General features: G+C 40.0%; 95 protein-coding genes, 2 tRNA genes and 1 pseudogene (2 of these 98 cut by a window edge). 31 read left to right on the forward strand and 67 right to left on the reverse strand.

The window, feature by feature from the left end; genetic code table 11:
• The 7 genes and pseudogenes from atpB to PY091_RS06415 all read right to left on the reverse strand — a co-directional run.
• A protein-coding gene (atpB, locus tag PY091_RS06385) for a F0F1 ATP synthase subunit A (protein ID WP_275648874.1) crosses the window boundary here: on the reverse strand, nt 1-755 show its 5' portion. Its footprint begins 385 nt before the window's first position; only the first 755 of its 1,140 coding nucleotides appear in the window; the start codon lies at nt 753-755; the stop codon falls past the left edge of the window.
• Between the two features lie 118 nt (nt 756-873).
• The gene (locus tag PY091_RS06390; RefSeq protein ID WP_275648875.1) at nt 874-1,263 is read right to left on the reverse strand and encodes a hypothetical protein; all 390 of its coding nucleotides are present in this window, start codon (nt 1,261-1,263) and stop codon (nt 874-876) included.
• Nucleotides 1,260-1,490 (reverse strand): AtpZ/AtpI family protein, encoded by a 231-nt coding sequence (locus tag PY091_RS06395; protein WP_275648876.1) that lies wholly within the window; start codon nt 1,488-1,490, stop codon nt 1,260-1,262. Before PY091_RS06395 ends, PY091_RS06390 begins: the two co-directional genes overlap by 4 nt.
• Nucleotides 1,468-1,887, reverse strand: coding sequence for a bactofilin family protein (locus PY091_RS06400; protein ID WP_275648877.1), 420 nt, complete (start codon nt 1,885-1,887; stop codon nt 1,468-1,470). The genes PY091_RS06395 and PY091_RS06400 overlap by 23 nt, the downstream gene beginning before the upstream one ends.
• Before the next feature lie 6 nt (nt 1,888-1,893).
• Nucleotides 1,894-4,439, reverse strand: a pseudogene (gene porW, locus PY091_RS06405) (type IX secretion system periplasmic lipoprotein PorW/SprE).
• 99 nt (nt 4,440-4,538) lie between these two features.
• A complete protein-coding gene (locus PY091_RS06410; protein ID WP_275648879.1) occupies nt 4,539-5,234 on the reverse strand; it encodes an ABC transporter ATP-binding protein in 696 nt (231 codons plus the stop codon).
• 22 nt (nt 5,235-5,256) lie between these two features.
• On the reverse strand, nt 5,257-6,726 hold the full coding sequence (locus PY091_RS06415; RefSeq protein WP_275648880.1) for a DUF5687 family protein: 1,470 nt from the start codon (nt 6,724-6,726) through the stop codon (nt 5,257-5,259).
• Between the two features lie 118 nt (nt 6,727-6,844).
• Between PY091_RS06415 and PY091_RS06420 the strand changes: the two genes are divergently transcribed.
• A complete protein-coding gene (locus tag PY091_RS06420) occupies nt 6,845-7,891 on the forward strand; it encodes a ferredoxin--NADP reductase (protein WP_275648881.1) in 1,047 nt (348 codons plus the stop codon).
• A 16-nt stretch (nt 7,892-7,907) separates the two neighbouring features.
• Here the strand turns inward: PY091_RS06420 and PY091_RS06425 are convergent, their stop codons facing one another.
• Nucleotides 7,908-8,672: a patatin-like phospholipase family protein gene (locus PY091_RS06425; protein ID WP_275648882.1), complete on the reverse strand. Its 765-nt coding sequence runs from the start codon at nt 8,670-8,672 to the stop codon at nt 7,908-7,910.
• Between the two features lie 159 nt (nt 8,673-8,831).
• Here PY091_RS06425 and PY091_RS06430 point away from each other — a divergent pair, with 159 nt between their 5' ends.
• From PY091_RS06430 to arsS, 3 genes are all read left to right on the forward strand, one after another.
• Nucleotides 8,832-9,026: a hypothetical protein gene (locus PY091_RS06430; protein ID WP_275648883.1), complete on the forward strand. Its 195-nt coding sequence runs from the start codon at nt 8,832-8,834 to the stop codon at nt 9,024-9,026.
• Nucleotides 9,027-9,198: 172 nt separating this feature from the next.
• Entirely contained in the window at nt 9,199-9,534 is a 336-nt protein-coding gene (locus PY091_RS06435) for an arsenosugar biosynthesis-associated peroxidase-like protein (protein WP_275648884.1), read from the forward strand.
• Between the two features lie 11 nt (nt 9,535-9,545).
• Nucleotides 9,546-10,634 carry an arsenosugar biosynthesis radical SAM (seleno)protein ArsS gene (gene arsS / locus PY091_RS06440; RefSeq protein ID WP_275648885.1) on the forward strand — a complete coding sequence of 363 codons (1,089 nt, stop codon included), beginning with the start codon at nt 9,546-9,548 and terminating at the stop codon, nt 10,632-10,634.
• On the opposite strand, the gene PY091_RS06445 is transcribed toward arsS, so the two are convergent.
• Genes PY091_RS06445 through PY091_RS06455 form a run of 3 tightly spaced genes read right to left on the reverse strand, consistent with a single transcriptional unit; the run spans nt 10,631 to nt 13,238 of the window.
• Nucleotides 10,631-11,680: a glycosyltransferase family 9 protein gene (locus tag PY091_RS06445; RefSeq protein WP_275648886.1), complete on the reverse strand. Its 1,050-nt coding sequence runs from the start codon at nt 11,678-11,680 to the stop codon at nt 10,631-10,633. The genes arsS and PY091_RS06445 overlap by 4 nt on opposite strands.
• Entirely contained in the window at nt 11,664-12,269 is a 606-nt protein-coding gene (locus PY091_RS06450; RefSeq protein WP_275648887.1) for a DUF4254 domain-containing protein, read from the reverse strand. The genes PY091_RS06445 and PY091_RS06450 overlap by 17 nt, the downstream gene beginning before the upstream one ends.
• 39 nt (nt 12,270-12,308) lie before the next feature.
• Entirely contained in the window at nt 12,309-13,238 is a 930-nt protein-coding gene (locus tag PY091_RS06455; RefSeq protein WP_275648888.1) for a DUF6427 family protein, read from the reverse strand.
• Between the two features lie 39 nt (nt 13,239-13,277).
• On the opposite strand from PY091_RS06455, the gene PY091_RS06460 reads away from it, so the two are divergent.
• Complete coding sequence (locus PY091_RS06460; protein ID WP_275648889.1) at nt 13,278-13,499, forward strand: DUF6341 family protein; 222 nt, start codon at nt 13,278-13,280, stop codon at nt 13,497-13,499.
• Here the strand turns inward: PY091_RS06460 and purD are convergent.
• The 15 genes from purD to PY091_RS06535 form a co-directional block, all read right to left on the reverse strand.
• Nucleotides 13,494-14,765 (reverse strand): phosphoribosylamine--glycine ligase, encoded by a 1,272-nt coding sequence (purD, locus tag PY091_RS06465; RefSeq protein WP_275648890.1) that lies wholly within the window; start codon nt 14,763-14,765, stop codon nt 13,494-13,496. The two genes, PY091_RS06460 and purD, sit on opposite strands and share 6 nt — an antisense overlap.
• A gap of 44 nt (nt 14,766-14,809) precedes the next feature.
• Nucleotides 14,810-15,787: a UDP-glucuronic acid decarboxylase family protein gene (locus PY091_RS06470; RefSeq protein WP_275648891.1), complete on the reverse strand. Its 978-nt coding sequence runs from the start codon at nt 15,785-15,787 to the stop codon at nt 14,810-14,812.
• A 5-nt stretch (nt 15,788-15,792) separates the two neighbouring features.
• Nucleotides 15,793-17,103 carry an undecaprenyl-phosphate glucose phosphotransferase gene (locus PY091_RS06475; protein ID WP_313790381.1) on the reverse strand — a complete coding sequence of 437 codons (1,311 nt, stop codon included), beginning with the start codon at nt 17,101-17,103 and terminating at the stop codon, nt 15,793-15,795.
• A 145-nt stretch (nt 17,104-17,248) separates the two neighbouring features.
• Nucleotides 17,249-18,454 carry an O-antigen ligase family protein gene (locus tag PY091_RS06480; RefSeq protein WP_275648893.1) on the reverse strand — a complete coding sequence of 402 codons (1,206 nt, stop codon included), beginning with the start codon at nt 18,452-18,454 and terminating at the stop codon, nt 17,249-17,251.
• A gap of 49 nt (nt 18,455-18,503) precedes the next feature.
• The gene (locus PY091_RS06485; protein ID WP_275648894.1) at nt 18,504-19,013 is read right to left on the reverse strand and encodes an acyltransferase; all 510 of its coding nucleotides are present in this window, start codon (nt 19,011-19,013) and stop codon (nt 18,504-18,506) included.
• An 18-nt stretch (nt 19,014-19,031) separates the two neighbouring features.
• The gene (locus tag PY091_RS06490; RefSeq protein ID WP_275648895.1) at nt 19,032-19,937 is read right to left on the reverse strand and encodes a hypothetical protein; all 906 of its coding nucleotides are present in this window, start codon (nt 19,935-19,937) and stop codon (nt 19,032-19,034) included.
• Nucleotides 19,938-20,260: 323 nt separating this feature from the next.
• Nucleotides 20,261-21,589, reverse strand: coding sequence for a hypothetical protein (locus PY091_RS06495; RefSeq protein ID WP_275648896.1), 1,329 nt, complete (start codon nt 21,587-21,589; stop codon nt 20,261-20,263).
• Between the two features lie 5 nt (nt 21,590-21,594).
• On the reverse strand, nt 21,595-23,037 hold the full coding sequence (locus PY091_RS06500; RefSeq protein ID WP_275648897.1) for a lipopolysaccharide biosynthesis protein: 1,443 nt from the start codon (nt 23,035-23,037) through the stop codon (nt 21,595-21,597).
• Nucleotides 23,038-23,134: 97 nt separating this feature from the next.
• Nucleotides 23,135-24,802: an N-acetylneuraminate synthase family protein gene (locus PY091_RS06505; protein WP_275648898.1), complete on the reverse strand. Its 1,668-nt coding sequence runs from the start codon at nt 24,800-24,802 to the stop codon at nt 23,135-23,137.
• A 7-nt stretch (nt 24,803-24,809) separates the two neighbouring features.
• Nucleotides 24,810-25,850 carry a nucleotidyltransferase family protein gene (locus tag PY091_RS06510; protein WP_275648899.1) on the reverse strand — a complete coding sequence of 347 codons (1,041 nt, stop codon included), beginning with the start codon at nt 25,848-25,850 and terminating at the stop codon, nt 24,810-24,812.
• 5 nt (nt 25,851-25,855) lie between these two features.
• A complete protein-coding gene (locus PY091_RS06515; protein WP_275648900.1) occupies nt 25,856-26,914 on the reverse strand; it encodes an N-acetylneuraminate synthase family protein in 1,059 nt (352 codons plus the stop codon).
• Nucleotides 26,895-27,800, reverse strand: coding sequence for a glycosyltransferase (locus PY091_RS06520; protein ID WP_335341891.1), 906 nt, complete (start codon nt 27,798-27,800; stop codon nt 26,895-26,897). The genes PY091_RS06515 and PY091_RS06520 overlap by 20 nt, the downstream gene beginning before the upstream one ends.
• 11 nt (nt 27,801-27,811) lie before the next feature.
• Nucleotides 27,812-28,450: a NeuD/PglB/VioB family sugar acetyltransferase gene (locus tag PY091_RS06525; protein ID WP_275648902.1), complete on the reverse strand. Its 639-nt coding sequence runs from the start codon at nt 28,448-28,450 to the stop codon at nt 27,812-27,814.
• Nucleotides 28,447-29,589, reverse strand: coding sequence for a LegC family aminotransferase (locus PY091_RS06530; RefSeq protein ID WP_275648903.1), 1,143 nt, complete (start codon nt 29,587-29,589; stop codon nt 28,447-28,449). The genes PY091_RS06525 and PY091_RS06530 overlap by 4 nt, the downstream gene beginning before the upstream one ends.
• Entirely contained in the window at nt 29,589-30,776 is a 1,188-nt protein-coding gene (locus tag PY091_RS06535) for a UDP-N-acetylglucosamine 4,6-dehydratase (protein WP_275648904.1), read from the reverse strand. The genes PY091_RS06530 and PY091_RS06535 overlap by 1 nt, the downstream gene beginning before the upstream one ends.
• A gap of 456 nt (nt 30,777-31,232) precedes the next feature.
• Here PY091_RS06535 and PY091_RS06540 point away from each other — a divergent pair, with 456 nt between their 5' ends.
• Nucleotides 31,233-31,871 carry an alpha/beta hydrolase gene (locus tag PY091_RS06540; protein ID WP_313790382.1) on the forward strand — a complete coding sequence of 213 codons (639 nt, stop codon included), beginning with the start codon at nt 31,233-31,235 and terminating at the stop codon, nt 31,869-31,871.
• Between the two features lie 148 nt (nt 31,872-32,019).
• Nucleotides 32,020-32,808 carry a heparin lyase I family protein gene (locus PY091_RS06545; protein ID WP_275648906.1) on the forward strand — a complete coding sequence of 263 codons (789 nt, stop codon included), beginning with the start codon at nt 32,020-32,022 and terminating at the stop codon, nt 32,806-32,808.
• Between the two features lie 29 nt (nt 32,809-32,837).
• On the opposite strand, the gene PY091_RS06550 is transcribed toward PY091_RS06545, so the two are convergent.
• The 16 genes from PY091_RS06550 to PY091_RS06625 all read right to left on the reverse strand — a co-directional run bounded on the left by PY091_RS06550 (nt 32,838) and on the right by PY091_RS06625 (nt 48,681).
• Complete coding sequence (locus PY091_RS06550; protein WP_275648907.1) at nt 32,838-34,019, reverse strand: glycosyltransferase family 4 protein; 1,182 nt, start codon at nt 34,017-34,019, stop codon at nt 32,838-32,840.
• Nucleotides 34,000-35,310, reverse strand: coding sequence for a nucleotide sugar dehydrogenase (locus tag PY091_RS06555; protein WP_275648908.1), 1,311 nt, complete (start codon nt 35,308-35,310; stop codon nt 34,000-34,002). The genes PY091_RS06550 and PY091_RS06555 overlap by 20 nt, the downstream gene beginning before the upstream one ends.
• Nucleotides 35,310-36,170 (reverse strand): sulfotransferase, encoded by an 861-nt coding sequence (locus PY091_RS06560; RefSeq protein ID WP_275648909.1) that lies wholly within the window; start codon nt 36,168-36,170, stop codon nt 35,310-35,312. The genes PY091_RS06555 and PY091_RS06560 overlap by 1 nt, the downstream gene beginning before the upstream one ends.
• Nucleotides 36,171-36,173: 3 nt before the next feature.
• Complete coding sequence (gene cysN, locus PY091_RS06565; RefSeq protein WP_275648910.1) at nt 36,174-37,427, reverse strand: sulfate adenylyltransferase subunit CysN; 1,254 nt, start codon at nt 37,425-37,427, stop codon at nt 36,174-36,176.
• Nucleotides 37,428-37,432: 5 nt separating this feature from the next.
• The gene (gene cysD, locus PY091_RS06570; RefSeq protein ID WP_275648911.1) at nt 37,433-38,338 is read right to left on the reverse strand and encodes a sulfate adenylyltransferase subunit CysD; all 906 of its coding nucleotides are present in this window, start codon (nt 38,336-38,338) and stop codon (nt 37,433-37,435) included.
• The gene (cysC, locus tag PY091_RS06575) at nt 38,338-38,928 is read right to left on the reverse strand and encodes an adenylyl-sulfate kinase (protein WP_275648912.1); all 591 of its coding nucleotides are present in this window, start codon (nt 38,926-38,928) and stop codon (nt 38,338-38,340) included. Before cysC ends, cysD begins: the two co-directional genes overlap by 1 nt.
• Nucleotides 38,910-39,344, reverse strand: coding sequence for a DUF2061 domain-containing protein (locus PY091_RS06580; protein ID WP_275648913.1), 435 nt, complete (start codon nt 39,342-39,344; stop codon nt 38,910-38,912). The genes cysC and PY091_RS06580 overlap by 19 nt, the downstream gene beginning before the upstream one ends.
• On the reverse strand, nt 39,345-40,142 hold the full coding sequence (gene cysQ / locus PY091_RS06585; protein ID WP_417956977.1) for a 3'(2'),5'-bisphosphate nucleotidase CysQ: 798 nt from the start codon (nt 40,140-40,142) through the stop codon (nt 39,345-39,347).
• A 25-nt stretch (nt 40,143-40,167) separates the two neighbouring features.
• A complete protein-coding gene (rfbC, locus tag PY091_RS06590; RefSeq protein ID WP_417956979.1) occupies nt 40,168-40,713 on the reverse strand; it encodes a dTDP-4-dehydrorhamnose 3,5-epimerase in 546 nt (181 codons plus the stop codon).
• Complete coding sequence (rfbA, locus tag PY091_RS06595; RefSeq protein ID WP_275648916.1) at nt 40,713-41,582, reverse strand: glucose-1-phosphate thymidylyltransferase RfbA; 870 nt, start codon at nt 41,580-41,582, stop codon at nt 40,713-40,715. The genes rfbC and rfbA overlap by 1 nt, the downstream gene beginning before the upstream one ends.
• A gap of 6 nt (nt 41,583-41,588) precedes the next feature.
• Entirely contained in the window at nt 41,589-42,650 is a 1,062-nt protein-coding gene (gene rfbB, locus PY091_RS06600) for a dTDP-glucose 4,6-dehydratase (RefSeq protein ID WP_275648917.1), read from the reverse strand.
• Nucleotides 42,651-42,682: 32 nt separating this feature from the next.
• Entirely contained in the window at nt 42,683-43,459 is a 777-nt protein-coding gene (rfbD, locus tag PY091_RS06605; RefSeq protein ID WP_275648918.1) for a dTDP-4-dehydrorhamnose reductase, read from the reverse strand.
• Nucleotides 43,460-43,520: 61 nt separating this feature from the next.
• Entirely contained in the window at nt 43,521-44,570 is a 1,050-nt protein-coding gene (locus PY091_RS06610) for a hypothetical protein (RefSeq protein ID WP_275648919.1), read from the reverse strand.
• A gap of 2 nt (nt 44,571-44,572) precedes the next feature.
• Nucleotides 44,573-46,261 (reverse strand): DUF6909 family protein, encoded by a 1,689-nt coding sequence (locus PY091_RS06615; protein WP_275648920.1) that lies wholly within the window; start codon nt 46,259-46,261, stop codon nt 44,573-44,575.
• A 50-nt stretch (nt 46,262-46,311) separates the two neighbouring features.
• The gene (locus PY091_RS06620) at nt 46,312-47,811 is read right to left on the reverse strand and encodes a GH3 auxin-responsive promoter family protein (protein ID WP_275648921.1); all 1,500 of its coding nucleotides are present in this window, start codon (nt 47,809-47,811) and stop codon (nt 46,312-46,314) included.
• Nucleotides 47,812-48,681 (reverse strand): M23 family metallopeptidase, encoded by an 870-nt coding sequence (locus tag PY091_RS06625; protein ID WP_275648922.1) that lies wholly within the window; start codon nt 48,679-48,681, stop codon nt 47,812-47,814. It abuts the gene before it with no gap.
• Between the two features lie 165 nt (nt 48,682-48,846).
• Here PY091_RS06625 and PY091_RS06630 point away from each other — a divergent pair, with 165 nt between their 5' ends.
• The 3 genes from PY091_RS06630 to PY091_RS06640 all read left to right on the forward strand — a co-directional run bounded on the left by PY091_RS06630 (nt 48,847) and on the right by PY091_RS06640 (nt 51,727).
• Nucleotides 48,847-49,044 (forward strand): twin-arginine translocase TatA/TatE family subunit, encoded by a 198-nt coding sequence (locus PY091_RS06630; protein WP_275648923.1) that lies wholly within the window; start codon nt 48,847-48,849, stop codon nt 49,042-49,044.
• 218 nt (nt 49,045-49,262) lie between these two features.
• Nucleotides 49,263-51,308 carry an OmpA family protein gene (locus tag PY091_RS06635; protein ID WP_275648924.1) on the forward strand — a complete coding sequence of 682 codons (2,046 nt, stop codon included), beginning with the start codon at nt 49,263-49,265 and terminating at the stop codon, nt 51,306-51,308.
• 248 nt (nt 51,309-51,556) lie between these two features.
• Complete coding sequence (locus PY091_RS06640; RefSeq protein WP_275648925.1) at nt 51,557-51,727, forward strand: DUF6747 family protein; 171 nt, start codon at nt 51,557-51,559, stop codon at nt 51,725-51,727.
• Between the two features lie 81 nt (nt 51,728-51,808).
• Here the strand turns inward: PY091_RS06640 and PY091_RS06645 are convergent, their stop codons facing one another.
• The 3 genes from PY091_RS06645 to PY091_RS06655 form a co-directional block, all read right to left on the reverse strand.
• On the reverse strand, nt 51,809-52,810 hold the full coding sequence (locus PY091_RS06645; RefSeq protein ID WP_275648926.1) for a DUF4837 family protein: 1,002 nt from the start codon (nt 52,808-52,810) through the stop codon (nt 51,809-51,811).
• A gap of 12 nt (nt 52,811-52,822) precedes the next feature.
• Nucleotides 52,823-54,427: a LysM peptidoglycan-binding domain-containing protein gene (locus PY091_RS06650; protein ID WP_275648927.1), complete on the reverse strand. Its 1,605-nt coding sequence runs from the start codon at nt 54,425-54,427 to the stop codon at nt 52,823-52,825.
• Nucleotides 54,428-54,545: 118 nt separating this feature from the next.
• On the reverse strand, nt 54,546-55,736 hold the full coding sequence (locus PY091_RS06655) for a phosphoglycerate kinase (protein ID WP_275648928.1): 1,191 nt from the start codon (nt 55,734-55,736) through the stop codon (nt 54,546-54,548).
• 182 nt (nt 55,737-55,918) lie between these two features.
• Here PY091_RS06655 and PY091_RS06660 point away from each other — a divergent pair, with 182 nt between their 5' ends.
• The 5 genes from PY091_RS06660 to PY091_RS06680 are packed head-to-tail and all read left to right on the forward strand — an operon-like array spanning nt 55,919 to nt 58,728.
• A complete protein-coding gene (locus PY091_RS06660; RefSeq protein WP_275649435.1) occupies nt 55,919-57,070 on the forward strand; it encodes a DNA polymerase III subunit in 1,152 nt (383 codons plus the stop codon).
• Nucleotides 57,071-57,084: 14 nt separating this feature from the next.
• Nucleotides 57,085-57,480 (forward strand): DoxX family protein, encoded by a 396-nt coding sequence (locus PY091_RS06665; RefSeq protein ID WP_275648929.1) that lies wholly within the window; start codon nt 57,085-57,087, stop codon nt 57,478-57,480.
• 13 nt (nt 57,481-57,493) lie between these two features.
• Nucleotides 57,494-57,943, forward strand: a complete 450-nt coding sequence (locus PY091_RS06670; protein WP_275648930.1) for a hypothetical protein — start codon at nt 57,494-57,496, stop codon at nt 57,941-57,943.
• Nucleotides 57,944-57,952: 9 nt separating this feature from the next.
• Entirely contained in the window at nt 57,953-58,135 is a 183-nt protein-coding gene (locus tag PY091_RS06675) for a hypothetical protein (RefSeq protein ID WP_275648931.1), read from the forward strand.
• 17 nt (nt 58,136-58,152) lie between these two features.
• Nucleotides 58,153-58,728 carry a DUF7010 family protein gene (locus PY091_RS06680; RefSeq protein WP_275648932.1) on the forward strand — a complete coding sequence of 192 codons (576 nt, stop codon included), beginning with the start codon at nt 58,153-58,155 and terminating at the stop codon, nt 58,726-58,728.
• 56 nt (nt 58,729-58,784) lie between these two features.
• Here the strand turns inward: PY091_RS06680 and PY091_RS06685 are convergent, their stop codons facing one another.
• From PY091_RS06685 to PY091_RS06710, 6 genes are all read right to left on the reverse strand, one after another.
• Entirely contained in the window at nt 58,785-59,291 is a 507-nt protein-coding gene (locus PY091_RS06685) for an OmpH/Skp family outer membrane protein (protein ID WP_275648933.1), read from the reverse strand.
• A gap of 241 nt (nt 59,292-59,532) precedes the next feature.
• Nucleotides 59,533-60,363, reverse strand: coding sequence for a class I SAM-dependent methyltransferase (locus tag PY091_RS06690; protein WP_275648934.1), 831 nt, complete (start codon nt 60,361-60,363; stop codon nt 59,533-59,535).
• Nucleotides 60,341-60,886 carry a hypothetical protein gene (locus PY091_RS06695; protein WP_275648935.1) on the reverse strand — a complete coding sequence of 182 codons (546 nt, stop codon included), beginning with the start codon at nt 60,884-60,886 and terminating at the stop codon, nt 60,341-60,343. Before PY091_RS06695 ends, PY091_RS06690 begins: the two co-directional genes overlap by 23 nt.
• 97 nt (nt 60,887-60,983) lie before the next feature.
• Nucleotides 60,984-62,852: a tRNA uridine-5-carboxymethylaminomethyl(34) synthesis enzyme MnmG gene (gene mnmG, locus PY091_RS06700; RefSeq protein ID WP_275648936.1), complete on the reverse strand. Its 1,869-nt coding sequence runs from the start codon at nt 62,850-62,852 to the stop codon at nt 60,984-60,986.
• 2 nt (nt 62,853-62,854) lie between these two features.
• A complete protein-coding gene (gene ybeY, locus PY091_RS06705) occupies nt 62,855-63,274 on the reverse strand; it encodes an rRNA maturation RNase YbeY (RefSeq protein ID WP_275648937.1) in 420 nt (139 codons plus the stop codon).
• Nucleotides 63,267-66,689: a hypothetical protein gene (locus PY091_RS06710; RefSeq protein WP_275648938.1), complete on the reverse strand. Its 3,423-nt coding sequence runs from the start codon at nt 66,687-66,689 to the stop codon at nt 63,267-63,269. Before PY091_RS06710 ends, ybeY begins: the two co-directional genes overlap by 8 nt.
• A 166-nt stretch (nt 66,690-66,855) precedes the next feature.
• Here PY091_RS06710 and gltX point away from each other — a divergent pair, with 166 nt between their 5' ends.
• Entirely contained in the window at nt 66,856-68,352 is a 1,497-nt protein-coding gene (gene gltX / locus PY091_RS06715; RefSeq protein WP_275648939.1) for a glutamate--tRNA ligase, read from the forward strand.
• A 93-nt stretch (nt 68,353-68,445) separates the two neighbouring features.
• Nucleotides 68,446-69,378: an SPFH domain-containing protein gene (locus PY091_RS06720; protein ID WP_275648940.1), complete on the forward strand. Its 933-nt coding sequence runs from the start codon at nt 68,446-68,448 to the stop codon at nt 69,376-69,378.
• A gap of 67 nt (nt 69,379-69,445) precedes the next feature.
• Here PY091_RS06720 and PY091_RS06725 read toward each other — a convergent pair whose 3' ends face one another.
• From PY091_RS06725 to PY091_RS06740, 4 genes are all read right to left on the reverse strand, one after another.
• Entirely contained in the window at nt 69,446-69,661 is a 216-nt protein-coding gene (locus tag PY091_RS06725) for a DUF6327 family protein (protein ID WP_275648941.1), read from the reverse strand.
• A complete protein-coding gene (locus PY091_RS06730) occupies nt 69,658-70,008 on the reverse strand; it encodes a hypothetical protein (RefSeq protein ID WP_275648942.1) in 351 nt (116 codons plus the stop codon). The genes PY091_RS06725 and PY091_RS06730 overlap by 4 nt, the downstream gene beginning before the upstream one ends.
• 3 nt (nt 70,009-70,011) lie before the next feature.
• Nucleotides 70,012-70,341, reverse strand: a complete 330-nt coding sequence (locus tag PY091_RS06735; RefSeq protein WP_275648943.1) for a YtxH domain-containing protein — start codon at nt 70,339-70,341, stop codon at nt 70,012-70,014.
• A gap of 316 nt (nt 70,342-70,657) precedes the next feature.
• Nucleotides 70,658-72,343 carry a glutamine--tRNA ligase/YqeY domain fusion protein gene (locus PY091_RS06740; RefSeq protein WP_275648944.1) on the reverse strand — a complete coding sequence of 562 codons (1,686 nt, stop codon included), beginning with the start codon at nt 72,341-72,343 and terminating at the stop codon, nt 70,658-70,660.
• Nucleotides 72,344-72,610: 267 nt separating this feature from the next.
• On the opposite strand from PY091_RS06740, the gene PY091_RS06745 reads away from it, so the two are divergent.
• The 7 genes from PY091_RS06745 (at nt 72,611) to PY091_RS06775 (ending at nt 92,843) form a co-directional block, all read left to right on the forward strand.
• Complete coding sequence (locus PY091_RS06745; RefSeq protein ID WP_275648945.1) at nt 72,611-74,869, forward strand: T9SS type B sorting domain-containing protein; 2,259 nt, start codon at nt 72,611-72,613, stop codon at nt 74,867-74,869.
• 6 nt (nt 74,870-74,875) lie between these two features.
• Nucleotides 74,876-76,954 (forward strand): PorP/SprF family type IX secretion system membrane protein, encoded by a 2,079-nt coding sequence (locus PY091_RS06750; RefSeq protein ID WP_275648946.1) that lies wholly within the window; start codon nt 74,876-74,878, stop codon nt 76,952-76,954.
• 10 nt (nt 76,955-76,964) lie between these two features.
• Nucleotides 76,965-91,157 carry a T9SS type B sorting domain-containing protein gene (locus PY091_RS06755; protein WP_275648947.1) on the forward strand — a complete coding sequence of 4,731 codons (14,193 nt, stop codon included), beginning with the start codon at nt 76,965-76,967 and terminating at the stop codon, nt 91,155-91,157.
• Nucleotides 91,158-91,178: 21 nt separating this feature from the next.
• Nucleotides 91,179-92,138, forward strand: a complete 960-nt coding sequence (locus tag PY091_RS06760) for a PorP/SprF family type IX secretion system membrane protein (RefSeq protein ID WP_275648948.1) — start codon at nt 91,179-91,181, stop codon at nt 92,136-92,138.
• 45 nt (nt 92,139-92,183) lie between these two features.
• Nucleotides 92,184-92,540 (forward strand): dihydroneopterin aldolase, encoded by a 357-nt coding sequence (folB, locus tag PY091_RS06765; protein ID WP_275648949.1) that lies wholly within the window; start codon nt 92,184-92,186, stop codon nt 92,538-92,540.
• Between the two features lie 64 nt (nt 92,541-92,604).
• A tRNA-Cys gene (locus PY091_RS06770) sits at nt 92,605-92,676 on the forward strand.
• A 96-nt stretch (nt 92,677-92,772) separates the two neighbouring features.
• Nucleotides 92,773-92,843 (forward strand) — tRNA-Cys (locus PY091_RS06775).
• 31 nt (nt 92,844-92,874) lie between these two features.
• On the opposite strand, the gene PY091_RS06780 is transcribed toward PY091_RS06775, so the two are convergent.
• Genes PY091_RS06780 through rnr form a run of 3 tightly spaced genes read right to left on the reverse strand, consistent with a single transcriptional unit; the run spans nt 92,875 to nt 96,456 of the window.
• A complete protein-coding gene (locus tag PY091_RS06780; RefSeq protein ID WP_275648950.1) occupies nt 92,875-93,537 on the reverse strand; it encodes a LysE family translocator in 663 nt (220 codons plus the stop codon).
• Between the two features lie 2 nt (nt 93,538-93,539).
• On the reverse strand, nt 93,540-94,220 hold the full coding sequence (locus tag PY091_RS06785) for a head GIN domain-containing protein (RefSeq protein WP_275648951.1): 681 nt from the start codon (nt 94,218-94,220) through the stop codon (nt 93,540-93,542).
• A 52-nt stretch (nt 94,221-94,272) separates the two neighbouring features.
• Complete coding sequence (rnr, locus tag PY091_RS06790) at nt 94,273-96,456, reverse strand: ribonuclease R (protein WP_275648952.1); 2,184 nt, start codon at nt 96,454-96,456, stop codon at nt 94,273-94,275.
• A gap of 592 nt (nt 96,457-97,048) precedes the next feature.
• Between rnr and PY091_RS06795 the strand changes: the two genes are divergently transcribed.
• Genes PY091_RS06795 through PY091_RS06805 form a run of 3 tightly spaced genes read left to right on the forward strand, consistent with a single transcriptional unit; the run spans nt 97,049 to nt 98,849 of the window.
• Nucleotides 97,049-97,480, forward strand: coding sequence for an RpiB/LacA/LacB family sugar-phosphate isomerase (locus tag PY091_RS06795; protein ID WP_275648953.1), 432 nt, complete (start codon nt 97,049-97,051; stop codon nt 97,478-97,480).
• 5 nt (nt 97,481-97,485) lie between these two features.
• Nucleotides 97,486-98,409, forward strand: coding sequence for a cation diffusion facilitator family transporter (locus PY091_RS06800; protein WP_275648954.1), 924 nt, complete (start codon nt 97,486-97,488; stop codon nt 98,407-98,409).
• The gene (locus PY091_RS06805) at nt 98,409-98,849 is read left to right on the forward strand and encodes a GNAT family N-acetyltransferase (RefSeq protein WP_275648955.1); all 441 of its coding nucleotides are present in this window, start codon (nt 98,409-98,411) and stop codon (nt 98,847-98,849) included. Before PY091_RS06800 ends, PY091_RS06805 begins: the two co-directional genes overlap by 1 nt.
• A 1-nt stretch (nt 98,850) precedes the next feature.
• Here the strand turns inward: PY091_RS06805 and PY091_RS06810 are convergent, their stop codons facing one another.
• The 8 genes from PY091_RS06810 to PY091_RS06845 form a co-directional block, all read right to left on the reverse strand.
• Nucleotides 98,851-99,459, reverse strand: coding sequence for a hypothetical protein (locus PY091_RS06810; RefSeq protein ID WP_275648956.1), 609 nt, complete (start codon nt 99,457-99,459; stop codon nt 98,851-98,853).
• Nucleotides 99,437-100,684 carry a DNA (cytosine-5-)-methyltransferase gene (gene dcm / locus PY091_RS06815; RefSeq protein WP_275648957.1) on the reverse strand — a complete coding sequence of 416 codons (1,248 nt, stop codon included), beginning with the start codon at nt 100,682-100,684 and terminating at the stop codon, nt 99,437-99,439. The genes PY091_RS06810 and dcm overlap by 23 nt, the downstream gene beginning before the upstream one ends.
• Before the next feature lie 40 nt (nt 100,685-100,724).
• Nucleotides 100,725-101,621: a hypothetical protein gene (locus PY091_RS06820; protein WP_275648958.1), complete on the reverse strand. Its 897-nt coding sequence runs from the start codon at nt 101,619-101,621 to the stop codon at nt 100,725-100,727.
• Between the two features lie 173 nt (nt 101,622-101,794).
• The gene (locus PY091_RS06825) at nt 101,795-103,420 is read right to left on the reverse strand and encodes a S41 family peptidase (RefSeq protein WP_275648959.1); all 1,626 of its coding nucleotides are present in this window, start codon (nt 103,418-103,420) and stop codon (nt 101,795-101,797) included.
• On the reverse strand, nt 103,404-103,847 hold the full coding sequence (rnpA, locus tag PY091_RS06830) for a ribonuclease P protein component (RefSeq protein ID WP_275648960.1): 444 nt from the start codon (nt 103,845-103,847) through the stop codon (nt 103,404-103,406). The genes PY091_RS06825 and rnpA overlap by 17 nt, the downstream gene beginning before the upstream one ends.
• A gap of 107 nt (nt 103,848-103,954) precedes the next feature.
• Complete coding sequence (locus PY091_RS06835; protein ID WP_275648961.1) at nt 103,955-105,808, reverse strand: M1 family metallopeptidase; 1,854 nt, start codon at nt 105,806-105,808, stop codon at nt 103,955-103,957.
• Nucleotides 105,809-105,811: 3 nt separating this feature from the next.
• The gene (locus PY091_RS06840; RefSeq protein WP_275648962.1) at nt 105,812-107,461 is read right to left on the reverse strand and encodes a S8 family peptidase; all 1,650 of its coding nucleotides are present in this window, start codon (nt 107,459-107,461) and stop codon (nt 105,812-105,814) included.
• A 26-nt stretch (nt 107,462-107,487) separates the two neighbouring features.
• Entirely contained in the window at nt 107,488-108,354 is an 867-nt protein-coding gene (locus PY091_RS06845) for an MBL fold metallo-hydrolase (RefSeq protein ID WP_275648963.1), read from the reverse strand.
• A gap of 210 nt (nt 108,355-108,564) precedes the next feature.
• On the opposite strand from PY091_RS06845, the gene PY091_RS06850 reads away from it, so the two are divergent.
• From PY091_RS06850 to PY091_RS06860, 3 genes are all read left to right on the forward strand, one after another.
• Complete coding sequence (locus PY091_RS06850) at nt 108,565-110,412, forward strand: cation:proton antiporter (RefSeq protein ID WP_275648964.1); 1,848 nt, start codon at nt 108,565-108,567, stop codon at nt 110,410-110,412.
• Nucleotides 110,413-110,539: 127 nt separating this feature from the next.
• Nucleotides 110,540-110,794: a hypothetical protein gene (locus PY091_RS06855; protein WP_275648965.1), complete on the forward strand. Its 255-nt coding sequence runs from the start codon at nt 110,540-110,542 to the stop codon at nt 110,792-110,794.
• A gap of 267 nt (nt 110,795-111,061) precedes the next feature.
• Complete coding sequence (locus PY091_RS06860) at nt 111,062-111,502, forward strand: DIP1984 family protein (protein WP_275648966.1); 441 nt, start codon at nt 111,062-111,064, stop codon at nt 111,500-111,502.
• Between the two features lie 261 nt (nt 111,503-111,763).
• Here PY091_RS06860 and lepA read toward each other — a convergent pair whose 3' ends face one another.
• Nucleotides 111,764-113,560, reverse strand: a complete 1,797-nt coding sequence (gene lepA, locus PY091_RS06865) for a translation elongation factor 4 (protein WP_275648967.1) — start codon at nt 113,558-113,560, stop codon at nt 111,764-111,766.
• A gap of 151 nt (nt 113,561-113,711) precedes the next feature.
• Between lepA and PY091_RS06870 the strand changes: the two genes are divergently transcribed.
• Nucleotides 113,712-115,343, forward strand: partial view of a TonB-dependent receptor gene (locus PY091_RS06870; RefSeq protein WP_275648968.1) — the 5' portion only. The gene runs 789 nt beyond the window's last position; only the first 1,632 of its 2,421 coding nucleotides appear in the window; it begins with the start codon at nt 113,712-113,714; its stop codon lies off the right edge, out of view.

Genomic DNA, 115,343 nt, shown 5'->3' on the forward strand with positions numbered 1-115,343 from the left:
GCAATGTTATTGGTAACGTTCACACCAAGGGGTGTAAGACCCAATAAGTTGATGACCCAAACAAAGAAGAATACGGTCAACAAGTAGCTCATATACTTTTTGTACTTATGCTCACCAATATTTGGTATGGCAATCTCGTCACGAACAAAAAGCACCAAAGGCTCCAAGAACCTCCCCAAACCACGAGGCATGGTACTTTTTTGATATCTTTTCGCCATGGAACGGAAGACCAAGAACATCAGCAACGCTACCGCAATAATAAACACCACGTTCTTGGTAATGGAAAAATCCAATGGTTTTTCATTAGTGGGATGAGCATCCTCTACTACTAAATCTTCACCAAAGGCATCTTCCGTATGTGTTTCCTCTCCGTGATGACCACCAAACTCGATGGTGCCCTCAGCGTCGGTCTTATATATTTTGTTGTGATATAGTGCGTAGTAGTTTCCATCAACCTCGGCTACACCTTCGCCGTGTTTCAGTTTGGAAGAAGAGAAAACCTTTAATCCATTGTCCCAAAGAATCACTGGCAATGGAAAGCCTATATACTTGTGCTCACCCTCCTCTGTAGTGTAAGAATACAGGTTGAAATCATGCGAATCCAAAAGGTGATGATCGATGTACTCCTTAATTTCGGTCTTTAAATCGTGGGCGCCTGTTTCAACTTCTTCTCCCTCATGGTCTTGGGCTGATACAAATCCCGCAATTAAAAAAATTACGGCAACTAATTTTTTACTGAAAAAAGAATTTCGCATATGATCCAACTATGGGTCCTCAAAAATTGGTGCAAAAATACATTCCTCCGTCAAAAGAAAAAAGCTTTTTTGAGTATTATTTTTTTCTTTGTTTTTTTTGATTGATTTTGGAGCTTTGTTACACAGTATTAAGCAGTTTCACCAAGAAGAAGGTTTCAAGGAAAAGTGCAAATCCGTACGGTACAAAAAACACAAGGAACTCCAAACGCTCCAATGTGCCATCTTGATTAAAGGCAGGATATAGAAAAATAAAGAAAAGGGTGAATTTTAAAAGACTGCCGCCCAAAAAAAAGAAGCCCAATAAATCCCGGTATTTGTTTCTGAACATGTAAATCGCAAAAAATACAATCAGGCCCATTATGGCATTCAGCACATAACTTTTTGTCAATTGAAGAGCTGCAAGGTCATGACCTCCATTTTCCAAAAACCAAGACTGTGAAAAAAACAGAAGTAGCAACCCTACAATTAGGGCAGAGATAAAAAGAATCGGGTAAGCCTTAATCTTCAATCGTTGATCTTTTTCACTTGTTGAACAACCAAATATATGGAAATGGCAACGGCTAAGATTGTACAAATGGGCAAGAACACCTTTTCCGTATCAAAATTCGCGTCAAGCCATTTACCTCCCCACACACCTAAGTAAATAACTACGCCCATTTGAATGGCGGAACCAGACAAACGGGCGGCTGTATTGATTGCTTTGTTATATTTTTTAGGAGGCTTTTGCTGGCTCATCTTTTTTATTGGACTGCATTTTGGTAGCGGATGCAGCACCTTTGCCCATAGTACAGGCAGCATTAAAGGTAGCTCCTGGCTCTACGGCCAATTTGGCCACACTCACGGTACCTTCTATAGTTGCGGACGATTTAAGGGAAAGTAAATCCTTTACCATAAGTTCACCGTTAAACCTTCCTTCTATATCTGCATTCACACATTCAACCTTTCCGTTAATGTAGCCATCCTTTCCTATGACAACCTTACCGGAGGTGGTCACATTCCCTTCCAATTTACCATCTATCCTAAAGTCGGCTTCGGAGGTAATGTCACCCTTTATTTTTGTGTTCTTTTCAATTCTGTTGGGCTGTCCGCCAAATTCATTCATAGGCCGGGGTTTTTTGTTGTCAGAAAACATTGTGTTCTAGGATTTTGGGGTTAAAATTGTGCTTTGTATGATTCTAAGTTCTTGTGGACTTGTATGATTTTATAATTATCCGATAAAACTACAAAATTCTCATCTTTAATGAGGTAGTCCCTATTGTTTTTTATAAGCTCGGCAAAGCCTAGGGCAAAGTCCTTGGAGGGAAAACCGTGTACCACCACAAACTCATCCTCCAAATTATAAATGTCCTTGGAAACCAAATTATCGTAATGCAATTCCTTGATCGCTTCCTCTAAACGTTTCTCAAGTTCAGCCGCTTCATTGTCGTTTCTTATCTTAAATGGAAACACAACTTTCCAGTTTCCTGTCCCTGTCGATCCCGTTTCCGGAGAAAACTCCTTGGTTTCCAATTTGGGCAATTGCTCCTCGACCATCTGCTCCGCCTTTTTACCTTCGGGATTGTTCGGATAGGTCAATGCAACGTAATTAAGCGCTTCCTTAAAAGGTTCAAAACCTTGTAAACGACCTATGGCATTTGCTTTTAGCATTTCAAACTTTGGCACGATCGGGTCACCGGTAAATCTATTGATGTATTCCTCGGACTGGGTAATTACTTGCAAAAACTCTTGCGCTCTGTACTTCCTGAACAATTCAGCGTATCTGGCATCCGGACTATCGGTATTTCCATCTAAAACGGCTTGGGGGTTCAACAATATTTCTGCGTAACGGGTATTTGGGTGATTGGTGATGATGTTCTGTTTCATGGTCATCGCCAACGGGCTGCCCGTTTCCTCATAAATCTTGTACAGATTATATTTTGAGGGTAAAACCAATCGTTCTTCGGGATTCGAGGATAGCACGCGCTCCAATTTGGATGCGGCCAACATATTGTCCTTGAACTTTTCCTTATAGATCAGTCCCAATTGATAATTGGCAAAGTTACGTTCACCCTTCAAGCTATCAATAACGGCAACATCGGTGGGCACCTGTTCCAAATAATAGTCGACCGAGTATTTCTGGTCTTCCGTCAACACTTCGTCGTTTCCCGCGATTGCCTCACCAGTAGCTTCAGAGACCAAGGTTTTGGCCTTATTGCTCCATCTCCAGTCGTCTTCCAGGCTTCTTGTGCCCCAACGGGTCCTAAATCCGTTTCTGCCCTGCCCCAGACTGGTAATGTTATAAAAATAGAACTTGCCCTGGTTCTCCTTTCCTCCTTTGCTGTTCGCAAATGTGGCAAATCCGGCGTTGGCTCGTTCCTGTTGTTTCTCGGCTTCGGCCTCCTCTTTTCGTTTCATCTCGGCGATATAGTCCTCAAAGTAGGCAGTGCGTTCGGCCACGGGCATTTGGTACAGTGTGATCACACTATCGGCATGCTGGACTATATCCTCGTACTTGATAACATCTTCGAGGTTGTCCAGTTTCTTTTTAATATCGCGATGTTTTCTCGTGTTCTCGCTCAGATTGGTCAAAGTACTGTCGTAATAAGAACCTGCCATACGGTACTCGTCCTCATCAAAATAATAATCCGCCAAACTCTGGTAGTTCAGGGCATACAATTTGCGTTCCCCCTGTGTTGCCTTTATGGATTTGTTAAAATAGGCCAAGGCCAAACTATCATCCTCGTAAGCCAGATGATATTGGGCCACTTGCCTGAAGATCTTATCCAAAAAAGGTCTGTTTTCCCTGTTCTCTTCCAAATCGGTAAGGTAATCCAACATATCTTCCCTGTTACCCTCGGTAAGCTCGGTGTTCTGGATTTTCTTTAAGTGTGCATTGATCATGTACACCCTGGGTGATTTACGGTTGAGTTCAATAACCTTGTTATACGCGTAATTGGCGCTGTCCTTATGTCCCATTTGATCGTACAACTGACCGATTATGAACAGGTATCTTCCCTTTTCAGGATTATTTTTGGTATACGCTTGGGAAATTTTTAGTTTTTGAATGGCAGTATCTGGTGCGTTCAGGTTGATGTAACATTGGGCCAACACAGCATTGGCATCGGCGTATTCCTGGTCTTTCAACTTTTCATATTTGAAAAGGCGCTTCAAATTTTTGATGGCCACTTCCGGATTGTCCAAACGCATGTTGGTCTTTTCCCTCCAAATGGTAGCCTCGTTCAATTTGTCGCTCTTAGTGTATTTTCTAAGAACATAATTGAAGGACTCCAAAGCAGGAATATAACGCTGGTCAAAATAACGCGACTTCCCAAGTAGAAGGAATGCTTCATCAATCTGGGGGTTGCGCTCTTCGTCCTTAATGTCCATGCTGTGCTTTTGGATGGCCTTGGTGGCCTTTTCCTCGGCGATCAGAAAGTTGGGGTTGTTGTCCTCGGAATCGAGCTTTATCTCATCGGTCACCTTGAGGCGCTCCACGGGTAGGATTTCCCAATAATCGTCTCGATAATTGGCATTGATCTCTTCCAACCCTTTTTGAAAGGCCAAATTACCGTTGTACAGGGTGTTGAACTCGGTGTTGATGGCGTGCCAATTTCGGTTAATGAACTTATCCTTTTTGGTGGAACATGCATTAAATACAAGTCCTCCCAAAACTACGGCACTTAAAAATGTATGATGAAGCTTCAAAATTATCGATAATCTTGTGTAACCTTAAACTCAAAAATGAGCGGATTATTATAAGGCTTATCGATAAAATGCAAGAAAATTACTGTCGCTTTTCAAACACTAGCCAGCAAAGAAAGCTTCGAGTTCCTTCATGGTTTCCGCAGAGGTGTGGATATCCTTGACGATTTCGCCCTTATTGAGCACAACAATGCGTTCGCAGACCTCGGTAACATGAATTAAATCATGACTGGAAACCAAAACGGTAACCCCTTCTTTGGCGGCCAAATCCTTAATGATTCCCTTTAGTCGAATTTGGGTGGTCGGGTCCAGATTGGCAAAAGGCTCATCCAAGATCACCACTTCGGGGTTCCCGATAAAACTGGCCACAATGCCGACTTTCTTTTGATTTCCTTTGGAAAGGTCCCTCAAGTACTTTTTTTGTCCCAAGATTTCACCATGGAAGAAATCTTCAAAATTGGACAAAAGTGCATCTACATCGGCTTTGTTCCTTCCGCGCAGTTCACCGATAAAGTAGAAATACTCTTCTGGCGTAAGATACCCTATCAAAAAGGTTTCATCTATAAAAGCTGAAGTAAATGGTTTCCAGGCCTCACTCTGGTCCACTTGCACATCATTATTGATGATATGCCCCGATGAGGGCTGGATCAAATCCAACAACAGACTAAAAAGAGTTGTCTTTCCGGCTCCATTGTTGCCCACCAACCCAAAGCTCTGACCTTTTGGGATTTCAAGGTGGTCGATGTTCAAAACGGTGTTATCACCGTAGGTCTTGGTCAAATTATGAACTGTGATCATTGTATTTTTCTGTTAATGGTGGTTATTTCTGTTTGTATGCTTGTAGTGTTTTGTACTTCTCCTTTTTATAAATATTCTCGATCATGGTGAAGACCCTATTCTTGAAAACAAATCCCAATAGACCAAAAACGGCTACAAAAATGTATCCCGCCATAGGGCTGATCAAAAAGTGCCCGATAGCATAGATTCCGATCGGCAATACCAACTTGGGCAGGGTGAGCAGGAGTGTTTTGGCATTAAAAGCCTGTTTGTCCCCAAATGCTTTTTTGTTGGAGGTTAGCTCAATTGGGGTCTTTACATAGGCGCCTCCCCATAGCACGAGATAGCTGTTGATCCCAATATTGTATATGGCACCAACCAATACCGCCGCATAGGCTTCCCAGCCAAAATAGAGATAGAAAGTGGCCAAAATGGTGGAAATGATGGTCGCTATGATCACTAAATACCATTTAGAGGAAAGGTATTCCCTGTATTTGATGTTTTGGCTCATCATCAAAGGGTAATAACTACTGTCCCAACTGGGCACGTACTGTCCAAAACTGAACAGGAAGCCGCCTGTAACGAATATCCCTGCAAAGATTTTCCAGAAAGGGCCATCGTAAACCTCAAGGGCCCCTGTGAAAAAGAGCAGTCCGTAAAAAATAAAGAAGGCTCCTGCAATCACAGCAGATCGCGATCTTTTGTTTCGTTTGATGAGTTTGATGTCGTTCTTCAAGAAAGTTCCCAAATTCCCAAAGCGATCCAACCATTCCAGGTTCTCGGTCTTGGCCTCGGTCTGTTTTTTGGCCAATCCCCCATCCAGATACATGTGCTTCTTAAAATAGGCAAAAGCACCGTAATACAATGCTACCAATAGCGCCCAAGAAACTATAGCGGTCCAGGGCATGTCGTAAAAAAGGTCAAAAACAGGTTGGGTAAACTGCGTGATATCGAACCATTGGTAATATTGTGAGGCTCCTGCCAATATGAACAATATGGCAAACACATAGAAAACTACGTTTTGGTTGTTGACCATTACATTAAGAAAGTTGTTGCAATAGATCAGTGCCATTAATGCTAAATGCCAGCCGATAACCTGCATTGGAGGATAACCCTGAACGAGCAAAACAATACTGAAAGGCACAAAGAAAAAAGCGTGGGCAATATTAAAAAACGATGTTACGGTTTTGCCCAATGAGAACTGTACCACCTTGCTTTTTTTTATGGGCAGGTACAACATCGGTTTTATATTGGTGACCGGCATTTTTTGCAACATGTACCGAAACACTAGGTCAAAGGCCAGATAGTAGATCATGAACTGGTTGACCACTCGCAATGGGTCCCCAATTTTCATTTTCTCTATAATGAAGTAGGCCCCGACACCCATTCCCAGAAATACAGCAATAAAGTACAATGCTGCCAATGCCATCAATATTTTAAACCAAATTTCGGTCTTAAAGGTGGCCGATCTAAAAAATGACTTCCATTGGAGTCCAATAAAATGTTTGAGCATGGTTGGCGTTTTTTTAGTTGGTATCTAAATTATCCGATTTGTTACAATTCCGATGCTTTTTCTTAAAATAGATGTTCAAAAGACCTGTATTGCTTAATTTTGCAGCAAAATTTTTTTCATGAGCGATTTCCATGCTTTAAAAATTGCTGCGGTGGACAGGTTAACTCCAAATGCCGTAGCCCTTACTTTCGATATCCCGGAAAATTTAAAAGAGGCCTACAGTTTTAAAGCGGGCCAATATATTACCCTAAAACATAAAGTGGACGGAAAGGAGCTGCGAAGAGCCTATTCCATATCATCTCCCCCTTCTTCCGGAAAATTGACCGTGGGCATCAAAAAAATGGAAGGCGGTACTTTTTCCGTTTATGCCAATGAAAATCTAAAGGCCGGTGATAGTATTGAGGTCATGTTACCAGAAGGAAGGTTTGTTTTTAAAGCAACTTCGCCACAAAAAATAGCCGCTTTTGCAGCAGGCAGTGGTATTACACCGATTATGAGCATTGCACAAACAGTGCTTGAAAACAACCCTGAAAATATGTTTGTACTGGTCTTTGGAAACCAATCTCCAGAGGAGACCATGTACTTTAAAGAAATCCAGTCCATCAAGGAAAAATACGGCGAACGGTTTTTTGTACAATACGTCTATAGCCGTTCCAATGTGGAAGATGCCCTTTTTGGCAGGATCGAAAGATCAACCGTAAACTTTGTACTTAAAAACAAGTTCAAGGACAATGCCTTCGACGGATTTTATCTATGTGGCCCCGAAGAGATGATCGAACAGGTCACCGAAACATTAACGGACAATGGGGTTGATAAAGAAAAAATCCATTTTGAACTTTTCACAAGCGATGATTCCGATGACGAACTTGCCGAAGAGTTGGAAGGTATGACACAAGTCACCGTAATTCTGGATGATGAGACCTATTCCTTTGTAATGGACAAAAAAGAACGGGTGCTGGATGCTGTTCTAAAACAGGACATCGATGCCCCATACTCTTGTCAAGGCGGTGTATGTAGCAGTTGTATTGCACGGCTTACAGAGGGTAAGGCAGAAATGGTGAAAAACCAGATACTTACCGATGGGGAAATTGAAGAAGGCTTTGTTTTGACCTGCCAATCGCACCCAACAACATCCAAGATCACGGTGGATTACGACGATGTTTAGGCCTTGACTGGATGGGCTACACTATTTTTTCCAAAGCCCTGCTTCCATGTTCATATCCAATAGTAAAGGCATTTTCGATCCCTTTTTTATCCAATACCCCTATTTGGTCCAACTCCTTGGGCTCTATGTATAGGTCGCATTGGTGCAACTTTTCATCATTCGAAGCATGGATCATAAGACTGGTGACCCTTCCCGTAAGTTGAAAAGAGTTCCTAAGGTCCTTCTTTTGCAAGGGCACCGTAACGGAAACATTGCTTCCAATGATAAACTCCGTCTTATCCTCCACATATTCCTTTGGAAAATTGTTCATGATACCCCCATCGGCATATAGGATATCGTTGATCTCCACAGGGCTAAAAACTGGGGGCAACGCGGCCGAGGCCAACAGTGGTTTAATAAGTTCCCCTGAATTGAAGACACGCTCTTTGCCACTCAACAGATCGGTGGCCACGATATACAATGGTCTTTGCAAACTTTCAAAAGTGTTTTCAGGGAAAAAGTTTTTGAATATCCCGGCATAACGCTCCGTATCGATAAAACCAGGCTTGTTTATCGTAAAAAAACTGTATTGGAAAAGTGGCGTCTCCTTAAAAAACGTCAGCATCTCTTCCACGGTATTATTGTTGGCATATAGGGCCCCGACCAGGGCTCCAATACTTGTTCCCGCCACAACCTTTGCCTCAATTTGATGTTCCCTCAAGGCTTTGATTAGACCGATATGGGCCATTCCCCGGACACCTCCTCCCGAAAGTACGAGACCTATGGATTTATTTTCAAGCATTCTTCTGTTATGATCAATTCTGCTGTAAAGTTAAAATAATGATGGTTCGCAGTGTTGCCTCAACGTTTTATTTCGATCATAACATTCAATTTTTTGAATAAAACCAAACCCAACCCTCAGGAACTCCGTAGATACGATTACAAACCAAAATTCAGTCCTATGAAATCTTTGCAAACTATGATTGTCTCTGCCATTATTATTATCGCGGTAGCAACAGGAATGTATTCCCAAGGTGCCAATTTCCAAAAAAGCAATGGGTCCGTTAATTACCAAGATCTAAATTCTATCGAAGAAAACTTGTGGTATTATCATGGAAAACGCAGGCACCCATCGATAGTCCTTGCACTTTCTTAGTTGTTTCTTAATTGAAAAAACGCTCTTTATACATGTAGGCACCTCAAAATCAGCACAAATCATAAATTTCACTTATTTCTTCATCAAATTCTGTAATCAAAACCATAAGGTTTCGACCAAAAAGGATAGTGATATTTGTTGTATGTTTAGGTTGAACATTAAATAAAAGAACATGGCCAAATCATATTACGACCCCGCAGACCTCAGAAAATTTGGAAAGATTACCGAGTGGAGCGAAGAACTGGGCAATAAATTTTTTGATTATTACGGAAAGGTTTTTGAAGAGGGCGCCTTGAGTGCTCGGGAAAAATCGTTGATTGCCCTGGCCGTTTCTCACGTAGTAAAATGTCCTTATTGTATCGATGCCTATACCAAAGATGGTCTACAACGGGGGATTACAAAAGAAGAAATGATGGAAGCCGTACATGCAGGCGCTGCCATAGAGAGTGGAGCCACCCTGGTTCACGGTCTTCAAATGATGAACAAGTACGACAAACTATCCATGTAATTCCGTTTTTAATGACCCAAAGTATACTGACAGACATAAAAAAAGCAGCGAAAAAATCCTTAAAAGCTCGGGAAGATGCTCTTGCCAATACCCAAAAGCAATTGGAAATCCTTAACGGAGATCTTTTTGTTGACGGGGAGCTTCCATATTTTAAGGATAAAATTGCCGAGACCGGTCAGTTTCCGTTAAAACCTAAAAAACTGGAAATACTCCAGATCAATGTAGGGTATATGTGCAATCAGGTTTGTGGTCATTGCCATGTGGATGCCGGACCCGATCGCAAGGAGATCATGACGCGGGAAACCATGGAGCAATGTCTGGAAGTTATCCGAAATACCGGAGCACACACACTGGACCTTACCGGTGGGGCACCCGAAATGAACCCTGACTTTAGATGGTTCGTGGAAGAGGCTTCCAAGGCAGGGATCCAAGATTTTATCGTCCGCTCCAATCTTACCATTATCTTGGCCAACAAAAAGTACCACGATTTACCGGAGTTTTTTAAAAAACACAATGTACACGTAGTTTCATCTATGCCGCATTACACTCGAGGCAAAACGGACAAACAACGTGGTGATGGTGTTTTCGATAAGTCCATAAAGGCATTGCAAATGCTCAACAAGGTGGGCTATGGCATGCCCGACAGTAATTTGCGCTTGGATTTGGTCTATAATCCATCAGGAGCGTTTTTGCCAGCCGACCAAGCTGCCATGGAGCACGACTTTAAAAAAGCATTGAAAGAAGATTTTGATATTGACTTCCATAATCTTTTTGCCATTACCAATTTGCCGATTTCGAGGTTCTTGGACTACCTCATCGCTTCGGACAACTATGAAGATTACATGTATTCCCTAGTGGAAGCATACAATCCTGCAGCAGTGGAGAATGTCATGTGTACGAACACCATCTCAGTAAGTTGGGACGGGTGGCTGTACGATTGCGATTTTAACCAGATGCTAGACCTTAAGGTGGCGAGCAAGGTAAAACATATCAAGGATTATAATGATGATGTACTAAATGACCGTGACATTATTATCTCACAACATTGCTACGGTTGTACTGCAGGAGCCGGTAGTAGTTGTCAAGGGAGTGTGGCTTAACTTTCCAAAATCTCCAACAATTTATCCAGTACTTTTTCCGGTTTGATGGTCTTCATGGCGCTTTCATATCCCTCGGGCACTTTGTTGCCATAGACTGAGGTGGGAATCAAGGGATATACTTCACGGTCTGCCATAAGTGCATTTTCAATAGGCTGACCAAAAGGATAGAATCCAGCAAAAGGATGGGTAACGCCCCAGAGTGTGATAACAGGAATACCATAGTTGGCCGCCATGTGGGCATTACCACTGTCCATGGACAACATTACATCCAAATTGGAAATAAGTTGCAGCTCTTCGGAAAGATTAAGCTTGCCTGCCATACAAAAGGCATTATGGTAGGTGGTATCGATGCCTTCCAAAGCTTCAACTTCCTTGGCTCCTCCACCGAACAACAGGATTTTATACTTATCGGTCTTATCTAGTTGCTTGATTACTTCCTCTGTTGATGCCAATGGATACATTTTGCCTTCATGGGCCGCAAAAGGTGCTATTCCCACCCATTTTTTGGTATCCTGTTGCACCAAGGCCAATACTTTCTCAGAAAGTTCTATCCGTTGCAAAGACTTGGTCATGGATAATTCAATGGGATACCCTAAAGCAGCAAAAACATCGGCATAACGCTCATGGGTAGATTTAAGTTGCTTAAAAACTTTATTTTTAGACCGTGTAAGCGCTTTTTTGTCCCTTCGTCCTTTATCTATCTGGACAACGTGAATTCGCTCCAAGGAAAAGTACTTTTTAAGCACTCGACTGCGCAATACATTATGGAGGTCTGCAACGGCATTGAATTGCAAGGGTTTCAGTTCTTTGTAAAGGCGCCAAAGTCCCAATAAGCCCTTGTGACGATTTTTAACATCCGCCTCTTTTATCTGTACATTCTTCAACCCATTAAAAATGGGCATAAATGCTTTCTTGGTTAAAATGGTAATTTTTAATTCCGGGTATTTCTCGGTGAGGGCACAAATCACGGGAACAGTCATGGCGACATCACCCATTGCGGACAACCGAATTACCAAGATATGGGTATGTTTACCCTTTTTGCCCACGTAGCACTGGGTTTAATTCATCGTCGTTGTACATTTTCATCTGTTTATAGACTTTCATGTACTTATCCCCAGCCTCGATATCCTTCAATAATTGATCGATCGCTGTAGAAAGGTCTTTTTTCTGCTCCAAAAGAACGGCCAACTTATCGCTACACTTTTGAGTGTGCTCGGGAGTTGCATCGGTTCGGTCAACCTCCTCTTGCATGTGGTATATTTTTAAAGCCAATATAGAAAGTCGGTCAAGTGCCCATGCCGGACTCTCCGTATTAATTTTAGCACCATCCTTTACTTGTACCGACTGGTATTTATTTAAGAAATAGCTATCAATGTATTCTACCAAATCTGTGCGGTCCTGATTGCTCGCATCAATTTTGCGTTTCAGGTCCAAAGCGGCCACGGGGTCTATATTGGGGTCGCGAATAATATCCTCGTAATGCCATTGTACGGTGTCTATCCAATTTTTTCTGTAAAGCAAATGCTCCACTTTATCCTTTGGGTAGGGATTGGTGAATTCTTGGTAAACATCATCCTTAATGTGATAGGTGTCAATACTTTCTTGAAATATTTTGAAGGCAAAATCACTGAACATAGCTTAAAATTTGTTCAAAGATATTGCTTTATACCATACTTAATTCAAATGAAAGACAAAAAGCGTACTGGCCAAAACCAAACAACCCACGAGCACCATCTCTTGTATGCTCCTTTTTTTGATGGCTTCGAAATAATTGGCCAAAAATAGGGCGGCAGGAAAAAAAGTAGCCAAAACGGGAGAGGCATCGGCCGGGGTAAACAAAATTATACCGGTTCCCAGTAAGAAAATGAAAAATACGATACGCAACAATAGCAGTTTACCGCCACTCACATTACGCAAGCGAATAAATACCGCTATGGCCACCAAAATGGTTAAAATAAGATAAATGAAGGTCTTGATATTAAGTACCTGAAAAAACGATTTTGTGGTAAAAAGGCCCAGGGAAAATTGATAGTGTTCCCTAAAAAAGTCCAGAGAGCCCTTTAGTGTCAATACCGTATAGCTTAAAATTAAGATTGTTGCCATTCCTAAAACGGGAACAAGCCAATTTTTAAATGTTTTACGGTCATAGACCCCGATCACATAAAAAACGAGGAGCATAAAGGCAAGCGCCCAATCATAGAACAGACTGGCAATAGAAATCAATAGGGAGGCATCAAAGATTTTGTGCTTTACCCTTCTTGTAGATTTGATGGACAAGACCCTCCAAAAGGCCAAAAGCAGAAAAAAGTTGGAGAAAATCACATTTTGCAGCACCAGTTCATCCGCAAATGAAATCAATAATAGCAGAAAAAAGAGCATTGCATAAGAATTGGCCTCCGTTGCTTTTTCGGTTCTTACAATTTGGTTGACCATGAAAATAGAAAGCAGCAGTACAGCGAACAACAACATTTCCAAGGGAATAACCTCATTGATGCGTTGTTCTCCCAACCCGAAAAATACATTGGTAAAATAAAATAGAAACAATAGGCCGCCAAGAACAATGTAGTTTATGGGTTTAGTTTTTCCGAAAAAGCTTGAAATCATCCTATCTTTTGCTACTTTTGTAAAGTAAATATAGCCAACATGAGCAAGTTTTTTTACGGTATAGAGGACTTATTTGTAAACTACCTTTTCGCGCCATTGGACTTTTTGCGCTTTACGCACAGCTGGTGGGGTGCCAACACCATTAACTGGATCTTTATGGCCATTGGCTTTGTAGCCTTGGTTTATTGGATGGGCCAATTGAAGATTTTTAATGAAAATGGTGAGGAAGATAAGAGCATCAGCTCTCATTCTTACCTATAGGTCAAATCCTAAATCTTTTCTGAAATACATTCCATCAAAATGGAGTTTTTCCATGCTTTGATAGGATGTTTTTAGTGCTTCCTTATAGTCTTTTCCAAAGGAAGTAATGGCTATTACACGCCCTCCATTGGTCACTACTTTTCCATCGGATACTTTTGTCCCTGCATGAAAAACGATGGAATCTTGAATACTTTCAGCTCCAGTGATCTCCTTTCCTTTTTCATAAGCTTCTGGATAACCACCAGACACTGCCATTACCGTTGTTGCAGCTCTATCATCTATTTCAAGGTCCACTTGGTCCAAAGTGCCATTGGCCATTGCAAGTAGCACCTCAACCAAATCACTTTTTAGCCTTGGGATCACTACTTCGGTCTCCGGATCTCCCATTCGAACGTTGTATTCAATTACCCTGGGCTCTTCACCAACTTTTATCAAGCCAATAAAAATAAAACCAATATAGGGCAAATTGTCCTTTTTAAGGCCTTCTACGGTCGGCTTCACAATTTGACGCTCTATCTTGTCCATAAATGCCTTATCGGCAAAAGGAACAGGGGAAATGGCCCCCATGCCGCCTGTGTTGAGTCCAGTGTCGCCCTCTCCAATTCTTTTATAGTCTTTGGCGGTTGGCAATATCCTATAATTTGTCCCATCGGTCAGGACAAAACAGCTCAGTTCAATCCCATCCAAGAACTCTTCGATTACCACCGTAGCACTTGCATTTCCAAATTTGGAGTCGAGCAGCATTGATTTCAATTCATCCTTTGCCTCTTGTAAATCCTGAAGTATCAATACGCCTTTCCCAGCTGCAAGTCCATCGGCCTTGAGGACATATGGAGGGTTGAGCGTTTCCAAGAAAGCGAATCCATTTTCCAAGGTTTCACCTGTAAAGCTTTGGTAGGCTGCAGTTGGAATATTATGGCGCATCATGAACTCTTTAGCGAACTCCTTGCTGCCCTCGAGTTCGGCCGCTGCCTTTTCCGGACCTATTACCGAAATGGATTTTAACTCATCATCATTCAAGAAAAAATCGTGTACACCATTTACCAAAGGGTCCTCTGGTCCTACCACCACTAAATCAATGTTCTCTTTTAACACCAATTGTTTAATGGCTTCAAAATCGTTTACTCCCACGTCAATGTTTGTGGCGATTTGAGAAGTTCCCGCATTACCGGGTGCAACAAACAGTTTGGATACTTTGGAGCTTTGTGAAATTTTCAGGGAAATGGCGTGTTCACGACCGCCAGAACCCAAGACCAGGATGTTCATGATTCAATGTTTTGGCAAAAATACGTTTTGATGGGAACTTTTATCTAGTTATTGGGCGAGAAATCTCGGTGTGCTTCCCATAACTGATCGTGTGAAAGTGATTTGAAATACTCGAACACCTTTTTCAGACCTTCGGAGCGATGAACCTTGGGTTCCCAATCGAGAATTTCCTTAGCTCTAGAAATATCGGGCTGACGTTGCATAGGATCGTCTTGGGGAAGTGGTTTGAATACTATTTTTTGGTCTGTTCCAGTTAGTTTGATGATCTCCTCTGCAAACTCCAGAATGGTAGTTTCATCAGGGTTCCCAATGTTGACAGGCTCCACATAATTACTCATCAACAGACGATAAATGCCCTCGATTTGGTCATCGATATAGGTAAAGGAGCGAGATTGTGAACCATCTCCAAAAACGGTCAAATCCTCACCTCGGAGCGCCTGACCCATGAAAGCAGGAACTACACGACCATCGTTCAGCCGCATTCGAGAACCATAGGTATTAAATATTCGAACGATTCGCGTGTCCAATCCATGGTGCCGGTGGTAGGCCATGGTGATAGACTCCATAAAGCGCTTGGCTTCATCGTAGACTCCTCTTGGACCGATTGGACTTACATTCCCGAAATAATCTTCGTTTTGCGGGTGTACCAAGGGGTCTCCATATACTTCTGAAGTTGATGCCACCAGAATTCGTGCTCCGTGATCTCTGGCCAACCCCAATAAGTTGAGTGTGCCCAAAGAGCCTACCTTAAGGGTCTCAATTGGGATTTTTAAATAATCTATTGGGCTTGCAGGGGATGCAAAATGAAGTATATAATCCATTTGCCCGGGAACATGGACAAACTTGGTTACATCGTGGTGGAAAAACTCGAACCGCTTTAGGTGGAATAGGTGCTCAATGTTTTTGATATCCCCAGTAATCAGGTTGTCCATCCCGATAACATGATGTCCTTCGGCAATAAAACGATCACAAAGGTGAGATCCTAAAAATCCGGCTGCTCCGGTTATTAGTGTTTTTTTCATATGGTTTAATACGCTTTGGCCTCTCCTTTAAATGCATTTAGCACGGTTTGGACTATTATTTTTAAATCGAGGAACATGGACCAGTTTTCAATGTAGAAAATATCAAATTTTGTTCTATTTAATATGTCGGCTTCTTGTTCGATTTCTCCTCGATAACCCCGTACTTGTGCCAAACCTGTAATTCCAGGTTTTACAAAATGACGAACCATATACTTATCTACACTTGTTGAGTACTCATTAGTATGCTTTACCATGTGGGGTCTTGGCCCAACCACTGACATGGTGCCAAATAGTACATTGTAGAATTGGGGCAGCTCATCTATACTGGTTTTTCTAATGAATTTTCCAATTTTGGTAATTCTCATATCATTTTTTGTAGCCTGTACCTGATCGGCATTTTTGTTAGGTGCCATAGACCGGAACTTGTAACAATAAAACTCCCGGTTATCGATTCCATTTCTTGTTTGCCTAAAAAACACAGGCCCTCGTGATTCCAAGGTAATCAATAAAGCCAAAATTGGTGTTAGCCAAGACAATATCCCAATAATGACCACTAAAGAAAAGACGACATCAAAACTTCTTTTTATAAAAGCGTTTATTGGGCTATCCAAAGGAATATCCCGTAATGACAGTACCGGGATATAATCGTAATACTCAAATTTTAACTTTTTAGAGAAAATATTTTTGTTGTCCGGTATAAACTTGAGTGTTTTTAGGTTGTTATCGGCAAAATTGATGAACTCAACTGTTTCCGAGTTCTTCAATTCAGAAACAGAGCAATAAATTTCATCAATATTGTTGTTTCGGATATATGCAAAGCACTCCTCTATATCAAAGTGTTCTTTTTTGAGGCAAAATTGTTTTTTGAACTCGTAACCAAATTCATCGCGATTCTTAAAAACATTGATTAACTGGTCTGTTTTTTTATTCTTTCCGATAACTACCACCCTTCTAATATTGCCCTTAAACTTCTCCCTATATTCCATTAACAAAACATAGGTGATGAGCTTAACAATTGCAATTGTTGCCAAACAGACGAAAAAGTATTGAGCTAATGCAAAGCGACTCATTAGTGGTTGTTTAAAAAAGCCTATGAAGGCATATAACATCAAAAAGAAAAATATAAACTGAGCAAATATTTTTCTTAAAATAAATGGAACCTTAGTAAACCTGTGGATTTTATAAAAATCATTCTTTAAGGATAGGATGACCCAACCAAATGTTATATAAGCATGAAAAAGAAGTGGGTCGTTGATATTTATAGGCAAAAAATAGACGAAAAGATTTATCACCAATAAATCTACTATCAACGACATAGGCCTTATCAAATCAGAGTATTTGGTGAACCTAAAAAACATAAAAACAAATGGTTAAAAGAAAGTAGCTGGTTAAAATTTAATTTATTTGACCTAACATGAGACATCTATAACTTTATGCACTGTTTTGCATAATGTAAACATCCTAAGACTTTTTGATATAACTAATGTTATTGGGTTTAAAATTACCACATAAGAATAAAGACGCAAATATCGCAAAGTATTCAATACCTTTAATTCTTACCATCATGGATTCCGTTAAATTAGCCGTTATGAATATCAAAAACAGATAAGTAAATAAATAGTCTTTCTTGTAAATACTTAACAGTAATAAAAAAACCAGAGAACAAACATAAACAAATCCTCCCACCGCTCCATTTCTACTTAAATATTCAAGAAGTTGGTTGTGTGCGTTCAAGTCTTCCCTTGCGGCAATATCAAAGCCGTATTCTACATATTTTTCGTGCCTAATTGATTCTATTCGAGAAAATCCAATTCCCAAAAAGGGATTTTCTTTAAAAATTTCATAGGAGGCGTCCCATCTTTGAAATCTTTTGTCGTTTAAAGCTGATTCAACAGTAAACAGTCTATCTTTTACGTATTTGCTTCCCAATTTTTTAAAAACCAAAATGCCGAAAACAATACCTAAAGAAAGAATAGCAAGTAGCGCCCATTGCTTCTTTGTTTTGTTAACCACCAACAGTATTAAAAATAATATGGCTAGAAAAAGAGCTATTCTACTTGCCAATTGAAAAAGTCCAAACAAAAAGAACAATATCAAGGGAACCTTAATTGCATGGCTCATTTTTTTGCTTTTGAACATAAATACAATTGAGATTACAACAAAAACCCCCAGGTATGTCGGGTGCGTATCTGCAATCTCTGTAAACTGATGCCCCAGATGTCTCCATCTAAAAAAATATGAAATGGGTTCGTTACGAGATACCATTTCATATATAAGGTTTCCATAACATATTATTAATGTGACTGCCGAACCAATTACAAGAGAAAGAAAAATATTTTCCCTTCTTTTTCCATATTCGTCTTTCTCTGCCAACATAATCAAAGGAACTAATAAAAAAGCCCAATATTTTTCTAAAAGTTTGATGCCGTTTGAAAATGTTGCGCCATAAAATGAACCTATAACGGCAAGTATAAAAAACCCGAAAATAGGCCAGCCATCTTTAAAATCTTCAACCTTAATTTTTTTAAAATTAAAAAGCAATGTCAAAACACCCAAAAGTATAAAGACCCCCAATAAATAATTATTGAGCCTCATATACATAGGCAATGTAAACACAACCATGTATAGCAACCAAAATCTTTGTTCCAAGATGAATTTCAACTTCATTGATTTGTTTTATTTCTGTTCGGAAGATTCTATAGATTAGAGCAGTAATCTATTGGTTCCGATATTTCAATATTTTGGCCGGGACTCCTCCCACCACCGCAAAATCCGGTATATCCTTTGTGACCACGGCACCTGCAGCAATCACAACATGGTTCCCAATGTTGCACCCTGCAGTTATAATTACATTTGCCCCCAACCAAACATCATTTCCAATAATCGTTTTAAGATATTCTTTCCCTTGGTCTTTAATTGGTATATGCAGACTGGAAAATATATGGTTTCGGGAATAAATCTTAACATCAGGTCCCATGATCACATAATCTCCAATTTCAACATTTGATTGCACCATACAACGTGTACCCAATTCCGAATGGTTTCCTACTAAGGATTTTAAAGAAATTTCAGCCCCTTTTTTTACTCTTAAATTGCTTCCGCAGGAAATTAAATATTTGCTGACCAAAAAACTTCTTAATTGAGGAAAAAACAAACTATAAGGCCTATAATCCTCTGGTGTATTCTTGATAAAAAGGAGATAGATTAAAAAAAATAATCTTTTCATATCATTAAAACGGTTGTCCTAGTACTTGATTCTTATTTTAAACAGTGAAATATTGCAAGCGATACTAGCAAGTATAATCATAATAATATAACCAAAGCTATTGGTTAGCATAGGCACAAAAAAGCTTAGGGATAAAAGGTATATTAAAATAAAGTTTTTAATAAAACTGGAATGACTGTTCCCAACAATTGTCTTTGACTCCAATAGCTTATAAAACAAGTACATAATTAATAAAACACCTATTCCTATTTCCGTAATAAAAGTACTTAAAAAAGCATCATAAATTGGCCCTCTTGAATTTGTAGCCTCCCATCCCAACATACCTTGACCTACATTATACTCTTCATAAATGTGTGGCATCATAAGACTAACCCTTGAGCCAAAGGTGCCAGCACCTGTGCCAAAAGGAAAATAATCTTTATATACCTCTACCGATTTAGCCATAATTTGCCAACGAATGTATCCTGAGTCAAATCCCTTACGGTTGGCTGATTCAAAAAATGTGAGATAGTAATATAGTAGTCCTGCAAAAACTGCTACAGATAAAATAAGCCTTTTAAGCCATTTTCTTAGTTTACTTTTGGAGGGATAAGGAAACAGTAGGATAAACATAAAAATAAATAAGGTTTCCTTTCTAGAGAAGCTTAATACACCCAACACAATTGCAAGAAACAAATAAGAAATACTTTTTCTGGTTATTTGATTTCCCATGGCATAATAATAGTAGTGCCAAACAAAAACATATAGGCTAATAAATATTGCCAAACTAGGACCCGACCCAAAAAATGATATTAAATAGAATCCATTGATACCCCTGTTTACACTATGAACACCGATAAAGTTCCTAAATGATTGGTAATCTATTACTTCAATAACAGCAATGATGGCGACCACAACAACAATGAAATCCATTATCCTTTTCATGGATCTCATCATTTCACATTTCTCTTGGTCGCTAAAAGACTGAAAATAAAAGAAATAAAAAAAGAACTGGCTATAAATTAAAATTTGAAAAAGACTTAACGGCATTATATTTCTATAAACACCCAAAAGCAGTGTATAAACCAGAAAGCTTAAATAAATAAGAAAGGAATTGTTGAACTTTCTTTTAATTAAGATTCTAAAAATGAACAAGGATAAAACAAGTAGGCTCAAGAGCTCATTGAATACATTGATTTGAAAGCCTGCTTTATAAACAAGTTTTACTATGAATGGCTGTAAAATCAACAATATAAAAATGAACTTCCTCATATGTTCAAATTACATTTTGCAACATTCTCAAAATACCCTTCGATATAGTATGGATCCGCTTCTGTTTCTTGAAAATTTAAATGTTTTTCCGATAGTGAATCACCTTCCTCAATAATGGTTGCTCCTAGTTTTAAAACATTAAAATATCTTTTGGAAAGATTATCGGCATTATAAAAAATAGGCTTTGCCCCCATTGACACTCCTTCCACAGCCGTTGTGGAAAAAATGGTAAGGTTATAATCCGCAATCTTAAGGATATCATATATAGGATATTGTGAAACCAAATAGTTTTTGTTCAACAAGTAATCGGAATATGAAATACTCCTATCTTTAGGACATAGAACAAACAATACATCCGGGTGCATTTTGGCATAATCCAAAGTAGCGCCTATAATTTCTTCTTCCTTAATTGCCTGTAATGTTACACAGAAAACCTGTCGATACTTGTTTTTGATATTTTTAAGTTCATTGGGCAATGGCCTGGATTTAAGATATTCTAACTGCAAGCCTCCGATTGGCAATATTTGATTTTCTTTGAAAATAAAGTTTTTGTTATTTTTTATTTCAAAGTCACCAAAAGAAAATAAATGGTCTGGATATGATTCTTCAAAGCGTTTTTTTACATGATAAAATGGGTGAGCTTCTCCAATATAACCATGCTGCGCCTCAAAAACCGGAATGTTCTTACTTTTCGCTGCCATAACCATACTAACCTTCGAAAAACTACTGAGTACAAAAACCGCCCTAGGCTTTATAAGTTTAAAAAGAAACCTATAAAAATAATATTCTCCCAATTGTCTCTTTAGCTCCTTCTGAAAATTAATTTGAATGTGATTTCTTTCCTGAATCTCTTTTAAAATCTCAAAATTCTCAATATTGGGAAATACTAAAAGTGATCTTACAAAAGATGCCAATTTAAACGGAAGGTCAGACATGATGTTTTTGGAAAACACCTTATCCCTTTTATAATGTGATTCAGAAGCAAATTCTACAAATAAACTTTTGTCTGGGCACAATTTGTCGCCCCAAGCATCAAAATAGATATCATAGTATTTGTTATTTATCGAGATTCGTTTATTGGTATTTTCAAAAAACAAGAATTCAAATTTCCTTAAAACGAAAATGTTCTTAATTCCATAAAAAAAACTTTTGATAAGTCTTGCCTTGTTTCTGGTTCGGGTTTTGGAACTATAGCCCAACCTTTTTTTTAAATCATGAAAATATATTTTGCCACGTAAAAGAGGCCAAACCCGCAATCCACTTGAAAGGCGAATGGAACCAACATCATTATCATCCTCTATTACTTCCAAAATGTTCTTTTCCATTATGATTATTTTTTGATGATGGCCTTTATTTGAGAAGCATTTTTATAAATAATCGGTATAAAAATCAAAGCTAAGGTCAAAACTTTAATCAAAATCCTTTGCACCAGTGATATTTCCTGCAGATAGTCTTGTATTAGAAACGGCAAACAAGATAACAAAAAGCACGCTCCAAAAATTACAGTTAAATGTAATCTATGATATGGAATGGGATAAATTCTTTGACATATGATATAGGTCAACAATGTAAATACAATCTTTGTTGTTAAGCTAGCCAGGGCAGCGCCAAATATGCCATATGCCGGGATCATAAAATAATTTAAAGTTAAATTAGTGATTGCCCCGGTCACTGTTAAGAACGGTAAGTATTTTGTTTTCTCTAAAAAAAATACATTGCTATAGGTAAAATAGAACCCATTTATAACAAAAGCAGTCGCAATAAATGGAACTACTTTCCAAGATTCGTAGTAGCTCGGTTTGCCTATAATAACCAGCACTTCTGGTGACAGTAAACTTGCAGCAACAGCTACACATGCATACAAAAGAATTATTTTATCAGTAATATTAACAATAGTGCCCTTTGCTTCGGGCTGGGTCTTTACTTGCTCAAAAAACCAAGGGCTGTATGCAGAGTTTACTCCCAAAGAAATTAAGTTGACCACCTTGCCTATTTGTGCCCCAACATCGAATAATGCAACCACCGAAAGCGAGTTTAGATTATTAAGCATTAGCTTATCTACCATGTTCATTGCCCAACCAGATAAGTTGTGGGGCAAAATCGGCAAAGAGTATTTTAGAGAGGTTTTTAGTAATGTGATGTCGAAACAAAGTGTAATCTCTTTTCGTATTCCAATTACACTTACTATAAAAACAAGAAAACTTGCAATTGAGTTGCCCAATAATGCCCCTTCGGCCTTGAAGTTAAATACAACTATCAAGATAATGGTAATAGAGGCCATGGCCCCAAAGAATAGGAAATCCAGTAGGGATGCTTTTTTTGCTTGGTGCTTGGCTTTAAGTATAGATTGATAAAATAAATAAACCGGTTGGAGCAAAACACTAGCTAGAGAAAGTAGGATGTAGGGTTTAAACGGAATGTTTTTGAACAACACATCCAAAATCCAATTCTTACCAATTAGTAATAATAAAATCCCAAAAATGGTAAAGAGCAAAATGAAACTAAAGTTCGTGCCGAAAAACTTTTTGACATAATCAATGTCTTGATCTTTGAACTTATAATAATAATAAGCGGTTGACCCTCTTAGTGATAAGCCGAACAAAATCACTAAAAATGAAATCACAGCAGTGGACGTACTGATTATGCCAAGTTCTTCAGTATCCAACAGGGAGGCATAAATCGGTAAAAGGAAAAAACCAAGCCCTTTTTGTAATAATCCGAAAAGCCCATAAACTAGGGCGTTACCCGCTAGTTTTTTTGTGTTCGACTGCATTAAATTAGCTTGTTATAGCGTTTTAAATCCTTGACTGATTATTTCGCAGGATAGGAATGGAAAACTTTAATACTTCCCTTTAGGATTTCGACTATTATTAAACCTCGAGTTTAACCCTAACTGCATAGTTTGAGTTATCTATCAATGCATTGAACTTCTCAAAGCTAGTTGCTTCACCACCTGGCAGCTTAATAACCATATTCCTGTCTGAGGGTTTAATCAAAACCATTGCATCCAAAACATCTTTTAAAGTAACTTCCGTGAAGTTGGTTTTATCCATTTCCTTCAATACTTTCATACATCTATCATAATCCTCTTGAAAATCAACAGATAGGTTGTAATAACTTAAATCTGGATTTGGATGAACCAGATCAATACAACCCTTTTTGGAGTCTTTGTCATTTAATGCAATCCACGCAAGATATTCTGAAGTCAAAGGGTTTTCCATTTTTAAATACAACTTCCACAAATAAGAGATTGAATATAGTTCAACTCCCACACCTATTGGAACGTTATTCACTTTTATATAATCTAGGTTTTCCTTTTTCATTAATTCGATCATTGATTCAAGAATCGTTGGATCAGATAAAGGATTATCACCGGTTACTCGGCATATTGTTCCTAACTTGTTTTCCAAAGCAAATGAAAGCATACGGTCTATAACAGAGACAGGGTGACCGGTAAATACATCTAAACCATTTTGTTTGCAAAAATCGACCAATGGGTCATCTTCAGGTAGAAACGATGTGATTATAGAGGTCTTTTTAACACCCTTTGCAGTGGCAATTCGATGATAAAGGTCACTTATCAAAGTACCGTTATGGAATGGCTTCAGTACCTTTTTTTTCAACCTTTTTGACTTTAAGCGTGCTATAATTCCAACCCCTACATTTTGCCTGTCAAAGGAATTGAAAACCTCTGTTAGATAATCATTCCCATAATCAGCTCTCTTAAGTTCTTTATTTAAATCACCATCCAATACTTTTTTAAATAGCACCCCTCTAAAAGCAGATTCGGAAGGTGTAGGGTGTTTTACTTTATTTCCAAGGGCCGTTTGGTAGTGAAGCACCTTTTGCACCATCGAAGCAAATTCGTGTGGGTAGAGCGATACCTGCCAATCATAATGCCGGTCATTTCGGCTAATTGTAATGTGTTTTTCTAAAAACGCTGAACCTTTTGCCAGAGCCATTAAAGGTATTTCCACGGTATCCAGCGAATGATCGGCAAGACCAATTTCACACCCAAATTCTTCCGAAATATAGTCCAGTGCATTCAGGTTTAAATCTTCTACCTCTGTAGGGTAATTACTAAAACCATGAATAATGGCTTCTGTTTGATCTCCTAGGTAACTCAATGCCAATTTTATGTCCTGATAGGTAGCACATTGGGTTTCCAACAAAACTTTTATATCCTCTTTTTGAATATGTTTTAGAAAAGGAACATTAACTATATCTGTAGCATGAATCTTGAACAGATCAAGGTTATGGTCCAAACAAAAGTGAAATGATTTAATATCCAAGGCACATGGAATCATTTCAATATCTATTTCCCGGCAATAGGCTATTAGTTCTGCCCACTGACTTTGTTGAATGGCTATAGAAGCCACAATATCAAATCGTTCATAATCCGATGCGCAAAATGATTCCGGATCAAATATTTGAAATGTAAAATAATCTGCACCTGCACCTTTTGATGCCTTGGCAAGTTTCTTTAAATAGTCAATGTCTCCATTATGATTGGATGCACTCTCTGCAATTATTTTCATAAGGTTTTTAAAGGTGTTTGATAAATTCTTGTGCTTGTTTATAATCTACAGGTTTACCAATATCGACCCAGAAACCAAGGATTGGTCTATAGATAAGTTTCATTTCTTCGGTAACCATTTCTTCCATTAAATCAGTGATGTCAAAAAATGAATTTTTTGGAATCCTATTTATCAGTTCTTTCTTTAAAATGTAAATCCCTGCATTGGAGTGATATACAAAAGTTGGCTTTTCTTTAAAACCTACTACTTGGCTTTCATTGGTATCAAATACAGCGTATGGTACATCAACCTTATATTCTGTAGACGAAACGATCATATCTGCCTTTTCCTTGAGCAAACTCAAATATAGGTCTTCAAAATCTACATTGGTAAACAAGTCACTGTTCATAAGTAGAATATGCTCCGTTTCAAATTTTGGGACAAGGGACAATGCGCCTGCAGTGCCTAAGGGCTTATCTTCCCATACATACTCAATACTTATTCCCTTACTACTTCCATCTCCAAAATATTCCTGTATTTGGTCACCCAAATATTTTACTGAAATATAGATTTTCCTAATCCCAAATGAGATTAACCTATCAATATTATGTTCAATAATCGGCTTATCTCCCAATGGCAGCATTGGTTTGGGCTTTGTGTCTGTTAACGGGCTTAACCTTTTCCCTCTTCCTCCGGCCATCAACATGCATTCCATGGGTAAAATTGATTTGGTTTTGTCCAAATCAACAATCCTAATAAGCCCTTTATTGTTATCTAATATTGGAAGGATTTTAATGTTCCTCTTCCTATATTCATCTAAGTTTATAAAATCTTTGTTGTTGTATTCAAAGGCAAAATTTTTATTGCAAACCTCCCCAATTTTTCTAGCTAAATCTTGATCATAAACCAATGACCTTCTTATGTCCCCGTCTGTTACCGAACCAATTATGGAGTTATCATCATCCTTAACAAAAAGAATTAATCTACTTACATCTCTGATTTCGTTAAGTTTTTGTAGGGCGTCAACTATCGTTTTTTCCTTGTGAATAACAATACTGTCTAGTTTCATAAAGGTTAGTTTAACATGTCCCAACTTATTAAACCATCTTCTTCTATATCTTGATTCAATGTCCTTCCAACCACATATTTCATCTCATCTGGAGCTATTTTGGTACCCGGCCTCTTTGCAGTAAGGTCATCTTCGGTCAACCTGTGTCCTTTTTTTAAATCTCCATTTACAACAAGACTTCTTCTAAATTTTTTTCTTTTCTCCAGTTCTGCTTCCGATACTGTTCTTTCAAAGCTTCCCAATGAATTCACTATATTCTTGGATTCGGAACATATTGTTTTCATTTCTAAGGGGTCGGCTGATATTTCATGATCCCATCCCGGAAGGTCTTTATCTATAGTAAAATGCTTTTCTATTAAGCAACTACCAAGTGCTACAGATGCCAAAGGAATAGAAACTCCGATGGTATGGTCAGAAAAGCCTACAGGAAGACCAAATGCTTTTTGTAGCATTGAGATATTATTCAAGTGAATATCTTCGTATTTAGGAGGATATATGGAGATACAGTGCAAAAGAATAATCCTTTCGTTGCCGACTTTGAGACAAGCATCAACTGCGCGTTGAATTTCAGCCAAATCAGCCATACCTGTGGAAATGATCATTGGTTTTTGATAAGCAGCAACATCTTGAATAAAGTCCAGATAGTTGATATCCATTGAAGCTATCTTAAAAAACGGCACGTCAAGATCATTCAATAGTCTTGCCTCTGCTTTAGAAAATGGGGAAGAGGCAAATGTTATTTGATTATCATCACAAAAGTTTTTGAGCTCTTTATGTTGTTCATTGGTAAGGGCATATTTTTTTACCATTTCTTCCAATGACCCAAAATGCTTTTTCTTCGAATCATTGTAAACCTGATTTCGTTCATACTCCTCTTTAGCTATCAAGGATTTAGGGGTCCATGATTGAAATTTAACACAATCCGCACCTGCTTCTTTTGCAGAAATAATCATTTTTTTGGCAAGCTCCATATCCCCATTATGGTTTGCCCCTATTTCTGCAATGATGTAAGGCTCTGCATTGTTTTTAATTTTTTTTCTAGAATCAAGTTGTATTTCTTTCATTGGAAAAATTTATTTCTTCAAACCAAAATAGGTTTTCTATTTTATTTAATTGTAAAATATGGCTTTTTAATCCCTCGTTATCATCTAAAACCTCCCTTTTGAACCTTTCATGTTCCAATATATACTTTTGTACAAAAGGAAAGTTCAACTTTTTCGCAAAAGCATATACTTTTCCTTTAATTTCCCAAAGGTTTACAAGCCCTTCTTTTGTGTATTTTGTTTTAAGGCCAAGTGTATTGGCCAAGTGTTGTCTATAAAACGTAGTGGCATCAATAAATTGACATTCCACCTTTTTTCCGAGACCAAAAATCTGCAGGTAAAAAATCCAGTCGAATAAATTTAACTTCTTGTCCACTTGAATATCAAATGTCAGCAAATCTTTAGTAATGGCAGTATTACTTAATCCCAAAACATTTTGTCTCAATAAAAACTTTAAATCTATTTCAACTTCATGAAGTCTATTCCTCCATATTCTTTCCTTAATCAAACTTCCTTCCTCCGTAACTGCGGACAAATCGTTGACTACAATATTTGCACCCTCGTTAATTGCCTTGGCCGATAATTCTATTCGATTGTTGGAAAAATAGTCGTCTGTATCTGCAAAGACAATAATTTTATAACCGGCCAACTTTATGTATTCTATCAGTTCAACCCTAATTTCTGATGGAGTTTTATTCTCGACATCAATGACCTTGAAACTAATTTCATTAAAAGTCCGCAAATGTTTTTTCAATTCGATATGATTACAACCATCATTGAAAAGAATCAAATCAAAATTTTTCTCAGTCTGTTGACTAAGTGAACTTAAAAAAACATCAAAAAACCTAAGGTTATTTGGAAATATTACCGATGCTACTGCAATTTCAAAGTTACATTCATCAATCATATAGGCAAACCTTATGAAATTCTTTGAGCTGGATTTCCTGCCCAAACCTGAGAATTTGGCACATTTTTATTTACCACTGACCCTGCACCAATCACAGATTCTCTTCCCACCTGTACACCTTGAACCATAACAGAGTTGGCACCAATAAATGTACTGTTATCTACTTTTACGTCGCCAGACAAAACTGTTCCAGGAGCTATATGGCAATAGTCGCCGATACAACAATCATGCTCAATTATTGCACCTGAATTAATTATTGCGCCAACTCCAATATTACAATTGCAATTAATAATTGCATTGTTAAGAACAACTGTTCCATCTGCAACTGAGCTATTGTTAGAAACATATGCGGTTTTTGCAACAATTGCCGGTAGCTTTCCACTCTGGGATTTAATTAACCCAAAAAGCTTTATACGTATTTTTGGTGATTTTATCTGGCCTACGGTAACAACAAATGAATGCCCCATTGAAATATACCTGCTGATATCATCATCGTTGCCAATTATTGGGACATCTTGAACGAACTTCTCTTGTGTAGAGTCAAAACAAGGGTCCAATACCCCAACAATATTATATTCAGGCAGACCTTTGATTACTTCTATCACAGATTTACAGTGTCCACCTCCACCAACCAATATTAAATTTTTCATACTACACTACTTGGGATATTAACTACCCTGCTTTCCAACCATTCGGAATTCTCCAAATTTGTCTTTTGTGCGTTTTGGAACATTTTTACCCTGCTCATCAACTTCCAAATTGGCCTGGTCATAACACCTTGGTCATTTGTTTCTTGAAGAAATTTATTCCGCTCTTCCAACGAATTCAGTACAACTGCATTTAACCAATGATTTGGCACGGAGTCCTGAGATCCTTGTAAAAATTGTATGGATTTATTTTTAAAAAAAGATTTATACTCATCTGCCAACTGTTTTTTACTTTTTAAAAACTCAGGCAAAACTTCCATTTGTGCACAACCCAAGGCGGCATTGATGTTGGGCATCCTATAATTGTAGCCCACCATGTCGTGGTCATATTCCCATGGGTGACTAATTTTGGCAGTGGTTGTAATATGCTTTGCTTTTTTTGCCAAGATCTCATCATCGGTAACAATCATGCCCCCTCCGCCTGTTGTTATTATTTTATTGCCATTAAAGCTAAAGGCTCCCAAGCATCCAAACGTTCCTGTGTGCCTATCCTTGTAATAACTTCCAAGCGATTCTGCTGCATCTTCAACTAATGGTATATTATATTTTTCACATACTGCAACAAGTCCGTCAATATCTGCAGAAAACCCGAAAGTATGCATCGGAACCACAGCCTTTATTCGCCTATTTGTGCTTTTATTAAAGCATTCATTGTTTCGAACTTCTGCATTCCTACGCAAGAAACCTTCTAGTTTTTCCACAGAAAGCCCTAGAGACTTCTTGTCAACATCCACAAAAACTGGATGAGCACCTATATAGTTAATTGCATTGCAAGTAGCAATAAATGTAAGCGGCTGTGTTATGACCTCATCGCCTTTGGATACACCAGAAAGAATTAACGATATATGTAGTGCCGCCGTTCCATTAACAGTGGCAATTGCATATTTGGAACCGGTAAACTCAGCAACCTGTTTCTCAAATTTGTCTACGAAAGCACCAACACTAGAAACAAATGTGGAATCTATACACTCTGAAACATACTTTTTCTCATTACCAATAAATTTTGGGGCATGAAGCGGAATAAAGTCTTCTGTATTATGTAGCTTTTTAACAAATGCTATTACATCATCGTATTTTCCCATTACATTTTATTATCGAGATACTTTCCTGTTTCTAAATGATTAAAACCCGGAATCATTTCATTAAATAAATCAACTATTTCTTGCTTTTCCCATTTTTTCCGTGCCTTCAATTTTTGAATTTGCTCAGAGAAAAAATTGAGCTTTTCTTCATTGTAGTCAGGTTCATTTTTGATTATTCCCAAGTTTTCAAATTTTGCCAAATCTAAAATTTCTTGAGTAGTAAAAAACTCTTCAAAATCTTTTTCTCCGGTTGTATCGCTAGAAACAAATAAGCAGGGCCATTTTCCTTGCTCGGGGAGTTTTCCAACGAGCTCTCTTGCCTGATCTTCACTTTCACAGATAAAAGCCTCAAAACCTAGTTCTTTTAAATACCGTACAGCAATATCCGAAAAGGTAATTAAGTGCAGCTCTTCACTTAGTTTTGGAAAAAAGATGTCCCTGTTTTCACCAAAAATACAAGACATTAAACATAACTCCCCAGATTCTTTGGGAGTAACAAAATATCTCTTAACATCATTTGGCGCCACTATAGGCTGTTGTTTTTTTATACGTTGATCAAAGCCGTGGAGCAATGAACCATCGGAAAAGGCCACATTGGCAAATCTTGCTGTTGAGATTTCTATTTGTTTACTTCTGCGCATTAGGAACATTTCCATAATTCTTTTGGAAGCTCCCATCATATTAACAGGATTCGCTGCCTTGTCCGTAGAAACACAAAAATACTTTTTCGTATTCTTAGCGATGGCTTGTTTTAAAGTTTTTTCGGTATTGATAATATTCACATTGATCATCCTCATCAATGTAAATGGATCCTTTTCACTCCTAACATGCTTAAGAGCCGATAAATTTAAGACATAGTCGTACTTTCCGTCATTTTCGATAAATACATCATACTCTTCCGAAGAAATGTCCAGTGCAAAAGTTCTGAAATCACCATCAATATAACCATATGAACTTCGGATGTCTCTCACCAATTCCACCAAGTTGTTTTCACTAATATCAACAACATGTAGTTTCTTCGGTTTTCTTTTAAAAATTTCCTTGACCGTTGCCTGCCCTATAGATCCCGCTCCACCTATTACCAAAAAAGATGAAGAGGAAACAATTTGGCTTAATTCAATCTCATGCGTATTGATATCATTTGTAAACAGTTCCTTGCTTCTTCCTATTAAACCTAATGTTTCCATGTATTTATGCCTTTTAAGTATACAAACTTCTGAATTATCTCTTAATTAATCGATGTCTCTTTGTAATTCATTTTATTTTGGGAGGTCTTTTTATCTTTTGATAAGCTTAAACACTTTAACTCTAGAGAACAATAGGTTTACTCATTAATAATTACATTTGAAAAAAAGTCGACCTTGGAGAGCATAAAACCATCTTGCCAGAAAAAGTGTGATTATATTACATTATCCGTATGTAAAAACGTTTTGCTGCTTTTTTTTCTGGTCTTATTTCTTTCACCGATTAGTAGCTACGCTCAAAGGAAAATATCCTATGAGAGGGTCAATTTTAAAGAAATTGGATCTTCTCAACTGGAACTGTTGGTATTCTATCCCGAAAAACAATATTTGAAAAATGACACCCCCGCAATTGTCTTTTTTTTTGGCGGAGGATAGGTAAACGGTGGAAAAACACAGTTTATTAATCATGCGAAATACTTTTCGAGAAGAGGATTGGTAAGCTTTCTTGTTGACTATAGAACCGAATCCAAAAACAACACCACTCCTTTTGAGTCATTAAAAGATGCAAAGTCCGCGATTCGCTATATAAGGGAAAATGCTTCCTCTTTTAATATTGACAAAAATAAAATCATAGCTGCTGGTGGTTCTGCTGGCGGTCATTTAGCTGCAGCTACAGCATTAATAGATGGTTTTAATGAAGAAACTGACAATTTATCCATTAGTTGCGTGCCAAATGCCCTTGTGTTGTTCAATCCGGTCATAGATAATGGGCCAAATGGTTATGGCTTCGAAAGAATTGGCGATAAATTCAAAGATTTTTCGCCTATGCACAACATTAACAAAGGAGCTCCACCAACCATTATATTTTTGGGCACAAAGGACCATCACGTCCCTATAGAAACAGCTTATGAATATAAAACCAAAATGGAACAAGTAGGTAGTAGATGCGACTTAAAAATCTATGAAGGTGAAAAACATGGGTTCTGGAACCACAGAAACTTTGAAAATTACAAAAAAACAATTCTTGAAGCTGATTGTTTTTTACAAACACTTGATTATTTAAAGGAAGATCCTATTGTGCCCATTGAAAAAATGTGACGTTTACGTTTGGGACTGTAAAGTTCCTTTCAATACCCTCCAAAATTAAAAACACTTATATTTAACGACCATGATTCGAAAATCTTTAATCTTACTCTCCCCGTTTGTAATTATATTGGCCGGGTTTCTTTGTTGTGGCCAAACTAGTATGCATTCAATTGATTCTTCCAAGCCCAGAAATACCATTAAAAATCTAAAAATCTTTAGTGATGATTTTGAGGGTGCTTTAAAGGATTTTTGGATGACCAATGAATTTACAGATACAACCCGTTATGGTATCGTAAGAGATCCATTAGACCCGGAAAACAAAGTTTTGAAAATACAGCTCAAATTAACGGATAGGATTGCCAATGGATGGAGGTCGGAAATTAAAATTAAAACGGCATTGGATTCCATGGGGTATAAAAACAAACTTTCATTTAAGTTTTTGTTACCTGAATCTTTTTATGCCAAAGAAAAGAAAAGCGGAAGGATAGTAATCCAACAATGGCACAACCGTCCTTATCCTGGTCTGGATTGGAGATCCACCATTAAGGTGAGACCTCCACAGGCCCTATATTTTGAACATGACGAAAACGGTGATTGGCGCCTTATACTTCAAACAGGGTTGTTTGTTGGAAATATTGATGAGGTGCGTTTGGGGAAAATTGATAGTATCTCTCCAAACGTATGGCACAAGTTTGAGTTAGAATCGTTTTGGAGCCTCTATTCCGATGGTTATTTCACCGCTTCATTGGATGACAATTGTTTCATTTATGATAGTGCAGAAAGTTGCAAGCTCAATGGACGTAATATGTACCATACAAACCCGAGTTATATGAAAATGGGATTGTACAGGTCTGGATCACAAACAAATGATAGGGAAATCTTTTTTGATGACTTTGAGATGACTACTGGACGTATTCACTATTTTCCATTAGAGCACAGCGAAAACTAATTCGGCTATGCCATTTACAAAAAGGTTATTTAAATAACCTTTTTGTAAATATCCAATAATTTATTTTTCTCATAATCCCAACTCAACTCATTGATAACCCTTTTATATCCGTAGTCCCCCATCTTGGCTCTCAGCTCATCATTGTCAAGTAATGTCAATATTTTTTCAGCAAAGTCGATTGGGTCAGAGTTTTTGGCGTACAAAGAGGCCTCCTGTGCCGAAAATTTACCTTCTTTAAGGGTGTATTGTACAATGGGTTTTTTTAACGCCATATACTCCATTATTTTGTTCATGGTAGAAAGGTCGTTCATAGCAGTGGGCTTATCAGGGTTTACACAAACATCAGCAGTGTTCAACACCCTCAACATAGTCTCATCATCTACCCTTCCATAAAAGTCAAAATAATTCTCTAATCCTCTTTCTGAACATTCTTTTTTTATCTCTGCCAAATGGGTTCCCCCACCTACAATACCAAAATGAACATCATTCCGTTTGGAAACAATGTATTCTGCTGAAGTTAACAAAAGGTCGAGACCTTCTTGCTCTCCTATAACACCAACATAACCTACCATGTATTTTTTTCCTTTCTTCAAGGTTTCATCCGGCGGCATTAGTTTAAGTCTGTCCAATTTTGGACCACTGCGGACAACTTGAACTTTGTTTTCTGGCATGCCACCTCTTTCTATGGCAATTTTTTTATAAGATTCATTGGTAGCAATGCTATAATTGGCAACTTTGAAGGTCAGCTTTTCAAACAACACCATAAGGTTATAGAAAAAGCCCTTTTTTTCAAACTTTGATATGTAAAGTTCTGGATTTATGTCGTGATGGTCGAACACATATTTAACTCCAAATATCTTGTACCACATTGCCGTTAGAAAAATCAAATCTGGAGGGTTGCAACCATGTATCACATGAAATCTTTTCTTTATAAAGATTCTGAAGGTAAGCAATGCCTCCCAAAAAATTGCTTGCGAATATTCCACTAAATATCCTAGGGCACCACTTCCTTCCTTCAAAGGGTGCCTGTGAATATCTATCCCTTCGATATTCTCAAAGCTTTTGGTATATCCTTTCATCTTTGGGCATATAATGGAAACATTGGCCCCATTTTCCTTTAAGGTAGTTGCCTCTTGCCATACTCTTCTGTCGAAGGGTGCAGGAAGGTTTTCTATAATTATTAAAATGTGTTTACCAGCAAATTCCGACATAGTTGTCCGATGTTGTCAATTCGTTATCAATTCTTACCAAGTCAATAATCGTCTTATCCTTGGGTATTTTGTGTAAAATTTCTTTGAACTCCTTTGAATTATTACCGATGACCAGGACATCGGATTTTTCTATAACTTCATTTATGTCTTCTTTTAAAAGCTTATAAATATGTGGGATATGGCTATTTATATACTCTTTGTTCTTGCCCATTAGAGAGGATAGATGAACATTGCTATCATAAACCTTTAGATCGAAACCTTTTCCTATGAGTGTTTCAATAACCTCAACAATAGGACTTTCCCTAAGGTCATCCGTTCCCGATTTAAAGGCAAAGCCCAAAAAACCAACTTTCTTGGTGCCTGCGGACAATATCAATTCCAACCCTCTATCTATTTGATATCGGTTACTGACCAATAGACTTGATAAAAGAGGTGTTTCCAAATCCAATTTTTTGGCAATATTGGTCAACCCCCTAACATCTTTTGGCAGACAAGATCCTCCAAAAGCAAACCCTGGCTTCATGTAATAAGGAGAGAGGTTTAGTTTGGTATCCTTACAAACAATATCCATTACCTTATGCCCATCTACTTGGTGTTCTTTACATATATTGCCTATTTCGTTTGCAAACGAAATTTTAAGTGCATGGAAATTATTGTTGGCATACTTAATAAGCTCGGCCTCTTCTGGTTTAATACAGTAAATAGGTGCCTCTATACTTCCATACAGTTCCTTTAATACCGATTCGCTCTTTTCACTGTATGTTCCTATAATGGTGTAAGGGGGCTCCACAAAATCCTTCATGGCAGAACCTTCTCTCAGGAACTCGGGGTTTGAAACCATTCCAAAACCTTCATTTACTTTTTTCCCGGATATGTCCTCAACTATTTCTGTACAGGTTTTGAGTGTTCCTGGCTTTACCGTACTCCTAATCACTATTGTGTGGAAGGAGTCTTTCCCCTTAATGGATTCTGCAATTTGTTTGACTACTTGATAGATATAAGCCAGATTGATTGATCCATTTGCCAAACTTGGAGTGCCAACACATATAAAAGAAACATCACTTTCCATTACTGCCTCCTCAAAATTCTTGGTGGCCGTTAACCTTTCCTTTTCTACGGAATCCTTTATCTGCTCTTCCAGTCCTTTTTCAATTATAGTGGCCTTACCACTATTGATCAAGTTAACTTTTGTTTCTTCTATGTCCACACCTATGACTCTATGCCCTTCTCTTGAAAAACATGCGCAGCTAACAACACCAACATATCCGAGTCCAAAAACACTAATATTCATTAACGATATATTAAATAATTAAATACTCTGGTAAAATAGTAGGCTGACCCTTTCCTATCTACCTTTTTTAAATCTCTTTGTAAAACAATATTGTCTTTTAATCTTATTCTATTCCCATCAAACAGATAGCCAGTATCCAAAGCTTCGTCATCTTTTATTTTGTCCTTTGCTGCTTCTACCTCTATCCCTAGTCTACTTCCTATTCTGTCCAACACTCTTAAAGGCTCTGCAATCAAATCTTCATATTTTAACACTACAACATTGTGCCCTCTTTTTCTGAGCTTCCAGACAGTTAAATAGCAGAACACATTAATCGTAAAATAATACAGGTTTGATGCCAAAAAGGGCTTGGCCGGCTGCTCCAAACCTTTTTTGCCGAAGGACGATACAACTTTAACCGGGTCTTTTTTTAAGTAGACATAGCCCACCTCCATTTTATCTTTTAGAGCACTTGAAACATTTAATGCCCTTGCCGGATACTTGGAAGACTCAATAAGCACTTTTTTGTCCTTTGTGTGTTCCGCAATTGATTCGTACTGTTTAATTAATGTGTTTTGATAAAATTTGTCGCTTCCAAACAAAAGCGGCTTTAAGAAATGGGTGTGGTATTCATTTTTGTCAAATGCCTTTTTAAATCTGGAATAGTCTCCTTCCAAATTCTTATCAAAGGTCCCTTTTATCTTATCCCAAAAAACATATTCTTTACTGTCGATTTCCCTTTTTGGTGCAATTCCATTTCTTTTGAAAAAACGGTTTATTTCCCCAAGGCTAATACTGTCCGAGCAATTACCCAATACAATATCCAAAATTGTTGTGCCGCTTCTTCCAGCGCCAAGAATATAAATCAGCTTTTGTTTCATACATTAAACGATCATTCCTGCTGCTACTGTTTCATTTGTGGCATCATCTATCAAAATAATACTTCCGGTAGTTCTATTTTCTCGATAAGAATCTACCATCAAAGGTTTTGTGGTCCTTATTCGAACTTTACTAATGTCGTTCATGGACATTTCAGTGTCGTCAGAACTGCGGTTCAACGTATTGATGTCTATTTTGTACAAAACCTCCTTGATCATTGCTTTTTGTTCATTTGAGGTATGTTTGATTGTATATTTGGCCCTTGGCTTTGCTGGACTATTGTTCAACCAGCACAGCATCACTTCTATATCTTGTAGAGCTTCTGGTTTATTGTTGGAACGAACAATCATATCCCCCCTGCTTATATCGATATCGTCTTCAAGGGTAATGGATATCGACATAGGGGCAAAAGCTTCTTCTGCCTCACCAGAAAAGGTGTCGATTGATTTTATTTTTGAGGTAAATCCAGAGGGCATAACGGTTATCTCATCGTTTTTTCTCAATACTCCACTTGCCATTCGACCTGCATAGCCTCGATAGTCCCTAAACTCCTCGCTTTGTGGCCTTAAAACGGTCTGAACAGGGAACCTAGCATCCACTTTGTTGATGTCGCTGCTGATATGCATGGTTTCCAATGTGTGCAATAGGGGGGCTCCTTGGTACCAATCCATATTTTTAGATCGGTTTACTACATTATCCCCCAACAAGGCACTAATCGGAATAAACCGCACATCCTTTACAAGCAATTTGGATGAAAACTCTTCAAACTGGGAAATAACTGTATTATAGGCTTCTTCTGAAAAATCAACCAAGTCCATTTTATTTATGCATACGATTACATGTGGAATTTGGAGTAGTGAAGCAATAAACGCATGTCTTTTTGTCTGCTCAATTACTCCATGCCTAGCATCGACCAGGATTATGGCAGCATTTGCGGTAGAAGCACCGGTTACCATGTTGCGTGTGTATTGAATGTGCCCTGGAGTATCTGCAATTATGAACTTTCTTTTGGGCGTTGTAAAATACCTGTAGGCAACATCTATAGTGATGCCCTGTTCTCGTTCGTCACGCAATCCATCGGTAAATAAAGCTAAATCAACTCCATCGTGCCCCTTTTGTTTACTCGTGTTTTCAATGGCCTCTAATTGATCTTCAAAAATTGATTTTGAATCGAATAAGAGCCTTCCTATTAATGTACTCTTTCCGTCGTCCACACTACCTGCTGTAGTAAACCGTAATAGTTGATTATTGTCCAACATATCTTTTAAAAATATCCTTGTTTTTTTCTATCCTCCATTGCAGTTTCGGAGCGTTTGTCATCACTTCTGTTCCCTCGTTCCGTTTGTCTCATAGCCGCTACTTCTTGAGCTATTTTTTCAACCGTATCGGCGTCTGATTCTATTCCGCCAGTTATTGTGATATCACCTAGTGTTCTAAAACGTATTTTTTTAGTAACCACCTCTTCACCTTCGTCCAGTTTTAAGAACTCTGAATTTGGAATCCAAGAGTTACTTCTCCAAACCACTTCCCGTTCATGGGCAAAGTAAAGAGATGGTATTTGGATATTCTCTCGCTTAATGTAATTCCAAACATCCATTTCGGTCCAGTTACTAATTGGAAACACCCTAAAGTGTTCTCCTTCAAAGTGCTTTCCGTTGAAAAGGTTCCATAATTCTGGACGTTGATTTTTGGGATCCCACTGACCAAAATCATCCCTATGGGAAAAGAAACGCTCCTTGGCTCTAGCTTTTTCTTCATCCCTTCGTCCTCCACCAATTGCACAATCAACTTTGTTTTCTTCTATCGCATCCAACAAAGTGGTTATTTGTAATGCATTTCTTGTAGCATTCTTGCCTTTTTCCTCGGCAACCCTTCCTTGATCAATTGACTCTTGTACGGAGCCCACAATAAGTCTAACCCCAAAATTATCAATTAGATCGTCCCTAAATTTTATGGTTTCTGGAAAGTTATGCCCTGTATCCACATGCATTAGTGCAAAAGGAATTTTGCTGGGATGAAAAGCTTTTCTTGCCAAATGGGTAACTACGATAGAATCTTTGCCGCCCGAGAAAAGAATAACGGGGTTTTGGAATTGTGCCCAAACCTCTCTCAGAACAAAAATTGCTTCCGACTCTAATTCGTCTAAATAGTTTAAATAATATTTACTCATTACAATTGTAATTTGTGCCGAATCAATTCGTATATTTTATTAACTGCTTCTTCTATAGACTCTTTTTCCGATATTACAACATCAGATTGCAAAGGTACTTCATATGGACTGGAAATCCCGGTCATATCCTTTATCTCTCCTTTTCTAGCTTTTTTGTACAGCCCTTTCACATCTCTTTTTTCGCACTCATCTAAACTGGTGTTCACAAAAACCTCTATATAATTTTCTTTTCCTACCGTTTCTTTGATGAAGTTCCTGTCTTTTTCAAAAGGAGCAACAAAAGCTGCCAATACAACAATTCCTGCATCGACAAATAACTTGGCAATTTCTCCTATCCGTCTATTGTTTTCGGAACGATCTTCATTGGAAAACCCTAAACCTTTATTGATTCCCCTGCGAACATTATCTCCATCAAGGACATACGTTTTTATGTTTTCATGGAATAACTTTTGCTCCAATGCACAGGCAATCGTGGATTTTCCTGAACCAGAAAGTCCTGTAAAAAAAATAAGGAATGAATTATGAGAATTGCTCTCTCTTCTTTCTTTCATTCCGATTTTATAATCGTGCCTTATGATGTTCTCTTCCATTTTTTAGCGCGTTTTCTTTTATCGAGCCCGTAGTTGATCTTGTACCATGTCCTTTCATGAAAATAGTATAAAATCATTTTAGTAATTACTTCGGCAAATCCTATTTTAAGTCCAGTAAAAGGATTCCCTGAAATGACCCAGGATAGGATTATGGTGTCCAAAGTTCCCAAAATCCTCCAAGTTATTGTTTTTATTAAATGACGTTTTTTACTATCACTAACACTTGCTTTGACCCAAAATCTTTCATGTAAATAATACAGGCCCATTTTGGTTATAACTTCAGCCAAACCAATCTTAAGTCCGGTAAAAGGATTTCCCGTAATTGCCCATGAGAGCATAATGGTATCCAGTGTACCTACTAATCTCCAAGTAATGGTTTTGGCCAAATGCCTTTTAAAGGAAACCGTCTGAGTCATTTACTTTACTAAAAAAAATGGGTTCAAAAGGTTTTCCTTATTGTACACCAAGTCTTCTCCTGTTTCCCAGTTGGTCACCTTTAATCCCATAGCACTGCATATGGCATGGCCTGCTGCAGTATCCCATTCCATAGTTGGCGCCACCCTTGGATATATATCAGCCTTTCCTTCCGCTACCAAACAAAATTTTAAGGAACTTCCTTTGGATACAATCTCCACATCTTTACCTTTTTCCTTAATTCTTTTAATAAAGAGTTCGGTTTCGGTGTTCATATGAGAGCGGCTTCCAACAACTTTAATTATTGTTGAATTTTCCCTGTTTTTTTGCCTTATTTGGTTGTTAGGACCCAACAATTTCTCGTACGACTCCGTTTCATGATTTACAACAACCTTATACGCTTCATTTAGTTCCTCATTGGCATAAAAAAGTTCTCCACTTACAGGTACATAAATTACACCAAGAACAGGTACTCCTTTATTAATCAATGCAATATTTACTGTAAACTCCCCATTTCTTTTAATAAACTCCTTAGTGCCATCAAGTGGGTCGACCATCCAACAGAAGTCCCAGTTTTTTCTTTGGTCATAGTCTAAGTTTTTATTTTCCTCACTTATTATTGGAATGTTCGTTTTTTCCAAATAGGACATTATAACCTTATTGGATTCAAGATCAGCGAGTGTTAATGGGGAGTTATCCTGTTTTAATTCGGTTCCGAAATCAACAGAATCATATATTTGCATTATAGCATGGCCTGCCTTTATCGATGCTTGAATCGCCAGAAGAAGTTTTTGGTTCAAATCTGTTAAGGTCAATTTTCAGTATTTAAGTTAATGGTTTTAATGAGGTTGGCAAGCTCTTATCTTTTTCAGACACGAGCAAATTGCTCGGCTCAATTAACCAATTAATTTTTAATTCAGGGCTATCGTAAAAAACTCCTGATTCGGCATTAGGATTGTAATGATTATCACACTTATAAAAAACTTTTGCATGATTGCTTAAGGTCAAAAATCCATGTGCGAACCCTCTGGGTACAAACAATTGTTTTTTGTTTTCACTGCTCAACTCTATGGATAAATGCTCGCCAAAAGTAGGGGAATTTTTACGCAAATCGACCACAACATCCTGAATTCTTCCCTCCAACACAGATACTAATTTGGCTTGGGCATACTTTCCTTTTTGAAAATGCAATCCTCTCAACACTCCTTTTTTGGAGTAGGACTGGTTATCCTGCACAAAAGTTACTTCTTGGTTTATCGCTTCACAAAAATCCTTTTGGTTGTAACTCTCAAAAAAATAGCCCCGTTCGTCTTCATATATGGTGGGCTCAATGATAAAACACCCCTTTAACTTGGTCTCTGTTGCTTTGATCATGCCTCCTTGTTCAAAATTCCCAATAATCGTTCACCATAGCCACTTTTAATCAAAGGCTGTGCTAACTTCCTGAAGCTGCTTTCATCTATGTAGCCCATCTCATAAGCGGCAACTTCTATGGATCCAACCACCAATCCCTGACGGTCTTCAATGACTTCTATAAACTGTGAAGCTTGCATGAGTGCCTGAAACGTTCCGGTGTCCAACCAGGCGGTTCCCCTGTCTAAAATACTCACATTGAGTTTTCCCCTTCTTAAATATTCCCGGTTTACATCGGTAATCTCTAGTTCTCCCCGTGCGCTGGGTTGTATACTTTTGGCCATACCTACAACATCATTGTCGTAAAAATATATGCCTGGTACAACATAATTGGATTTGGGTTTTTGGGGTTTTTCTTCGATACTTATGGCTTTTCCCTCATCATTAAACTCCACTACACCATATCTTTCCGGGTCATTTACTCGATATGCATATATGGTGCCCCCATCTGGATCATTGTTGGCTTGCAACAATTTGGACAAACCGCTGCCATAAAAGATGTTGTCTCCCAAAATCAGGGCAACCTTTTCCTTACCAATAAATTCTTCACCTATTATAAATGCTTCGGCCAAACCCTTCGGGGATGCTTGCTCAGCATAGGCAAAGGAACAACCATATTGTTTTCCATCTCCCAATAATTCCTTGAAGAGTGGTAGGTCTTTTGGTGTGGAAATAATCAATATTTCCCTTATTCCAGCATAGATTAAGGTGGACAAGGGATAGTAAATCATTGGCTTGTCATATATGGGCATCAACTGCTTGCTTACCGATAAGGTAAGTGGATGCAGCCTGCTACCGGTTCCTCCTGCCAATATGATTCCTTTCATTTTATCCTATACTTGATATTGCTTCTTGTAATATTCCAAATAATCCCCTGAAGTAACATTGTCCAGCCATTCCTTGTTATCAAAATACCAATTTATGGTATTCTCGAGTCCCTCTTCGAACGTTACCGAAGGTTCCCAGCCCAATTCTTGTTTGATTTTAGTCGCATCAATAGCATACCTTAAATCATGTCCTGGGCGGTCTTTAACAAAAGTTATTAATTTTTCCGATGTGCCCTCTTCCCGGTGGAGTTTTTTATCCATTAATCGACACAGTAATTTGGTCAATTCAATATTCTTCCTTTCATTGAATCCCCCAACATTGTACGTTTCGCCCTTTCGCCCTTTATGAAAAATCAAATCAATTGCTCTTGCATGATCCTTTACATTCAACCAATCTCGGGTGTAATTCCCGTCACCATAAACGGGCAACGGTTTATTTTGAATGATATTGTTAATAAACAACGGTATCAACTTTTCTGGAAATTGATTGGGACCATAGTTGTTGGAACAATTTGAAATTATATATGGTAATCCATAAGTTTCGCCATATGCCCTCACAAAATGATCGGAACTTGCTTTGGAAGCAGAGTAGGGGGAGTTGGGATCGTACGCTGTTTTTTCGGTAAAAAACCCATCTTTTCCCAAACTACCATAAACCTCATCCGTGCTTATGTGATAAAAAAGAAAATCTGGATTCTCCTTCGCCAATTGCACTGAGCTGTTCAATAGATTAACAGTACCCAGAACATTAGTTTTGACAAAAGACATTGGGTCGGTAATGGAACGGTCAACATGTGATTCTGCAGCAAGATGAACTACTGCATCAAACATTTGTTTTTGAAAAAGAGAACTGATATAATTTGAATCGGAAATGTCTCCTTTAATAAATGTATAGTTGGGAGCTTGCTCTATATCTTTCAAATTTTCCAAGTTCCCAGCATACGTTAATACATCGAGATTAAAAACATTGTAAGATTTATATTGGGAAACAAATCGTCTAACTACATGGGAACCAATAAAACCGGCTCCTCCAGTAATTAAAATATTCTTTGGAATGTTCTTATCCATTTAAATTCCCCTTAATATTTCCATCTTCTTTGTTAAGAGAGAACACTGTTTTTCGGCCTCTTTGCTAATGTACGATAATTAGCATCCAATACAAGTTTGGCCTTATCCGACAAACCATTCTCCTCCAGTATCTGTTTAGCAAAATCGTACCATGTCATGGGCTTGCCATCTGTAAAATGATAAATCCCAAATGACTTGTTACCCAATACCATTTGAAGCAAAATAAATTTTACCAAGTTTTCGGTATTGGTTGGACACCCCCTTTGGGCATCCGTAATACGCAACTCTTCTCCTGCCTGGGCATTTCTTAGAATTGTACGATAAAAGTTATGTCCGTGTTTTTTGCTATACAACCAAGATGTGCGAATTATAAAATGGTTGGGTAGAATTTCTCGAATTAGTTTTTCCCCTTCCAACTTAGACCTCCCATAAACATTTATTGGATTCGTGTCATCCCCAACTTCATAGGCCGTTTCCTTTTCACCATCAAAAACATAATCTGTTGAAATTTGTACCAGAGTAACCTTATTCTTCTTACAAGCATTGGCTATGTTCCTAGCACCGTCCGCATTTATCTCGAATGCCTTTTCGGGATGATTTTCTGCTTGCTCAACATTGGTGTAGGCCGCACAATTTATACAATAGTCATAATTGCCGTTTTGAAAAGTTGCCAGAACCTGATTTGCATTTGAAACATCGAGTTCTTCTGATGTCTTAAAATCAAAGGTTATTTCCGGAAAATCATCGGCTGTTTCTTGAAATGTAAGCCCCAGTTGACCCCCGGCACCTGTTACCAAGACTCTCCTCATTTTTCTTTTTTTGATTTGATATTCTTCAATATCAAAATTACTCCTTATGTAAAGAGGCTAACTATTCCTTCTTGTATGCCTTAAGGTATTTATTGACTTCCAATAATGCCAAAACTCCAAAAACCAAGGCTAAAAGCACCAATGGAAGTTTGAATTTATAGCTGTTCAAAATACCTTTTTGTTCCACGCCACGTGTTGGGAAATCACTGATTACATTTACAATAGTGGATTTATTCGCACGTTCTTCATTCAATTCCACCAACTTTTCCTTAAGAATATCCTTCTCCTGTATCAAAGCAAGCTCCCTACTTCTTGATTGGCCTGATTCAGCCATGTTAATACTAGTTCCTTGCATTGGTTTATCCGCTTCCTTTACCAATACGGTTCTATAAAGGCTTTGTAAAGAATCAAGCTCTTCCAATTGTTTCCTATAAATAGTGTCCTGAAGGTCCAAGTTTTCGTCATTGATTTTCTTCTGAAGCTTGAAATACTCATTTACAGAAATGGAATTGATAATAGCAGGTTGAGCTTTCTTGGCCACCCTGTTATCCGTACTGATCATAGATATTTGATGGAACCTGGCATCCATTGAGTTGAAGTTGTTGAGATAATTTTCATAATCAATGGCTTTTACAGTCGTAGTATCCAAACCACGGATAAATTCATCAAACAGTTTAATTTTTTGATTCTCATCTGAATAGGAGTCCGTAAAAATTTCCTTGATTGTAGCTGCTTCATGCTCGGTAATATTCAACGCGGTGGCCAATGCTACAGAGTCTTGCGCCTTTGCCAAATCGTTGTAAAACGCAATATTGTTGTATAGCTGTTGAACACTATTAAAATTCGGCTCTACCACCATTTTGGAAACATATTTTTCGGGCAATACTTTATCCAAAACAAAACCTCCTATGCCACCAATAACCACAGCGGCAGTAATGATTATAAAGTTCCTTTGAACAAATAGGAGAAACAGTATAATTACATGAAAAATGCCCTTAAAAATACTACCAATGAAATTGAAGAACTTTTGAAAGCCCCTGCCGATCATTTGGAACAACTGTCCCAAATCTATTTCATCCGAACTATTCTGATTTACTGGTTGGTCTGCCATACCTATGAATTGAATATTTGTTTTAAAATTCTATCTGTTATTAAATATGTGGGTTTAACCCCTGTAGTTCCTAATCCGCCCGAAGCCAATGTGCTTCCAGTTTCTAAAGGATTATCCGATGCGTAGTACGCATAACGCACCTTCACATCTTTTTTTATGCTTTTTCTAATCTGTGAGGCCGATTGTATCGCTTTTTGATAATGTACCCCTTCCATTTCCAGCCCGATCACATTCCATGTGGATTCATGGAAAAATTGGAGAATGTCCCTGTTCTGCAACGATGTGCCCAATACCGTAACCATGGTGCCTTCCATAACCTTGAGCCCATGATCCTTGAAATCGGAGGCACATAGTTCATTGTTAAAGGGATAGTTGTCCGCTGTTCCTTCAAAAATATGTGCGGAAGGAATCATAAGGTCTCCCTTACCTCCATCCAATATTCCTGCCTTGCCCATAATGGACACCGAATCTACATTAAGGAAAATCTTCTCGCCACCTTCTTCAAGTGGTTTCAGCAACTCATCAATGGTCTCATATGCCTGTTCTCCAAAGGCATAGTCCATAACAAATATAACGGGTTTTTCTTCCTGTGAAATGTCTTCGGGCAACTTATAACAACAACTTTGCTTTCCGAACTTGGCCGTATCAAAAATCTGCACATCAATGTTCGCTCCCGATTCGTCATCTAAAAAGGTCATACCGTTCTTTTCTGCATGGCTTTTCACCTTTTTGTTGAGTGCCTTGTGCTTCTCTGATCCAAGCGCTTCATAGATATCCAGGGATTCACTATCAGGAAACTCCTGCGCCAAGGCCTTTTTTGCGAAAAGTGAGTTCATTACACTGTGCATGTTTGCACTTATAATATGCAAAGGCCTATGGATAAGGTTGTTTTTCTTTAAAGTGGCTTTGATTTTATCAGCCCACTTTTCTCCGTGCAAGTGGTGTCCCAAACGCTCCCTTAAAAGAGGACTGAAAGTGATGGTTCTTTTATTACCGGTTGTCTCTTCCTCAATGGCAAGTTTTCCCAACCAATAGATTACATTTAAGAAACGATCAGGGTCCTCCGGGGTCTTGAGTTTGTTTGTGATATCCACCACCTCATCAAAGGTCCTGCCCAAGATATTTGCACAATGGATCAGGGCTACCTCCCTTTCATCGTTGTCCTTTTCTTCTGTAAGCACAAACTCGGTAAGCTTGTCCCAATCGCGAATTGTCGCATTTCCATTATCGACCAAGACCCTTCTACAGATCTTGCCCGACTCCACGAACAAAAATGTCAGGTGGGTCAAAATATCGTAAATATCACTTCTTCCACGTGTGATTTCGATATTCATCTGCTCATCATCTATCCTGTAGCAGTTTCTTCTTCTTTTTGGCGGAACAATGGGTTGAAGGTGTGATTTGGCGAAACCCTCATCCGAAGTTAAATTGATGAACCGACATTCCTCGATGCCTTCGGGCAAGCGTTCCAACACATAGATAAGACCATTGAGCTCTGCCTTATCCTCAGCAATGGTTCCATAGATTTCGGGCCGGAGCAATAGTAATGCACTTCGGAGGGCGTTTCCGGATACACCGGATGGTTTATAAAACCCTCGGTTGAGCAAATGGCGCATGGTGATGTACAAACGCTCAATTGCATTGGTGGACTCCTGTGCCCTAGTAGTCTGTTTTACTTCTGTTGCCATCATATCTTCTGGCAAAAATAAGTGAATTCCTATGAAAATAAAGCTGAACTATGTCAACTTATTTTAAAGGTTTGTAGCCTGTCCGCCACTTTACGGTCGTTGGCAAGGCGCTGCACCTTATTCTGCCCTCCCAATTTACCTATAGTTTTCATATAATCTTGAAAACCATTTGGTTTTACCCTGGTAATCTTTAAAGGTTGAAGGATATTTCCATCGATCAGGTCAAAATAATAACTGTTCTGCTTCTTCATGCTGTCCTCGATGATCTCACAGAATTTAGCCATATCCGATGGCTCCCGCTCAAACTCGATGAACCATTCGTGATAGGGCAGTTCCCCCTCTTCCGGACTGGTCTGCGGAGCAACGGTAAATTCATTGACCAAAGCATCCGTTTGTTCAACCGCAAGCCTGAGTGCTTCTTCCACTTCTTTGGCGATTACGTGTTCCCCAAAAGCTGAAATAAAGTGCTTGATCCTTCCAGAAACCACAATTTTATATGGGTCCTTGGAAATAAACCGAACGGTATCCCCTAGATTGTAGCCCCATAATCCGGCATTGGTGGAGATGACCATGGCGTAATCCACATCCAATTCCACATCTGCAATGGTCAACCTCTTAGGGTTTTCATCAAAAAACTCGTCCGCTCTTACGAACTCATAAAATATTCCGGCATCCAAAAGTAAAAGCATGCCTTTTTCGCTTTGGGAGTCTTGGTAGGCAAAAAATCCTTCACTGGCGGGGAAAAGTTCAATACTGTCAACTTTTCGGCCTATCAGGTTTTCAAATTTGGCTCGGTATGGCTCGTAATTCACTCCCCCGTAAATGAACAATTGGAAATCCTTGAAGAGCTCTCCCACCTTCTTTCCCGTTTTCGAATGCAGCTTTTCAAAATACATCTGCACCCAGGAAGGGATACCTGCTATAACGGTCATGTTTTCCTTTTCTGTTTCCTCTACTATCTTGTCCACTTTGGTCTCCCAATCCTCTATGCAGTTGGTCTCCCAACTGGGCAAACGGTTTTTTTGGAGATAATTGGGCACATAATGTGCGGAGATTCCAGAGAGTCTGCCGAGTTTGATTCCGTTTTTTTCTTCTAGCTCCGGACTTCCCTGTAGAAAGATCATCCGTCCATCAACAAAATCAGCCTTGCCTGTTTCGTGAATGTAGTTGAGAATAGCATTCCTGGATGCCTCTACCTGGTTTTTAATGGATGGTTTTGTAATGGGAATATATTTGGCGCCAGAAGTGGTTCCCGATGTTTTGGCAAAATAAATCGGTTTTCCTGGCCATAGCACATCTTCCCTTCCTTCAATGATTTGTGCAACATATCCCTTGAGCTCTTCGTAATCCCGGATGGGCACACGTTCCACAAAATCTTGATGGGAGCTAATGGAATCAAAATTGTGGTCCTTGCCAAAAATGGTCTGCTTTCCGTTTTGGACCAACTTATTAAAAACCTTTTGTTGAGTTTTTACGGGCTGGTTGACCCACTTTTCGGTTTTTTTGGCTATTCGGTTCGCAAATATTTTTGCTGCAAATGCTTTTAAGGACATTTAATTAAAATCAATATAGTTTTGGGGATTTACCGGTTTCCCCTTTCTCCAAAGTTCAAAGTGTAAGTGTGGTCCTGTGGTAAGTTCTCCGGTATTCCCTATGGAAGCGATAACTTCCCCTGCTTTTACCAGATCTCCCTGTGCTTTGCTCAAGGAACCATTGTGCTTGTATACCGAGGTCATACCTTCTTGGTGTTCGATGATGATCACATAACCTGTTTCGGTTGTCCATTCGGCAAAAAGAACCGTTCCATCCGCTATGGATTTTACCGGTGTCTCCCTCGGCGCGACCAAATCAACGGCATAATGTTTTGTCTTTTGGTCGAACCCTTGTGAAAGCGTTCCATTTACCGGGGAAAAAAACAGGGTTCCCAAATTCTCCACGTCCCTTTCAAAAAGATTGTATTTATCCTCCAGTTCCACTTCTTCGCGCAGCAATAGGTCCTGTCTTATCGGGGTAAGGTCCACCGAAGCTGGATCCAGTTTGTACTGCTCAAATAGAGAATCCCTATTGGTTTGGTTGTTTTCGATATCGCCACGCAACACCTTTCTCACATTATCCAAATACCGATTGGTATAGTTGAGCACGGTGACCAAGGAATCCGTTTTATAGGTCAATTCCGTGGCCTGCCGTTTTAGCTTAGTGGAAGAATATCCTGGAATATATTCCCTTAATGGGGTAAATGCGATGATCAAAGTGGTCAGACCGATCAAAACAATGATGAACATGGTGCCGGTCACAAATACGTTGAGCCGGTTCAGTTTAAAGGAAATCTTTTCCTCAAAGGTGCTTTCATTGAGAATCACCAAGCGGTACTTGTGCAGCAGCTTGCGTTTGATCTCCTTTCTTTTCTTTTTATCCTTTGCCATGATGAACAAAGATAGTCTTAGATTTTAATATGCATGTTAAGCTTTTTAAAAAGCTGAAAGCGATAAGTTCCTAAAAATCATTCTCAAATGCTAATTTTCGTTAATCGAATGCACTCTTCCACATCTTTTTAGTACTTTTACATTTCTAACAAAAGTTTTGAAGATATGATTGCTCAAACTATATTTCTTGGTATGCTAGGTCCTTGGCAGATCGTTTTGATTGTCTTGGCGGTTGTTCTACTGTTTGGAGGTAAAAAAATACCTGAGCTCATGAGAGGACTTGGAAGCGGGATCAAAGAATTCAAGGACGCTACCAAAGAGGATGAAAAACTGGAAAGCGGAGGTAAGGAATCCAAATCCTAACAGGTTTTTTATGGCCTGAAAAGTACTGTGGCACAAAAGGTTTTCGACCAACGACCACATTTTTTAAGCTTTCAACGCCATAAATCCATTCTTTCACAACAAAAAATTATTGCCCCACTTACCATATTATATTTTAGCGGTTCAAACTAAACTGTTAAGCCACCTATGCTTAACCTCCAAGTGTACCCCGATGGTACATTTGTGCAGATGACGTGGTAATGAATAGACTGATCTTGCTTGTTGTTTTCGTGTGCTCTTTTGGTATAAATGCCCAAGAGCTGGCCCTATCCGATTATGCGGACGGGACCCCTACCATTGGCACTGACAGATCCAACAGTACCCTGTCCGATGAATACGTTGCCCAACTTGATGGGCTTAGTGAAAAAAACCTCGCCAAACAACTCAGAAAAAAAGGCGCCGCAGAAAAACTCATCGAAAAAGGGGATGAGTATTTCGATAAAATGTGGTACGCCGAAGCTGCAAGGGTGTTTGATCTGGTACTCGAAAAAACGGAAGCCGAGCACACACCGTCCTTGCTGACCAAAGCTGGAGACTCCCATTATTACAGTGGCAACCTGGAAAAGTCCTATACGTGGTACAATGAACTGTACCAAAGGTACCAAGACGACATGCGGGAAGACACCTTCTATAAGTTTACACAGACCTTGAAAGGAACAGGGAAATATCGCAGAGCTGCAGCTTTGACGAAACTCCTGAGACAAAAAAGGGATGAACCCTTGAAGGAATTGAAAAAATTGAACGTGCCGACTTGGAAAGGTGCCGTGAACGTGAAAATCAAAAACTTGGTGATCAACTCCCAATATTCCGATTTTTCCCCCATGTTCCATGGTTCTGATATCGTATACGCCTCTGCAAAGGATTCTTCTATTTTCACCACAAGGAAATATAAATGGACCAACCAGCCTTTTCTAGATCTTTATGTATCCAAACGAAAGAACGACGAAGGTGACCTTTACGGGTCCCGTAAATTCTCCAAAAACATAAACACAAAATATCATGAGGCTTCATTGGCCTTTTCCCCAGATCAGAAAACCATCTATTTTACAAGGAACAATTATGGTAAACGATTGAAAAGGGGGAAAAATGGAATCAATCACTTAAAAATATACCGTTCGCAATATGTTGATGGCGATTGGACCAAAGCTGTGGAACTTCCATTCAATAGTGAAAACTTCTCCACGGGCCACCCGACCATCAGTAAGGACGGCTCAAAAATGTATTTTGTGTCGGATAGGCCAGGAGGCTTTGGACAAACGGACATTTATGTGGTCGATATCCTTGAAAACGGAACCTTCTCCGAGCCTAAAAACCTTGGGCGCACGGTGAACACCGATGCAAAGGAAATGTTCCCTTACGTAACGGAAAACGCCCTCTATTTTTCTTCGGACCGGGCCATGGGTTTTGGAGGTCTTGATATCTACAAATCCGAAGGGTCCGATGAAATGTTCAGCGTGGGCATAAATTTGGGAAGTCCGATAAATAGCAATCGGGACGATTTCTCCTATATCATTGATCAGGAAGGAACCAAAGGCTATTTCGCATCTAACCGAAAAGGAGGCAAGGGAGATGACGACATCTACTCTTTTGCTTACACGCTCAACCAAAACGAGATAACCGGAACTGTACAGCAGGCTACTACCGGAGAACCTATTGAAGAGGCTAAATTGACGTTGCTGGACAAACATGGTTCTATTGTCAACGAAGCTTTAGCGAATACCGAGGGTAAATACAGTTTTAGGTATTTAGACCCAACCAGCGATTATTCCGTACTGGCGCAAAAAGAGGGTTTTGAAAAAGACAGTCTTGCCGTGACAACAAAGGAGAATGAAAAAATTGAAGTGTCCCAATATTTGAGGGAACATAGAAACACGGAGTCTGAAGAAGAAGTTTTTGAGCCCAACAATGTTTACTTTGATTTCGACAGTTTTGAGATTACCCAAGGTTCTGCAGAAGAACTGGACAAACTAGTTTCTGTATTGAACAAAAACAAAGAGCTTACCTTAAAAATAGAATCTCATACCGATGCCATCGGACCCAATGCCTACAATAAATACCTTTCCGATAGGCGGGCAAAATCTACAAGGGACTACATTATTTCAAAAGGTGTGGACCCATCCAGGATAATCAGTGCAGTAGGGTATGGGGAAGAACGATTGTTGAACGATTGTGCCAATGGTACACCATGCGCACCCGAACAGCATCGCTTAAATAGGCGCTCTGAATTTTACATTATTCAGGATTAATCAACCTTTTACCGGTTCCAATATGTCTGTAAACCACCTTTTTGAGTGGTTTTTTGCATTTCATCGATCTTTACGTCCGTCCATCAACCTAGGGCAACATTCCGTTTATCGATCAAACAAATGGCTTTGCGGATATTTTGCCTTGGACCAATTCCTTTGCCTTGATTTTGATACCGTTGGTCTGTTTGTTTTCCTTTAGATGACATAAAACCAAAACTTTGACCCGTATTAAACCTTAAATCACACTAATGAAGAGATTATTACTTATAAAGGAAATTTACATTGAAGGATTCCGAAACCTGGGACACATTATAGTAGAAAAGTATTTTAAAATATTTGCCTGGTTCAGCTTTATCATGTTCTTTATTGTGCTCTATGCCTTTGTTTACAGGATTGCTACAGGTTTTGCTTTTGATTAAAAAGATAAAGTCCATAAACAGAAATGCCCGGATGATTTCCGGGCATTTCTGTTTTATATGGGTATTTAAAGAGCTACATTTTTAATCGCTCACATTTGATGTGGCCGAGAAATCGATGGTTTTAAGGATGGCCTCCAACTCGAACATATAATCTCTTTTTGCTTCCGAAGGGGCAAAAGTAAAGCCTTCAACGATCATTTTCCTGTTGTTCTCCTTATCGTTGATGATATAGGTTAAAAATGGCCCCGCCATAGGGTATCCATGTATTTCCCAGACACCTTTTACTTCAGCGGCCTTTTTTCCTCCGATCTCCGCAGGGAATACATAAGGTGCAAATGCCTTTTCCGTGATCATATAAGTGTTCTCATAAGGACCCGGAATATATTTCTGTCCAATGGAGTCGCGCATTCGAACAATATCTTGTACAAAGGTGGAGTCATTGCTAAAATAGTCCCAAGGCATTTCATAAGCGATAATGTTCATGGTTCCTTTTGGAATCTGAATGTCCATCCAAACAAACTTGTCCTCTCTTCTTCCGACCTTATAAAGGGACGGAACGTTGAGATGTATGCCAAACTCTTCCTCCAAAGCCTTATCCTTGCTAAGCGATCGTTCAAATCGTTTTTGGGCCTCGGCAATCTCATTGGCCTTGAACTCTTTTATGGCCCGATTGGCCAAAGAATCCAGGTTTTTGATCATAACCTCATCCGTAGGGCCGGTAACTACTGCGACCTTTTGAGGTTTTGAATAGGCATCGTCACGGATATGTGCCAAAGAAGCGGAATCCTTTTCCACATAAAGAATGGATCTGGAATGTGTTGTTGTTCCCTTAAAAACCTTGGGAGGCACTTGGGTAAGGGTGAATTTGGGCTCTATTTGGGGCAACCCAACGATTTGGGCGGCAAATTCGTCCCTTATTTTTTCGCCTACCGGACCCCTCCATAGTTCGGTGTCCATTACAACCATCAGCGAGTTGATACCCCCCGTAGAGGGCGGTAGAAATCTTTCGTTTGAGCCTGAATCCTTACACGCTCCCAAAGCCAACATAATGCTGGCCATCAATAGTGTTCCTAATTTTTTCATCTTGAGTTAAATTTACGAAGAACAATCACACAATTTAAGTTTTGTGCCCGGTTTTAGATTATTACCACTAATACCGTTCCATTCTCGTAAGTTTTCAATGGAAACGCCGGGATATTGTTTGGAAATGGTCCAAAGTGAATCGCCAGACCTTACCGTATGAATCTTGGAAGAACCCGCAACTGTGGTCCCGGAGGATTTTGTGTTGGCGCTTTTGGCAGTGTTCTTCGCGATATAGGGCTTTCGGGGAAAAATAGTCAATCGTTGACCAATTCGTAGGTTGTTGCTTCGCAATCCGTTCCATCTTTTGATCTGGCTCACTCCCACACCATAACGTTCCGCTATCTTGCCCAAATAATCACCGCTCTTGACCCGATAACGAATCTGGTCCTGGGCGGTCACCATATTCGGCAAGGGCTTTTCCAGAGAATCGAGCTCCTTCTTTACATAGGCATAGATTTCCTCTTCGTTGGAAACAAATTTTCCAATTTTGGAAACAGGCAACCTTAACGCATAATCCTTACCTTCAACTTTTGGAATAATGTTCAATTTATAGGCCGGGTTGAGCATTTCGAGCTCCTCCTTGCCAATGTCGACCAATTTGGAAATTTGGTCAAAGGTGATCAGGTTTTTTACATGAACGGTGTCCGTTTCAAAGTATGGTCGATCGGCTTTTTTATACTGTAGACCGTGTTCTTCTGCATATTCAAAAATATACATGGTTGCCAAAAATGCCGGCAGATAGCCCGCAGTTTCACGTGGAAGAAATGGCCGTATGTTCCAATAGTTTTCATATCCGCCCGAGCGACGTATGGCCTTGTTCACGTTTCCCGGGCCGGAATTATATGCCGCCAGGGCCAAGTCCCAATCCCCGAAAATATCGTAAAGTCTTGAAAGGTATTTACTGGCCGCCTTGGTAGCCATAATGGGATCGTGCCTCTCGTCCACATAGCTGCTCACATCCAGTCCGTACATTTTGCCCGTACTGTACATAAATTGCCAAAGTCCTTTGGCCCCTACCCTGGATCTTGCCTTGGGGTTCAATGCGGATTCCACAATGGCCAAATATTTGATTTCCAAAGGAATATTTTGGTTGTCCAACTCTTGCTCGAACAATGGAAAGTAGAATTGGCTGGCCGTCATCATACGCTGCATCAAATCCCTCCTTCTGGTCAAAAAAGACTTGATCACGCTCTCCAATGATGAATTATAGGTAATGTTGAACGGGGTCTTTTCATCCATTCGTGCCAAGCGGGCCTTCAGGGTATCCGTTGGCAGATCTACAGTAAAGATAGAGTCTTGTCCTGGCCCATTCTGAATCTCCAACAGCATATCACTGAACAGGTCCGCATTACTGTACAGTTCCTTCAGCCATAGGCTATCGTAACGCCAGGCCTCTTCCAAGTCCCTCAATTTGAACTTTCCGTTCTCATGGGTTTCCAAGGCCATTAGCTGGCCATCTATTTTGATGTTGGATACCGCAATAGTTGTCTTTTCCCCTTCATTAAGCAAAGTGGAATCTTTCTCCGAAATCGGTGCAGCATCTTCTTGTTGCGCACCTGCATAGGGAGCTGCGGACATTAGGGCCGCGAAAACAGCTATTTTCAATTTTTGGTTCATCTGGACAAGGTTTGATTTTTGGGGCAAACTAAAATGGCTTTTTTTTCTGAAATAGTAAAACCGGGAGACAAAAATCTCCATCTTTTAACGTTTCCCCCAATAACTCATAACGTGATACTTAGTCCAATATTGCGGCGATTCCGGGCAAGGTTTTGCCTTCCAGGCTTTCCAACATGGCTCCGCCTCCGGTCGACACATAACTAACTTTGTCCTCGAATCCGAACTGTTTTACAGCGGCAACGGAATCCCCTCCTCCAACAAGGGAGAATGCTCCACTTTGTGTGGCTTCATCGATATAATTACCTACAGCTATGGTTCCCTTGGCAAAGTTTTCCATTTCAAAAACGCCAACGGGACCGTTCCAAAGAATGGTCTTGGATGCTAAAATTACCTGTTTGAAGATCTCCAAGGTTTTTGGACCTGCGTCCAGACCTTGCCATCCATCAGGTATTTCATTGACATCGACAAACTGGGTATTGGCGCCATTATCAAAATCATCCGCAGCCAATACATCAACCGGCAAGTATACTTTCACGTTTTTTGCCTCGGCCTGCTTAAGGATTTCCAATGCCAATTCCATTTTATCGTCCTCACAGATGGAGTCGCCCACTTTACCGCCTTGGGCCTTGATAAACGTGTAGGTCATCCCGCCACCAATGATGAGGTTGTCGACTTTGTCCAATATGTTCTCTATGATGGTGATTTTGGAAGATACCTTGGCTCCACCCAAAATAGCGGTTACAGGTTTTTCCCCTGTTTCCATCACCTTGTCAATGGCTTTTATCTCTTTTGCCAACAAATACCCAAAACATTTGTTTTCTGGGAAAAACTTGGCCACAATGGTTGTTGATGCATGCGCCCTGTGTGCCGTGCCAAAGGCGTCGTTAACATAAATGTCACCCAATTTGGACAATTGTTCTGCAAAGGACTCGTCACCTGCCTCTTCCTCTGAATGAAAACGAAGGTTCTCCAACAAAAGCACTTCACCACTTTGCAACCCGGCAACAGCCCCTTCTGCCTTTGGGCCGGTACAATCCTCTACAAACTTCACCTGAACCCCGATGATCTCGGATACGGTTTCGGCAATATGTGAAAGGGACATGTCTGGATTGGCCTTGCCTTTTGGTCTGCCCAAATGGCTCATCAAAACAGCTGAACCGCCATCTTCCAAAACCTTTAGAATGGTTGGTTTTGCGGCATCGATCCTACTGGTGTCCGTAACATTGAAATTACCATCCAATGGTACGTTGAAATCAACTCTGATCAATGCTTTCTTTCCTTCGAAATTAAAATCGTCTATCGTCTTCATGTGGTGTGTTCTTTTTTGAGAATTTCAAATGTAAAGATTTCCTGCTTTTTCCGTAGCGGGAAGCGCCCATTATTTGAAAGTTTCACGCTTTTTAACCTTTTGGGTTTGATATGTTAAACCTACTGGTTATGGATCAAGGTTGCCATGGCAGACTTCAACTCTTAAAAATGTATCTTTGGAACATGCTTTTTAAAAATGTTTTAGGTCTAGAGCACATTAAAAACCATTTGGTGACCACCGCTGAAACCGGGCGGGTGGCCCACGCACAATTGTTCGTTGGTCCCGAGGGCTCCGGAGTGCTGCCCATGGCGATTGCCTATGCACAGTATTTGCTCTGCAGCAATACTGGTGGAGAAAATGATGGTGACAATATTGTCTGCAATACCAAGTGTAATTCGTTGACGCATCCCGACCTTCACTTTGCCTTTCCTGTTTCCAACTCGGACAAGGTAAAGTCACATGCGGTGAGCGATCATTTTTTGGAAGAGTGGCGACAGTTTGTCAAAGAACAGCCCTATGGGAACCTGTTCGATTGGTACCGACATATCGGCATTGAAAAAAAGCAGGGCCAGATCGGTGTGGATGAAGCCCAGGACATGGTAAAAAAGCTCTCCTTGAAATCTTACGAGGGCGGATATAAGGTGCTCATTGTTTGGATGGCCGAAAAAATGAACATTTCCGCCGCCAATAAACTACTAAAACTGATTGAGGAACCGCCGAATAAAACAATACTGCTTCTTTTGGCAGAAGATGAGGAACAGATTATCAATACGATTCGTTCCAGGTGCCAAATTTTAAACTTTCCTCCATTGGCGGAACAGGTAATCACGGATGAACTTTTGGTCAGGGGCGTTTCCCAGACCGAAGCATTGACCATTGCACTTGAGGCAAATGGAAATTTTAACAAGGCCTTGGATCTGTTGAACAAGGACTCGGAAGATTTGGTTTTTGAACGTTGGTTTGTTCAATGGGTGCGCAGTGCCTTTAAGGCAAAGGGCAATAAGGGTGCCATACAAGAATTGATTTTGTGGAGCGAAGAGGTTGCCAAAACAGGTCGTGAAGTACAAAAAAAGTTTTTAAACTATTGCCTTACCATGATGCGGCAAGCGCTTTTGCTCAATTATAAAGCAAATGAGCTAGTCTATGCCAAGGTGCATATGGAAGGTTTTGACCTGAACAAATTTGCCCCTTTTGTACATGAGAACAATATTTTGGATATTGTACAGGAGTTGGAGCAGGCCATTTTTCACGTGGAACGTAACGGAAATTCCAAATTGATATTTACCGACCTCTCCATCAAGCTCACCAGGCTCTTGCATGCCAAGGCCGCTTAACTTAAATACCGACCATGAACAATTTATTCGCGAATGCCACGGAAATTCTATTGTTGGCGTTTTTGACCATTACTTTTTTACAGAGTGGAATAGATAAAATTTTGGATTGGAAGGGCAACCTTGATTGGTTGACCGGCCATTTTTCAAAATCGATCTTCAAAGGTGTGGTCCCATTTCTACTTGGGACAATCCTTGTACTGGAAATGCTATCGGGAATACTCAGTGGGGTAGGAATTTTTCAGTTTGCCATAGATGGCGATAGCGTATATGGATTATACGGAGCAGTTCTTTCTGCCATAACTTTGTTGATGCTGTTGTTAGGTCAACGCGTTGCCAAAGACTATGTAGGTGCACAAACGATTGTCGTGTACTTGATACCCACCATTATTTTGGTGTATTTGCTTCAGTAAAAAAGTATTGGCCATGATTCTTGAGCCCGTTCATATACCAGAGCTTACTGGTAAAACCAAAAGTGCTTACGAGCAGTTCCAACGATTGATCATTGAAATCAAAAAAAAGAAACTGCCCGAAAAAATTACGTTGGCCATCAATAAACATATTAGCCACCTTAATTCTCTAGCCGATACCGGAAAATCATTTCGCCCTCAAATAGTTAAAGTACAATCAAAAATTGTTGGGCTCCTTGCCCAGAAACTGAAAATCGTACCCAAAAACTACTTCAAAAAAACCTGGTTTGTTTTAGGTATGACGGTTTTTGGCCTTCCCATTGGTGCTGCTTTGGGTGTTAGTCTAGGAAATATGGCATTTTTGGGCATCGGACTCCCTGTTGGAATGTCCATAGGCCTTGCCATGGGGTCAAATATGGACAAAAGAGCAAAAGAACAAGGCAGACAACTCGATATTGAACTTTAAACAAAATCCATGTTCGGAAAAAATACAACCGCCCCTTTAATCGTGATCTTAATTAGTTTAGTGCTATTTGTGCTCAATATTATGGAGTTGAAAAATGGCAACAGCTCCATTTGGGGCATGATATCCAATGTGCTGTTGATCTTTGCCATGGTCATGGTGATTTTGGACAGAAAGAAAAAATCCAAAGAATAATTTCTACGCATACAACCATGAACAAAGAATTTAAAGAAAAGAACGGGGCTCCTATGGATTCCTTTTTGAATGCACAATCGGAATTGAGAAAAGGCTATGCAGATGGCTCGCTGGGAGTTTTAGCTTCAGGAACCGTTTGGATGGTCGCCGCCTCGGCAGCTTTTTTGATTTCTTCTAAGTCAGCTATTTGGACCCTTTTTTTTGGTGGCATGCTCATTTATCCTTTAGGATTGATAATGGCCAAACTGATGGGCATCCGCGGTAGTCATTCCAATCAAAATCCTTTGGGCAAATTGGTTATGGAGGGAACCATTTTTATGTTGATGTGTATTCCTTTGGCCCTGCTCCTCTCCTTGCAGAACCACGCTTGGTTCTTCCAGGGCATGTTATTGATCATTGGTGGAAGATATTTAACGTTCGCGACCTTATATGGTATCAAAACGTATTGGATTTTAGGCGGATTGTTGGGAGTTTCGGCCTTTGCCCTGTTTTTCTTGGAGACTTCTCCTGCGATTTCTGCGCTATCCGGCTCTATCCTCGAGATAGGTTTTGGTATATTTATGTTTACCTCCTACAAAAGAAAACAACGATAATAAAAAAAGCCCGCTACTTTGAGCGGGCTTTTTTATTCTAATTGGATGCATCGAGATTAATTCTCGTATTTATCGTTTAAAATCTTTAAGATTTCGTTGGTCACATCTTTTGCATCATCACCATAAATTACGGAACCACCTTCTCCTCCACCCAGGATATAGGTGTAACCATTGGCTTTTCCATAGGCTCTGATCTCTTTTTTAACAGTCCTTACCAAGGTATCCATTTCCGCTTGGCTCTTTTGTTGTAGCTGCTGCTCTTCTTGTTGCAGTTGTTGTCCGATCTGTTGGCCCCGTTGTTGTAACAATGAATATTCTTCTTGTGCGCTTTTTTGGGACATGCTCTGCGCCTTGCTCTGGAATTGTTGCAGTTCCATTTGGAATGCTTGGGAAATACTGTCCCTTTTTCTGGTCATGGTCTGTGCTTTGGTCTGGAATCTGGCATCTACATCAATTTTTGCCTGATAGTCGTCCATGATCTTTACACTATCGACATATCCAATTTTGTTTTGCTGACACGCCACAGCTGTAATCGCTATAACGAGTACTACTAATTTTTTCATCTTTTACTTTTTATAGATGGGCAAAAATAGAAAAGCTTTTCTAAAGGAGGTCATTAAGTTTTTGTAAGGTCAAAATTGCCTGTTTTGGCACTATAAGGGATATCAATAGCAAAACACCAAAACAATTGGCGCCGTTTATTTTGTTGGCGTTCAGAAACGGGCCAATTTAAGCGGATAATTTATCTTTAATGGAATGGTGTGGGCGAAGAGCCTTTTGTGCGGTAGAGGTCTTAAAAACGGCTTATTTCGTCTTTTTAAGAATATAGATTAAAGATGAATGCTCTTTTGTGAACAAAGCGCTTAGATTGGACCATAGTCCGATAAAAAAGGCTTTGACCAAGTACAATTTTGATCCCTTGTATTTTTCAGAGAGCAAGGAAACATAAAAAGCGTCGAACCACATTGGTTTAATTTGTACCACCTCCATTTGATGCGGCGAAAAAAGTTTTGCAATCGATGTTTTTGAAAAATGCCAAAGGTGTCTTGGAACATCAAAAGCTGCCCAATGGGATTTATAATATTTGGCATCGTAAGATTTATAGTTGGGAACTGCTAAGACCAAAATTCCATCCTCTTCCAAAAGGTTGACCAAAGTTGTTATTTGTTCATCAAGATTTGGAAGATGTTCCAAAACGTGCCACAGGGTAATGGCCTGGAATTTTTGCTCGGACACACCTTGTAGGTTTGGTAAAAGACCAATGCCCTTTTCTTGAGCAAGCTTTCTTGCTTTGTCGTTTGGCTCTACTCCTGTTACTTGAAATCCAAAATCTTGGGCCGTAATTAAGAAATCGCCGGTACCAGCCCCTAAATCCAATAAATTTTTTCTTTCATTTATCTGATTATCAACTATTTGAATCTTATTTCTCAGATTTTTTAGCTTAACAAGTTGATATAACCTGTCTGTAAATGAGGACTTTGAGTCGGTATGGGAAATATAGTCCTCACTTTCATAATAAGATTCCAGGTTTTTGGGTTGAGGCTTGGTCACCAACATATCCAATGTTTCATCCCAAAATAATTCGAACTGTTCCCCGGATACGGAAAAGTCTTTAGTTTTTAAAAACAACTTCATTATAATTATCTGTTGCCAAATATTCGTTTTTCAATTCCCGAAGATAGGATAAAACCATTTCTCTTGAAACTGAATTCTCAGACAAGCAATCTTTGTCTATGTCATTAAAAACCTCGATGGCTATATACCAATTTCCTATTCGGGAAGAATATGCCTCTTCCAAAATTGGATCCATGTCCGCAGATTTGTTTAAAGCAACATCCAAAACCATAGGAATTAAATTAATGGTCTTAGTTGGAATCTCCACTTCATAAAATGAAAAATAAAAAAATTCATCCTCTACCGTAAAAGGAACTTGTACATCCACATAATAATCGTTAAGCTGAAATTTTGTGTTGATGTACTCATAAAACTCATTCGCCTCTTTAGGGTCTTCAAAAACAAAAACACTCTTTTTTGGGAGTCCCTTTTTAAAACGTTTTCCTTGGGTCAATTTATAATCCTTGATAGTCGGTGCTATTCGTAAAGGAATACATGAACCCAAAAAGATGGCCATAAAAAGGATTGGCAAAATTTGTTTCATCTGGCTTAGTGTTATGCCAACTATGAAATCAAAAACTAAGCCATTAATCGCTAGACAGGTAACAAAAATAATGTTCCACGTGGAACAAGTAATAAGATTATCTACCTAAATACACTAAAAGAACGCTGATGTCGGCAGGAGAAACACCACTAATTCGAGATGCTTGGGATATGGTAACCGGCTGAATGGACTCCAACTTCTCCCGCGCTTCATAGGACAGCGATTTTAGTTTAGAATAATCAAAATTATCCGGAATACGGACATTCTCTAAACGCTGAAGTTTATCCGCATTCGTCTTTTCCTTTTCTATATAACCGGAATATTTAACCTGTATCTCTGCCTGCTCCAACACCTCAGTATCCAAATCATTTTCCTTTACAAACTCTGAAACAGATTCTAATTGAAGCATGTGGTCCATTGTAACTTTTGGCCTAGAAAACACTTTGAACAGTTTGTCGGATTGCTTTACCAATGATGAATCCAAAGACTCCAAAATAGGATTGATTTCGTCCGTAGTGAAGCTGGTCTTTTTAAAGAAATCTACAAAATTATCGGACTTGCTCATCTTCTCCTCCATCCGTTTTAAACGTTCCTCCTTTGCTAAACCAATTTCATATCCTTTTGGTGTCAGGCGTAAGTCTGCATTATCCTGGCGCAATAATGTCCGGTATTCAGCTCGCGAGGTAAACATACGGTACGGCTCTTCTGTTCCTTTTGTGATCAGATCATCCACCAAAACCCCAATATAGGCCTCATCCCTTTTTAGTATAAAAGGTTCTTTACCGTTTATTTTTAAGTGTGCATTAATACCTGCCATTAAACCTTGAGAGGCCGCTTCTTCATATCCGGTTGTTCCGTTAATTTGCCCGGCAAAATATAAGTTGCTAACCAATTTGGTCTCTAAAGTATGTTTCAACTGTGTGGGTGGAAAATAGTCATACTCGATTGCATAACCAGGTCTAAAGAATTTAACGTGCTCAAATCCCTTTACAGATTTTAAAGCTTTGTATTGGACATCCTCTGGCAATGAAGTTGAAAAGCCATTTACATAAACCTCAACCGTGTTCCAACCTTCCGGCTCCACAAATATTTGGTGCGAATCTTTATCTGCAAATCGGTTGATTTTATCTTCGATGGAAGGACAATATCTTGGGCCCAAACTTTGAATTCTACCATTGAACATTGGCGAACGATCAAAACCTTCCCGTAAAAGATCATGTACCAATTTACTGGTATGTGTCATATGACAATCACGTTGAGTTTGAAGAACCGGTGTATTTAGATAGGAAAACTTTTCAGGCTTTTCATCACCAGGTTGAGGAATCATTACGGAATAATCCAACGACCTTCCATCCACTCGTGGAGGTGTCCCTGTTTTCATTCTACCACTATCAAACCCTAAGTCCACAAGTTGTTCTGTGATACCTGTAGCGGCCTTTTCACCAGCTCTACCACCACCCAGTTGTTTTTCTCCAATATGGATGAGGCCATTCAAAAAAGTACCATTAGTAAGCACGACTGCTTTGGCCCTAATTTCCAAACCTAGACTTGTTTTCACACCAACAACCTTATCTCCTTCTATCAACAAACCGTTGACCATCTCTTGATAAAAGTCTGCATTCGGAGTATTCTCCAATGCCATTCTCCATTCCTCAGCAAAACGCATACGGTCGTTCTGTGCCCGGGGACTCCACATGGCTGGACCTTTGGATTTGTTCAGCATTTTAAATTGAATGGCGGACTTGTCGGTAACGATACCACTGTAACCTCCGAGAGCATCGATTTCACGTACGATCTGTCCCTTTGCAATTCCACCCATAGCAGGATTACAGGACATTTGTCCAATCGTTTGAAGGTTCATTGTGACCAACAAAGTGCTGGAGCCCATATTTGCAGCAGCGGCAGTTGCTTCCGCACCAGCGTGTCCTCCTCCTACTACTATTACATCATATTCCTTTTCAAACATAACTATGGTTCCACGTGGAACATTTTAATCTTTTCATCTTCCTTTATACGCATCTGCTTAGATTCCATCTCACCCTTATCACCATATCCAGCAAGGTGTAAAACCCCATGGCTCATTACCCTGCGAAGTTCTTCGAACACATCAACTTTAAACTCCTCGGCGTTCTCTTTTACCCGGTCTGTTGAAATAAAAATATCTCCAGATATGGTTTTACCTTCCGTATAATCAAAGGTGATAATATCCGTAAAGGTGTCGTGATTTAAATACTCTTGGTTGAGTTCCAACAAGTATTCGTCGGTACAAAAAATGTAATCAATCTGTCCTACCATAAATCCTTCGGAAAGAATAACCCTATTTATCCAATCGGTATACTCGGATTTGTTGTCAATCAGCAAGTCACTTTTAAAATGAAACTCAATCATTATCGAAATAAACCTTTACCTTTTTTTCAAAATTTTGCCGCAAAGGTAATGCTTGTCTATTTAATATTTCAATGCTATTCCTGTAATCTTGAAGCAGTTCTGGTTTGGTGGTCACAGGATTTGTATACTGGTTTACATTAGTGTTACTTTCCCGCTCTTTCTTCTCACCCTGCTCCATGGAAGCATTTTCCAATTTCATTAACTGATGTTGAATATTATTGGCCTTGTTTCTGGTACGTTCGGTTATACCATTCTCCAACAAATCGTTCTCAAAATCCTCCATTTGCCGAATTAATTTATTGGCAAGGTTTTTATCCGATTCCTGCATCATGTCTTGCAATTGCCTTTCTAAATTCTCTCGCAAATATTGTTGTTCCTTGTAAATCTCGTATACCTCGTTTAGGTCCATTTCATCCAAACCATTGCCATTGGATTGACCTTGACCTCCATCTTTAGAACCTTGTCCGTTCTTACCGTTTTTCCCTTCCTTTCCATTTTCACCTTTGCCTTGTTTTCCTTGTTGACCTTCTTGTTGACCTCCTTCATTTTCTCCTTTCTCTTGACCCTCTCCACTTGATGGTTTACCTTCTTGACCTGAACCATTCATTTTTTCCTGAATACTTTGCTGTCCTTTAATGATATCTGGGAGTTGAAAATCTTGACCCTCGCCACCACTTCCTTGGCTAGGATTCATATTCTGTTGCATATTGTCCAGGATATTTGCCAGAAAATCGGCAAGCGAATTGGTAGCATTAATTACATACTGCTGATATGAGGCTCCTTGATAAATCTGGTTCTCAGCTATGCTTTCAAGCGACTTATCAATATTGTAATAGACCTCGGTTATTTGTTCATTTACGAATTCCGATAACTCAGCCCTTCGTAAAGAAAGGGCGAACAAACTATCGTCCACATGTTCAAATAATCTCCTTAGGTTTTGTTGATCCTTCACCGTCCTGGAAAATTGGGAAATATCCACATCAGCACTTTGAATATTATCAAAAAGAGTTTCCTGCTTAAAGGAAAAAGTAACAAGGTTGTCCAAAATCTGACGTAACATTTCGGCATCCTCCGCATCGGATTCAGCTCCTCCCGACATAGCACTTGATTTCATAGAGTCACTAATTTCCTTCATCTTTTGCGCGGCTGACTTTTGCTTTTTTGAAGCGTTGGTTTCTCTTTGTTGTTTTTCATTTGATTGAGAGGATTCTTCTAATCCTTGATGTTTGTTTATCTCTTCCAACGCGTTCTCCTGATCTTGTTTTACCGCTTCGGTTTTTCTTTTATCCGCATCAAAATTTAGTGGCTTTTGTAGCTGCTGATTATCCAGCTCTAACGACCTGATTTGCTTTTCCAAACCCTTAAACTCATCATTGAGCTTTTGTTGCTCCTTATCCGAAAAATCTTGACCCAACTTTAACTCCGACAAGATCTCTTGTCGTTTAGCTAAATCATCTAACTCCTTTGCTAATTGCGAGGCCTTTTCTGTTACATAATACCGTTTAGTCAACTCTACAATCTGTTCCAGATTTCGGGTATTCTTTCCTTGGTTCTTACCCAACTCTTCCAAACGCCTCTGTAAATCCTCTTTATCTATCTTATCAGCAATCTTATTAAGCTCCTCCAATAAAGCAGCATTCTTTTTTGCCTCCGCCTCCTGCCGCTCCAATCTTTCCTGAAGCATTTTCTTCATTTCGGTGTCCTCACTATTCTTATCGATACTTTCGTTAAGATCCTTACTAAATTTTTGCATCAATTCCTCTTGCATTTTCTGTTGTTGCAAGAAATTTTTGATTTGACTTTTATCTTCAAAGCTTAGGGAAGATTCTTCACGCTGTAAGTTGTTGATTTCCGATAATCTGTTTTCTTGTTCCTGAAACTTCTTTAAGGACTCGCCCATCTTGTTCAACGTAGAATTCTGAAACTCTAATTGTTTGTTATTCAACTCGTTATCATCATAAAGAGTAGCATTAAATACAGCGCTTTTTGTGACCTTTCCGCCTCTAACTCCATCATTATCAACAACTTCAAAGAATAACTTATACCTTTTACCAACGTCCAAAGTCAATCCTGAAGGAAAAGTATAATAGAACTGATATACGTTTGAATTGGGCCTTTCTAATGTAACTCGTTGAGTATTGCTTACATCATCCAAAGGATAGCAAACCAATCTAATTTCACTTAAACCATGATCGTCCGCTGCCTGACCACTATAATAAGATTCATTTGGATTTAAAGAATCCAATACTTGTTCCACTTGTACCGTAGCCCTGGCATCTTTGATTACATTAAGTCGATAAGCAAGTTTTTCAAAATCCTTTACTCTATTGTTCGATGTGCTCAGTTCATAATTAAAATCGTTGAACAGCCTTTTTGATGTGCTAAAAGTGTCTTTGTTCTTACCTAAAGAGACAGTGGTATCCGTGGACATCATTTTAATGTTGTCTACATGATCACCCCTAATTTTCCATGTGACTTTTGTGCCTTCCGGGACTTCCGCATTACCGGTTCCCGAAATTGTTTCGGACATCAAATTAAGGTACTTTGGGTAATCCAATTGCAAGACAAAATCAACTAAGGTCGGGGTTCTAAAACTGTAGATGTCATAATTTTTGGAATCCCATCCATTTGCAGTTAAATAAAAACTGGTATTCGCAATCGGAGGCTGAAAAGTATACTCATAATGACTCCCCCTATTCTGCATTAAAAGTGCCTCACCATTGATCACTATTTCAACATTATCGGGCCGCACATCACCATAAGTTTTCACCTGAACAGTCAAAGATTCATTGTCCATTACCTGCAAATCTGTATTCAACACCTGGAATGAAAATGGGGCTGGCCGTTCATATGCCAAATCATAGTGCATCACCCTATTATGGGAATTAAAAAAAGAAACGATATCCCCAGCTATCCATATAAAAGCAAATAGCGCAATGGGAATAATTATGTATTTGGCGTATTTATAACTTTCCTTAAAATTGACCGCATCAGCGAATGGAACCTGTCCCAAACTCAATGCCCTTTGCTCAATACTTGCCAATAACAAATCCGATTTTTCGCTATTTTCAGATAGCTCCAAAAGATTGAGTAATTTATCATCAACATTAGGGAAATGTTTGCCTATTAATCTGGATGCAACCTTATTATCAATTCCCCTACGTATTTTAAACAAGTACATCAGTGGTACAAGTACGTAACGATATAACAAGAACAGTTCTACTACAATAAAGAGGATAAACAATATTAACCTCCATGAATTATTGAGCCATAACACGTATTCAAAAGAAGTTATCGCAATCCAAAAGAGAGTTCCCAATGTGAGAAACAAGAAAATACCCTTTATCAATTGCTTCGTATAAAACCGTTTGATAAAGCCCTCCAGTTTGGCCAATATGTCCTGATATGCGCCCAAAAATCACGTATTAGTATTACCAAAATACCTGATCCATTGGAATTGAGGGGAAAAATTTTGTTAAACCTCCATTTATCAGTACTTAGGAAACAACAATAACAGACGTAAGTAAGACTTTCCAATTCCTTATCAGCTATGTATCTTTGCCACTTAATTAAACCTGGTTATGAGTCAAAAAGTACGAGTTCGATTTGCACCTAGTCCAACAGGGCCTTTACATATAGGAGGTCTTCGTACCGCCTTATTCAACTATTTAATTGCCAAAAAAAATGGGGGTGATTTTGTACTTCGTATTGAGGATACGGACCAAAATCGGTTTGTTGAGGGAGCGGAAGAATATATTATCGAGGCATTGAACTGGTGTGGGATTCCTTTTGATGAAGGACCAGGAAAAGAAGGAGAATTTGGACCTTATAAACAAAGTAAGCGCAAAGATCTTTATAAATCTTATGCCGAAGACCTAATAAAAAAGGGTAAGGCTTACTATGCCTTTGACACCCCAGAATCTCTGGATAAACATCGAAAGGAACATGAGGCAAACGGAAAAACATTTATCTACAATTGGCACAACAGAGAAAAATTAACCAATTCCCTAGCTCTTTCAGAAAACGAAGTTACTGCCAAAATAGCATCAGGAGAAGATTATGTAATCCGTTTTAAATCGCCTAAGGATGAAGAGTTACTACTCAACGATATTATACGTGGACAAATAAAAATAGACACCAATATTCTTGATGACAAAGTGTTGTTCAAGAGTGATGGAATGCCCACCTATCATTTGGCCAATATTGTTGATGACCATTTAATGCGGATCTCCCATGTTATCCGTGGAGAGGAATGGTTGCCTTCTTTGGCACTGCATACCTTATTGTACGAAGCTTTTGGATGGAATGCTCCGGAATTTGCACACCTGCCATTGATTATGAAGCCCGTTGGCAAGGGCAAACTAAGTAAACGTGATGGAGAAAAAGGAGGGTTCCCCGTTTTCCCACTCACGTGGAACCAATCCGAAGGGTATAGGGAATCCGGCTTTTTCCCAGAAGCAGTAGTTAACTTTTTGGCTTTACTTGGGTGGAACCCCGGCACAGAACAAGAAATATTTACTTTGGAAGAGCTTATTAACACCTTTACTTTAGAGCGTGTGAACAAGTCTGGGGCTCGTTTTGACCCAGAAAAAAACAATTGGTATAATCAGCAGTGGTTACAACTTAAAAGTAACGAGGAACTTGCTAAATTATACGCTTTAGAGCTTGAAAATAAAGGCATATTCGCGGAGCAAAATTATCTGCTTAAAGTTGTATCCTCAATTAAAGAACGCGCTTCCTTTGTAAAGGATTTTTGGGAGTTATCGGATTACTTTTTCAAGGCTCCAACCTCTTACAACGAAAAAGCCGTTAAAAAACAATGGAAAGAGGACACCCCGGAAATAATGAATCAGGTTGTAGCAGTTTTGGAATCCATACCTGATTTTGAATCAAGTAAAATAGAAGAAACCGTTAAGGCTTGGATCGGAGAAAAAGAACTTTCCTTTGGAAAAGTAATGCCCCCACTCCGTTTGGTCATAGTTGGTGACATGAAAGGGCCGCATTTATTCGATATTATGGATTTGATTGGAAAAGAGGAAAGTATCAACCGCATAAAAACTGCCGTTTCCGAGCTTTAGAAATTCATGGAAGTGTAACATTATTTGACGAATGGCTACTAATACTATAGCCAAGTTTCGTAATTTCCATTTCTAACATAAAATCTAAACACTATGGGCAACTATCTTTTAATACCAATTGCGTTTGTCGCTCTGGTCATTCTTTTCAAATTTTTCTTTATTGTTAAACAACAAACAGCCGTAGCGGTTGAACGCTTTGGCCGTTTCCACAGTATCCGTAATTCGGGCCTACAGATGAAAATTCCAATTGTGGACCGTATTGCTGGCCGACTTAGCCTTAAAATTCAACAATTGGATGTAATCGTGGAGACCAAAACTTTGGATGACGTTTTTGTAAAACTGAAGGTTTCCGTTCAATATGTTGTGATTAGAGAAAAGGTGTATGATGCCTTTTACAAACTGGAATACCCACACGATCAAATAACTTCTTATGTGTTTGATGTAGTCCGTGCGGAAGTGCCAAAAATGAAATTGGACGATGTTTTCGTTAAAAAAGATGATATCGCCATTGCGGTAAAAGCGGAATTACAAGATGCGATGTTGGATTATGGCTTTGATATTATAAAAACCTTGGTCACCGATATTGATCCGGATGCCCAGGTAAAAGCAGCCATGAACCGCATTAATGCATCCGAACGTGAAAAAATTGCAGCACAATTTGAAGGTGATGCCCAACGTATTCTTATTGTTGAAAAGGCAAAAGCAGAAGCAGAAAGCAAAAGATTGCAAGGCCAAGGTATTGCCGATCAGCGACGAGAGATCGCACGCGGACTTGAAGAATCGGTAGAAGTGTTGAACAAAGTGGGGATAAACTCGCAAGAAGCATCTGCTTTGATTGTGGTTACCCAACACTATGATACCTTACAAGCCATTGGAGAAGAAACAGATACCAATCTGATTCTATTGCCAAACTCACCACAAGCAGGTAGCGATATGCTCAACAATATGGTAGCTTCCTTTACTGCCAGTAACCAAATTGGAGAAGCTATGAAACGTAAACAGAACGAGAAAGGTTCTGATTCTTAATCTAAACTCAATTAAGATGAAAAGGCTCCCAATTGGGAGCCTTTTTAAATGTAACCAACTTTCTTTATTAGTCGAATTTCTCTAGCAATTTTTTGGCCACGAACGATATGGCCACTTTTTGTATTACAGGTGTTAATCCACCCAAAATATTTGCGGGGTAGAATTCCTTCTTTGTATTCTGAATGGCCAACTTTACCTTCTCTTCCTCAATTTGTCGTTGCAACTTGAGTACTTTAAGGTCGTGATCAATTTGTTCAAAAGATGTGTATTGTGTTTTAATCATAGCTCATCAAAATAAAATTTGGAAAACTTTTTTAAGAGTGGCTTTTCCAGTCTTTTTCTAAAAAGGTAAATTATTATACCAATTAGTACATAGAATACTCCTACGATTAAGAAGCCTTTGGCTGTGCTCTCAAGAAGGGTGCCTAACCAAAAAGCAGCACTCAAGGAAAGAAAAAGAAGGGCAATGGACACGATACCACCTATCAATAAGACTTTCGTGGCCATTGTGATTCCTTTCATCATGGAACGAAAACTTTGGAGCCTGTAAAAGTCAAGGCTATTCTTTACGTAGGCCTTTACTCCGTCTTCAACATGATTAATCTCTTCTTCTATATCTTCAAAAATCATCTATTACTTCTGTAGTTGTGCGTTCTTTTCTCTAAGGTCTTCCAATTTTCTTTCGAGAGCAACAATAATATCGTCGGCCTTGTAACTCATATTGGAAAGAGTGTCTTCCAATTTTTCTTCGAATTCAATTTTTTTGGCATCAGCAGTTTGAGTGAATTCTTCCTTGGCATTTGAAATGCTTTGTGCAATATCATCTTTTGCCTTTACAGCACTCTTTTTAATTTTTTTTCTAGTTTTCTTTCCCTTATCAGGAGCATACAAAATTCCGATCCCTGCTCCAACTACAGCTCCAGTTAACAATGCGGTTAATACGTTTCCAGTGTTATTTGACATAATATTGTAATTTTTAATTAAACTTCAGTTAAATCGATTCGAGTGCCTTTTCAACTTTCGAAAATCATGCTCACCCAACGATTTACTTCAAAACTACAATCCTAAATAGTCAGACATTGATCCAATTAGTGGAATCCTTGACGCAAAAGCTAATATTTTGAGAAATACTGCAAATAAAGCCCCTGAACAAGCTTAAAAGGAATACAACAACCCTTTTGTCAGCTTAATTTTAAAACAAAAGGAAAACGAGCCTAAAAGGCCCGTCTCTTATAAGATAATCCAATATGTTTTATTGAAGAAATAAGTAATATTTATATTAGCTTTTTTGTTCCAATTTGGCCCAAGTATCCCTTAATGTGACTGTTCGGTTAAAAACCAACTTTTCTGTTGTTGAGTCTTTATCAACATTAAAATATCCCATTCTTTGAAATTGTACTTGGTCCCCTATTTTGGAATCCTTTAAACTTGGTTCCAAATAACCGGTTACCTTTTCCAAAGAATCAGGATTGACAAAATCCAGGAAATCTTTATCCCTATGTCCGTCTGGTGTAGGATCGGAAAAAAGACGGTCGTACAATCTAACCTCTGCGGTAATGGCATGTGGTATGGACACCCAATGTAAAGTTCCTTTGACCTTTCTCAAACTTTCTTCTGTACCCGAACCACTTTTACTTTTTGGGTCGTATGTACATTGTACCTCCATAATATTACCTTCATCATCCTTGGTACAGCTTTCTGCTTTTATAATGTAGCCATTCTTTAGGCGAACCTCACCACCCAATTTCAGTCTGAAAAATTTTCGGTTGGCCTCTTCCCTAAAATCCTCCTGCTCAATGTACAATTCTCGCGAAAAAGGAATTTCCCGACTACCTGCGGATGGATCTTCTGGGTTGTTCTCCGCTTCAAGCCATTCCTCTTTTCCTTCTTCATAATTGGTTATAACCAACTTAAGTGGGTTAAGTACTCCCATTACACGAGGGGCGATCTTGTTCAAGTGCTCCCGAACATGGAAATCGAGGAGAGAAACGTCCACTACGTTTTCCCGTTTGGCAATACCGATGGTATCGGCAAAATTCCTAATGGACTCGGGAGTGAACCCTCTTCTTCGTAATCCAGATATCGTAGGCATTCGCGGGTCGTCCCAACCCGTAACGATTCCTTTTTCTACCAATTGCAGCAACTTACGTTTACTGACTACGGTATGGCTAAGGTTTCTACGAGCGAACTCGCGCTGTTTTGGACGTAATTTATCCGAGGATACCACTTGGTCCAAAAACCAGTCGTACAACTCCCTATGAGGTAAAAACTCCAATGTACACAAGGAGTGTGAGACTTGTTCTATATAGTCGCTCTCTCCGTGTGTCCAATCGTACATGGGATAAATACACCAATCGGTATTAGTTCGATGGTGAGCTTTGTGCAAAATGCGGTACATCACGGGGTCGCGCATCAACATATTTGAGGAGGCCATATCTATTTTAGCTCGTAAAACATGGGCTCCATCTGGATATTCCCCATTTTTCATGCCCTCAAAAAGTTTCAAATTTTCCTCAACGGACCTGTTTCTATAGGGACTATCCTTCCCTGGGTCGGTAGGGGTTCCCTTTTGGGACGCAATTTCTTCCGAGGATTGACTGTCCACATAAGCCTTTCCTTCCTTGATCAACTTCACGGCCCAATCATACAGTTGTTGAAAGTAATCGGATGCATAACACTCCGTATCCCACTCAAAACCAAGCCATGTAACGTCCTTTTTAATGGCCTCAACATACTCTTTCTCTTCCTTTGCGGGGTTAGTATCGTCAAAACGAAGATTCACGGGCGCATTATAGCGTAGGCCCAAACCAAAGTTTAGGCAAATGGAACTCGCATGCCCTATGTGCAGATACCCATTGGGCTCTGGAGGAAAACGAAATCTCAATTGTTCCCTGGAATAATCCTTGGATAGGTCTTCCTCAATAATGTGCTCGATAAAATTCAGCGATCTAGCTTCTTCTGCCATACCATAATTTTGATGCGCAAATGTAGTAAAATCAAACGTTCATCGCTATTTTTCCATCTTCTGTGTATACAAAGTAGGCCATTTCACAACACTTTTGGTATAGCCTACAACAATATCTTTCCATTCGACGAAATTAGAGACATATTTGTTATTGGAATACTATATGATAAAAAGACGCCTGAACACCGTCTTTTTGAATGAATTACACTTAAGGGGCACAAACTAACAGGGCTATTATGGCCCATAACCTCTTAAAAACTAACGGTGATGAAAAAAAGTAATTCAACGTATAGCATTCTAGTTCTGGCCTTGGCTTTTGTGCTATTGGGTACCTTCGCGTCTCAAGCGCAAGTTCTCAATAAGCCCGTGCCCGCGGACAACCCAAACCTTGCCGGAAACTCGGCATGGACCGCAGTTTGTGCGTCTGGGGGATTCAACGAATACTTTGTAAACTTTACATGGGATCCACCTATGGTGGAAAGCAACAATGAGTTTATTCTGGAACTATCTGATTCGGATGGTTACTTTGCCTCACCTACAGAACTCGCAAGGGTAGCGGATAAAAATCAGGTGTTTGATTTTGAATTCCAGTTTGCTCTTCCTACAGAAATGAGGGGAGATAACTTTAAAATGAGGGTCAGAAGTACAAATCCGGCCAAAACAAGCCCTGCTTCAGACGCATTTTCCATGTATTTTATCGATTACAATTCACCGCTATTGATAAGTGAAAACGGAAGTGGAAACATTCCATCCGGCGGTCTTATTCAATTATGTGGTGGTGGTTCGGTTACCCTTAAACCGCATAACATTCCAAATGCAGAAACCTATATCTACAACTGGTACCGCAGCGGTACGCTACTTGCCTCAAAATCAGAAAGTATCACCGTAACTGAGCCAGGCATGTACTATGTAGAGCTGGATTATGGAGATTGTTCAGGGTCCGCAAATACTTTATCCAACACCATAGAGATTTCGACCGGAACAAGTTCCGGATTGGCCATTAATGGTGCAAGCAATCTTGAGCTATGTCCGGGTGAAACCCAGGTCCTAGAGGCGAATATCACCGGTATGGGCCTAACATATACCTGGTATAAAGACGGGACCATTATCAGCGGCCCAACAGTTGAGGGCAGCACATACACCGTAAACTCAAATACCGCTGGATTTGAAGGTTCTTATCAAGTTGAAGTGGATGGTTCTGGTGTTTGTAAGGAATTGTCCGAGGCGGTTAGTATTACCAGCCCTGGTTCGTTTGAAATAAGTGTAAATAACGAGGAGAACATTGTACTCCTACCATCACAAACAAAGACTTTATCGGTTACCACAAATGCCAATACTCCTGTTTACCAGTGGTTTAAAGATGGTGCTGCAATAACCGATGTAACCAGTAACGCTTTAACTATTAACGAAGTAGGTGAATATTATGTGGAAGTTACAGATAATGGTGGTCCTTGTACCCCGGCACCTGTCGCTTCTACGACCACAACCGTTGTATCCCCAGATTCATTTGAATTTGTGATTGACTATGTGGGCACTTATGCTTCTTGTGAAAATATAGATGCAACTTTGAATCTTAGCGCGATAAATGCAGTAAGTGATAATGGTGCGACCACAGATGTAACCGCCGACCTTCAAAACTCTTTTGAATACCAATGGAGATTGAACGGTACAGATATATCGGGCGAAACATCGAAAACCATTACCATATCCAATCAAGATAATAATGGTGAGTATACCCTATTTGGTACCATCGATGCCTTTGAATCGATGTCCAACACGCTTCAAGTAACACTTAACAGCAACGAAACCCTTCAAATTACCACAAATGGTACTGTTCTATGTGAGGGAGGTAATGCTATAGTGTTGGAAACAACCACTGAACTATCCAATAAATCCTTTGAATGGAAGAAGGATGGAACAGTTATAAACACCTCATCTGAAAGCTTGACGGTTAATGAAACAGGTGTTTACCAACTGATTATAACCTCCAATGCATGTCCATTGGTATCCAACGAAATTACCATAAGTGCTTTTGATGAATCACTTTTGGTACTTGATAAATCCAAAGACCTCATCATTATTGAGGGAGAGACCCAAACTCTTACCGCAAGCGGTGCAGATTCTTATGAATGGTACGATGCAGGTAACAACCTAATTTCTTCTAGTAGTTCCTACGACTTTACAGAAGAGGGGGAGTACCTGTTGATCGCCACTTTTGGAACTTGTACAGTAAGCAAAGTAATCACCGTAACCTACCGGGATATGTTTGCCATACCTAATGTTATTACCGCTAATGGCGACGGTATTAACGATCTATGGGTATTGCCAAACACCTATTCCAGAGACCCAAATGTTCTTGTTACCATTTTTAATGAGCGAGGAGAACAAGTATTTAGCCAAGCCGGCTATGAAAACAACTGGCCACAATCCACCACATCCTTTAACAAACAAAGCATGATTTTCTATTACAAGATTACGCGTGGTGGTAAAAGCCTGAAACAAGGAACCATCACTGTTATTAAATAAGCAGCAATGCAGACCAAGAAACCTCTACTATTACTTGCCATATTATTACTTGCATTCTCCGGTATGAGAGCGCAAGAAGAAGAAGTCTATGTACCTTATAATGTACCTTCTCAGAACCTCTTGAAATTTAATAGGTTCTTACTGAACCCAACGTTTTCCACGGTTAGGGAAGATAAGTCATACATTAACCTTTTTCATAGAAACCAGTCGGTATCTTTTGATGACAACAACCAGGTATACTTCTTGAGCTATAGTGGTAGAGTAAGTGATAGAAGCGGAGTTGGTCTAAGTTTATTTACCAATCGTGAAGGCTTGTTCAACAATTTTGGTGTGCATGCCAACTACGCCTATGGTGTTCGTCTGAGCCCAAAAAGCACATTCACCTTTGGTGCCAACGTCAGCTACTATCAGAGTGCATTTAATCAAGATAGGGTAAACTCGGTTGAAGTAGATCCGTTCCTAAATACATTGGAAAGTAGTTCTTTGGTCAGTTTTCAGCCTGGATTCAACTTTTCAATTGGCAAATTTGACATAGGAGGATTCGCCGAAAACCTTTTTGATTACAACCTAAAGACCAGTGAATCTGTTACCGATTTTAATGAAAAAACATATTCCGGGCACCTACAATATACCCATCAGTTTGAAAACGGAACGGGTATCATGGAACAGGCTAGGTTAATGCCATTGGCAAGGGTTCGCAAAGTTGGTGAAGAAAACATTACCCTTGGTGGAAACCTGATACTCGACCTTCCAAAATTGGGTTGGGTACAAGCAGGTTACGATGATTTTTATGGTGCTTCTGCAGGTCTAGGTTTTAACCTGACCAAAAATATATCCCTCGGATATACCGTAGAGAAAGGTTTGTCCAACCAATTTGAGAATTTTGGGGTAACCCACGAAATCTCATTGGCATACTCCTTTACTCCAAATCTTACGGAAGACCGTGTAATGTTGGAAAAAGAGGGTGAAGAATTGGTCTCCAATGATGAGGATGTACCCCAGGATAGCTTGAACCTTACCGAAAAGGACCTGGAAATTGCTCAACTCAAAGACAAATTGGCCGAGAACGATGCCATTTTAGATGAATTGTTGATGCGTCAAGATTCCATCGAATCCACCCGTAAAAAAGACTTGGAAAGACGTTTTGAGACCGTGATGAAAATGGTACAACGTGAAACAAGAGGTCAAAACCCTGCACTGGAAGAAAAAGCAAAAGAAGTATACTTCGCCAACATGGACAGCGCGGACATTGTAACGCGCAAGTCCCAGCCCTTGGCCAACCACGGACTATCCAACAACACCTCGACAAAAAAGGTGATCAAGATCAACGAAACAAAGGCCAATACCAAGGCAACTTATGCCTCCAACTCAAAAGCCAAAAAAGATAATACATATAGAACCACTAAAAGCACTAGAGCAGCAGGTTTTAAGGCCCATTCTGTGCCCAACGTGGAAAGCGGACATTATTTAATTGCCAATGTGTTCCGTGATACCAACAACCTTACGGCCTTTATTGAAAAGCTAAGATCACAAGGTATTGAAGCGGATTATTTCCAAAACCCTAAAAACGGTCTAAACTACGTGTATATCGGCGACTTTAACAACAAAAAAGAAGCGCTGAATGCCTATAGAACCAAAATGAACGGGGCTTATCAAGGTGATGCCTGGGTAATGAACGTAAATGGGGGGGATTCCCAAATTGCAGGATATTCTGGAAATGTAAACAGACCGAATTCCAAGTATGGAAACAACCAGCTTTCCAAAAATGTAGCGGGCCTATCCAATCAAAAAGGCAACAAACATGTGGTACTTAGAACTCAAGCTGGTGACGGAATTGCGGAAGGATATTATATCATCGCCAACGTATTTGAAAATTCCGCAAGCGCCAAAGAGTTTGTTAAAGAACTCAACGCAAAAGGGTTACACGCCAGCTATTTTGTTAGTCCGGCAGATAAGAACAGGTATGTATACTTAAAAAAACATGAGACCTGGAACAATGCCCTAACCTCTTACTATACCAAACTAAACGCATCGTATGACGACGATATGTGGATCATGCGAATCAAACCAAACACAACTATTTAACCCCAAACCTATGAAATTAACACTACTCAAGTGGGGCTCCTCTATTTGTATACTATTGTTTATGTATACAGGTATCTCTCAGGTAAAGAACGACTTTGATGTCCGTTATGAAAACAGGCTTAAAGGAGATCTTACCTTTATAGCAAACAATATCGTCAACAGAGACGAGGGAAGTGATGGTCCTGAAAGTCCATATAATGCCACAGGGTCATCTTCCGAGTATAACGATAGGTTGAACATGCAATACATAGATATTGACGGTGACCCATCGACTTTTAGCTCGAGTAGTGCTACACTTTCGGTGCCCGATCCTGGATGTTCCTTAATTCGTTATGCCGGTCTATATTGGTCTGCGGTTTACAGGGACAATAACCGTAGCACTGATTTTAACCAAGTAAAATTTCGGGTTCCCGGTGGATCCTATGTAGATCTAACGGCGGACGAAATCCTCTTTGATGGTGATGGCGATGCCGATTTTGGAACATACGCACCATATGCCTGTTATAAAGATGTAACATCCATTGTTTCAGGATTGGCCAATCCCGATGGGGAATATTTTGTGGCCAATGTTAGGGCCAGTTCAGGAGACAATGTTCAGGGTGGTGTTTCCGGAGGTTGGTCTTTGGTGGTTGTATATGAAAACCCAACCCTTCCAGGAAAATACATTACCACTTTTGATGGATACGCAGGTATCAAATCAGGAGAGACAGTGGACATTCCATTTAGTGGGTTTACCACATTGCCAGCTCCTTTCCCGGTAAACGCCAAACTTGGTGTTGCCGCATTGGAGGGAGATAACAGAATTTCAGGAGACCAGCTATCCATTCGCGCGGACAGCAATGGTTCCTTCACCACATTATCAAACACAGCCAACCCTGCAAATAACTTCTTTAATAGTAATATCACTAACGAAGGGGCCATTGTTACCACCAGAAACCCCAACAGTACCAACACATTAGGATGGGATGTGGACCTATTTACCATTCCCAATCCCAACCAGTCCGTAATTCCCAATGATGAGACCGGAGCTACGCTAAGGGCATCATCTACACAGGATAAATATGACATTTTCTTTACTTCGTTGGATGTAGAGATCATTGAGCCGACAATGAACCTTGCCAAAACAGTCGAGGATATTGGTGGAAATGATATTACTGGACAAGGTGTACATCTAGGGCAATATTTGGACTATGTACTCACTTTTGAAAATGTAGGGAACGACGATGCTGTAAATTATACGATCAGAGACGTACTGCCCATCAATGTTACGCTGGATGAGTCCAGTATTAACATGCCTGCTGGGGTAACATACGTATATGATCCAGCAACCAGGACCATTACTTTTACCATACCCGATTCCATGGTGGAAGAAGGGGACCCGGCCGCTACCATCCGTATGCGCGTACAAGTTGCTGAAAACTGCTTCGATTTTATCGATGCATGTACGGATATTATTCAAAACTTGGCATATTCCACCTATTCTGGAGCCATAAACACGGCACAAATTACAGATGACCCCAGTGTGTCCGATTTCGATGGTTGTGGTTTTGGAACGCCTGGCGCCACCAACTTCCTTTTGGATGATCTAAGTGCCTGTAATTTCTCCAGAACCGTACAATTGTGCGGGGACGAAGTATTACTTGACGCCGGTGACAACTTTGATAATTACATATGGTATCGCGATGAAAACGGAAACAACCAAATTGATGTTGGCACGGATACCGTAATCACAGATGGAGATTCCGATAACGACCCAAGTACAATCTTGGTGAACGAAATTGGGACCTACATCGTGGACAAACAAGTAGCAGATCCTTGTAAGGATTTTCAAGAAATCATCAATGTTGAGCTTTTCGGTTCCGTTCAGTCAAATCCGATCACCGCATTGATCAACGATACAAGCAACACCATTGATGGCGATATCGAAATATGTCCCAACGACGGTAGTGAGCTTCCAGAAATATTCCTTTGCGGACTAAACGATACCGAGCTTATCCAAATAAACATCCCGGATGCAACAAGCATTGTTTGGGAACAATTGGACGAAGCAAGTTGTGGTGCCGTAACCGATGGCTGTGCCAACACCAATGCAGGATGTACTTGGAACACCGTTGATACCGGAAACGACTTTTTGGCTTCAGATACCGGTCAATATAGATTGGTGATCAACTACCAAAATGGTTGTTTTAGTAGGTTCTATTTCAATATATATAAGAACCCGCTAGATCCACAGTATACTTCAAGGGATATTATTTGTGATACCGATGGAAACATTACAGTAACCAATGTTCCTTTGACCTATGAGTTCCAATTGGTGAACCAATCCACTGGTACTATAGAGGTTGCCTACCAATCAAGTCCTAGTTTTGACATCGACACCAATGGTGCCTACATGGTAGAAATGAGACAACAAGGTGTTACCGATGGCTGTGTTTTTGTTTTGGACAATATCGGAATTTTGGAAAGGGACTTTCAAGTAGATGTTGTTCCTCAAGATACAGACTGTAACGGTCTAGGTGAAATTGCCATTTCCGTACTAAATGTAGAGGCACAATACTATTATGAGATTTCCCAAGGAGGTACCGTAGTAGATACACACGGACCTACCAACGACAATAACTACACCTTTGTAAATTTAAATGACGGCGTATACGACGTTAACGTTACCACCGATGACGGGTGTGACTATACCGAACAAGTAACCATCCTAGATCTAACAGACCTTGAATTAACCGCAAGGATCTCACAACACATTACCTGTAGGGAAGGTAATATTCAAATGGAATCCACTGGAGGTAAAACACCTCACACTTATGCCATTTGGTCCTATGTGGACGATAATGGGGTTACACAGATTTCGTATCCCTCGGTAACCGACATTCCTGCGTCGGCATTCCAAACTAGTCAAATTTTTGACATTTATGACCCGGGGCGTTACACCTTTGTGGTAGTGGACAGAAACAACTGTTACGATATTTCCAACCCTGTGGATATCGAATTCAGGCCTGCTGCAGAGTACAACGCTACTACAATTACAGATGTTCTTTGTTATGGCGATGCCACAGGAGGAATTACATTTAATTTGGTTGACGACAACGGCTACCAACTTACCTACTATTTATTCGATGCCACAGGTTTTGACGAGGACAATTACGACCTGAACAACGCTTTGGCCACCAATGCTTCAGGTAATTTTCCTGGATTGACCAATGGTGATTATGCTGTGGTTATCAATCAACGAAAGGGTAGTGCAGACTGTGATTATTTTGAATATGCCAGTATCTCCGCACCATCATCTGCCATAGATGCCGATGCCGTTTTGGTACAGGATTATACCTGTTTGCAAGATGGTATTGTGGAAGCTCAAAATGTAACTGGAGGTACAGCTCCTTACGAATATAGTATCGATGGAGTAACCTTTGTAGCCTCCCCAACATTCAACAATCTAACAGATGGAACGTATACCATCACCGTAAGAGATGCCAATGGATGTACTTTCGTGACCAATTCTGTCACCATAGATCCTTTAGATCCGCCGACCGATATAGATTTTACATCTACCGATCCATTGTGCCCCACATTCGAATCCGACATTACATTATCCGTAACTGGAGGATCACCGGCTTTGGTTTATGAAATTATTTCTCCAGCGGCCAGCGTGGTGAATAATGGAAACAATGCAACCTTTACAAGCTTGACACCTGGAACATATATGTTCCGTGTAACCGATAGTGACGGATGTTCATACGATGAAAGCTACACGATTGCCCCGGTAACCGAAATTTCGGTTATGGGACAATTGGTAAGCAATATTACCTGCTTTGGTGCCAACGATGGTGAAATTGAATACACGGTATCCAATTTTAACACAGATTTCGATTATACCGTAACCGGTCCGGCATCTTTCTCTGGAACAGCTGAGACCAACGGAACCATTTCCTTAAACGGACTTGCCGAAGGAACATATACCATTACCGTTACAGATAATCTTACCAACTGTACAGATACTGCCGATGTAACCATTGCCGCTCCACCTGCGGCCATTACCGCTCCTGTAAGCGTTACCCAGCCTACATGTATTTCGGATGGTTCGGTGCAGATCACCGCTGCAGGCGGATGGGGAAGTTATACCTATGAAATTACCGCAGGACCCGCTACTTTTGGACCACAATCCAGTGGTTTGTTTACGGGATTAACCTTAGGGGGTACCTATACATTTACAGTAACCGATGCCAATGGGTGTGTATATACAGACACCTTTATCATCAATGAAGCCGTTGCTCCTGTACTGGAAATTGTTCCAAACGACATTTGTTACGATGATGCCACAGGTTTGACCCTAACAGCAAATATTACCTCTGGAGGCGATGGAAATTACCAATACAGCTTAAACGGAGGACCATTTGGAGCAACTAATGTCTTCACAGGTCTGGGCCCTGGTACTTATACCATTGATGTTAGGGATGGTAACAGTTGTACCGATTCAGCATCAATTACCATAGACCCTGAACTTAGTGTTGTAGCCTCCGCTTCCAACATTACTGCATGTGCTACTGGTACAGATATAAACATTACAGCTGCCGGTGGGGATGGAAACTATGTTTATGCCGTAGTGCCCGATGGGACAACTCCAACGGCTGGGGACTTTTCGACTACCAATCCGGTTACGGTAACAAGTGCTGGTGATTATGATGTTTATGTAAGGGATAATAATGGGGCGGCCGATTATTGTGAAGCCTCTTACGATATTACCATCATTCAAGATGACCCATTGGCAATAACCGTCACCAATACAGATATTTTGTGTAGCGGGGAATCACAGGCCGAAATAACCATTACGGCTACAGGCGGTGAAGGTCCATATTTGTACAGTATTGACAATGGAGCAAACTACCAGACATCAAATACATTTGTAAACCTTCCAGCAGGAAGCTATAACATCCGTGTTAGAGATGCCAATAACTGTGATGTAACAGAAATTTATACGATAACCGAACCACTAACGCTTTCTGCATCCGCAGCAGTAACTGCATTGGCGGAATGCTACCCAGGAATGGGAGCTGAGGTGAGGATTACCAATGCCATTGGAGGTACCGCTCCTTACGAGTACAGTTTTGACGGAGGATCTACCTACGGAGCAAGTTCCATTGGATATTTATTGCCCGGAACACATACGCTTTACATTAGGGATGCCAACCTTTGTACGTTCCCAATGTCCGTGACAATTGATCCGGAGCCGGAAGCTCCTACAGCAACCACGGCCATTGATTACGAGTGTGACGGAGAAGGAACAATCACAGTGACGCCAAGCAGCACTGATTTTGACTATACCTATGAAATTGATGGTTCACCCAATACACCAAACACATCCAATGTGTTTACAGATGTTGCGGTTGGAAACCATACTATTACAGTAAATTATACCAGTAATATTGCCCCTTCACCAAGTGTTCTTTTGTCAGAAAACTTTGGAACTGGTCCCAATACCAGTATACCGGAAGTAGATCCGGCATATTGCTACGAACCTCAAAATGGTTCTGTGAACTCTTGTGGATGGGGAATTGATACACACATACAAGACGGGGAATATTCCGTTACCCAGACAATTGTTAACCCTTATGGAACATGGTTAAGTCCAAACGATCATTCTGGTTTGGCCAACGGTAGATTCTTGGCCATGAACGTGGGAGGTGCAGTTGGACCAAATGGGATTATTTACGCTAAAAGAGGAATTGAAGTAGTCCCCAATAGGGATATTACCATTTCACTTTGGGCATTCAACCTATTGAGAAACGGTACCAGTGGTGCAGACCCAGATATCGATATACAATTGGTTGATGGCGTTGGAACTGTAATTGCCAGTACAACTACTGGTAATGTACCTAAGAACAATGGTGTTAACGATTGGCAAAACTACTCCGTAACCCTAAATCCAGGAGCCAATACCAACTTGGATATCGTTATACGAACAAACTCTGCAGTAACCGGCGGTAATGATATTGCGATTGATGATATCGAAGCTTACCAAACACCAGAAGTATGTACAGAATCATTGACCATCAATGTGAATGTAGAAGATGGTCACGCTTTTGATGGAGCTATTACGGCCTATTCCGATCTTTCGTGTAATGGAGCTGCAGATGGTACCATCACTTTCGAAGCAGAAAACTTTGATCCTGCAACAGGGTTTACCTATCAAGTTGATGGTGGAGCCGTTTCTGCACCACAATTTGCGAGTCCTGTAACCGTAAATGGTTTGTCTGCTGGAGCACATACTATAGAAATAGTAGATCTAAGGGATGCTGCCTGTTCAGTAATCCTTAACCAAACATTGACGCAACCGGATGTATTGGATGTTACAGCATCCATTACCAACGAACTTACTTGTACAAACGGAGGAGCCACCATTACTGCAAATGCAACTGGCGGAACACCCGCATATCAATATCAGTTGGAAGATGATTTGGGCGCTGTTCTAACGGCCTATCAATCATCCAACGTGTTTACGGGTATAGCTGCCGGCGATTACGTTGTTAGGGCAATGGACACCAATTCTTGTGAGGATACCACTGCTGTAATCACTGTTGATCCACCTGCAACCATTGTCTTCACGGCAACACCGACCGCTTGTTATAGTGGTAATAACGACGGTAGTATTCAGGTAGATGTTACCGATGGTAACGGGAACTATCAATTCAGTATAAACGGAAGTCCTTGGATTACACCAACGCCTTCTACAGCTACAACCTATACGTTCTCAAGTTTGACTGCAGGAACCTATACTATTGATGTACGTGATCAGTATGGTTGTTCCGTTCAACAAACAGTAACCATTGTCGATGCTTTGATTGCATCCGTAGATGTTGTGGATGTATCAACTTGTGCCGATGGTAGCATAACTGTAACTGCTTCTGGTGGTTCACCAACTTTGGAATATGCATTTGTTCCAACTACTACAGACCCAACAGGATCATTCTCAACAACAAATGTTTATACAGTTACCGCCGGTAACGAAGGTACATTCGATGTGTACGTAAGAGATAATTCCGCAACCGCTCCTTATTGTGAATATATGGAAACGGTTACGGTGAACCCTGGTGTTCCATTGACTATGACTGCCACTCCAACTGATCCAGATTGTCATGACGGAACAGGAAATATTTTAGTTGATATCACCTCTGGCATCGCCCCATATACTATAGAAATTGTTGATTTGGACAATGGTGGCGCATCCAGCCAAACAAACACAAATGTATTGGCCTCAAGTAGGACTTATTACAACTTGATGCCTGGTAATTACACCATTAATGTTACCGATGCGACAGGATGTGTGATCACCGATACCCAAACTATTAACAATCCTGATGAATTAACAGGAATAGTTACCGGTGTTGTGCCGGTGAATTGTGGTGTGGGGCCTGCCGAATTTGGTTTTGACTTTTCCGGTTATCCATCAACTATTGGAACCATTGAATTTAGTGATGACGGGGGCACAACCTGGTCCTCTTCCGACCAATTCCGTGGATACAATCCTGGTGATACCGTATATCCATCCTTAAGAACAGTTGACGGATCTGGAAATACAATTTGTCAAACCGATTTAGAACCTTTCCTAATTCCTTATCCTTTGGATGATTTGGACATTACCATTTCGGCCTTGGTAGTAAATTGTAACGAATTACAGGTTACCGTTCAAGGGTCTGAAGGTGTTGCTCCATATGAGTATGCCTATTCTGATGATCCTGCCAATTTTGATCCATCTACAGCTACTTGGAACCCAGGCGGAAGTGTTGATAACCTTGGTAACACGGTTACTGCGGGTCACGGTATGTACCAATGGACAGGTTTGGTTCCAGGAAGAACTTATGTTTTCTATGTAAGAGATTCCAGTGGTTGTGTTCGCCAGAGTAATGTAAATGTGAACGATTTGATTACCGTTCCGTTAGAAATTACTTCTGTGGTGACTCCAACTTGTGACGGATTAACTACCGGTAGTATTACCTATACGGTAACAGATAATCAAGCTCCTTTCGAAACTTTGATGAGATGGACTGTTTATGACATGTCCTCTGGTTCTCCTGTTTCAGTTGCAACTAGTGGTGGTATCGTTCCTTTTTCATCTCCTCAACAGGATATAGTTGTGAACAATCTTCCGGCTGGAAACTACTTTATTGAAGTTACAGAAGTGGATGGTTCCAATAATGATAGTTGTGTGGGTGCGACCGAAAATGTACTGTTACAGGAATTGGATCCTTTAACAGGTACACCCGTAGTTTTACAAAATATCAGTTGTGATGCCCCTGGACTTATAGAAATTCAAAACCCAATGGGCGGTGGTGGAATTTATACCTATACCGTTACAGGACCGGTAGGATTTACTACTATCACATCTACATCCGACAATCCAATTGAAATTCCTGCGAATTCACCAGCAGGTAACTACGAAGTTACTATGGAAGATCAGTTTGGTTGTGGTGTAAACTTGGGAAATGTTCCTTTGACATTGACCCCAAACCCAACTATTGATAGTGTTCACATTGACAGTTGTGCATATCCTATCACAGTAACCATAAATGCTTCGACTACAGCTACAGACGTTTTCTATTCTATGGATGGTGGAGCAACTTATTTGGACAACGGAGGTATATTTACCAATGTATCACCAGGAACATATAACATAGCTATCATAGATAGCAATGGATGTACCGATACTGATGTTATCGATGTTCACCCTCCATTGGAATTTACAGCAATACAAACCGTAGCCTTGGATTGCGAGCCAGGTGCAGCGGCAAATGCCGAGATAGAAATTAATGTAATCTCTGGTTCCGGGAATTATGAATATATGATCGATGGTCCTGGTTTAAATGATGTAGCTAGAACTACATTGCCATCCAATCCATTCACATGGACTGGTGCAGCGGCTGCAGGAAGCTATGATGTAATTGTATATGATATGGGAACAGCACCACCAAACTGTTCCCAGACCATTACTGTTGATGTACCTGAAGCACCGCTTCCAAGCTTTACGGAAACTCATACGGATGTTACCTGTTTTGGTGCTAGCGACGGTACCATTACCTTAACGGAACAGGATACAGGTATAAATCCATTGACCTATACATTGTCTCCTATGCCTGCAGGTGTTGTACAAAACGGCAACACATTTGAAAACCTTCCTGCCGGTACATACAGTGTACGTGGTGTAGGTTCCAACAGCTGTTTCGTGGATATTTTTGATATTGTCATCAATGAGCCAGCAGCAATTGCAAATGTGAACGCAAGTGTACTGGAATTTGGATGTACTGCTGGTAACAATACCAACAACGCAACCATAACCGTAGATACGGCTTCCATTACCGGAGGTAGCGGAAACTATGTAATCTATGAATTCATCAAAGACGCAGGTTCCGTTGTAGTTCAATCCGGAAGTAACCCTGTTTATACTGAAACCGACATCAATGGTGGAAGTTATACCATCAATGTTTATGATGACAATGGATGTTTGGGACAAACTACAGCAGTAATAGCACCATTTGATAGCTTGGATTCTGCCAGTGTTACCATAGATGCAGTTGCAACTTGTGTAACAGGTGAAGATATCACTATCACAGCATTTGGTTCCATTACCAACTCAAATACAGATCCTGCAAACTATGAGTTCAGGGAATTGCCATCAGGTCCATTCCAAGCCTCGGGAACATTTACAGGATTGAGTGTTGGAACACATAATTTTGAAGTAAGAAATACAGTAACAGGATGTATTATTACCGTTTCTCATGAAGTGGCAGATCCAGAAGTATTGGATTTGAACATCGTGGATACTACTGATATAACTTGTTTTGGAGATACCAATGGTTCCGTAGAACTGAACTTGGTAGATGCTTCCAATGTTACGTATGCAAGTGCTACCAGCTATACCCTGTACTACGACGTAAACAATACGCCCACAGATATATCGGATGATACCACATTTACTGGTTCCGATGCCGATGGAAGCTTTACTATCACAGGTCTTGCTGCCGGAACCTATTACATCGAGGTTACCGATACCAACCCTCCGGGATCAGCATGTTTGTACAGTGAATCTTTCACCATTGCAGGACCAGCAGCGTCCATAGCAGGTGCAACCGTAGTAACCGATATCACTTGTTTAGGCAACGATGGTACCATACAAATTACCAATGTAACCGGTGGATGGGGTGGATACTCCTATTATGTGGGTACAACTTCTCCAACAGGTCCTGGTGACTATGTTGCCTCTCCAAACTTTAGTGGACTTGGAGCTGGAACTTATGAAGCTTGGGTAATCGATTCCAGTGGATGTGAGCAATTGGTGGATACAGTAACACTAGCTGACCCATTGCCAATTACGGCAACCCTTCAGGTAAATGTTGAAAACTGTACAGACCTTCAAGGAGAAATCCAAGTAGTTGGAACAACCGGAGGACAAGGAAGCAACTATACTTACCAATTGATAAGAAACGGAGTTAATGTTGGCTCTCCTCAAACCAGTGATGTTTTCTCTGGATTGGGTGCAGGCTCATATGAAGTATTGATAGCCGACCAATGGTCTTGTACCACAACGGTAGGTCCTGTGGTACTTACAGATGCTATGACAGCCACTACCACTGTGGTTAAACCTATCGATTGTACTGTAGATCCAGGAGGTCAGATAACAGTAAATGTTTCTGGTGGATCGTCCAACTTAACCTTTGCTGTTGAGTTCCCTGATGGTTCTACCCCGCTACCAACAAATACTACTGGAGTGTTCACAGGTTTAACCATGCCAGGTGTATATACCTTCACGGTAACCGACAATGATACAGGAACTCCTTGTACCTATGTGGTGACACAAGAGTTGGATGATAAAGTTGATCCTATTCTATTGGATGCCACTATTCAAAATGTAAGCTGTTTTGGAGGAAACGACGGTAGTATCTTGGCCAACCTTGATCCTGCTACAGCGGTGAATCCAATTTACAGATATGAGTTGATAGGAATAAGTGCAGGTGCTCCGAGCAGACCACTACAGGATAGTCCTTTGTTCGATAATCTACCAGCTGGTGATTACGAAGTTCGTGTGATCTCTTCCAGATCTTGTGTAGATGTAAAAGCTGAAACCATTACAGAACCTACAGTATTGGATGCAACTGCTACCGCTACGGATTTTGTATGTAGCCCGAGCAATTCTGTAGATGTGTCAACAATAACAGTTACAGCTACAGGAGGTACTCCATTTACTGGCGGAACTCCTTACTATCTATATAGTTTTGAAGGAAACAGCTTCACCTCCAACCCATCTTTTGATGTGGTGGACAATGGAACTGCTCAAACTATAAACTACATTGTGAGGGATGCCAATGGTTGTGAATATCCAAACAGTATCACTGTTCAGCCATTGAACACATTCACATTAAGTGCCAATCAGGATGTGGCAATTACCTGTAACAATCCAGAAACGGTAACATTGACGGTTACAGAAAGTATTGGTGGTGACACCTACACCTTCGAGTTGCTGCCAGTAGGAAACCCATATGGATCTATGGTTACTTCCACAACAACAACTGCAACTTTTGAGTTGACAGAACCTGGTACTTATACCTTCAGGGCAACCAACGATACCACAGGATGTTATGTGGAAACTACACATACCATCGCTCCTTACGATACCATAGATGTGAGCGCAACAGCTACAGCACCAGCAATTTGCTTTGGTGATGCAGGTGAAATAACAATAGATGTTACTGGATACACAGGGGCTTATGACTATGATGTATACAGAACGGATGGTACCTTGATCGTATCAGGAAGTGAAAACACCTCATCCGGTTCATTTGCCATAACGCACCCAGATTTGGTTGGTGGAAACTACTATGTTGAAGTAGAAGCTACAGGAACACCTTTCTGTTCCGCTATTTCCGGAACGGTGACCATTATTTCACCAAGTGCGGCATTGGATTATACACCACAAGAAATGGCCAATGTTACCTGTACGAACGATCAGGGTGAAATTTTGATTGCTCCAACGGGAGGTTATGCACCATACGACATTGTATTGACCAATACCACGACAACTGAGGTTTATACGATGAACGATGTAGCCAGCTACTTGTTCACTGGATTATCCGCAGGAGTTTATACGGTAAGGGTAACGGACAATGGAGGATGTTTTGAGGATAGAGGAATCACCCTGGAAGTGCCAGACCCAATTACCGCAGATATTGATGCTGCTCCAATCGACCTATTGTGCTACGGTGCTGAAAGTGCTTCAGTATGGGCGCACAACGTAAGTGGAGGAAGTGGTTCGTACAACTATCAATTGAATTACTACAATGAAGCAGGTACTGCCATTGTATTTACCACTGGTGAACAAATCAGTAACACATTCAATAATTTGGGTGCAGGTACATACAGTATTACCGTTTCCGATGTATGGAACTGTTCTGTGGAAACTCCAACGGTAACCATTACAGAACCAACTGAGGTAATGGCTTCATTGATCCAGGTAAGTGAAATGACCTGTAACGACGATGCACAGATTATGTTGAGCGCTGCAGGAGGAACTGCACCTTACTACTACAGTACAGATGGAATCAATTTCTTTGCCATGAGCGGTGGGGATACACATACATTTGATGTAGGAGCAGGTGAATACCAATATTACGTTCGCGATGATAATGGTTGTGATGCCATGATATCCAACCAAGTTACAGTTGATGAGGTTCCAGAACTAACCTTGGCGATCGATGAATCTGCTGCGTTGATCAATTGTACAGGCGAAGCATCCGCTACAATCATAGCACAAGCAACCGGTGGTTTGGGCAACTATAGCTACGAATTGTTCAGTGATGCTGCCTTGACCAACTTGGTAGATGGACCACAAAACAACGGTACTTTCAACGGCCTAATGGCAGGTGAATACTATGTAAGGGTAACCAGTGAAGACTGCGTGGAAGTTTCCCCAGTGATTACCATAGTTGATCCAGAACCATTGGTTGTGGAAAGAGAAGAGTTTACAGATATAACATGTTCAGGAATGAACGACGGTACAATTACTGTTGAAGTGTCGGGTGGAACAGGTGAGATTCTATACGCTATTTCACCTAATCTAGATCAGTTTGATACGACGAACACCTTTACTGATCTAGAACCCGGCATCTATGATGTAATTGCACAAGATGTGAACGGATGTTTCATTACGTTCCAATTTGAAATCACTCAACCGGAACCAATCGTTGCCGAAGCCATTAATATTATGGACGAGGTATGCTTCGAAAGCGGTGATGGATCATTTGAGCTACAAATATCAGGAGGTACCGCTCCTTATCAAACTAGTTTAAATTCCAGTGCAGATGAAAACTTTGTACAAGATCAATTCTTGTTCCAAGACCTTACCGCAGGAACGCATGTTGTATTTGTAAGAGATGCTCAAGGTTGTGAAACAAATGTAATCGTGGAAATAGAGCCGGGTGTTAACCTAGCCGCTACCGTTACACCTATTTACGAGTGTACAGGTAATATTCCAGACAACTACTTGGAAATTATATTGGAAGACGAATCAATTGCGGGTGACCTTATGTACGCTTTGGATTCAACAGATCCAGCCGATATGCAACTAACGGCCGACTTTACCAATATGACACCAGGTGACCATTACATTACCATAGCCCATGCCAATGGATGTATGACCACATACGACTTTACCATTGAAGCCTATGAACCTTTGACACTGACGTTGGAAAACAACAACATCAACCAGATTACGGCCATAGCAGAAGGTGGAGTGGAAGATTATACATTCTATTTCAACGATATCGACAATGGTACGGATAATACGTTCTACATCAACAGGACCGATACGTACACGGTAACTGTAATAGATCAGAACGGTTGTGAGGCCACCGCAGAAATATTCATGGAGTTCATAGATATTGAGTTCCCGAACTTTTTCACCCCAGATGGCGACGGTCTCAACGATATATGGATACCTGACAACATTGAAGGGTTCCCGGACGTACTAATTAAGATTTATGACCGTTATGGTAGAGTAGTGGAAGAGATGACCCGAAACGTACAGGGATGGGACGGTAATTACGATGGAAAACCATTGCCAACCGGAGATTACTGGTACGTAGTTAAACTCGAAGGTCCACAAGACGATCGAGAATTTGTGGGACACTTTACACTATATCGACAATAATACTTAACCTACGCTGACCCCATGCTTAAAAAAGTATACTCAACTATCCTACTTGTTTCCTTGGCACTTTGTGCCAGGGGACAGGAGTTGACCGTACCCCAATTATCCCAATATATAGCCGATAATCCATTTTTAATGTCTCCTACCTATGCAGGTATAGGAGATCATATAAAAGTCCGTTTAAACGGCTTAACACAATGGGTAGGAATCGAAGATGCTCCCGATACCCAAACCTTGGCAGCCGATGCCAGGATAGGAAATAGATCCGGAGTGGGAATGCTGCTTTATAACGACAGTAATGGTTATACCAGACAAAGGGGGGCAAGGGTTTCCTTTGCACACCACCTTACTTTGGACAGATATGATGACATCTTTTTATCCTTCGGAATTTCGTACAACTTTAACCAGTTCAGGATAGATGTGGAACAGTTCGAAGCCAGAAATGGACAACTACCTACAGATGATAAAGCAACCACCAACCATAATTTTGATCTGGGTGTATTGTACCGTTACGATAAATTCTTTTTAAGCCTTAATGCAGGAAACGTACTAAACAAAGATCTTTCCAATTTTAATACGGACATTATTAGAATAGAACCGAACAAATTGAGAAATTATTATCTGTATTCAGGATACAGTTTTTCCAAGAGCAAGAACAGTAAGTTGGAAATAGAACCATCCGTATTTTTTCAATGGTTCGAGAGCGACGGACGTTCAGTCACCGATCTGAACGCTAAATTCCGATTCCGCGATTTTGAAGACTACTACTATGTGGGTCTCACCTACCGCTTTTTGAACGATCAGTTAGGTGAACCACTGTACATTGCTCCAATGGCCGGATTTAAAAAGAGTAACTTCTATTTTGGGTATTCCTATCAAGTTATAACCAACGAGATATTGGGTTATAGCACAGGTACCCATGTACTTACCGTAGGAATGGACCTCTTCCAAGGTATAAGTAACTGCAGATGTATGTATTGATTTTATCGCTTTTACCCTATTTTTGCCCTTTCTTAATTCAAAGCTTTGGGAAAGATCAGGTTAAAGAACGTTAGAATACATTCCAACCATGGGTGTTTAAGGGAAGAAATGCTCATTGGTAGCGACTACAGGGTAGATTTGGAAGTTACCGCAGATCTTTCGAAGCCGGCAGCATCAGATCAACTTGATGAAACCGTTGATTATGTTCACCTCAACAACATTATTAAAGAGGAAATGACGGTACGTTCCAATTTATTGGAGCATGTCGCCAAAAGAATCATTGATCGTATATTTCAAGAAATCAAGGAAGTAACCCATGTAGAGGTCGAAGTTTCCAAAATAAACCCCCCAATTGGTGGCGATGTCGAAAGTGTTTCGGTGAAACTCGAAATTACTCGATGAACGGCCACTTAGAAGATGTGACCTCGATCAATCTTTTTTTATTTTTGTTTCCAACAACACTAACGGCATTGTGGTCGAATTGGATAGACAAAGTCCCGCAAGGATTTTTATGGTGGTTCGAGTCCACCCGATGCCTCAAAGGTATACTTTTCACGAAAGTATCGCGCATTTTTATTTAGATTATTTTTCAATCTAATAATTCATAAAATATTTTTAGCTTTGCGATCCAATTGGCATCGTGGCCGAGTGGCTAGGCAGAGCTCTGCAAAAGCTTGTACAGCGGTTCGAATCCGCTCGATGCCTCAAAACCCAGCATTAATGCTGGGTTTTTTGTTTATAGGTTCTCTATTTTTTCGATTTTTTCCTGGATATCGAACTTATCTTTCGGTAAAAAACCCTTGGTAATCAATACAATACCACAAATTACCAAAACAATGCCCAATCCTTTTTTTATAAGTACAATGCGTTCCTGGGTCAAATATCTCTTCAACTGTTTGGCCAGGATAATCTTAAGAAGATCAGTTCCAAAGTATACCATCAATACGGTGCCAAAAAATACGGTCATTCTGTTGGGATCATTATCCAGACTAGGCCCTACTACAATGATCAGGCCCAACCAAAATGCAAGTACCCCTATATTTATAAAGTTCAAAAGAAATCCCTTTACCAAAAGACCTAAGTAAGTTCCCTTTGATGCCTTTACATTGGATTTTTTCTTGGCCTTTTTTACAAAAAGAAATATTCCATAAACCAACAGAATCATACCTCCGAACACAAATAGACCAGGTTCGTTGCTCAAATTTTCCAATAATTGAAAACTACTGAAATAAGCTATCAACAAAAAAACAATATCGGCAAGAATTACCCCTACATCCAAGCTTACTCCGGCTCTAAAGCCCTTGGTGGCGCTAGTTTCCAATAAAACAAAGAAAACAGGTCCAATCATAAAGCTCAACAAAAATCCCAAAGGGATCGCTGCTTGAATGTCGTCGATCATTTTTAGTGCACTCTTTTTATCTTTCCGCCAAACAGGGTATGCTCATCCATTTTCTTTGGGTCTCCATACACCAATACCTCGCCACCTGCCTTTACATTGGCCTTTACATAGTCCGATGCATAAATTTCGGCATTTCCTCCGGCGTTGACGCTTATTGTGGTAAATTTTGTTCTAAATGTACGTCCGTTATAAGTTCCCCCAGTATTAATGATAACATCCTGGTTGTTGGAAAACCCACCTGCAAATACTTTTCCTCCAGAAACCGCTTTGATCAGCAATTGATCCACTTCACAGTTTATTTCCAGCTCACCGCCTTCTTGGGCCTTGAGTTCCAAAACTTTCTGTACATAGGTTTCATCAGAAGATATCCTAGCATCCTCGTTTACATCTATCACCACGAGTTCCTCTGAATGATAGAGATCTACATAAGTTCTGTAACCACTAAAGATCTTAACGATCTCCATTCGTATTTTCAAAACACCATCATTATTTACAATGGCAACATTATCGGTATTGGACCCTGTGATTACAGCTTTGTTCTGGTTGGACTTGATAAGATTAATGGAAATCCCATCAAACCCCTTGACCTCCGTAAACTTTTGTAGGTTCTGGGTTACGGTTGCATCCTGTGCACTCACAAATTGTAGCGATAGGAACAGTACAACAATCGTAATTACTTTCATGTTATAAAAATTTGGTTCTCAATAGGATAACAAATTTTATTCCAAAATAGTATTATTTCTTTTTACCGATCAACGAAAAGTCCAAATGCCTTTTGACCAAATCGGTATTCTTTACCATTACATAGACCTCATCACCCAGCTGGTACATTCGTTTGGTTCGCTCCCCTATAATGGCGTATTGGCGCTCATCAAAAACATAATAATCGTCCTTAATGTCACGTATACGAATCATTCCCTCGCATTTATTCTCTACAATTTCCACATAAATGCCCCATTCGGTAACACCAGAGATCACGCCCAAGAATTCCTGATCTTTATGATCTTCCATAAACTTGATCTGCATGTATTTTATGGAATCCCGTTCCGCATTTGCAGCCAACAATTCCATATCCGAGGAATGTTTGCATTTTTCCTCATATATGGTGGCCTTTGGAGCCTTTTCCTTATCCAAATAATGTTGCAACAAACGATGTACCATTACATCTGGATACCTTCGGATAGGTGAGGTAAAATGGGTATAATATTCAAACCCTAAACCGTAGTGACCAATATTTTCGGTGGTATAAATGGCTTTGCTCATACTACGAATGGCCAAGGTATCCACCAAGTTTTGTTCCTTCTTGCCCTTGACATCCTCCAATAATTTGTTCAGGGACTGGTTGATGGTCTTACTATCCTTCAGATTGATACTATGTCCGAATCTAGAGATCACTCCATTAAGGGCCATTAATTTATCCTCATCGGGTTTATCGTGTACCCGATAAACAAAAGTTTTTTTCTGCTTTCCTATGAATTCCGCCACCTTTCTATTGGCCAAAAGCATAAATTCTTCAATGAGTTTATTGGCGTCCTTTGCTTCTTTAAAATATACACCAACGGGTTCGTTTTCCTCGGATAAATGGAATTTAACCTCAATTTTATCAAAGGAAATGGCCCCGGCATCCATTCGGGCCTTTCTCATTATTTTGGCCAAGCGATCAAAGGTAAGTACGGCCTCAACAACATTATTTGAAACAGTATAGGCATTTCCTCGGATAGATACCTCTTTCGGAATCTTATCTTGTTCCGTTTCTATAATATGCTGGGCTTCCTCATAGGCAAAACGCTCATCAGAATTGATAACGGTCCTGCCAAACCACTGATTGACCAACCTTGCCTTATCGTCCATTTCAAAAATGGCAGAAAAGGTATATTTCTCCTCATTTGGCCTTAGCGAACAGGCCATATTGGATAAAACTTCTGGCAACATGGGAACCACCCTATCCACTAAATATACAGAGGTGGCTCTATTATAGGCCTCTTCTTCCAAAACGGTATCCGGCTGTACATAATGCGAAACATCGGCAATATGGATACCAATTTCATAATTGCCATTTTCCAATTTTTGAAAAGAAAGAGCATCATCAAAATCCTTGGCATCTTTGGGATCAATGGTAAAAGTCAAGACTTCCCTCATATCCCTTCGCTTTGCAATTTCGGATTCTTTTATACTGGTATCCAATGTTTTGGCATACTGTTCTACCTCGTATGGGAATTCATGTGGTAGTCCATATTCAGCTAAAATGGCATGTATTTCGGTATTGTGTTCCCCTGGTTTTCCAAGGACCTCAACAATCTCGCCATAAGGGGAATCGGTATCGTCCGGCCACTCTCCAAGATGTACCAGTACCTTGTCGCCATCATTGGCTTTCTTTAATTTTTCCGGGGGAATAAAAATATCGGTATACATTCTGGAATCGGTAGGGCGAACAAATGCAAAACTTTTTTGTTTGTCCACAATACCCACATAGGAAGTTTTTTTACGTTCCAATACCTTGGAAATTTCACCTTCCTTTTTATTGCTTTTCCGTTTAGGTTTTAAAAACACTTCTACGGTATCCCCATGAAATGCCTTGTTGAGATTATTATTGGAAACAAAGATGTCATCATCCAATTCGTCCACAATGATATAGGCATTTCCACTTGTGGTAAGATCTACCCTTCCTGTAAAATAAGTATGCAACGAAGGCTTTTTCTGATACTTGCCCCGATCTGCTTCTACAATACGATCACTGGCCTTTAACTGTCCTAATCGTTTGATCAACAAGTTTCTATCTTGCGTATTTGTAATATTTAATTTGGAAGCTATTTGCTTGTAATTGAAGCTTTTAGATGGTTCTTTTTCGAGTACGGTGAAAATGCCCTTCGTAATTTCATTCTTTCGCTGACTACCAGCTCTCTTCTTTTTCTTTGACATTAACGTCCTTATTTTTTTGAAAAATACAAATTATAATCCTTGAGCAACAAGGAAAGGAAGACTAATCACAAACAAAATGAACTTTATCAACAATAATCAATATTATACTTTTTCTTCTTTTTTAAAATTTATTAAAATGATGATTATGATGGATCGTTGAAATGTGGAATAAAATTTTGTCGAAAAAGTTGCTTTGAACGATCAAAATTAGTTGTTCACAATTTGTTAGAACGGAACAATTTTAAAAATCAACCATTTAAAAGTTTTGTTCACGGTTTTTAATAACCGTTATCAACATCAATTTATTGAAAAGTTAATGTGTTTTTAATGTTAATTACCCACAATAATTGTTTCATAATGGTTGATTAATTTTTGATGGAATAGTGGTCAAACATTGGATATTAATTCTTAATGATCAATTTTATGGAAACACAAAATTTCATTACCAATAGTTTTCTGCAATTAATTAACAAAATGGGTATAATGTTAATTGGTTGTTTTATAAACCAATGCAAATTTTGGCCTCATCTTATAAACATCTAACTTTAAAAGATATTGTACCTTTGTTTTGTACCCATTTTAATACTGAACCATGAAAATTGCAATAGGAAACGACCACGCTGGAACCGATTATAAACTGGCCATAATTGGCATGTTGAAATCCAAAGGAATAGAGGTGGTAAATTATGGTACCGATGGTACCGATAGTGTGGATTACCCTGATTTTACGCATCCTGTTGCTACAGATGTGGCAGAAGGTAATGTGGATATGGGCATTGTGTTATGCGGTAGTGGAAACGGCGCCACCATGACCATAAATAAGCATCAAAATGTTAGGGGTGCTCTTTGTTGGAACAAGGAAATTACACAATTGGCCAGGGAACACAACGATGCCAATATTTTAAGTTTACCGGCCAGGTTTATTTCACTGCCCCAAGCTCTGGATATGGTAGAGACATTTTTAAACACCGAGTTTGATGGAGGTAGGCACGAAAGAAGAATTGAAAAAATTCCTTGCAGATAAACCCTATGGGTCACCATCATCACCATCATCATGGACATTCACACTCCCATCCAGATCTAAAGGGAAGAAACCTTCTTATTTCCATTTTCCTGAACATTGGTATCACCTTGGCACAAATTATAGGTGGATTACTTTCAGGAAGTCTGGCGTTGTTATCGGATGCACTTCATAATTTTAGTGATGTACTTAGTTTAGTAATCAGTTATGGTGCGCAAAAATTAGGTAAAAGAAAAGCATCCAGCCTTAAAACATTTGGTTACAAACGTGCAGAAATCTTAGCTGCTTTTATTAATGCGGCAACCCTTGTTGTTGTTGCCGTTATATTAATGAAGGAAGCTATAGAACGCTTAATAGAACCACAAGAAATAGAATCCAACTTAGTTATATGGTTGGCCTTAATTGCAATCGCTGGGAATGGATTCAGTGTATTGTTGTTAAAAAAAGATGCCGATCATAACATGAACATGAAATCGGCCTATTTACATCTACTTACAGATATGATGGCCTCTGTTGCGGTTTTAGTAGGAGGTGTTTTAATGAAGTATTTTCAAGTGTATTGGGTAGATGCCCTACTTACCATGATCATTGGTGTTTATTTGATTTACATGGGTTACGACTTGTTAAAGGAGTCCACCAAGGTATTGATGCTTTTTACACCAAAATCTGTGGTAATTCAAGATATTGTGGATTCAATTTGTACGATAGACCGGGTTAAAAATGTGCACCATGTACATATTTGGCAGCTAAATGAAGAGGAAGTACATATGGAAGCTCATATTGATTTTACAGAGGACATTAAACTGTCCCAGTTCGATGAAATACTGGAAGAAATAGAAGAACATGTCTATCATAAACACGGTATCAACCATGTAAATATTCAACCGGAGTTTGATAAGTGTGATTCCAAAAGTGTAATAGTACAAGATTAATGCAAATAACCATAAAGGCTTTTAGCGAGCTTACTACCAAAGAATTATACCAGATTTTACGTCTCCGCAGCGAAGTTTTTGTAGTGGAACAGGACTGTGTGTACCAAGATCTGGACAACAAGGACCAAAAAGCTCTCCATGTTATGGGTATAAAAGATGGTGAAGTGGTTGCATATACCCGAATTTTTAAACCAGGCGATTATTTTAATAATGTGAGCATTGGCAGGGTAGTAGTAAATCAAGACCAACGAAAATATGGTTTGGGCAAACAGATTATGTTGGCTTCTCTGGAAGCAATACATCAAAAATTTCCTGGTAAATCCATAGAGATTTCCGCACAGTCTTATCTTCTAAAATTTTACACAGACCTTGGTTTTAATGCTTTTGGCGAAGAATATTTGGAAGATGGGATTCCACACAGAAGAATGTTGAAAGAGTAGTTTAAACCAACTTTTTCGCCACTCCAATACGTTCCAAATAATCCAATTTTAGAATCAGATTTACAGGTTTTTCCGCTTTGTTTTTAGTGGAGAAGAATAAGTAACCTTCAGTTTTGGGATGTAATTCCTTTACTTCCAATTTTCCATTTATTTGTTTGTGCACATAAACCAATTGTTTAAGAAAAGTACTATTCAACCCTTTTCTTTTTAAATGGTCCATGAGTTTTTCCCGGTTTACAAATGTGATGTTACAAGAGGTAAAAACATCTCTCTCATCTGAGTAAATACTGGTGACCAAAGCATAAAAATGAGTCTTTTTGGAGGAATCGAACAACCAACCTTGTTTTTGATTCCCATTTTTATGGTAAAACAATTCAAAAGCAAATGTGGGCAAGCTTTCGTTGATATAATCCAGTTGTGCTTTCTCGTCCACATAAAATTGCTTTTCCGATTGCTTATCCTTTAAGATAAGATCAATGCCCTGCAATTGTTGATTAAGATGGGAAATACGCTCAAAAGTGTAATGCTTCAGGTATTTTTGATAATAAAGATCCAGTAAGGGGGTTAATTTTTTTTCTTTGGATAGATCAGCTTTGAACTTGCTTTTCAAGTTGGGTGATTTTCTGGAACAAGGAAGTACCTATCCTTTCCACAATCCCAACCACAAGAGCATTGCCCATAAAAAAGGCACGTTTGGCATCAGAAATGCCATTTAACAGGGTATGATCATCAGGAAACATATTCAACCGTTCCAATTCTACAGGCAAAAGTCTTCGTAACCCCTTGGAGGTTTGGACTACGTGCTTAAAACGCGAAGGGGACTTGCCGCCCTCTCCGGTTATTATAGTTCTAGAAGGTTGATCTAGAGCGTCGGGAAATACCATACTTCCCTCGCTGTAATTATATTCAAAACCAGCTTTGGTCTTGCGAATTTCTTTTTTGGAGCCCTTTAAATATTCCCATTTGGGCAAATCGGCCTCATCTATATAGTATTCCGAAGGTATTGGGGCATCTACCAAAATATCGGAAACCACAGTTCTTTTTCCATGGTAGGAAGGAGTGGTTTTTAATGTAAATACTTGGCCACCAATACATATTCCAGTATTTAAAAACGGAGATAGGCCTTTTTCAGAATTAAATTGATTGGACAAAGTCACCAAATCCTGTTCCAATTCAAAAGAGATAAGGTTTTGAACGTTTTGGGCTACCGGAAAAGCATTGGAAAAGGTACTTTCCTCCAGAATCCAGTTGGCAGGATCGGTCTTTTCTATTTTTTGATAAATAGCGGTGTCCTTTAAATACGCCAGAAAAAAAACCCGCCTTCGGCGCTGAGGCATACCATACTCGGCCGCATTTATTACGCGCCATTCCACAGCATAACCCAAATCTGTTAATGTACGCAGCATAACTGCAAAATCTCTTCCTCTTTGGTTCGAAGGCGATTTTAAAAGCCGGTCCACATTTTCCAAAAAAAGATATTTTGGTTTGTTCTTTTTCTCGCTGAGTATTCGATGGATGGACCACCAAAGCACCCCTTTTTTTCCGAGAAGTCCTTTGGAATTGTTCAGGCTTGTGGCAACTGAGTAATCTTGGCAAGGAAAACCGCCAACCAACATATCGTGGTCGGGAATAGCACTTGTCTTTACCGTTTCTATATTGGTATTGGAGTGATTTTCAGAACCAAAACGAGCTTCATAAACTAAGGAGGCATGCTGCATTTTTGTGGCGGGCTCCCACTGATTGCTCCAGACTACACGGTAGCAATCGGTGCTTTCCAGTCCAAGCCGAAAACCGCCCACACCGGCAAAAAGTTCACACACCTTTAGTTTTTGCATGCTCAAAAATAGGATTTATTATTTCGTTTTTAATTTGAAATTATGCGCCAACCACGGTTTTATAAAAAGCAACAACAAAAATCATGGAGAAAATAAAGACGACAACCATAAAAACAACATTTAGGAATCGGGTAAATTCTTGGGACTCCAAATTTTCGGTAATTCGAGATATAGAGGTGTCGTTTGGCAAATACATAATCTCTACCTGATCAGATTCCGAAATGGAATCTGTTGCATCTTTTTCAACAATTTTTTTGTCGGAACCTTCAATTTTTTTGCCCCAGTGGTTTTTAAAAATATAAGAGAGCTGTTGTACCATATTGTTTTTGGTAAGTGTGCCCATGTTTTTTTGAGCAGTAACCGTGGCGGTGGCACCAATTCCATAGTATAGTAGGTTCCAGTTTTGTGACAATGTTTTCCCATTTACCAGAACACCAATTTTTTGGAGCAATAGGAACAAAAGTAGAGAAACACCTATAAAAATCAGGCCTATTTCCCAGGTATGCGAGTTTTTAAAAACCGCCTCATATTTTCGATGGTTGTAGATAACCATTTCAAACACTTCTCCCATAAAAATATAACAGCACATGGCATAAACTACTAGCTTTATGGTACAGATAATCACCAGAGCAAAAGAAAACCTGCACATTTGTTGGGACAAAAAAACAGGGTCTTTGGGCTTTCTGGCAATGTTTAATCCTATTGGAATTGTTTTGTCGGGCTCAAACCTTTTTAAATGTGGTTTGCTGTCCCACACCCGGATTTTTCGATGGATGTGATAGCCAGAAAAGTTTTCAAAAAGAACCAATAGCTCCAATAACGGTTTTTTTCCTTTTTTAATGGTGTTTACTGAAATTATCGAGGCTTCTTTGGTAGTAATCGATCCACTTTTTCTGTTTTTTAAAATACAGAAGGATCTGGAAAAACAATTATACATTAAGTTATATAGCCAGAATAGTAATATAAACCCGACTAAAGCCAGGGTTATAATCGTGTAGGTCATTTGCAAGAATTTACCTCAAGGTAATCGTTGCGGGATTATATTTTTTCCAAAATTTGACGGTTACAGGCTATGAATTGATGAAAGCCCTTTATGGATTGTTCTTTAACCTATTTTAGAATATTTGAATACTTGCTTTTGTCGGCCAGCAGTTCTTTTGCGGTAAGAATGGCATCATCATGGCTCAAATAATATTTATAAAGGCCATCGCGATAAAAGTACCGGGTCAATATCTCATCTTCCAGGTTCTTCTGAATTTCGTCCTTGAAAGTATCCAGCGCAGTTATTTTTCCTCGGTTTACGGCCAACAGAAGATCCTTGTACTTTTCTTGGACCTCCGAACCTAGCAAGGTATCATCTCCGTTGATGGTTTCTTCCAACACCTTTTCGGTATTGGTCTGATAGGAAAAGTTTTGTTCGGCTGCATAACTTTTAAAAGATTGATAATCAGCATCTGAAAAATAGAAATCATCTACCGAATCAAAATTGTGGGCGTAGTAATAATCCGTGGCAAAATCAAAAACAATATTGTTTGCTTCGAGGGCATCTATCAGAGAATTTGTTTTCAAGGATTCTATGGTGATATCTGGCATTACGCCTCCTCCATCCCAAACCTTGCGGCCATTTCTGGTAGTAAATTCATTAAAATTAGTGTTACGAACAGCATTTCCTTCCTTATCGCGGTTCCAATAATCCAAAGATTGGATACATCTTCCAGAAGGGGTGTAGTATCTCGAAATGGTAACTTTTAATTGTGTGCCATAAGTTAACTTTAATGGACGCTGTACCAAACCCTTTCCAAAGCTTCTGGCACCTACTATCACGGCACGGTCTAAATCTTGTAGTCCGCCCGATACTATTTCGCTCGCAGAAGCACTTTTTCCATTGACCAAAACAACCAAAGGAATCTCCAGGTCTTCAGGTTTATTTCGGGTTTTATATTCTTGATTGAATTTTTTGACCTTGGATTTGGTGGTAACGATCAACTCTCCTTTGGGTACAAATAGGTTGGTCACGTTTATGGCTTCCGATAACAGTCCACCCGGATTACCCCTAAGATCTAGAATCAATCTTTCGGCTCCTTGGCCCTTAAGGTCCTGCAAGGCCAATTGCGTTTGCTTGGAAGCTTTCCTATTGAAACGGGACAATACAATATACCCGGTTTTCTCATCGATCATGTCGTAGAAGGGAACAGCATCGACCTCTACGCCTTCTCGGGTAATGGTTGCCGTTTTAGTCTCGCCCTGTCTGAGAAAGGTCACTTGCACGTTAGAGTTGTTGGCCCCTTTTAAAAGTTCTCCAGCATTATCGTCGAAATCGGCCACGAGTGTCTCACCGATTTTTATAATCTCATCTCCGGCCTTCAGGCCCGCTTTATCGGCGGCATATCCTTGGTAGGGCTCCACCACCACTAATTTATTTTCGTAAGAGCGAACAAGGGCGCCGATTCCCGAATATTCGCCCGAATTATTTATTTTGAAGGATTCAACATCCTGCTCGTTCAAAAACTGTGTGTAAGGGTCGAGCTCATCCAACATATTTTTTATGGCCGAATCCATCAACTCCGCAGGATTGGTCTCGTCCACATAATTCATGTTGAGCTCTTTGAACAATGTGGTAAATATTTCTATCTGTTTGGCAATTTCAAAAAAGTCGCTTTTAAAACTACTGGCGCCTACCAAAACAACAAGGGCCAGAACGGGAATCAAAACCTGTTTTTTAATCAATCTCTTCATTGGATTCTTTATTTATAAAGGCATGTAACAGCTTTTTCATCGCTGTATCCACTTCATTAAAACTTGGTGACCTCTTGCCAAGGTATAAAAATATGAACGCAAAATTTCCCTCAATGTTGTTAAAAATGAGAGGCTTGTTAAGTCGGTATGCCTCTCTTAAAAGACGTTTTATACGGTTACGGTCTATAGCGGTTTTAAATCTTTTTTTTGGGGCTACCACGGCAACTTTAATGGAAGCTCCATCTTTAAAATTGGCAGGGAGGTAAATTAGCTTAACGGGAAACTCCTTCAGGTTTTTTCCTTCGGCAAACAGGTTTTCGAACAACTTTTTATTGGTAAGCTTTTCTTTTTTGGGAAAGGAAAGGTCCCCTTGAAAAGACTTCAGGGGTGTTTCTATATTTTTTGAACCGGTATTTTCTTCTGACATGTTGCAGACAATTCCTTTGAAAGAGTAAATTACTTAAATAAATCTTAGATAAAATAAAAAGGGCGGCACAAACGGCCACCCTTGCTTTTTATTAGAAAAAACAGTGGTTACTCCTCTGCTTGGTAAACGTTGTTTTCACCATTTACATCAGCCATCAATTGAGAAGGGTCGATCATAATGGCCTGTACATTGTCCAAAGGCATGTCCAGGGTAAACTCGTAAGTTGGGTAAGCCCAGGGCCAATCCTCCAAAACGGTGCGCTCTAAATTTGGATAAGGATTGTCTTTTTCCCCGTACATCATTCGTAATGGAACATAATATGTTTTTTGTGTTCCGTCTTTGCCCACGACCAAAATATCCAATGGCATTGGCATTTCGCCGATACGCTCCATGGTTACTTTGGTGCCTTCACCGTTGGCCTCTACACTTTTAATTCCATAATCAATGGTGTTGGTGGTTTGTGTCCAATCGGTCAAGTACCAATTCAACTCCATCCCGGACACTTTTTCTGCAGTTCTTTTAATATCGTTTGGCACAGGGTGCTTAAACTTGAAGTCCTCAAAATATTTTTGAATGGTCTCCATTAATTTGTCCTGACCGATAATATAACCTAGTTGGGACAAGAAAATTGACCCTTTGCTATAGGCGGAAACCCCGTAGGCAAAATTGGTAGGATACCTGTCCGCATGGGTAGATTGAGGCATTTCCAAACCTGAATTCACCAAAGCATAGTATCCTCGGTAAGATCCCTCAAAAGGGTTTTGCTTATTTTGTTCCATAATCTGGTTCATGCACAAGCTGCTGATAAACGAGGTGAATCCTTCGTCCATCCACTCATGTTCGGACTCGTTGGTGGCGAGTACGTGTTGGAACCAAGAGTGTGCCATTTCATGAACCATTACACCGACCAAACTTCCAAATTGGCGCTCTCCTGTGATCAAGGTGCTCATGGCATATTCCATGCCGCCATCACCCCCTTGTACCACGGAGTATTGCTCATAAGGATATTTGCCAACATTGTTGCTGAAAAAAGCCATGGCCTCTGCTGTTTTGGGCTGAAGATTTTTCCAGTTTTCATTGAATTCTGGATTGTCTTTATAGAAAAAGTGAAGCGTTGGCCCATCTTCCATTTCATAGGTGTCGTGGATATATTCCGGATCTGCCGCCCACATAAAATCGTGGACATTGGGGGCTTTAAAGTGCCATGTTAAAGTTTTTCCCTTGGTCTTGACCTTTGTTCCGGGCGTTTCGTAACCATGACCAATTTCTTGTGGGTTTTGAAGGTATCCGGAGCCTCCTACGGTATAATCTTTGTCCAAGGTGATCTTTACATCAAAATCGCCCCAAACCCCGTGAAATTCACGAGCGATATATGGGTTGGGATGCCATCCCTCGAAATCATATTCCGAAAGTTTTGGGTACCACTGACTCATGGAAAGGGCGACACCTTCGCTGCTATTTCTTCCAGACCGCCTGATCTGTAAGGGAACCTGACCTTCAAAAGTCATTTCGAGCGTAGTTTTACCTCCTGCTGGAATTGGCTTGGCCAAGTCTACTACCAAAATGGTTCCCTCCTCCTTAAATGTTACGGATTGACCATCTTGGGTAAGGGATTTGGCATGCAAATAACCCATTTCACTTTCTGAAAGGGATGCAATCCTACTTTTCCCATCTTGCATCATCCTTTTGTCGGGATCTTTAATGTTCTGCAGTCTAATGTCCATTTCACTTCCCGGCTGAAATGCATTGTAGTACAAGTGATAAAAAACGCGGTCCAATTGATCGGGTGAATTATTGGTGTAGACCAATTTTTGAGTACCCTGATATTGGTAAGTTTTTACATCCATTTCTACATCCATGGAATAGTCCACATGCTGTTGCCAGTCACCGGATGTTTGCGCACTTAATAAAAGTCCTGCCCCAAAAAAGGCGGTAAAAAGGAGTGATTTTAAATACTTCATATACTATTTTGAGTTACTTTCAAGGGTCATTTTCCCATTTGCAATATTATCCGCTAAAATTAAGGCATTGTATGCATTGACAATTTTACCGGACTTGGAAATTTTATCGAAGGTGGTGGATTTTGTTTGGTCTCCAGCCACAATAACCGACCTATTTGTTCTAAGACCGGATTGCATGATGATGTTTTTTACCTGGGATGCCGATAAATTTGGATAGTGAGATCGTACAAGAGCTGCCACACCGGCCACAGCAGGAGCGGCCATGGAGGTCCCCCCTTGAAATTCATATTCGCTATTTGGCATTGTGGAATAGATTTCGGCTCCCGGAGCGAATACATCAACACGTTGGCTTCCATAATTTGAAAAAGTGGCGACCATCTCCGAGCCATAGCTACTGGCCAAGGCACCGACGGTTAACATATTATCCACAAATTCTCGATCGCTTTCCATGTCGTCGTTCGGATAATTCCGGTTTTCGGGCACCTCCAAATCTTCACCATCGTTCCCTGCTGCGTGAACAATCAAAACATCTTTGGACGCAGCATATTTTATGGCATCGTATACCCATTCTGCCTTGGGTGAAAACGCTTTTCCGAAACTACAATTGATTATGGACGCACCGTTGTCAACTGCATAACGAATCCCCAGTGCAATATCCTTATCGTATTCATCACCATTGGGAACGGCTCTTATGCTCATAATTTCCACATTGTTCGCGACACCGTTCATTCCAATGCCATTGTTGCGTTGGGCGGCAATAATTCCCGCTACGTGCGTTCCGTGGCTTTCTGATTCCACGATGTTTTTTGGATTGCCGTTTCCATAGGGGACATCGGCAATATCATATGGGTCATCGCCCACAGGACTTCTCCCGTTAAAATCTTTGTTGAGGTTATAATTGGCCTGTTCCGTAAAATATTCGATCCCTTCTTCCAGTTCTTCCAAAACCTCTGGAATACTGTCCCCATAGGTGAACATTTGGGTCAAAACAGCAATGCTTTGTTCCATCTGGGCAGTTTTTGGCTCAATAGAAAGCAGGTCCTTTTTGGTATAGGATTCTTTGCCCAATTCACTTTTGACCAATGCATCGGCACCTTTTACAACCTGAAAAATTTGCTCGTATTGTTGTTTGTTCTGTACAGCTTCTGGATATTCTTTATCAAGCAAAAGCCTTGCTTCGGCCCTTTCGGAGGCATCACCGATGTTTAAGCGAAGCATTCTTACGTATTCCAATTGCTCGTTATAGGATTCTCCCAAGAAATTATATCCGTGTATATCGTCCACATAACCATTTCCATCATCATCTTTCCCATTGTTCGGTATTTCATCGGAATTGGTCCACAGTACGCCTTTCAGGTCCTCGTGTTCAAGATCCATTCCAGAATCCAAAACGGCCACCACGACGGTTTTACCTTTCTTGTTTTTAATGATTTCGTTATAGGCCTTGTCCACGCTCATACCCGGAATGGTATCGGTAACAAGGTCTAAATGACCCCAATGCTTTTTTTCCGATTCGGTAAGTTCGGCCACTTTTAAGGGGACCGCATCAATGTTTTCAACAGGTGTGGAAACCAAAGCCGTAGACCCACAGCCAGCTAATAAAACAGCCGCCGTTACCGAGAGGAATGATAGTTTGTTATATGTGCGATTCATAAATTTAGTTTGTATTGAGTGAGGGTTTATTTCGAATTAAATAGCTCATTATAGGTAAAAACCTGGTCTAAACGCGCACCTTTTTCTGTGCGTTTCAGTGAGCAGATTTGATTATGCGCATCATGTTCGAACAACAGTAACCAATCGTTTTCGGCGGCCTTGTTCAAAAATGATTCTTTTTCTTTTAAGGTCAGCAATGGACGGGTATCATAGCCCATTACGTAGGGTAGGGGTATATGGCCGACAGTTGGAATTAAGTCGGCTACGAATACCAAGGTCTTGCCTTTATATTTTAAGTGGGGAAGCATTTGTTTATCGGTATGCCCATCAACAAAATGAATACCAAAACCGAGCTCGGAATTTTCTAAAAACGACGATTCTTTCCTGTCCACAAAATAAAGCTGTCCACTTTCCTGCATGGGCAAAAGGTTTTCTTTTAGAAAAGAGGCTTTTTCCCTGGCATTGGGATTCGTGGCCCATTCCCAATGGTCCTTGTTTGTCCAGAACTTGGCATTTTTAAAAGCGGGCTCGTAACCTGTACGGTCCTTGTTCCATTGAATACCGCCCCCGCAATGGTCAAAGTGCAAGTGGGTCAGAAACACATCTGTAATATCATCTTTATGAAAACCAGCTTGTTTTAACGACTTTTCCAAAGTATGGTCTCCCCAGAGATAATAGTATGAAAAGAATTTATCCGATTGTTTGTTGCCCAGACCATTGTCTACCAATATTAGCCTGTCGCCATCTTCGATCAACAGGCAGCGGGCCGCCAAGTCGATCATATTATTGTTGTCTGCGGGGTTGGTTCTGTTCCAAATGGATTTGGGAACCACTCCGAACATGGCACCACCGTCCAACTTAAAATTTCCGGTCTCTATGGGATAAATTGTCATTCTGAAAGTAAAATGGGATGCAAAATAAGAAAAGCACCGTCCAAATAGCGAAAAAATAAGGATATATTGGCCGTATTTTAACAAAAAGGGGGTGAGTGCCTTTAAATAGGGTTAAGATTGTATGGTAGAGGGCTTTTTAAACTTGTCGCCAGCCCTTTCCGACAATGATAATCTAAAAGAAAAACAGTAAATTTCCACAAAACTTAGACCATGCTCGAACTTGCGGGAATCATAATTCTTGGCATTATTGCACAATGGGTGGCTTGGAGATTTAAACTGCCGGCCATTTTGCCATTGATATTGATAGGGTTGTTGGTGGGCCCCATAGCCACATTATATACAGAAGATGGATCAAAGCTAATAGAGCCCATCTGGAACGGTGAAAAAGGATTGTTTCCGGGTGAAGGGCTATATTATTTTGTCTCGTTGGCCATTAGTGTAATCCTGTTTGAAGGTGGACTTACGCTTAAAAGAGCAGAAATATCCAATGTGGGCCCGGTAATCACAAAATTGATTACCATTGGAACCATTGTCACCTTTTTTGGTGCAGGGGTGGCAGCCCATTATATTTTTGGACTTTCATGGCAAATTTCTTTCCTGTTCTCAGGATTGATCATTGTTACAGGCCCAACCGTGATTACGCCGATCTTAAGAAATATTCCCCTTAAAAAGGATGTTTCCGCAGTATTAAAATGGGAAGGCATTCTAATAGACCCTATTGGTGCGTTGGTTGCTGTATTGGTCTTTGAGTTTATCAGTGTTGGGGAAGGACAGGCGTTTACCCAGACGGCCCTTGTAGAGTTCGGAAAGATCATACTTTTCGGGACCACTTTTGGTTTTACTTTCGCCCACGCCCTCGCCTTTGCCATAAAGCGGGATTTTATCCCACATTACCTGCTAAACGTAGTCTCTTTAAGTACCGTGTTGTTGGTTTATGTGGAATCCGACCTCTTTGCCCATGAATCCGGGCTTTTGGCCGTTGTGGTAATGGGTATGGTAATGGGAAATATGAACTTGCCCAATATTAAGGAACTGCTATACTTCAAAGAATCATTGAGCGTACTCTTGATTTCGATTCTCTTTATACTATTGGCGGCCAACATCAATATGAGCGATATGGAATTGATCTACAATTGGAACACCGTTGCTCTTTTTGCTGTGATCGTTTTCATTGTTAGGCCCTTGGGGGTGTTTCTCAGTTCCCAGGGATCCAATTTAAAATTCAACGAAAAGCTTTTTATAGGCTGGGTGGGCCCACGAGGTATCGTTGCCGCGGGTATCGCCTCGCTTTTTGGTTCCAAATTGATGCAAAGGGGGGAAGAAGGTGCTGAGTATATCACACCCCTTGTCTTCATGATTGTTTTGGGAACGGTGCTGTTAAATGCAACAACGGCGCGTTTGTTTGCCAAGCTTGTGGGAGTGTTCTTGAAGAAGTCTGAAGGCATTTTGATTATTGGCGCCTCCAAATTGTCCAGATTGATTGGTAATTATCTGAGAAAAAACAATAGGCACGTTGTTTTGATTGACAACAACCAGAACAATGTGGAAAAAGCCAAAAAACTAGGTCTGGAGGCCATCACGGCAAACATTTTTTCCGACTCACTAACCGATAACATTGAATTGAACGATATGGGATACTTAATGGCACTCACCGGAAACTCCGATATCAACAAATTTGCAATTGATAAGTTCCAAAAACAGTTTGGTGAAAACGGTGCGTTTCGTTTGGTGAACACAGAGGAGGTCAATGACCCTGAAAACAATCCAAAGGAAGGACTGTTTTCCCACACGGACGATTTTATCCAACTAATGGATACCGTTCGCAAACACCCTACCATTCACGAGATTGATTTGGAGGATAAGGAGCATTACGACAAGTTGATCGATTTGACCTATAAAGACCGCGATATTGTTCCACTTTTCACTAAATCGCCAAACGGAAGTATTGAAATTATTCCGGCCAATAGCAAGGACTTTACACCAAAAGGCGAAGGGTATAAACTGGTTTATCTGGGAAAAATCCTTGAACTTGAAATGAACACCGAGTCTGACCAATAGACCATACCCAAAGTGAAGGAACCTGCTCGATTCATCAATTGATATTGGGCATTCATCAATTCACCCCTAAATAGTAATTATAGTACAAGTATTTTGGTGATTTATTACCGAAATAATCCTTTTATAAATGAGAAAACTTGTACTAACAGGAATGGCTGCGGCTGCTTTTTTGACTGCTTGCTCCAAAGATGACGACAAAAAATGTGAATCATGTACTTCTGATCTCGGCAACAAATTTGAAATATGTGACAATGGAAACGGAACATATGATGTTACGGCAGCAGGAGAAAAAGAAACCATTACAGAAGAAGAATTGGGGGGCCTTACACCTAAACTTGTGGTGGAGCTAGCATGTGAATCGGATATCGAACTAGAGTTTTAAATAGGGGCCAGCAAACGAACCAATGGTGTTGGAGGTTAACTCTTAACTCTAGTAAAGTATTAAAGCTTGCTGTTGAAATTTCATATTACATACTAGACATGTAAAAGGTCTGTTACTGGTAACCCCTAAATTCATTCTTCTCCTAGAAACATATCTGTTGAGAGAACCCTAGTTGTTCATAAGGTCAAGTTGTTAGCTAAAGTGCTATTGGGGCAATAGTGAGCAGCCTCCATAGGTGATTAATTCTATCAAAATAAACTCAAAAAAATGACCATAGTAGAAGCTTTAAAAGAAAAAAACAGACTTGTAAGCAGGGTGTTGGAACTTCAAAATAGAATTTCAATCTACAATTGTGTGATTGAGGGAAACCCAAGGGCATATAATCCTAAAGAGGTATTGGCCGAACTTAACAAAACAATTGAGGAATTGATTGATATTAAAACAAGAATAACCAGGGCAAACCAACCTGTTCAGGAAAAAATATATCGATTGTCCGAACTCAAGACAAAAATCCGATTTTTAAGGACGATACCTACTACCGAGGGAAAGGCCCCCTCTGGTAAGAACTATTATTCTCAATCCGAAACCTATGTTTGGGAGTCGGCCATAAAAACAAAAGAAAGAGATGAGAATGTTGTGGATTTGGGTGACGAAATCAGTAAAATCCAACAAGAGCTGGATACCCATAACTTCAATACGGTAATTTGATTAAAGTGTAGTGCAGAAATGTAGAAATTGCTGTGGAGATTAAGATCACGAAACGCAAGAGATCTGGATATACAATTTTGTATGATTCTGCATTGATTTAAAACTCAAAAGTCAAGGAGGTTGTAATCAAAACTCAAAACAAATAGTTCAAAAGTCATGATACACCCTGATTTTGGATTAAAATAGCATTTACTCAAAGTATGCACTACACCCTTTTACCCGTAAAAAACCCTCTTTTGTTGAAAGGGTTCGCCAACTTTTTTAATCGTTCAATTTAAGAACGGCCATAAAAGCTTGTTGTGGAATTTCCACATTCCCGACTTGGCGCATTCTCTTTTTACCTTTTTTCTGTTTTTCCAAGAGCTTACGTTTACGGGAGATATCACCACCATAACATTTTGCGGTAACATCTTTTCTCAATGCTTTAATGGTCTCCCTTGAAATAATTTTGGATCCAATAGCGGCTTGGATCGGAATGTCAAATTGTTGCCTTGGAATCAGCTCCTTCAATTTCTCACACATCTTTTTACCAATATGGTAAGCATTGTCAAAGTGAACAAGGGCAGAAAGAGCATCGACAGGTTGGGCGTTCAATAAAATATCCACACGAACCAATTTTGAAGTACGCATTCCAATAGGAGAATAGTCAAAAGACGCATAACCTTTGGAAACGGTTTTTAAACGGTCATAGAAATCAAAAACGATTTCCGCCAAAGGCATATCAAAAATAATCTCCACCCGTTCGGTGGTCAAATAGGTTTGGTTAACGATCTGTCCACGCTTTTCAATACAGAGTGACATCACGTTCCCCACAAAATCAGCTTTTGTAATAATGGTCGCTTTAATGTAAGGCTCCTCGACCCTGTCGATAGTGGAAGGGTCTGGCAAATCCGAAGGATTGTTGACAATGATGGGCTCTGGGTCACCTTTTGTTGTGTAGGCATGGTAACTAACGTTGGGGACCGTAGTGATCACGGTCATATCAAACTCCCGTTCTAAACGCTCTTGAATAATCTCCATGTGGAGCATTCCCAAGAACCCACAACGGAAACCGAAGCCCAATGCGGCACTGCTTTCTGGAGTAAAAACTAAGGAAGCATCATTTAATTGCAGCTTTTCCATGGAAGAGCGCAGGTCCTCAAAATCTTCGGTATCCACGGGATAAATACCCGCAAACACCATGGGTTTTACATCCTCAAAACCACCAATAGGGTTTTTAGTGGGGTTGGCCGAGTCGGTAATGGTGTCACCCACTTTTACTTCGCGGGCGTCCTTAATACCGGTAATCAAATAACCCACATCCCCGGTTGATATCTTGTTCTTAGGGTGTTGTGTCAGTTTTAATGTGCCAATTTCATCGGCATCGTAGGATTTGCCTGTTGCAACAAACTTGATTTTTTGTCCTTTAGTAATTTCACCATTAACGACCCTAAAATAAGTCTCTACACCTCTAAAAGGATTGTAGACAGAATCAAAAACCAGTGCTTGCAAAGGCTCGTCGCGATTTCCTTTTGGTGGAGGAATTCGATCTATGATCGCGGTTAAAATCTCCTCAATTCCAATACCGGTTTTTGCACTGGCAGGAATCACTTCTTCTGGCTTACACCCCAAAAGGTCAACGATATCGTCGGTAACTTCTTCTGGGTTGGCACTTGGAAGGTCCACTTTGTTAAGGACAGGAATGATCTCCAAGTCGTTTTCCAAGGCCAAATAAAGATTGGAAATGGTCTGTGCCTGAATGCTTTGAGCAGCATCAACGACTAAAAGTGCCCCTTCACAGGCTGCTATGGAGCGGGAAACTTCGTAAGAGAAGTCCACGTGCCCGGGAGTATCGATCAAATTGAGCACATATTTTTCGCCATTGTGCATGTAGTCCATTTGTATGGCATGGCTCTTAATGGTGATACCGCGTTCGCGCTCCAGGTCCATATTGTCCAGCAACTGGTCCTGTTTTTCGCGTTCGGTCACCGAGCCGGTAAAGTCCAACAAGCGGTCTGCCAAGGTACTTTTACCATGGTCTATATGTGCAATAATGCAAAAATTCCTGATCTTCTCCATATCAACAATAACATACCCTAAAAAAGGGATTTAATCAACTGCAAATATAATTGTTTTAAATACCTGAAAATGGATTTTTCCAAATAAGAAAAATACAGCGTATTCCGCTCAAAAATAATTTCTTAGATTTGATGTTCAACCCAAACCTCTAATGAAGAACCTCACCTCTATTGTTTTATTGGTGTTTTTTGCAATATGTGGCGCATACGGCCAAACCTTCAAGATTACCGGAAAGGTTGTAGACGAACAAAATCAAATTGTACCATACGCCAATATTCTGCTGCTAAATGCTACGGATTCCACTTTTGTACAGGGAAGTTCCGCTAACGAGGAAGGGCTATTTGAGCTCTTGGAGGTAGAGCCCAACCTTTATCTTTTACAAGCCAGTTATGTAGGCAGGGGGTCCGAACCTAGGGCATTGGACATTAAAAAAGATGTGTCGCTCGGGGCATTGATCATTCCAATGGAAAGTAACGAGTTGGACGAAGTTGTGGTCACAGCGCAACGTCCCAAGCTCCAAAGATTACCGGACAGACTGGTCTTTTCGGTCGAAAACACCGTGGTTTCTCAAGGTACATCGTGGGATATTCTTAAAAACACCCCTGGGGTCATTGTAAACCAAGACGAGTTATTGATTCGCGGTCAAAATGCAACGGTCTATCTCAATGATAGAAAGGTACAGCTCTCTGGTCAAGAGGTTCAGGATTTGTTACAGGGGCTTTCGGGTACCAATATTAAATCGGTTGAAGTAATTGCAAACCCTCCTGCAAGATATGATGCAGAAGGAGGTCCCATATTGAACATTGTAACCAGTAAAAACATAGTTCCGGGATACAAGGGCAGTGTCAACGGAACCATTACCCAGGCCGTTTTTCCTAAATTCAGTGTTGGAACCAGTCACTATTACAAAACGGATAAACTCAATCTGTTCGCCAATTATACCATCAACCCCAAAAAGGAAATCAATAAAACCAAAAAGGGCATCAATTTTATGGATGAATCCAACGATGTTTTCTCCATTTGGGACACGGACTACAATCAAACCGACAGATCGCAATCACAAAATGCGAGTTTTATCTTGGATTATGATTTTGACGACAGGAACAGCCTGAACGTTACCTCCAACCTTCTATTTAATTTAGATCAAGAGCAGCAAACCCTTCTGGATAACGAAATGAGGAGCGGCCAAGCACAATTGGATTCAACGTTTACAACGCAGAACAATGCCAACATGGACAACACCAATTTGGCAGTCGACTTAACCTATGTGCACAAGTTGAAGAAAGAGGGTGCTCAAATCCGAGCTAATGGGCACTATACCTATTTTAAGGGGGAGATGTTCCAACGGTTGTCATCTAACTATTTTGATGCCGACGGTAATTTTTTAAGAGATTTTGGGTTTGATACCGACTCGGAGCAAGAAATCAAGATTTTTACGGGACAATTGGACTATTCCACTCCAATTGGTAACGCTTCTTTTGAATCTGGAGCCAAGATGTCATCGATCAGTTCGGAAAATACGATGGACTTTTTCAACTTCAACGGGAGCAGTAATACGGTAGATGCCTCGCAATCGGACCGGTATATATATGATGAGGATGTATATGCTGCCTACATGAGTTTTGTGAAAAACTGGGAAAAGTGGTCCATGAAGTTGGGTGTTCGAGGAGAGCTCACTAAGGCCGAGGGTCGTTCATTGACATTGAACCAAGTCAACACGCAAGACTTTTTTGAACCCTTTCCATCGGTATATGTGCTGTACTCACCGTCGGACAAGCATAGC

Origin of the sequence: Flagellimonas okinawensis, assembly GCF_029194005.1 — a bacterium.
Taxonomy (GTDB): domain Bacteria; phylum Bacteroidota; class Bacteroidia; order Flavobacteriales; family Flavobacteriaceae; genus Flagellimonas; species Flagellimonas okinawensis.

Coding starts and splice junctions, on each gene's coding strand:
- PY091_RS06645 (WP_275648926.1), bottom strand. CDS start 52,810: ATGAAAAAATTAGGAACACTATTGATGGCCAGCATTATGTTGGCTTTG.
- rfbB (WP_275648917.1), bottom strand. CDS start 42,650: ATGGATAAGAACATTCCAAAGAATATTTTAATTACTGGAGGAGCCGGT.
- PY091_RS06485 (WP_275648894.1), bottom strand. CDS start 19,013: ATGAAAAGATTATTTTTTTTAATCTATCTCCTTTTTATCAAGAATACA.
- gltX (WP_275648939.1), top strand. CDS start 66,856: ATGAGTCAAAAAGTACGAGTTCGATTTGCACCTAGTCCAACAGGGCCT.
- PY091_RS06630 (WP_275648923.1), top strand. CDS start 48,847: ATGATTGCTCAAACTATATTTCTTGGTATGCTAGGTCCTTGGCAGATC.
- PY091_RS06395 (WP_275648876.1), bottom strand. CDS start 1,490: ATGAGCCAGCAAAAGCCTCCTAAAAAATATAACAAAGCAATCAATACA.
- PY091_RS06785 (WP_275648951.1), bottom strand. CDS start 94,220: ATGAAAGTAATTACGATTGTTGTACTGTTCCTATCGCTACAATTTGTG.
- PY091_RS06640 (WP_275648925.1), top strand. CDS start 51,557: ATGAAGAGATTATTACTTATAAAGGAAATTTACATTGAAGGATTCCGA.
- cysN (WP_275648910.1), bottom strand. CDS start 37,427: ATGTTGGACAATAATCAACTATTACGGTTTACTACAGCAGGTAGTGTG.
- PY091_RS06720 (WP_275648940.1), top strand. CDS start 68,446: ATGGGCAACTATCTTTTAATACCAATTGCGTTTGTCGCTCTGGTCATT.
- PY091_RS06745 (WP_275648945.1), top strand. CDS start 72,611: ATGAAAAAAAGTAATTCAACGTATAGCATTCTAGTTCTGGCCTTGGCT.
- PY091_RS06510 (WP_275648899.1), bottom strand. CDS start 25,850: ATGAAACTAGACAGTATTGTTATTCACAAGGAAAAAACGATAGTTGAC.
- PY091_RS06555 (WP_275648908.1), bottom strand. CDS start 35,310: ATGAATATTAGTGTTTTTGGACTCGGATATGTTGGTGTTGTTAGCTGC.
- PY091_RS06860 (WP_275648966.1), top strand. CDS start 111,062: ATGACCATAGTAGAAGCTTTAAAAGAAAAAAACAGACTTGTAAGCAGG.
- PY091_RS06495 (WP_275648896.1), bottom strand. CDS start 21,589: ATGGAAAAGAACATTTTGGAAGTAATAGAGGATGATAATGATGTTGGT.
- PY091_RS06660 (WP_275649435.1), top strand. CDS start 55,919: ATGCTTTTTAAAAATGTTTTAGGTCTAGAGCACATTAAAAACCATTTG.
- PY091_RS06455 (WP_275648888.1), bottom strand. CDS start 13,238: ATGATTTCAAGCTTTTTCGGAAAAACTAAACCCATAAACTACATTGTT.
- PY091_RS06725 (WP_275648941.1), bottom strand. CDS start 69,661: ATGATTAAAACACAATACACATCTTTTGAACAAATTGATCACGACCTT.
- cysD (WP_275648911.1), bottom strand. CDS start 38,338: ATGAGTAAATATTATTTAAACTATTTAGACGAATTAGAGTCGGAAGCA.
- PY091_RS06615 (WP_275648920.1), bottom strand. CDS start 46,261: ATGATGGCAACAGAAGTAAAACAGACTACTAGGGCACAGGAGTCCACC.
- PY091_RS06550 (WP_275648907.1), bottom strand. CDS start 34,019: ATGTCGGAATTTGCTGGTAAACACATTTTAATAATTATAGAAAACCTT.
- PY091_RS06655 (WP_275648928.1), bottom strand. CDS start 55,736: ATGAAGACGATAGACGATTTTAATTTCGAAGGAAAGAAAGCATTGATC.
- PY091_RS06425 (WP_275648882.1), bottom strand. CDS start 8,672: ATGCTTGAAAATAAATCCATAGGTCTCGTACTTTCGGGAGGAGGTGTC.
- rnr (WP_275648952.1), bottom strand. CDS start 96,456: ATGTCAAAGAAAAAGAAGAGAGCTGGTAGTCAGCGAAAGAATGAAATT.
- PY091_RS06520 (WP_335341891.1), bottom strand. CDS start 27,800: ATGATTGATGAATGTAACTTTGAAATTGCAGTAGCATCGGTAATATTT.
- PY091_RS06460 (WP_275648889.1), top strand. CDS start 13,278: ATGAGCAAGTTTTTTTACGGTATAGAGGACTTATTTGTAAACTACCTT.
- PY091_RS06780 (WP_275648950.1), bottom strand. CDS start 93,537: ATGATCGACGACATTCAAGCAGCGATCCCTTTGGGATTTTTGTTGAGC.
- PY091_RS06545 (WP_275648906.1), top strand. CDS start 32,020: ATGCATTCAATTGATTCTTCCAAGCCCAGAAATACCATTAAAAATCTA.
- PY091_RS06845 (WP_275648963.1), bottom strand. CDS start 108,354: ATGACAATTTATCCCATAGAGACCGGAAATTTTAAGTTGGACGGTGGT.
- PY091_RS06800 (WP_275648954.1), top strand. CDS start 97,486: ATGGGTCACCATCATCACCATCATCATGGACATTCACACTCCCATCCA.
- PY091_RS06670 (WP_275648930.1), top strand. CDS start 57,494: ATGATTCTTGAGCCCGTTCATATACCAGAGCTTACTGGTAAAACCAAA.
- PY091_RS06610 (WP_275648919.1), bottom strand. CDS start 44,570: ATGGCAGACCAACCAGTAAATCAGAATAGTTCGGATGAAATAGATTTG.
- PY091_RS06750 (WP_275648946.1), top strand. CDS start 74,876: ATGCAGACCAAGAAACCTCTACTATTACTTGCCATATTATTACTTGCA.
- PY091_RS06635 (WP_275648924.1), top strand. CDS start 49,263: ATGAATAGACTGATCTTGCTTGTTGTTTTCGTGTGCTCTTTTGGTATA.
- purD (WP_275648890.1), bottom strand. CDS start 14,765: ATGAACATCCTGGTCTTGGGTTCTGGCGGTCGTGAACACGCCATTTCC.
- PY091_RS06515 (WP_275648900.1), bottom strand. CDS start 26,914: ATGAAAGAAATACAACTTGATTCTAGAAAAAAAATTAAAAACAATGCA.
- PY091_RS06470 (WP_275648891.1), bottom strand. CDS start 15,787: ATGAAAAAAACACTAATAACCGGAGCAGCCGGATTTTTAGGATCTCAC.
- rfbA (WP_275648916.1), bottom strand. CDS start 41,582: ATGAAAGGAATCATATTGGCAGGAGGAACCGGTAGCAGGCTGCATCCA.
- ybeY (WP_275648937.1), bottom strand. CDS start 63,274: ATGATTGAGTTTCATTTTAAAAGTGACTTGCTGATTGACAACAAATCC.
- rnpA (WP_275648960.1), bottom strand. CDS start 103,847: ATGTCAGAAGAAAATACCGGTTCAAAAAATATAGAAACACCCCTGAAG.
- PY091_RS06675 (WP_275648931.1), top strand. CDS start 57,953: ATGTTCGGAAAAAATACAACCGCCCCTTTAATCGTGATCTTAATTAGT.
- PY091_RS06410 (WP_275648879.1), bottom strand. CDS start 5,234: ATGATCACAGTTCATAATTTGACCAAGACCTACGGTGATAACACCGTT.
- PY091_RS06735 (WP_275648943.1), bottom strand. CDS start 70,341: ATGTCAAATAACACTGGAAACGTATTAACCGCATTGTTAACTGGAGCT.
- PY091_RS06505 (WP_275648898.1), bottom strand. CDS start 24,802: ATGAAAATAATTGCAGAGAGTGCATCCAATCATAATGGAGACATTGAC.
- arsS (WP_275648885.1), top strand. CDS start 9,546: ATGACCCAAAGTATACTGACAGACATAAAAAAAGCAGCGAAAAAATCC.
- PY091_RS06755 (WP_275648947.1), top strand. CDS start 76,965: ATGAAATTAACACTACTCAAGTGGGGCTCCTCTATTTGTATACTATTG.
- PY091_RS06500 (WP_275648897.1), bottom strand. CDS start 23,037: ATGCAGTCGAACACAAAAAAACTAGCGGGTAACGCCCTAGTTTATGGG.
- dcm (WP_275648957.1), bottom strand. CDS start 100,684: ATGCAAAAACTAAAGGTGTGTGAACTTTTTGCCGGTGTGGGCGGTTTT.
- PY091_RS06400 (WP_275648877.1), bottom strand. CDS start 1,887: ATGTTTTCTGACAACAAAAAACCCCGGCCTATGAATGAATTTGGCGGA.
- PY091_RS06415 (WP_275648880.1), bottom strand. CDS start 6,726: ATGCTCAAACATTTTATTGGACTCCAATGGAAGTCATTTTTTAGATCG.
- PY091_RS06855 (WP_275648965.1), top strand. CDS start 110,540: ATGAGAAAACTTGTACTAACAGGAATGGCTGCGGCTGCTTTTTTGACT.
- rfbD (WP_275648918.1), bottom strand. CDS start 43,459: ATGAGGAGAGTCTTGGTAACAGGTGCCGGGGGTCAACTGGGGCTTACA.
- PY091_RS06835 (WP_275648961.1), bottom strand. CDS start 105,808: ATGAAGTATTTAAAATCACTCCTTTTTACCGCCTTTTTTGGGGCAGGA.
- PY091_RS06690 (WP_275648934.1), bottom strand. CDS start 60,363: ATGAAGTTGTTTTTAAAAACTAAAGACTTTTCCGTATCCGGGGAACAG.
- PY091_RS06695 (WP_275648935.1), bottom strand. CDS start 60,886: ATGAAACAAATTTTGCCAATCCTTTTTATGGCCATCTTTTTGGGTTCA.
- PY091_RS06530 (WP_275648903.1), bottom strand. CDS start 29,589: ATGGGAAAATACGATGATGTAATAGCATTTGTTAAAAAGCTACATAAT.
- PY091_RS06430 (WP_275648883.1), top strand. CDS start 8,832: ATGAAATCTTTGCAAACTATGATTGTCTCTGCCATTATTATTATCGCG.
- PY091_RS06490 (WP_275648895.1), bottom strand. CDS start 19,937: ATGAAAAGGATAATGGATTTCATTGTTGTTGTGGTCGCCATCATTGCT.
- PY091_RS06525 (WP_275648902.1), bottom strand. CDS start 28,450: ATGAAAAATTTAATATTGGTTGGTGGAGGTGGACACTGTAAATCTGTG.
- PY091_RS06625 (WP_275648922.1), bottom strand. CDS start 48,681: ATGGCAAAGGATAAAAAGAAAAGAAAGGAGATCAAACGCAAGCTGCTG.
- PY091_RS06805 (WP_275648955.1), top strand. CDS start 98,409: ATGCAAATAACCATAAAGGCTTTTAGCGAGCTTACTACCAAAGAATTA.
- cysC (WP_275648912.1), bottom strand. CDS start 38,928: ATGGAAGAGAACATCATAAGGCACGATTATAAAATCGGAATGAAAGAA.
- PY091_RS06730 (WP_275648942.1), bottom strand. CDS start 70,008: ATGATTTTTGAAGATATAGAAGAAGAGATTAATCATGTTGAAGACGGA.
- PY091_RS06435 (WP_275648884.1), top strand. CDS start 9,199: ATGGCCAAATCATATTACGACCCCGCAGACCTCAGAAAATTTGGAAAG.
- PY091_RS06825 (WP_275648959.1), bottom strand. CDS start 103,420: ATGAAGAGATTGATTAAAAAACAGGTTTTGATTCCCGTTCTGGCCCTT.
- PY091_RS06685 (WP_275648933.1), bottom strand. CDS start 59,291: ATGAAAAAATTAGTAGTACTCGTTATAGCGATTACAGCTGTGGCGTGT.
- PY091_RS06820 (WP_275648958.1), bottom strand. CDS start 101,621: ATGTATAATTGTTTTTCCAGATCCTTCTGTATTTTAAAAAACAGAAAA.
- PY091_RS06535 (WP_275648904.1), bottom strand. CDS start 30,776: ATGGAAACATTAGGTTTAATAGGAAGAAGCAAGGAACTGTTTACAAAT.
- PY091_RS06850 (WP_275648964.1), top strand. CDS start 108,565: ATGCTCGAACTTGCGGGAATCATAATTCTTGGCATTATTGCACAATGG.
- PY091_RS06650 (WP_275648927.1), bottom strand. CDS start 54,427: ATGAACCAAAAATTGAAAATAGCTGTTTTCGCGGCCCTAATGTCCGCA.
- PY091_RS06480 (WP_275648893.1), bottom strand. CDS start 18,454: ATGAAGTTGAAATTCATCTTGGAACAAAGATTTTGGTTGCTATACATG.
- PY091_RS06680 (WP_275648932.1), top strand. CDS start 58,153: ATGAACAAAGAATTTAAAGAAAAGAACGGGGCTCCTATGGATTCCTTT.
- PY091_RS06450 (WP_275648887.1), bottom strand. CDS start 12,269: ATGTTCAGTGATTTTGCCTTCAAAATATTTCAAGAAAGTATTGACACC.
- PY091_RS06560 (WP_275648909.1), bottom strand. CDS start 36,170: ATGAAACAAAAGCTGATTTATATTCTTGGCGCTGGAAGAAGCGGCACA.
- lepA (WP_275648967.1), bottom strand. CDS start 113,560: ATGGAGAAGATCAGGAATTTTTGCATTATTGCACATATAGACCATGGT.
- PY091_RS06840 (WP_275648962.1), bottom strand. CDS start 107,461: ATGAATCGCACATATAACAAACTATCATTCCTCTCGGTAACGGCGGCT.
- PY091_RS06620 (WP_275648921.1), bottom strand. CDS start 47,811: ATGTCCTTAAAAGCATTTGCAGCAAAAATATTTGCGAACCGAATAGCC.
- PY091_RS06740 (WP_275648944.1), bottom strand. CDS start 72,343: ATGGCAGAAGAAGCTAGATCGCTGAATTTTATCGAGCACATTATTGAG.
- PY091_RS06420 (WP_275648881.1), top strand. CDS start 6,845: ATGAGCGATTTCCATGCTTTAAAAATTGCTGCGGTGGACAGGTTAACT.
- PY091_RS06795 (WP_275648953.1), top strand. CDS start 97,049: ATGAAAATTGCAATAGGAAACGACCACGCTGGAACCGATTATAAACTG.
- PY091_RS06760 (WP_275648948.1), top strand. CDS start 91,179: ATGCTTAAAAAAGTATACTCAACTATCCTACTTGTTTCCTTGGCACTT.
- mnmG (WP_275648936.1), bottom strand. CDS start 62,852: ATGTTTGAAAAGGAATATGATGTAATAGTAGTAGGAGGAGGACACGCT.
- PY091_RS06665 (WP_275648929.1), top strand. CDS start 57,085: ATGAACAATTTATTCGCGAATGCCACGGAAATTCTATTGTTGGCGTTT.
- PY091_RS06475 (WP_313790381.1), bottom strand. CDS start 17,103: ATGTCGTTGATAGTAGATTTATTGGTGATAAATCTTTTCGTCTATTTT.
- PY091_RS06580 (WP_275648913.1), bottom strand. CDS start 39,344: ATGACTCAGACGGTTTCCTTTAAAAGGCATTTGGCCAAAACCATTACT.